General features: G+C 52.9%; 89 protein-coding genes and 1 tRNA gene (2 of these 90 running past the window's edge). 44 read left to right on the forward strand and 46 right to left on the reverse strand.

Going from position 1 to position 115343, the window contains the following annotated elements; all coding sequences use genetic code 11:
- A protein-coding gene (gene tsaD, locus ABGI61_RS00405; protein ID WP_347595185.1) for a tRNA (adenosine(37)-N6)-threonylcarbamoyltransferase complex transferase subunit TsaD crosses the window boundary here: on the reverse strand, positions 1–978 show its 5' portion. Its footprint begins 36 nt before the window's first position; the window shows 978 of its 1014 coding nt (coding positions 1–978); the start codon lies at positions 976–978; the stop codon falls past the left edge of the window.
- Positions 979–1158: 180 nt separating this feature from the next.
- Between tsaD and rpsU the strand changes: the two genes are divergently transcribed.
- From rpsU to ABGI61_RS00435, 6 genes are all read left to right on the forward strand, one after another.
- Positions 1159–1374 (forward strand): 30S ribosomal protein S21, encoded by a 216-nt coding sequence (gene rpsU, locus ABGI61_RS00410; protein WP_027671378.1) that lies wholly within the window; start codon positions 1159–1161, stop codon positions 1372–1374.
- Between the two features lie 153 nt (positions 1375–1527).
- On the forward strand, positions 1528–3282 hold the full coding sequence (dnaG, locus tag ABGI61_RS00415; protein WP_347595189.1) for a DNA primase: 1755 nt from the start codon (positions 1528–1530) through the stop codon (positions 3280–3282).
- A gap of 85 nt (positions 3283–3367) precedes the next feature.
- Positions 3368–5212 carry an RNA polymerase sigma factor RpoD gene (gene rpoD, locus ABGI61_RS00420; RefSeq protein ID WP_347595192.1) on the forward strand — a complete coding sequence of 615 codons (1845 nt, stop codon included), beginning with the start codon at positions 3368–3370 and terminating at the stop codon, positions 5210–5212.
- Positions 5213–5371: 159 nt separating this feature from the next.
- Positions 5372–5448, forward strand: a tRNA-Ile gene (locus tag ABGI61_RS00425).
- 244 nt (positions 5449–5692) lie between these two features.
- Positions 5693–6691, forward strand: coding sequence for a PAS domain-containing protein (locus ABGI61_RS00430; RefSeq protein ID WP_347595195.1), 999 nt, complete (start codon positions 5693–5695; stop codon positions 6689–6691).
- A 28-nt stretch (positions 6692–6719) separates the two neighbouring features.
- On the forward strand, positions 6720–7331 hold the full coding sequence (locus tag ABGI61_RS00435; RefSeq protein ID WP_347595198.1) for a DUF502 domain-containing protein: 612 nt from the start codon (positions 6720–6722) through the stop codon (positions 7329–7331).
- An 84-nt stretch (positions 7332–7415) separates the two neighbouring features.
- Here the strand turns inward: ABGI61_RS00435 and ABGI61_RS00440 are convergent, their stop codons facing one another.
- Complete coding sequence (locus tag ABGI61_RS00440) at positions 7416–7652, reverse strand: heavy-metal-associated domain-containing protein (RefSeq protein WP_092797183.1); 237 nt, start codon at positions 7650–7652, stop codon at positions 7416–7418.
- A gap of 164 nt (positions 7653–7816) precedes the next feature.
- On the opposite strand from ABGI61_RS00440, the gene ABGI61_RS00445 reads away from it, so the two are divergent.
- On the forward strand, positions 7817–10186 hold the full coding sequence (locus ABGI61_RS00445; protein ID WP_347595202.1) for a heavy metal translocating P-type ATPase: 2370 nt from the start codon (positions 7817–7819) through the stop codon (positions 10184–10186).
- A gap of 10 nt (positions 10187–10196) precedes the next feature.
- On the forward strand, positions 10197–10601 hold the full coding sequence (gene cueR, locus ABGI61_RS00450; RefSeq protein ID WP_347595205.1) for a Cu(I)-responsive transcriptional regulator: 405 nt from the start codon (positions 10197–10199) through the stop codon (positions 10599–10601).
- A gap of 65 nt (positions 10602–10666) precedes the next feature.
- Here the strand turns inward: cueR and ABGI61_RS00455 are convergent, their stop codons facing one another.
- From ABGI61_RS00455 to ABGI61_RS00480, 6 genes are read right to left on the reverse strand one after another with little or no spacing between them, the layout of a single operon-like run.
- Positions 10667–11182, reverse strand: coding sequence for a DUF411 domain-containing protein (locus ABGI61_RS00455; RefSeq protein WP_347595208.1), 516 nt, complete (start codon positions 11180–11182; stop codon positions 10667–10669).
- Between the two features lie 20 nt (positions 11183–11202).
- Positions 11203–11688, reverse strand: coding sequence for a YybH family protein (locus tag ABGI61_RS00460; RefSeq protein ID WP_347595211.1), 486 nt, complete (start codon positions 11686–11688; stop codon positions 11203–11205).
- Positions 11689–11726: 38 nt separating this feature from the next.
- Positions 11727–12629, reverse strand: a complete 903-nt coding sequence (locus ABGI61_RS00465) for a CopD family protein (protein WP_347595214.1) — start codon at positions 12627–12629, stop codon at positions 11727–11729.
- A gap of 17 nt (positions 12630–12646) precedes the next feature.
- Positions 12647–13042 (reverse strand): copper resistance CopC family protein, encoded by a 396-nt coding sequence (locus tag ABGI61_RS00470; protein ID WP_347595217.1) that lies wholly within the window; start codon positions 13040–13042, stop codon positions 12647–12649.
- A 33-nt stretch (positions 13043–13075) separates the two neighbouring features.
- Positions 13076–14251, reverse strand: coding sequence for a copper resistance protein B (locus tag ABGI61_RS00475; protein WP_347595220.1), 1176 nt, complete (start codon positions 14249–14251; stop codon positions 13076–13078).
- Positions 14248–16047, reverse strand: coding sequence for a copper resistance system multicopper oxidase (locus ABGI61_RS00480; protein ID WP_347595223.1), 1800 nt, complete (start codon positions 16045–16047; stop codon positions 14248–14250). The genes ABGI61_RS00475 and ABGI61_RS00480 overlap by 4 nt, the downstream gene beginning before the upstream one ends.
- Positions 16048–16202: 155 nt before the next feature.
- On the opposite strand from ABGI61_RS00480, the gene ABGI61_RS00485 reads away from it, so the two are divergent.
- Positions 16203–16889, forward strand: coding sequence for a heavy metal response regulator transcription factor (locus tag ABGI61_RS00485; RefSeq protein WP_347595226.1), 687 nt, complete (start codon positions 16203–16205; stop codon positions 16887–16889).
- Entirely contained in the window at positions 16870–18273 is a 1404-nt protein-coding gene (locus tag ABGI61_RS00490; RefSeq protein ID WP_347595229.1) for a Cu(+)/Ag(+) sensor histidine kinase, read from the forward strand. Before ABGI61_RS00485 ends, ABGI61_RS00490 begins: the two co-directional genes overlap by 20 nt.
- 33 nt (positions 18274–18306) lie before the next feature.
- Here the strand turns inward: ABGI61_RS00490 and ABGI61_RS00495 are convergent, their stop codons facing one another.
- On the reverse strand, positions 18307–18930 hold the full coding sequence (locus ABGI61_RS00495) for a LysE family translocator (RefSeq protein WP_347595232.1): 624 nt from the start codon (positions 18928–18930) through the stop codon (positions 18307–18309).
- A 419-nt stretch (positions 18931–19349) separates the two neighbouring features.
- On the opposite strand from ABGI61_RS00495, the gene ggt reads away from it, so the two are divergent.
- Positions 19350–21089 carry a gamma-glutamyltransferase gene (gene ggt, locus ABGI61_RS00500; RefSeq protein ID WP_347595235.1) on the forward strand — a complete coding sequence of 580 codons (1740 nt, stop codon included), beginning with the start codon at positions 19350–19352 and terminating at the stop codon, positions 21087–21089.
- A 189-nt stretch (positions 21090–21278) separates the two neighbouring features.
- Positions 21279–21764, forward strand: coding sequence for a GFA family protein (locus tag ABGI61_RS00505; protein WP_347595238.1), 486 nt, complete (start codon positions 21279–21281; stop codon positions 21762–21764).
- Positions 21765–22025: 261 nt separating this feature from the next.
- Here ABGI61_RS00505 and ABGI61_RS00510 read toward each other — a convergent pair whose 3' ends face one another.
- The 4 genes from ABGI61_RS00510 to ABGI61_RS00525 form a co-directional block, all read right to left on the reverse strand.
- Positions 22026–22892, reverse strand: coding sequence for a DUF5677 domain-containing protein (locus ABGI61_RS00510; RefSeq protein WP_347595240.1), 867 nt, complete (start codon positions 22890–22892; stop codon positions 22026–22028).
- A gap of 176 nt (positions 22893–23068) precedes the next feature.
- Positions 23069–24451: an efflux transporter outer membrane subunit gene (locus tag ABGI61_RS00515; RefSeq protein WP_347595242.1), complete on the reverse strand. Its 1383-nt coding sequence runs from the start codon at positions 24449–24451 to the stop codon at positions 23069–23071.
- Complete coding sequence (locus ABGI61_RS00520; protein WP_440590650.1) at positions 24444–27656, reverse strand: efflux RND transporter permease subunit; 3213 nt, start codon at positions 27654–27656, stop codon at positions 24444–24446. The genes ABGI61_RS00515 and ABGI61_RS00520 overlap by 8 nt, the downstream gene beginning before the upstream one ends.
- A 7-nt stretch (positions 27657–27663) precedes the next feature.
- The gene (locus ABGI61_RS00525; protein ID WP_347595248.1) at positions 27664–28932 is read right to left on the reverse strand and encodes an efflux RND transporter periplasmic adaptor subunit; all 1269 of its coding nucleotides are present in this window, start codon (positions 28930–28932) and stop codon (positions 27664–27666) included.
- Positions 28933–29212: 280 nt separating this feature from the next.
- On the opposite strand from ABGI61_RS00525, the gene ABGI61_RS00530 reads away from it, so the two are divergent.
- From ABGI61_RS00530 to ABGI61_RS00540, 3 genes are all read left to right on the forward strand, one after another.
- Positions 29213–29824, forward strand: a complete 612-nt coding sequence (locus ABGI61_RS00530) for a TetR/AcrR family transcriptional regulator (protein ID WP_347595250.1) — start codon at positions 29213–29215, stop codon at positions 29822–29824.
- Positions 29825–29917: 93 nt separating this feature from the next.
- Positions 29918–30367, forward strand: coding sequence for a YybH family protein (locus ABGI61_RS00535; RefSeq protein WP_347595253.1), 450 nt, complete (start codon positions 29918–29920; stop codon positions 30365–30367).
- A gap of 108 nt (positions 30368–30475) precedes the next feature.
- On the forward strand, positions 30476–31396 hold the full coding sequence (locus ABGI61_RS00540) for a DMT family transporter (RefSeq protein WP_347595255.1): 921 nt from the start codon (positions 30476–30478) through the stop codon (positions 31394–31396).
- Here the strand turns inward: ABGI61_RS00540 and ABGI61_RS00545 are convergent.
- From ABGI61_RS00545 to recC, 4 genes are all read right to left on the reverse strand, one after another.
- Positions 31388–31810: a BLUF domain-containing protein gene (locus ABGI61_RS00545; RefSeq protein ID WP_347595258.1), complete on the reverse strand. Its 423-nt coding sequence runs from the start codon at positions 31808–31810 to the stop codon at positions 31388–31390. The genes ABGI61_RS00540 and ABGI61_RS00545 overlap by 9 nt on opposite strands.
- 90 nt (positions 31811–31900) lie before the next feature.
- Complete coding sequence (gene recD, locus ABGI61_RS00550; RefSeq protein WP_347595260.1) at positions 31901–33853, reverse strand: exodeoxyribonuclease V subunit alpha; 1953 nt, start codon at positions 33851–33853, stop codon at positions 31901–31903.
- Positions 33840–37505: an exodeoxyribonuclease V subunit beta gene (recB, locus tag ABGI61_RS00555; protein WP_347595262.1), complete on the reverse strand. Its 3666-nt coding sequence runs from the start codon at positions 37503–37505 to the stop codon at positions 33840–33842. Before recB ends, recD begins: the two co-directional genes overlap by 14 nt.
- Complete coding sequence (recC, locus tag ABGI61_RS00560) at positions 37502–40897, reverse strand: exodeoxyribonuclease V subunit gamma (RefSeq protein WP_347595264.1); 3396 nt, start codon at positions 40895–40897, stop codon at positions 37502–37504. The genes recB and recC overlap by 4 nt, the downstream gene beginning before the upstream one ends.
- A 148-nt stretch (positions 40898–41045) precedes the next feature.
- On the opposite strand from recC, the gene ABGI61_RS00565 reads away from it, so the two are divergent.
- Together ABGI61_RS00565 and ABGI61_RS00570 are read left to right on the forward strand one after the other, a co-directional pair.
- A complete protein-coding gene (locus tag ABGI61_RS00565) occupies positions 41046–43415 on the forward strand; it encodes a fatty acid cis/trans isomerase (RefSeq protein ID WP_347595267.1) in 2370 nt (789 codons plus the stop codon).
- A 119-nt stretch (positions 43416–43534) separates the two neighbouring features.
- Complete coding sequence (locus ABGI61_RS00570; RefSeq protein ID WP_347595270.1) at positions 43535–44458, forward strand: M14 family metallopeptidase; 924 nt, start codon at positions 43535–43537, stop codon at positions 44456–44458.
- Between the two features lie 74 nt (positions 44459–44532).
- Here ABGI61_RS00570 and ABGI61_RS00575 read toward each other — a convergent pair whose 3' ends face one another.
- Complete coding sequence (locus ABGI61_RS00575) at positions 44533–44796, reverse strand: Txe/YoeB family addiction module toxin (protein WP_347595273.1); 264 nt, start codon at positions 44794–44796, stop codon at positions 44533–44535.
- Positions 44789–45043, reverse strand: coding sequence for a type II toxin-antitoxin system Phd/YefM family antitoxin (locus ABGI61_RS00580; protein ID WP_347595276.1), 255 nt, complete (start codon positions 45041–45043; stop codon positions 44789–44791). Before ABGI61_RS00580 ends, ABGI61_RS00575 begins: the two co-directional genes overlap by 8 nt.
- A 511-nt stretch (positions 45044–45554) precedes the next feature.
- On the opposite strand from ABGI61_RS00580, the gene ABGI61_RS00585 reads away from it, so the two are divergent.
- Positions 45555–46010 carry an SLATT domain-containing protein gene (locus tag ABGI61_RS00585; protein WP_347595279.1) on the forward strand — a complete coding sequence of 152 codons (456 nt, stop codon included), beginning with the start codon at positions 45555–45557 and terminating at the stop codon, positions 46008–46010.
- A 106-nt stretch (positions 46011–46116) separates the two neighbouring features.
- Here ABGI61_RS00585 and ABGI61_RS00590 read toward each other — a convergent pair whose 3' ends face one another.
- The 3 genes from ABGI61_RS00590 to ABGI61_RS00600 all read right to left on the reverse strand — a co-directional run bounded on the left by ABGI61_RS00590 (position 46117) and on the right by ABGI61_RS00600 (position 52733).
- Positions 46117–47577, reverse strand: a complete 1461-nt coding sequence (locus ABGI61_RS00590; RefSeq protein WP_347595282.1) for an aminoacyl-histidine dipeptidase — start codon at positions 47575–47577, stop codon at positions 46117–46119.
- An 83-nt stretch (positions 47578–47660) separates the two neighbouring features.
- The gene (locus ABGI61_RS00595) at positions 47661–49706 is read right to left on the reverse strand and encodes a site-specific recombinase (protein WP_347595285.1); all 2046 of its coding nucleotides are present in this window, start codon (positions 49704–49706) and stop codon (positions 47661–47663) included.
- A gap of 96 nt (positions 49707–49802) precedes the next feature.
- Entirely contained in the window at positions 49803–52733 is a 2931-nt protein-coding gene (locus ABGI61_RS00600; protein ID WP_347595288.1) for a diguanylate cyclase, read from the reverse strand.
- Between the two features lie 173 nt (positions 52734–52906).
- On the opposite strand from ABGI61_RS00600, the gene ABGI61_RS00605 reads away from it, so the two are divergent.
- From ABGI61_RS00605 to recG, 7 genes are all read left to right on the forward strand, one after another.
- Positions 52907–53392 (forward strand): PaaI family thioesterase, encoded by a 486-nt coding sequence (locus ABGI61_RS00605; protein ID WP_347595291.1) that lies wholly within the window; start codon positions 52907–52909, stop codon positions 53390–53392.
- Positions 53393–53603: 211 nt separating this feature from the next.
- Entirely contained in the window at positions 53604–54236 is a 633-nt protein-coding gene (gene gmk / locus ABGI61_RS00610) for a guanylate kinase (RefSeq protein ID WP_347595294.1), read from the forward strand.
- Between the two features lie 46 nt (positions 54237–54282).
- Positions 54283–54558, forward strand: a complete 276-nt coding sequence (rpoZ, locus tag ABGI61_RS00615) for a DNA-directed RNA polymerase subunit omega (protein WP_347595296.1) — start codon at positions 54283–54285, stop codon at positions 54556–54558.
- Positions 54559–54684: 126 nt separating this feature from the next.
- Positions 54685–56808 (forward strand): bifunctional GTP diphosphokinase/guanosine-3',5'-bis pyrophosphate 3'-pyrophosphohydrolase, encoded by a 2124-nt coding sequence (gene spoT / locus ABGI61_RS00620; RefSeq protein ID WP_347595299.1) that lies wholly within the window; start codon positions 54685–54687, stop codon positions 56806–56808.
- A gap of 5 nt (positions 56809–56813) precedes the next feature.
- A complete protein-coding gene (gene ridA / locus ABGI61_RS00625; RefSeq protein WP_347595302.1) occupies positions 56814–57206 on the forward strand; it encodes a RidA family protein in 393 nt (130 codons plus the stop codon).
- A 5-nt stretch (positions 57207–57211) separates the two neighbouring features.
- A complete protein-coding gene (locus ABGI61_RS00630; RefSeq protein ID WP_347595305.1) occupies positions 57212–58039 on the forward strand; it encodes a substrate-binding periplasmic protein in 828 nt (275 codons plus the stop codon).
- Positions 58039–60114 (forward strand): ATP-dependent DNA helicase RecG, encoded by a 2076-nt coding sequence (gene recG / locus ABGI61_RS00635; protein ID WP_347595307.1) that lies wholly within the window; start codon positions 58039–58041, stop codon positions 60112–60114. Before ABGI61_RS00630 ends, recG begins: the two co-directional genes overlap by 1 nt.
- Here the strand turns inward: recG and ABGI61_RS00640 are convergent.
- The 5 genes from ABGI61_RS00640 to ABGI61_RS00660 all read right to left on the reverse strand — a co-directional run bounded on the left by ABGI61_RS00640 (position 60111) and on the right by ABGI61_RS00660 (position 65214).
- Positions 60111–61274 (reverse strand): trans-sulfuration enzyme family protein, encoded by a 1164-nt coding sequence (locus ABGI61_RS00640; RefSeq protein ID WP_347595310.1) that lies wholly within the window; start codon positions 61272–61274, stop codon positions 60111–60113. The genes recG and ABGI61_RS00640 overlap by 4 nt on opposite strands.
- Positions 61275–61450: 176 nt before the next feature.
- Positions 61451–62281: a sulfate/thiosulfate ABC transporter permease CysW gene (cysW, locus tag ABGI61_RS00645; protein ID WP_347595313.1), complete on the reverse strand. Its 831-nt coding sequence runs from the start codon at positions 62279–62281 to the stop codon at positions 61451–61453.
- Entirely contained in the window at positions 62278–63123 is an 846-nt protein-coding gene (gene cysT / locus ABGI61_RS00650; protein WP_347595316.1) for a sulfate/thiosulfate ABC transporter permease CysT, read from the reverse strand. The genes cysW and cysT overlap by 4 nt, the downstream gene beginning before the upstream one ends.
- Positions 63124–63125: 2 nt before the next feature.
- Positions 63126–64130, reverse strand: a complete 1005-nt coding sequence (cysP, locus tag ABGI61_RS00655) for a thiosulfate ABC transporter substrate-binding protein CysP (RefSeq protein WP_347595319.1) — start codon at positions 64128–64130, stop codon at positions 63126–63128.
- Positions 64131–64149: 19 nt separating this feature from the next.
- Positions 64150–65214 carry a sulfate/molybdate ABC transporter ATP-binding protein gene (locus ABGI61_RS00660; protein WP_347595322.1) on the reverse strand — a complete coding sequence of 355 codons (1065 nt, stop codon included), beginning with the start codon at positions 65212–65214 and terminating at the stop codon, positions 64150–64152.
- A gap of 256 nt (positions 65215–65470) precedes the next feature.
- On the opposite strand from ABGI61_RS00660, the gene ABGI61_RS00665 reads away from it, so the two are divergent.
- Entirely contained in the window at positions 65471–66256 is a 786-nt protein-coding gene (locus ABGI61_RS00665; protein WP_347595325.1) for a putative hydro-lyase, read from the forward strand.
- 8 nt (positions 66257–66264) lie between these two features.
- Here ABGI61_RS00665 and ABGI61_RS00670 read toward each other — a convergent pair whose 3' ends face one another.
- Positions 66265–67296 (reverse strand): methionine synthase, encoded by a 1032-nt coding sequence (locus tag ABGI61_RS00670; protein WP_347595328.1) that lies wholly within the window; start codon positions 67294–67296, stop codon positions 66265–66267.
- Entirely contained in the window at positions 67293–68264 is a 972-nt protein-coding gene (locus ABGI61_RS00675; protein WP_347595331.1) for a DUF1852 domain-containing protein, read from the reverse strand. The genes ABGI61_RS00670 and ABGI61_RS00675 overlap by 4 nt, the downstream gene beginning before the upstream one ends.
- Before the next feature lie 279 nt (positions 68265–68543).
- Here ABGI61_RS00675 and ABGI61_RS00680 point away from each other — a divergent pair, with 279 nt between their 5' ends.
- Positions 68544–69440, forward strand: a complete 897-nt coding sequence (locus tag ABGI61_RS00680) for a LysR family transcriptional regulator (RefSeq protein ID WP_347595334.1) — start codon at positions 68544–68546, stop codon at positions 69438–69440.
- Positions 69441–69459: 19 nt separating this feature from the next.
- Here the strand turns inward: ABGI61_RS00680 and ABGI61_RS00685 are convergent, their stop codons facing one another.
- Together ABGI61_RS00685 and ABGI61_RS00690 are read right to left on the reverse strand one after the other, a co-directional pair.
- On the reverse strand, positions 69460–71313 hold the full coding sequence (locus ABGI61_RS00685; RefSeq protein ID WP_347595337.1) for a beta-propeller domain-containing protein: 1854 nt from the start codon (positions 71311–71313) through the stop codon (positions 69460–69462).
- Positions 71314–71408: 95 nt separating this feature from the next.
- Positions 71409–72458 (reverse strand): AraC family transcriptional regulator, encoded by a 1050-nt coding sequence (locus tag ABGI61_RS00690; RefSeq protein WP_347595340.1) that lies wholly within the window; start codon positions 72456–72458, stop codon positions 71409–71411.
- A 155-nt stretch (positions 72459–72613) separates the two neighbouring features.
- Between ABGI61_RS00690 and ABGI61_RS00695 the strand changes: the two genes are divergently transcribed.
- On the forward strand, positions 72614–73726 hold the full coding sequence (locus ABGI61_RS00695) for an alkane 1-monooxygenase (protein WP_347595343.1): 1113 nt from the start codon (positions 72614–72616) through the stop codon (positions 73724–73726).
- A 55-nt stretch (positions 73727–73781) separates the two neighbouring features.
- Here ABGI61_RS00695 and ABGI61_RS00700 read toward each other — a convergent pair whose 3' ends face one another.
- Positions 73782–74999, reverse strand: a complete 1218-nt coding sequence (locus ABGI61_RS00700) for a serine hydrolase domain-containing protein (protein WP_347595346.1) — start codon at positions 74997–74999, stop codon at positions 73782–73784.
- 27 nt (positions 75000–75026) lie between these two features.
- The gene (mtgA, locus tag ABGI61_RS00705; RefSeq protein WP_347595349.1) at positions 75027–75716 is read right to left on the reverse strand and encodes a monofunctional biosynthetic peptidoglycan transglycosylase; all 690 of its coding nucleotides are present in this window, start codon (positions 75714–75716) and stop codon (positions 75027–75029) included.
- Positions 75717–76053: 337 nt separating this feature from the next.
- On the opposite strand from mtgA, the gene ABGI61_RS00710 reads away from it, so the two are divergent.
- The 3 genes from ABGI61_RS00710 to ABGI61_RS00720 all read left to right on the forward strand — a co-directional run bounded on the left by ABGI61_RS00710 (position 76054) and on the right by ABGI61_RS00720 (position 83496).
- On the forward strand, positions 76054–78678 hold the full coding sequence (locus ABGI61_RS00710) for a hypothetical protein (RefSeq protein ID WP_347595352.1): 2625 nt from the start codon (positions 76054–76056) through the stop codon (positions 78676–78678).
- A 298-nt stretch (positions 78679–78976) separates the two neighbouring features.
- Positions 78977–81943 (forward strand): hypothetical protein, encoded by a 2967-nt coding sequence (locus tag ABGI61_RS00715; RefSeq protein WP_347595355.1) that lies wholly within the window; start codon positions 78977–78979, stop codon positions 81941–81943.
- A 266-nt stretch (positions 81944–82209) separates the two neighbouring features.
- Complete coding sequence (locus ABGI61_RS00720) at positions 82210–83496, forward strand: glycerophosphodiester phosphodiesterase family protein (RefSeq protein ID WP_347595358.1); 1287 nt, start codon at positions 82210–82212, stop codon at positions 83494–83496.
- Between the two features lie 75 nt (positions 83497–83571).
- On the opposite strand, the gene ABGI61_RS00725 is transcribed toward ABGI61_RS00720, so the two are convergent.
- Both ABGI61_RS00725 and ABGI61_RS00730 read right to left on the reverse strand, forming a co-directional pair.
- Positions 83572–85782 carry an exonuclease domain-containing protein gene (locus ABGI61_RS00725; RefSeq protein ID WP_347595361.1) on the reverse strand — a complete coding sequence of 737 codons (2211 nt, stop codon included), beginning with the start codon at positions 85780–85782 and terminating at the stop codon, positions 83572–83574.
- Positions 85783–85785: 3 nt separating this feature from the next.
- Complete coding sequence (locus ABGI61_RS00730; RefSeq protein ID WP_347595364.1) at positions 85786–86757, reverse strand: calcium/sodium antiporter; 972 nt, start codon at positions 86755–86757, stop codon at positions 85786–85788.
- 139 nt (positions 86758–86896) lie between these two features.
- Here ABGI61_RS00730 and ABGI61_RS00735 point away from each other — a divergent pair, with 139 nt between their 5' ends.
- Complete coding sequence (locus ABGI61_RS00735; protein ID WP_008221046.1) at positions 86897–87079, forward strand: hypothetical protein; 183 nt, start codon at positions 86897–86899, stop codon at positions 87077–87079.
- On the opposite strand, the gene ABGI61_RS00740 is transcribed toward ABGI61_RS00735, so the two are convergent.
- From ABGI61_RS00740 to ABGI61_RS00750, 3 genes are all read right to left on the reverse strand, one after another.
- Positions 87076–90213, reverse strand: a complete 3138-nt coding sequence (locus ABGI61_RS00740; protein WP_347595368.1) for an efflux RND transporter permease subunit — start codon at positions 90211–90213, stop codon at positions 87076–87078. The genes ABGI61_RS00735 and ABGI61_RS00740 overlap by 4 nt on opposite strands.
- Positions 90214–90216: 3 nt before the next feature.
- The gene (locus tag ABGI61_RS00745; RefSeq protein ID WP_347595372.1) at positions 90217–91278 is read right to left on the reverse strand and encodes an efflux RND transporter periplasmic adaptor subunit; all 1062 of its coding nucleotides are present in this window, start codon (positions 91276–91278) and stop codon (positions 90217–90219) included.
- Between the two features lie 98 nt (positions 91279–91376).
- Entirely contained in the window at positions 91377–92198 is an 822-nt protein-coding gene (locus tag ABGI61_RS00750) for a M90 family metallopeptidase (RefSeq protein WP_347595375.1), read from the reverse strand.
- 149 nt (positions 92199–92347) lie between these two features.
- On the opposite strand from ABGI61_RS00750, the gene ABGI61_RS00755 reads away from it, so the two are divergent.
- Positions 92348–92809: a tellurite resistance TerB family protein gene (locus ABGI61_RS00755; RefSeq protein WP_347595378.1), complete on the forward strand. Its 462-nt coding sequence runs from the start codon at positions 92348–92350 to the stop codon at positions 92807–92809.
- A gap of 134 nt (positions 92810–92943) precedes the next feature.
- Here ABGI61_RS00755 and ABGI61_RS00760 read toward each other — a convergent pair whose 3' ends face one another.
- Positions 92944–93246, reverse strand: coding sequence for a hypothetical protein (locus ABGI61_RS00760; RefSeq protein ID WP_347595381.1), 303 nt, complete (start codon positions 93244–93246; stop codon positions 92944–92946).
- A 141-nt stretch (positions 93247–93387) separates the two neighbouring features.
- Between ABGI61_RS00760 and ABGI61_RS00765 the strand changes: the two genes are divergently transcribed.
- Positions 93388–94569: a transporter substrate-binding domain-containing protein gene (locus ABGI61_RS00765; protein ID WP_347595384.1), complete on the forward strand. Its 1182-nt coding sequence runs from the start codon at positions 93388–93390 to the stop codon at positions 94567–94569.
- A 19-nt stretch (positions 94570–94588) separates the two neighbouring features.
- On the opposite strand, the gene ABGI61_RS00770 is transcribed toward ABGI61_RS00765, so the two are convergent.
- From ABGI61_RS00770 to ABGI61_RS00780, 3 genes are all read right to left on the reverse strand, one after another.
- Positions 94589–95767, reverse strand: a complete 1179-nt coding sequence (locus tag ABGI61_RS00770) for an ABC transporter permease (RefSeq protein ID WP_347595387.1) — start codon at positions 95765–95767, stop codon at positions 94589–94591.
- Complete coding sequence (locus ABGI61_RS00775; protein WP_347595390.1) at positions 95764–96699, reverse strand: ABC transporter ATP-binding protein; 936 nt, start codon at positions 96697–96699, stop codon at positions 95764–95766. Before ABGI61_RS00775 ends, ABGI61_RS00770 begins: the two co-directional genes overlap by 4 nt.
- A gap of 85 nt (positions 96700–96784) precedes the next feature.
- A complete protein-coding gene (locus tag ABGI61_RS00780) occupies positions 96785–99064 on the reverse strand; it encodes a patatin-like phospholipase family protein (RefSeq protein WP_347595393.1) in 2280 nt (759 codons plus the stop codon).
- Positions 99065–99166: 102 nt separating this feature from the next.
- Between ABGI61_RS00780 and ABGI61_RS00785 the strand changes: the two genes are divergently transcribed.
- Genes ABGI61_RS00785 through ABGI61_RS00800 form a run of 4 tightly spaced genes read left to right on the forward strand, consistent with a single transcriptional unit; the run spans position 99167 to position 103406 of the window.
- The gene (locus ABGI61_RS00785; RefSeq protein WP_347595396.1) at positions 99167–99805 is read left to right on the forward strand and encodes a methylamine utilization protein; all 639 of its coding nucleotides are present in this window, start codon (positions 99167–99169) and stop codon (positions 99803–99805) included.
- A gap of 3 nt (positions 99806–99808) precedes the next feature.
- On the forward strand, positions 99809–102139 hold the full coding sequence (locus ABGI61_RS00790) for a putative bifunctional diguanylate cyclase/phosphodiesterase (protein ID WP_347595399.1): 2331 nt from the start codon (positions 99809–99811) through the stop codon (positions 102137–102139).
- A complete protein-coding gene (locus ABGI61_RS00795) occupies positions 102136–102978 on the forward strand; it encodes a DUF3034 family protein (protein WP_347595402.1) in 843 nt (280 codons plus the stop codon). Before ABGI61_RS00790 ends, ABGI61_RS00795 begins: the two co-directional genes overlap by 4 nt.
- Positions 102978–103406, forward strand: a complete 429-nt coding sequence (locus tag ABGI61_RS00800; RefSeq protein ID WP_347595405.1) for a group I truncated hemoglobin — start codon at positions 102978–102980, stop codon at positions 103404–103406. Before ABGI61_RS00795 ends, ABGI61_RS00800 begins: the two co-directional genes overlap by 1 nt.
- On the opposite strand, the gene ABGI61_RS00805 is transcribed toward ABGI61_RS00800, so the two are convergent.
- The gene (locus ABGI61_RS00805) at positions 103403–103630 is read right to left on the reverse strand and encodes a DUF2798 domain-containing protein (RefSeq protein WP_347595408.1); all 228 of its coding nucleotides are present in this window, start codon (positions 103628–103630) and stop codon (positions 103403–103405) included. The two genes, ABGI61_RS00800 and ABGI61_RS00805, sit on opposite strands and share 4 nt — an antisense overlap.
- Before the next feature lie 128 nt (positions 103631–103758).
- Between ABGI61_RS00805 and ABGI61_RS00810 the strand changes: the two genes are divergently transcribed.
- Complete coding sequence (locus ABGI61_RS00810) at positions 103759–104709, forward strand: D-2-hydroxyacid dehydrogenase (RefSeq protein ID WP_347595411.1); 951 nt, start codon at positions 103759–103761, stop codon at positions 104707–104709.
- A 71-nt stretch (positions 104710–104780) separates the two neighbouring features.
- Positions 104781–106829, forward strand: a complete 2049-nt coding sequence (locus ABGI61_RS00815; RefSeq protein ID WP_347595414.1) for a tetratricopeptide repeat protein — start codon at positions 104781–104783, stop codon at positions 106827–106829.
- Here ABGI61_RS00815 and ABGI61_RS00820 read toward each other — a convergent pair.
- A complete protein-coding gene (locus tag ABGI61_RS00820; protein WP_347595417.1) occupies positions 106826–107668 on the reverse strand; it encodes an RluA family pseudouridine synthase in 843 nt (280 codons plus the stop codon). The two genes, ABGI61_RS00815 and ABGI61_RS00820, sit on opposite strands and share 4 nt — an antisense overlap.
- Before the next feature lie 85 nt (positions 107669–107753).
- Here ABGI61_RS00820 and ABGI61_RS00825 point away from each other — a divergent pair, with 85 nt between their 5' ends.
- Positions 107754–108410 (forward strand): choice-of-anchor H family protein, encoded by a 657-nt coding sequence (locus tag ABGI61_RS00825; RefSeq protein ID WP_347595420.1) that lies wholly within the window; start codon positions 107754–107756, stop codon positions 108408–108410.
- Entirely contained in the window at positions 108407–109327 is a 921-nt protein-coding gene (locus ABGI61_RS00830) for a hypothetical protein (RefSeq protein WP_347595423.1), read from the forward strand. The genes ABGI61_RS00825 and ABGI61_RS00830 overlap by 4 nt, the downstream gene beginning before the upstream one ends.
- A 3-nt stretch (positions 109328–109330) precedes the next feature.
- On the opposite strand, the gene ABGI61_RS00835 is transcribed toward ABGI61_RS00830, so the two are convergent.
- Positions 109331–110395: a cache domain-containing protein gene (locus ABGI61_RS00835; protein ID WP_347595426.1), complete on the reverse strand. Its 1065-nt coding sequence runs from the start codon at positions 110393–110395 to the stop codon at positions 109331–109333.
- Positions 110396–110485: 90 nt separating this feature from the next.
- Complete coding sequence (locus ABGI61_RS00840; protein WP_347595429.1) at positions 110486–111877, reverse strand: PhoH family protein; 1392 nt, start codon at positions 111875–111877, stop codon at positions 110486–110488.
- 235 nt (positions 111878–112112) lie between these two features.
- On the opposite strand from ABGI61_RS00840, the gene rapA reads away from it, so the two are divergent.
- Positions 112113–115016, forward strand: coding sequence for an RNA polymerase-associated protein RapA (gene rapA / locus ABGI61_RS00845; protein WP_347595432.1), 2904 nt, complete (start codon positions 112113–112115; stop codon positions 115014–115016).
- Positions 115016–115343: the start of a pseudouridine synthase gene (locus ABGI61_RS00850; RefSeq protein ID WP_347595435.1), read on the forward strand. 329 nt of this gene lie beyond the right edge of the window; the window shows 328 of its 657 coding nt (coding positions 1–328); its start codon is at positions 115016–115018; its stop codon lies off the right edge, out of view. Before rapA ends, ABGI61_RS00850 begins: the two co-directional genes overlap by 1 nt.

Genomic DNA, 115343 nt, shown 5'->3' on the forward strand with positions numbered 1-115343 from the left:
CGTCACACCGATGGTTAAATCCTGCTGCTGGCCCGCCGCTAAGCGGTAGTAGCCCGCCAGCGCAATCATGGCGCCGTTATCGGTGCAAAATTCTTTGCGTGGGTAATACACCTCACCACCATGACACTTAAGCAGCTTGGCTAATTGCTCGCGCAGCGAGGTATTGGCACTAACGCCCCCGGCGATCACCAGCCGGTTATAACCGGTTTGTTCTAGCGCCCGCTCACATTTAATCACCAGGGTGTCCACCACCGCTTGCTGAAACGACGCAGCTATATCGGCCTGAACCTGACTGCTGTTGCCCTCTTTGGCAATGACATTCGCCGCCGCCGTTTTTAAGCCACTAAAGCTAAAATCCAGCCCTGGCCTGTCGGTCATTGGCCGCGGGAATTTGTACTTTTTGCTGTCGCCCTGTGTTGCCAGTTTGGCCAGCAGCGGGCCGCCTGGATAATCCAGCCCCATTAATTTCGCGGTTTTATCAAAGGCTTCGCCGGCCGCATCATCGATAGACTCGCCCAGCAAGGTGTAACGGCCAATACCCTCTACACCGACTAACTGCGTGTGGCCACCGGACACCAGCAGCGCTAAAAACGGAAACGGCGGCGGGTTAGCTTCCAGCATCGGCGCCAACAAATGGCCTTCCATATGATGCACCGCCAGCGCTGGCTTGCCCCAGGCCAGTGCCAGTGAGCGGCCAATGGCGGCACCAACCAGCAAGGCACCGGCTAAACCCGGGCCGGCAGTATAGGCCACGCCATCAATACTGGCCGCGTCGCAATTAGCCTCGCTAAGCGCCTGTTTAATCAGAGGGATCGTTTTACGGATATGGTCACGCGAGGCCAATTCCGGCACTACACCGCCATAGTCAGCATGTAACGGAATTTGGCTGTACAGCACATGGCTAAGTAAACCCTGCTGGTCATCATAGATGGCAATACCGGTTTCATCGCAGGAGGTTTCTATACCTAAAACTCGCATCTGGGCCTCAAGTCCGCTAAAATGGCGGCCATTGTACCGGCTCTGCACCAGCAGAGCCAGAGGATCGGATTTAGATCGCAGAATTGCTTTACATCGCCCCGTCTTTTTGCGTAAAATGCCGCACCATTTTTAATCGTATTGGTTTCGAGATAACCAATTTGGCCCTGAGGTGAGAATTTAATGCCTGTTGTTAAAGTAAAAGAAAACGAACCCTTTGACGTAGCGTTACGTCGTTTCAAGCGCTCATGCGAAAAAGCAGGCGTATTAGCTGACGTTCGCGCGAAAGAATTCTACGAGAAGCCAACCTGGATCCGTAAGCGTAAAAAAGCAGCAGCTGTTAAGCGTCACGCTAAGAAGCTGTCTCGCGAAAACGCTCGTCGTATTAAGCTGTACTAAGCCAAACTGCTTAGGGTACCCGCTTTACGACCACGGCACTGCTGGCTGGTCTGTCAGCCGCTAAAAGCCGTAGTGATATTGCAAAGTTGATATCTGCATACCGTGCCCGCAAGGCACGGTTTGTCTTTTTCTGAATTACGCCGAAGGAAAAAGGTGGCAGGACAAATCCCAAAACAGTTTATCGACGATTTGCTGGCCCGTACCGACATCGTCGAACTGATTGACCAACGCGTACCGCTGAAAAAAGCCGGTAGAAATTACGCCGCCTGCTGCCCGTTTCATAGTGAAAAATCACCTTCTTTTACCGTAAGCCCGGACAAGCAGTTTTACCATTGCTTCGGCTGTGGTGCTCACGGCAACGCCATCAGTTTCATGATGGAGTTTGAACAGCTGGAATTTGTCGAAGCCATTGAAGAGCTGGCCCAGCTGCATCACCTTGAAGTGCCGCGCGAAAAAGGCAGCGGCCGTGCCCGCCCGGCGGCGCAGGCGGACGATTATCAGTTAATGCAACAAGCAGCCAGCTACTATCAGCAGCAATTGCAACAGCACCCCGACAGCCCTAAAGTACGCGAGTACATCGCCCGACGAGGTTTAAGCGAAAAAACCGTGGCTGATTTTGCCTTAGGCTACGCGCCTGAGAGTTGGGATGGCCTGCTAAAGCAATTAAGTCCGGTAAATCAGCGTGCACTACGCGACCAACTGGTCGAGCTTCGGCTAGTTAACCGTAACGATAATGGCCGCGAGTATGATTTTTTCCGTGACCGTTTAATGTTCCCTATTCGCGACAAACGCGGTCGTGTCATCGCCTTTGGCGGCAGGGTGCTAGGCGATGGTACGCCCAAGTATTTAAATTCGCCGGAAAGCCGTCTGTTTCATAAAGGCCGTGAGCTGTACGGCTTGTATGAGGTGCGCCAGCAACCGGGCCATGTCGAACAAATACTGGTGGTCGAAGGCTATATGGACGTGGTGGCACTGGCCGAGCATGACATCCGTTTTGCCGTCGCCTGTCTGGGCACCGCTACCACTTCAGACCATATGCATACCCTGTTTCGCTATACGCCCAAAGTGGTGTGCTGTTACGACGGTGACCGTGCCGGGCGCGATGCTGCCTGGCGTGCGCTACAAAGCGCCCTGCCACAGTTAAAAGACGGTGTTGAACTGAATTTTGTGTTTTTGCCCGACGGCGAAGACCCCGACTCCTTAGTGCAAAAGGAAGGCAAAGACGCCTTTTTGCAGCGCATAGCCAATGCGATGCCGCTGAACCAATATTTTTTCGAGCACCTGCTGCAAGAACATGATCCCGCTACCGACGCCGGCAAATCGGCCTTATCGGTGAAAGCGGCCGAGCTGATTAAACAAATTCCCAGCGAATATTACCGCGACAGCTTAAGCGATAAACTGGCTAACCTGCTGGGCAAAAGCCGTGAACGAACTAAAACAGCAGCTACCCGGGCACCCAACCGGGTAAAGCCGGCAGCCATTAAAATAACACCGATGCGCCGGGCTATTGGTTTATTGCTGCAAAACCCCAATTTAGTCAATATCATGCCCGATGCACCTGAGCTGGCCGATGCTGACATTCCGGGCATCACCTTGCTATTGAGTTTACAACAGCGATTAAAGCAGAACCCGCAGCTGACCACAGCCCAGCTGATAGAACAGTGGCGCGATTTACCCGAGTACAGTTTCTTAATGACGCTGGCCAGCTGGGAGCATCAGATAGAGCCTGAACAGTTGTCGCAGGAGTTTATTGATACCTTCCATTTTATTGAAGATCAGTACCTGCAAAAGCAACTGGACGAGCTGGCAATAAGAGCAAAACTAAATCAGCTGACTAAAGCTGAATGGCACAAATACAACCTGCTGCTGCAGGCGCTGAAAAGCAAAAAACCAAAGCTTGCGACCTAATGCAGCTGGCTAGAAAAGCCGCGCTTTGTTATAATCGCTAGTTCGCAATTTTACATTAATCAACATTGGTGGAAGATAAGTCTCTATGGAGCAAAATCCTCAGTCGCAGTTAAAACTCCTGATCCTGAAAGGTAAAGAGCAAGGTTATCTGACCTTTGCCGAGGTGAATGACCACCTGCCGCAAGACATTATCGATTCAGATCAGATAGAAGACATTATCCGCATGATCAATGACATGGGTATCCAGGTGTTTGAAAGCGCCCCTGATGCCGATGACCTGATTATGTCCGATGCCACCACCGACGAAGACGCGGTAGAAGAAGCCGCTCAAGCGTTAGTTAGCGTAGATAAAGAGCTGGGTCGCACCACCGATCCGGTGCGGATGTACATGCGTGAGATGGGTACGGTTGAGCTGTTAACCCGCGAAGGCGAAATTGATATCGCCAAGCGCATTGAAGACGGTATTAACACCGTACAAAGCTCTGTCGCCGAATACCCTGAAGCCATTACCTACTTATTAGAACAGTGGGACAAATACGAAGCGGAAGAAATTCGTTTAAGTGACATTGTTACCGCCTTTATCGATCCAAATGACATCGACGAAGCGCCAATCTCTGGCAGCCACATCGGTTCAGACGTGCCAGAAGATCAGCTGGACGATGATGATGACAGCGACGATGATGACGATAGCGACGGCGACTCTGACGATGGCGACAGCGGCCCGGATCCAGAAATGGCACGGCAGAAGTTTGGTGAATTACGTACGCAATATGATGTGACGCGTAACTCTATCGTGCAAAATGGCCGTGAGCACGCTACCACTAAAGCTGAAATTGAAAAGTTAAGCGAAGTGTTCCGCTGTTTCCGTCTGGTACCCAAGCAATTCGACCGCTTGGTTAAAAACATGCGTGAAATGATGGATCGCGTGCGCGTACAAGAACGCATTGTGATGAAGCACTGCGTTGAATACGCCAAAATGCCGAAGAAAAACTTCGTTAAAGCGTTTACTGGCTTTGAAACCTCAACCGCCTGGTTAGACGCCGAAATTGCGGCGAAAAAACCCTATTCAGAAAAGCTGGACGAGCACAAAGACGAGCTGGTTCGTAGCATTGAAAAGCTGAAGAAAATTGAAGAAGAAACCGGATTAAGCATCTTTAAAATTAAAGATATTAACCGTCGCATGTCGATTGGTGAGGCCAAAGCCCGCCGGGCGAAAAAAGAGATGGTCGAGGCCAACTTACGTCTGGTTATCTCGATTGCGAAAAAGTACACCAACCGTGGCTTGCAGTTCCTTGATTTAATTCAGGAAGGTAACATCGGCCTGATGAAAGCGGTAGATAAATTCGAATACCGTCGTGGTTACAAGTTTTCAACTTACGCCACCTGGTGGATCCGTCAGGCGATTACCCGTTCAATCGCCGACCAGGCCCGCACCATTCGTATCCCGGTGCACATGATTGAAACCATTAACAAGCTAAACCGTATTTCACGGCAAATGCTGCAGGAAATGGGCCGCGAGCCATCACCGGAAGAGTTATCTGAACGCATGCAGATGCCAGAAGATAAAATCCGCAAAGTACTGAAGATCGCCAAAGAGCCTATTTCCATGGAGACACCGATTGGTGATGATGAAGATTCGCATCTGGGCGACTTTATCGAAGACAGCAGTGGTGAATCACCGCTGGATTCGGCCACCATGGAAAGCCTGAAAAACGCCACTAACGAAGTGCTGGCTGGCTTAACCGCCCGTGAAGCCAAAGTGCTGCGTATGCGTTTTGGTATTGATATGAATACCGACCATACGCTGGAAGAAGTCGGCAAGCAGTTTGATGTAACGCGTGAGCGTATACGTCAAATTGAAGCCAAAGCTCTGCGTAAGCTGCGCCATCCGTCGCGTTCAGAAGTATTAAAAAGCTTCTTAGACGAGTAAAAGGCAAACACAGTCCCGCATTAATAAAGGCGCTTCAAGCGCCTTTATTGTTTTTATCGCTTAAAGCCTAAAAAAGCAGCAGTTAAGTACCATTAGCCGAATAAGCCGGATGACAAAGCCGGTAAAAGTTTTTATACTGCCTGCCGTTTCACCTGTGATGGCCCCATAGCTCAGTTGGTTAGAGCGCTCGACTCATAATCGATCGGTCGCTGGTTCGAGTCCAGCTGGGGCCACCATTTCAAGCTTCGCTTTCATGCTACCCCTCAGCGGACTATTCCCTCTTGCAGCTCAAGCTGCTGCGCGTTCAACTCGCGCAAAACGATGTTTTGCCACAGCGCTCGTTTCACCCAGCTGGGGCCACCATTTCAGGCTTCGCTGCCATCCTACCCTTTGAGAAATTTTCTAAAACTTCGTTAGCATGGCTTAACGCTTTGGCTTACACTGGATTACGCCCTGTCTGAGTTGTGATCACCATCTATTATGCTGCCACCTAAACTGCCACTGAACGAAGCTGAACGCTTGCAAGCGTTGTATACCACAGGGCTGTTGGATAGCCCGGAAAGTGCTGATTTTGATCGTTTTACCCGTCTGGCGCAGGCGCTGTTTGGTTGTAAAATTTCGCTGTTTACCCTGATTGATGAAAACCGCCAGTGGTTTATGTCGCGCCAGGGCACAGCACTCAAAGAAACGCCACGTGATGTGTCGTTCTGTGCCCACGCCGTGTTTGATGACAAGGTGCTGTATGTGCCCGATGCCAGAGCGGATGCCCGTTTTGCCGACAACCCGCTGGTAACCGGCCAGCCGGCAATCCGCTTGTATGCCGGTGTACCACTGCACTCCGTTGAGGGGCTACCGCTGGGCACGCTGTGTATTATCGACGACATGCCGCGCGAGTTAAATCAGTTACAGCTTACTTTACTGCAAGATCTGGCCGCATTAGCCGAGGCAGAAATAGCCCGCGGCAGCCTACAAAAACAAGCAAGACAACTGGCGCAGGAAAAAGAGCTGCTGGAGCACCAGCGTCAGCGATTATCCGCCTTTATTGAAGGCTCACGGCTGGCAACCTGGGAGTGGAACGTGCAAACCGGCGATGCCATGTTTAACGGGCGCTGGGCCGAAATTATTGGCTATGAACTGCACGAGCTGATGCCGCTGAGCGTTGAAACCTGGTTAAAGCTGATCCATCCGGCAGACAAAGCCCGCTCTGAACGGCTACTGCAACGGCATTTTGATGGCGAGCTGCCGTTCTACGAACTGGAGTGCCGTATGCAGCACAAAGCCGGACATTGGGTATGGATTTTAACCCAGGGTAAAGTCATCAGCCGCACCGAGCATGGCGCGCCACGTATTATGGCTGGCACCCACCAGGATATTACCGAGCGTAAAGCCAATGAGGACGCCATTACCGAAGCATTCAGCTTGTTGCAGCGCGTGTGCCGCAACGCTGGTTTGGATATTAGTCATTTGAATAGCCGTTAACAGGCGCCGATTTGTTGTAGGAACCTGCATGAAAATTGTTATACGAAGTTTACTCACCGGCCTGGCCATAGTGCTGCCACTGATTATCACGATTGAACTAGCACGCTGGCTGCTGAACCTGGTAGAAAGCAGCCTCGCTCCCGCACTTAAGTGGGTGCTGCCGGCACACTGGTACCTGCCGGGCATGGCGATCCTCAGCTTTATGCTGCTGTGTGTTGCTATTGGTTACAGCTCGCGCTGGCGGGGTTTTAATTGGCTGTGGCAACTGCCCGGTCAGGTGCTATTAAAACTGCCGGGCACCAAACAAATTTACGGCATGCTGCAGGATATTATCGATTTAATGGCCGGCAAAAACTTTGCCGATGGCTCGGTAGTGATGCTGAAGCTGCCACCGTCGGACATAGAGTTAATTGGCATTATTACCAAGCAAGGCGGCCAAAGCGATGATCGTATGTCTGCACTTATGCAGAATGATCAAATCGCGGTGTTTATTCCAATGGCCTACAACGTGGGTGGCTATACCGTTATCGTGCCACGCAGCTGCACCCGCAATATTGATATGAAGCCTGCTGAAGCCTTGCAGCTGGTGTTAAGTGGTGGTTTGGGCAGCAACAAAGCACCCGGTCATCGTCAGCAGTGAACCAAACGCTATAGCCCCCGTTACTTCGTCAAACACCCAGCAAAATCCGTTGCATGTAAAAGCCACCTTTCGGTGGCTTTTTCGTTAGGCGCTGTGGCAGGTGTTCGCCGGATTACAGCAGCTGGCTTTGACTTCTGTCGCCGGATATCCCGCCTCTGTTAAGACCTCCATTACCTCTGCAGAGCTCAGTTCCGTGCTGAGCTGCAGCGTTTTGTCGGTCAGGTTAGTCTGTATTTTTGCATCACCATCTGCTGTGAGGATGGCTTTGGTAACCATGCTAACGCAGTGGCCACATGTCATGTCAGCGATATGGAATTTCATAGTGTTTCTCTCCTGTAGTGTGTTCATGACACAAGCTAATGCTTGCCACTGTGGTACAGTCAAGCCGCTATTTTAAATTTTTTTGAAAGTTGTTTGACCTTGCCATAATGGTAAGGTTTAGTCTTGTTATGCCTGATAACATTTCTCAACCTGGAGTTACGGATATGGCAGCAACAATACAACTTGCAATAAAGGGCATGACCTGTGCGTCCTGCGCGAATCGGATTGAAAATGCACTGCGCGCTGTGGCCGGCGTGACCTCAGCCAGCGTCAACCTGGCAACAGACATCGCAACGGTAGCAGGCGATGCCCGCTTTGACGAGCTTAGTGCAGCGGTAACCAGTGCGGGCTATGAACTGGACACGGCTAACCGGCAATATGCGGTAAAGGGTATGACCTGTGCGTCTTGCGCCGGCCGGGTGGAAAAAAGCCTGTTAAAGGTGCCTGGTGTGCTAAGCGCGTCAGTAAACCTGGCCACAGAGCAGGTAAGCCTGACCCTGTTACCAGATACAGAAGATAGCGCCCTGAAACTGGCCGTTGCCGATGCCGGGTATGAGCTGATCCTCAGCCAGACTTCGTCTGTGGCGAAAAATACCCCAAGCAAAGCTGTGCGTTTTTATCAGCGCGACAGCTGGCCGGTGATCGGTGCTGCCCTGCTCACTTTACCTTTAGTACTGCCGATGGCTGGCATGTTGTTTGGCGCCGACTGGATGCTCCCAGCGTTGTGGCAATGGCTGTTAGCAACACCAGTACAATTTTACTTTGGCGCCCGCTTTTACAAAGCCGGCTGGCATGCACTTAAAGCGGGCACCGGCAATATGGATTTGCTGGTGTCAATTGGTACCAGTGCAGCTTATGGTTTATCGCTTTATCTGTGGTACAGCTTTGATGGGCATCATGGCGCACCACACCTGTACTTTGAAAGTGGCGCGGCAGTATTAACCCTGGTACTGCTGGGTAAGTTACTGGAGAAACGCGCCAAGCGTCGTACTACCGATGCGCTGCAAGCGCTGGAAAACTTAAAACCGACATCAGCGAGGGTCTGGCGCAATAATAGTTGGCACAGTATTGCAGCGGCTGAGCTGGTTAAAGGTGATCGCATTCAGGTGCTGCCAGGAGAGCGGATACCGGCCGACGGCATAGTGACAGAGGGCAGCAGCCATGTGGATGAGGCGCTTATCAGCGGTGAGAGTGTGCCGCTGCATAAAACCTCTGGCGATAAAGTAACGGGCGGCTCGGTTAATCTCGATGGCCGGCTCGAGTTTGAGGCCAGCGCCTTAGGTGCAGAATCCACCTTGTCAAAAATTATCCGCCTGGTAGAGCAGGCTCAGGGCGCGAAAGCACCAGTACAAGCCCTGGTGGATAAGATAAGCAGTATCTTTGTACCGGTAGTACTGCTGGTCGCCTTAGTCACCGTGCTGATTTGGGGCCTGGAGTTTGCCGATTGGCAACAAGGTATTCTTAATGCGGTTGCGGTATTGGTTATAGCCTGTCCCTGTGCTTTGGGTCTGGCCACTCCGGCGGCCATTATGGCCGGTACCGGCACAGCGGCGCGCCAGGGCATTTTGGTAAAAGATGCTGTCGCGCTGGAGCAGGCGACAAAAATTGATTATGTCGTGTTTGATAAAACCGGCACCCTCACCGAGGGTAAACCCGTATTAACGCAGCTGAATGCGCTTAACAACGAAACCGAGTTGGCCGCATTGGCCTATGCGTTATCACAGTACAGCGAGCACCCACTGGCCAAAGCCATTGTTAGCTATGCTATCAACCACAATGTCGATTTATTGGCAGTGTCGGATTTTGCTGTAGTGGCCGGAAAAGGCGTGAAAGCTAATGTCAAAGGCCGCGCGGTAATGCTGGGCTCGGGTAGCTGGATGCGGGAGATGGGGCTGACATTACCGCAAGATCTTATCGCTGTACCGGGCGCCTCGGTATCTTGGCTGGCAGAGAAAACGGATCAAGGCATAACATTACTCGGTTTGCTGTGTTTTGCTGATAAAGCCAAAGCCCAGGCAAAAAATGCGGTACATAAATTACAAGCTGCCGGTATTCAGGTTGCCATGTTAACGGGTGATTCAGCGGCTAGCGCCGAGTATGTCGCCAAAGAGCTGGGGCTAGACAACTTTAATGCCGAAGTGCTGCCGCAAGGTAAAGCAGAGGCCGTAGCGACCTATCAGGCACAAGGCTATAAAGTAGCGATGGTGGGCGATGGCATTAATGATGCCCCTGCTTTGGCTCAGGCTGATTTAGGTATCGCGATGGCAACAGGTACCGATGTTGCGGTCAGTGCGTCGGCATTTACGCTGATGCGTGGCGATCCGGAACTGGTGGCGACAGCATTGTTGCTTGCCAGTGCAACTTACCGCAATATTCAGCAAAATCTGTTCTGGGCCTTTGCCTTCAACACCATTGGAATACCGCTGGCGGCGATGGGCTTTTTAAACCCTGTGTTAGCTGGTGCAGCGATGGCGTGTAGCAGTGTGCTGGTGGTAACCAATGCCCTGCGTTTGCAACGCATGTCTTTTAAATAAGGAGCGATATATGGCGACCTTACTCACCATTGGTGATGCGGCAAAAGAAAGTGGCTTAAGCGCCAAAATGATCCGGCACTATGAGCAATCCGGTTTGCTGAGAAAATCACCACGCACTGATGCCGGTTACCGGCTTTACAATACTGAGCAAATTAACCAGCTACGTTTTATTCGTCAGGCGCGCAGCCTGGGGTTTTCGTTACACGATATCCAGTCGCTGCTGGCATTATGGCAAGACCCACAGCGTGAAAGCCGGGTGGTAAAACAGCTGGCTCAGCAACACCTGGATGAAATTGCCGGCAAAATTGCCGAGCTGCAGCATATGCAGCAGGTGCTGACTGCGTTGGCCGACAGCTGCCGGGGCGATGGCAGCCCACATTGCCATATCTTGCAGCAACTGGCGAAACCCGGCTGACAGTGTCGGGCTTCAATAAAAAACACCACTTTAAAAGTGGTGTTTTTTTAAGCGCCTATTATTGGCTACTGCATCGAAGCATCGCTGATGTGCGCGTAGACGCTGGCGCTGCCATCTTTGTTTAGCAGCAGAATGTCGTACGGCATAAAGCGGTCTTCGACTTCCATGCCCGGTGAGCCGAGCGGCATCGCCGGTACACTCAGGCCAATCGCATCCGGGTGCGACTCTGCGAGGAATTGCCGGATGTATTTAGCAGGGATATGGCCTTCAAAGGCATAGCCCTGCTCCGATACGGCGGTGTGGCAAGAGTAATACTGTGGTGAAATGCCATAGCGCGCTTTTATGCCACTTAAATCATCATAATCTTTCGTCTGTGCAACCACGCCTTGCTGCTCTAGGTGCGATACCCACTTTTTACAGCAACCGCAGCTTGGCGTTTTGTACACCGTGAGAGTTAGTGCTGTCGGATTGCCGGCACTGTCAAGCATAGCTGCAGTTTCAGGCTTAGCCAGGCCAGCGTCTTTACAACCGGCCAATAGCGCAGTTGCGGCCAGCACTAGTGCTGTCAGAGTTAACTTCATAATGAGCTCCCGCTGTTGTCTTAGTGCGACCAGTGCACATGCACGATCTTCCAACCGTCGCCGTTATCTACCAGCACCAGCGTTTCTTTACTGACTACGTCAACCGGCTTGCCTTTATAGTCGCCCGTCAGCTGGGTGCGGCTTACCGAGTAGGCCACATTGCCCAGCACCTTGGTCTGATGTTCCAGCGCCTGCGCCTGTACCGCCGCCATAAATTTCATATCGGCCAGCATATGGTGACTGGCATACTCGTCTGCCGAGCGCTCGACGCCATTACCTTCGACAATCAGCACGTCATCTGCCAGCATGGCGCGCACCGCTTTGGCATCACCAGCGCGTAACGCCTGATGAAACGCTGTTACCGTCTGCGCAGCGGCGGTGCTTTCGCCGACAAACAAGGCCGGGGTGGCAGGTTTTTCATTGCCGTGTGCCAGCGCACTAACGGGAGAGAGCAACGCCAGGCCCAGGCTGATGGCAGACAACGTTTGAATTTTATTGCGAAACATATTAGGTATCCTGTTGTAATTATTAGAATAAAGTAGGCTTAATGGGCTAAGCCCACCACAGTGGTAAAGCTGCTACTGGTTGCCAGCACCAATAGCGCTAACAGCATTTCGATAAAAATAGACCGCGCCAGCAAGCGGCTGTTCTGATGTTGCGCCAGCGCGTTGACCAGACTAAATTTGTGCCAGGCAGCTAGCAGTAACATGGCCGCGACCAACATCAACTTAAACAACATTAAGCGGCCATAGTCGGTGACAAACAGCTCTCTGGGCGAGTCAAGCAGTTGCAGTAAGATCAGCACGCCACAGCTGATCAGCAATACCAGCAGATAGAGCGCAACCTGACCAAACTGCTGCATCAGCACCAGCAGCCTGTCCGGAGCCAAGCGGTAACAACTTTGCCACAGCGGTAGCAAGGAGCCTACCCAAGTCGCTATTGCCAGCACATGCAGCGTCAGTAACAGCTGCCACAGGCCAGTCAAACTGGCCACGTGGCCGGTTTGACTAAAACTGGCCGCGAGCAATAGCGCGCCGATACTCACTAGCGCAATACTCACCGCTTTGCCGCTATGCTTAACGCGCCAGGCCCAAAGCCACAGCGTCGCAAAACCACATAACAGTAAAAGCAGCTGGGTACGCATTGCCGATTGCCAAACCATCTGCAGCATCACGCTGTCAGCCATGCCTGCTATACCCGCCTCGGCTAGTGCGCCTGCCTTTAGCGGCAGATACAGTAACGCCAGTACCATCCCTGCGGCCGACCATCCCAGTACAAGACGTTTTAACCACAGCCGAAAGGCGCAGCTGTCAGACTGTGACTGTGATTGCCCCTGAGTTAAAGCCGGTAACAGCAGCAAAAACGCCGCACCAATACTGCCGCTCACCGCCAGATAATTCAGTAGTTTGTGAGCAAATAAGGCTAACACCCAGGCATCGCTAAACATCGATAATCTCAGCCCATCTAGTGCTGATGCGCGTGCGCGCTATCAGCTTTCACCCCGGCGTCAGTGCTGGCGTGCAGCATAAAACTGAAATCACCTTTCATTTTATGCCCGTCTTCGCCCAAACCTACCCAGTTAACCTGATAACTACCGATCTCCAGCAATGGCAACGGCCAGCTAAACTGCGCGGCAGCAGCAGTGGGCGTAAAGCCAAAATCGATAGCACTGCCGTTATCGTGCAACAGCGTGACTTTCGTCAGCCGGATCGGGCCACTAAAGCTGATACTGAGTACATCCGGTGCCTGCATTAGCATGGCGTTATCCGCCGGCACCGAGCCGCTTTGTTTAACATGCGCCAGCACCAGCCCGGCAAACGCCAAACAGAGCAGGGTAAGCAGCGAGATTAATTTTTTCATGTTGATCACCTTATTTATTAAAACCCTGATCTATTAAAACCAGAAACGCACACCGGCAACCCAGGATGTTTCTGCTGTCGATGTATCCTGCAGGCGGGCAAAATCTGCCGTGTTACCATATTTGTTATGCCACTCTACCCCAACATAGGGTGCGAACTGGCGGGTAAATTCATAGCGCAGCCGAAGCCCGGCGCCCAGTGAAGACAGGCCTTTACCCAGCTGATTGACCTCATCGTCTTTGCCATAGGCTGTCAGCTCCGCCCGGGCCTGCAGGATCAGGCGCTGCGTTAACAGCAGCTCATATTCCGCTTCGGCACTTAACGCGGTGCGACCACCACTGCCCAGATAAGCCGTGACATCCACTTCAAACCAGTACGGCGCCAAGCCCTGCACACCCAATGCTAGCCACTGCCGGTTTGTACCATCGGCAACCTGATCAGCGCGCAGCCCAAGCTGACTATCCCAATAAGCCGCTATCGCATGGCTCCATAACAGCTCGGTGCTGCTCTCTTCCAGCTTACCGTCACTGATTTCCGCTTCGGTTTTCAGCACCAACCGATCATAGGTCGTGCCGTACCAGGCTTGCAGCTCCAGTTCGGTGGCATCACTGTCGGCATTGTATTCCAGCCGATCGCCCAGCACCGACCACTGTGGATGTTCAACACCGTGCTTTAAATGGCGTGAATCGGCCATGCCATAGGGCCCATCAGTCAGGGTGTAGCCGTTGGAGTAAGCATGCGGATCGCGGGCATTAGCCGGCGCCTTACCGCCTTGCATCTGCATATCGGCATGGTTCATCGTGCTGTGATCCATACTGCTATGATCCACGGCCTGCTCAGTGTGGCCCATTTTGCTGTGGTCCATACCGCTATGATCCATCTGACTGTGGTCCATCTTGCTATGGTCAACCGTCGGCTCTGTGTGGCCCATTTTACTGTGGTCCATGCCGCTATGATCCATCTGACTATGATCCATATCACTAGGGTTCATCTTGCTATGGTCCATCTGGCTATGGTCAACCGCCTGCTCAGCGTGGTCCTTTTTACTGTGACCCATCTGGCTATGGTCCATTTTGCTGTGCTCCGTGCCACTGTGCGTTGGTACCGGCGGTTTCTCAGTGGCGCTCTGCGCTGCCACGCCAGGGCTGAGCGCCAAAGTACAGGCCAGCGTCAGCAGCGACAAGGTTAGCGTAACATTGGCTGTTTTCATGACACCACCACTTCTCTGAACATACCCGCATCCATATGGAACAATAAATGACAATGCCAGGCCCAGCGCCCGACATCATGCGGCGTGGTTAAAAAGCTGATGCGCTGCGCCGGTTGCACCGGTATGGTATGGCGGCGCACCTGTACGGCACCTTTTTCACTTTCCAGATCACTCCACATACCGTGCAAATGCATGGGGTGGGTCATCATGGTGTCGTTTTGCAAGATCACCCGGATACGCTGGTTCAGTTTCATATGCACCGGTGTGCTTTTACTAAACTCCAAACCGTCAAACGACCAGGTGTAGCGCTCCATATTGCCGGTCAGATGCAGCTCAATTTCTGCCTCCGGGCCGCCCGGCTCAATAATACCGTCCAGCGAATGTAAATCGGCCAGGGTCAGCGCGCGCCGCCCGGTATTGCGCAAACCAATACCCGGATCGTCCAGGTTGGTTCTTGGCATATCCACCCGCATATCCACCGACGGGCCATACTCGGTGCTGGCATGACGCACCGTTGAACTGGCTTTGGCATAAGGCACCGCTGGGCCATGCTGACTGTGTTCGATAGCCATAGCACCATGCTGGCTATGATCTTCCGCGCCATTGCCGTGCGCCATATCGCTGTGGCTGTCGCTAGCGCCATGGTTCATATTGCCCATCATGTCAGCCATCGTCAGCCACTCCACCGGATCCAGCGCCGGCACCGGGGCGTGCAAGCCCTCGGCCACGGCCAGGGTACCGCGGGCATAACCACTGCGGTCCATACTCTGGGCAAAAATGGTGTACGCATCCTCTTGTGGCGACACGACAACATCATAGGTTTCGCCCGGGCCAAAGCGGAACTCGTCCACCGTTACCGGGTGCACATTCTGGCCATCGGCCTGCACCACGGTCATTTTCAGCTCGGGAATACGCACATCAAAAAAGCTGTTGCTGGAGCCATTGATAAACCGCAGCCGCACGCGCTCGCCGCGCTTAAATAAGGCTCGCCAGTTGTTCAGTGGTGTGCTGCCATTCATTAAATAGGTAAAAGTGGCCGCAGAGATATCCGCCAGATCGGTTGGATTCATGCGCATTTGCTGCCACATCTGCCGTTTTGCCAGCGCCGCGTCCAGCCCTCTGGCCGTGATATCGCGCAGCATGTCCTGCACCGTTGGCTGATTAAAATTATACAAATCGCTTTGCACTTTTAATTTGCGAAACACCGTATGCGGATCTTCATCGGTCCAATCCGACAGCTGCACCACATATTCGCGGTCGGCGGCAATCAGGTCCTGCGCTTTGGGTTCAATGATCAGCGCGCCATACATGCCGGTCATTTCCTGAAAGCCACTGTGCGAGTGATACCAGTAAGTGCCGCTTTGTTTTAGCGTAAAGCGATAGACAAAGGTTTCGCCGGGCATAATTCCTCTGAAGCTCATGCCGGGTACGCCGTCCATCTGGTAGGGTAAAATAATACCGTGCCAGTGAATTGAGCTGGGCACCGACAAGGTATTGGTTACCCGAATGGTTACCTCATCGCCTTCGCGCAAGCGTAAAGTCGGTGCCGGTATCGAACCATTGATGGTGGTGGCTTTACGGACCACGCCGGTAAAATTTACCAGCGCTTCGCCGATGGTTAAATCAATTACCTTACCGCTCAGCTCAGTGGCATAGCCGGTAAAGGCATTATCTTTAAAGGCGCTACCCGCCCTGACGATATGCGGAAAAGTGGCCAGCACGCCCCCCACCGCCAGCCCCTGCACAAACCGGCGCCGTGAAACAGATACCGGCATCTTTGCGTTGGCCTTTATCATCTGCAACCTCCAATACACTCTGTATGCGTAGCAGTGTAGAGGACGAAACTGTCAGCAGCATGACCTGAACATGACAAAGTTGTAATCTTACTGTCATGTTGCTGTTTGGTGGTTTATGGCCTAATACTGCCAGAGCGGTTTTTGGAGAGAACAACGTGCGTTTGCTGATTGTGGAAGATGAACAAAAAACCGGCGACTATCTGAAGCAAGGCCTGAGCGAAGCCGGTTTTCAGGTGTCACTGGTCAGAAATGGCCTGGATGGCCATCATCTGGCGATGACAGAAGATTTCGATTTAATCATGCTGGATGTGATGCTGCCGGACGTCAGCGGCTTGCGTATTGTGCAGGCGCTAAGAGAAAACCGTAACCACACGCCGGTACTGTTTCTGTCAGCCCGCGACAGTGTCGACGACCGGGTAAAAGGCCTGGAGCTTGGCGCCGACGACTACCTGATCAAACCCTTTGCTTTTTCAGAAGTGCTGGCCCGGGTCAGAACCCTGCTACGGCGAGGTCAGGCCGCACCGCAGTCAGAATTATTGCAGGTCGCCGATTTACAACTGGATATCGCCAAGCGTAAAGCCAGCCGTAGTGGCGCTAAAATAACACTGAGTAATCAGGAATTTAGCTTGCTTGAACTGCTAATGCGCCGCCGTGGCGAAGTACTGCCGCGATCCTTAATCGCCTCGCAGGTGTGGGATATGAATTTTGACAGCGACACCAATGTTATCGACGTGGCAATCCGCCGCTTGCGCGCCAAAATTGATGATGGCTTTGCGGCAAAACTGATCCATACCGTGCGCGGTATGGGCTATAAACTGGACGATGAGCAAACTGATGCATAACGCTGGCAAACGCCCACTCTCAATCACCGTTCGCGTGGTACTCTTTGTCGCGCTGACCATTTCGGTTTGTCTGTTCTTCGTGCAGCAATTGCTGCTCAGCTCCGTCGAACATCACTTTATCGAGCAGGATGCCGACGAATTAGCCGTGATCCTGCACGCGGTTGAGCACACGCTGACTACCGCTCAGGACGGCCAGCAACAGCCGGCACAGACGCTCTCCAAAGCGGTATCGGGCCATCACGGTGTCTACTATCAGGTGATGGATAGTCAGGACCGCTTACTGTACCGTAATGCCGACATTGACTTAAGCCAGCTGGCAGCCAACACCCCGGCCAGTGCCGACTACAATGCCAAAGCCATCCACAACTGGCAGCTGGACGGCAAAGCCTATCGCGGCGTGTTCAGCCGCCTTAATACGGCAGATCAGCAGTATCTGGTGATTGCCGCTATCGACATCAGTTTTCATGCGCATTTCTTAGCGCAGTTACAGCGCAGCCTGGGGCTGATTTTACTCGGCTCTGCGCTGCTGACCCTGCTGGCCGCCTGGTTGGCGGTGCATCAGGGATTAAAACCGCTTAGAGGGTTAAGCGCGCAAATGCGTGATATTCAAACCAGCAAACTGGATATTCGTTTATCACCAGGCGAGGTTCCGGCCGAGCTGCGGCATATGGTGCAGTCTTTTAATCTGATGCTAGACCGGCTGGAGCAAGGGTTTACCAAGTTGTCGCACTTTAGTGCCGATATCGCCCATGAACTGCGCACGCCGCTGACCAATATGATCACGCAAACCCAGGTCAGCTTATCGCGCGCGCGCAGCGCCGACGAGTACCAAAATCTGCTGTTCTCTAATCTGGAGGAACTTGAGCGGCTGAATAAAATGATTAGCGATATGCTGTGGCTGGCCAAAAGTGACAATGGCCTGTTAACGCTGCAAAAGCAGCCGCTGGACCTGAAGCAGGAAGTAACCGCGATTTTCAACTTTTTCGAAGCCTGGGCGGCAGAAAGTCAGGTTGGCCTAAGCTATCAGGGCGCCAATATTATAGTGCAGGCCGATCGCACCTTACTGCGCCACGCCCTGACCAATTTATTATCCAATGCGCTTCGGTATACCCCGCCCGGCGAAACCATTAGCGTCAGCACCACGGCAGCAGCCGACAGCACCACCATCACAGTAACAAACCCCGGCACACCTATCCCGCCACAGCATCTGCCGTTTTTGTTCGATCGCTTCTATCGTGCTGACGCCTCGCGCCAACGGCAGATAGAAGGCTCGGGTTTAGGCCTGGCCATCACCAAAGCCATAGTCGATGCACATCAGGGCCAGTTAAGCGTTGAATCGGATGCGCGCTCTACCCGCTTTAGCATCAGGCTTAAACTGGCGTAACGCCGGTTAAATTCAACGCGTTGCTGTGCGGTATTAGCCGAGTAACATCCATAGCGCCACGCCAAACATCAGGCTGGCGCCGATGCGGTTTAAATACTGCACCCGGTTGGTTTTGCTGAAAAACAGAGCCAAAGCTTTGCCGCCACTGGCGTACAGCAACATAGAGCCAAATTCCAGCAGCAGAATAATGACCACTAACACCAACAATTGCGGCCAAAACGCCAACTGGCTATCGATAAAGGGCGGCAACAACGCCATATGAAACGCCCAGCCTTTGGGGTTAGACACGGCAGTAATAAAGCCCTGGCTAAACAAAGTACGCCGGGCCAGTTTAGCCGGTAACTCACCGGGCTGCGGCAGTGCCAGCTTGCCCTTAGCGCGCCACATCTGCAGGCCAATCCAGGCCAGATAGGCCGCGCCTACCAGCTTAAACCACTGAAACAACGTCGGAAACTGAAGCATGATTGCTGCCACACCGCACACCGCCAGTATCGCCACCAGCGCCACGCCGAGCATTTCGCCCCACATCATCCACAAGGTGCGGCGCACGCCCTGGCTCATGCCCAACGTCATCGCCAGCGTCATGCACATGCCCGGCGTGACAGAAACAAACAAAAACGTCGGAATAAACGCGCCCATCAACGCCAGATTAACCATAACCACCTCAGCAGCAAACTGGCGCTATTCTGGCCGGTTGTAGCAGTGCCAGCAAGGGCTTTTGGCAGGGTTTTTCGTAAGATAATCGCAGTGCGACCAAACCGATACTGACATAATTATCGGCGTGCGATCCAATCCTGTCCCACTGTTTCGACTAAGCTGTGGTACAGCCATTTCATCAACTCTACAGTATCCGGATGCCGCCAACGCGTGTTAAACGGACTAATCCGTATTAGTCGTCATCGTTATTGTCAGTTGTACCTATAAGTTATTGTAATTTTTAAAGAAGCGCTGTAGTGTTATAAACATTAAATTTACAAACACCCCAAAGCGTTAGCGGGCTTTCATCTTATGACAATACGTTGTCGATAAAATCCAAAGTACTGCCAACAATCACACTACAGGAGTTGCAGACCTCGATGAAGGGAATTATTCGCTTTTTGAAATGGGCCTTTGCCATCATTTCAGTGATTGGCCTTGCCTCACTTGTGGCAGGATTGTCGTTTCGCTCGGGGTTAGGCACGCCAACCACAGAATTCAAAGAAAAAGCTGTGTATGCACCGCATGGCGTAGTGGCGACCAGCCAACCCTTAGCCAGTCAGGCTGGTTTGGCCGTGCTGCAAAATGGTGGCAACGCCGTGGATGCGGCAGTGACCGCCGCGGCCGTGTTAAGTGTCGTGGAACCCTACATGACCGGTATTGGCGGCGATATGTTTGCGATGGTTTGGTTGGAGCGTGAGCAACGCCTGATCGGTATCGATGGCAGTGGCCATGCCGGTGCGCTGATGACGCTCGACAAATTGGCGGGCCGCAATCGCGTACCCGACGAGGGCGCGCAATCCATTACCTTGCCCGGAGCGCTAAGTGGCTGGGCCACCTTGCTGCAAACCCATGGCACTATCAGTCTGGCACAAGCCTTGGCACCAGCGATTGAATTGTCCGAAAAAGGCTTCCCCATCTCGAAAACCACAGCACAGGAATGGGGCCTTTTTGAAAGTAAAATCAATTATGACCTAGGGGCAAGAAGCACCTTCTTAATGGATGGCGGCCGCACACCTGTTGCCGGTGATTGGTTTGTCAATCCAGACTATGCCAACACACTGAAACGGATCGCAGCAGAAGGACCGCAGGTGCTGTATGGTGGTGAACTGGGTGAGAAAATTGCGGCACGCGTGCAAGAGTTAGGTGGCTATTTGACCGCTGACGACTTTGCTAATTATCAGGCGAAGTGGGTAGAGCCGATGTCAGTGTCCTATAACGAATATCGTTTATGGGAGCTACCGCCAAATGGACAGGGCATTGCGGCGCTTGAAATGCTGAAAATCTTAGAGCCCTATGATTTAAAGGCGATGCAGCATAATTCAGCCAGCTATTTACACCATCTAATTGAAGCCAAAAAGTTAGCTTATGCCGACCTCGAACATTTTGTCGGTGATCCCGATTTCATGCAGATAAAAGCGGAACAGTTGTTAGAGGATACTGTTATTGCGAAACGGCGTGCGTTGATTAAGCCGGAACAGGCCATGCAGCAAGCAGAGCCGGAAGCGTCCCTCACCACCAGCGACACCACCTATTTGAGCGTGGCAGACAAAGACGGCAATATGGTGTCTTTTATTAACAGCATTGCCGGGCCTTTTGGTTCAGGCGTTGTGGTCCCGGGCACCGGTTTTGCTTTACAAAATCGCGGTGTCGGTTTGTCGCTACAACCCGGCCGCGCCAACACCGTTGCCCCCGGCAGAAAGCCATTTCATACTATTATTCCTGGTTTTGTCACTAAAACGGTTGCTGGCGGTAAGCAACAACCCTGGTTAAGTTTTGGTATTGTCGGTGGTCCGCAGCAGCCTCAGGCGCATGTGCAAATGCTGCTGAATATGGTGGTGTTTGATATGGATGTACAAGAAGCCATTGACGCGCCGCGGTTTCGCCATTGGGAGGGCAATAGCGTCAGCTTTGAACAGGGCATCCCTCAGAGTACTGTGGATAAGCTCTATTCGCTTGGACATGCGCCGCAAAACCCGGTGATGGCAACCGTACAGGGCTTTTTTCACGGCAATAACCCCGGACTGGTATTTGGCGGCGGACAAGGTGTGATGAAAATGTCCAAAGGCTATGTCGCAGGTTCGGATTCCCGCCGCGATGGCGTGGCAGCGGCACATTAGCTTGCATAACTAATAATGAGGGTCATTTCAACATTAAAGCTGCTATATAAATAGGGTCAGATAAACCTTAACGCTGCTATAGCCAGGTTAATGTTGCTCTGACCCCGTTTAATTGAACGCGCTTCGCACAATTTGCCTGCATCGCGGGCGGCGAGGCGCGCACACTCTGCAACAACAGGTAACGCCGATATGAACGACAACGAAGGGCTAACAGGCAAATGCACCTGCGGTGACGTTGAGTATGAATTGAAACAACGCCCTATGTTCGTGCATTGCTGTCATTGTAGCTGGTGTCAACGCGAGACCGGCTCTGCATTTGCTATCAATGCGCTTATCGAAGCCGAAAATGTGCAGCTGCTGAAAGGTCATCCCGACAAAATAACGGTGCCGAGTAATAGCGGTATCGGGCAAACAATTTGCCGCTGCCCGACATGCAAAACCGCGGTTTGGAGCTACTATGGGGCGGCAAAAGAGAAGATCTGTTTTGTGCGTGTAGGCACGCTTAACAACCCAAATGCATGTCCGCCAGACATACACATCTTCACTTCAACCAAACAACCATGGCTGGAACTTAGCAGCGCGGTACCTGTAATGGCAGAGTACTACCAAAGAAGCAAGTACTGGCCACAGCAGAGCATCGACAGGTATAAACGCGTCGTTAATAAAGCCGAATAAGTCACCTAAAAAGGGGGCCGAGCCATTTAACTCGAAAAGTGCTCCGCCCCCATTTTCGTTTTGAAGTTGCGCATCCACCGGTTATGTTCTAGATTGGCTAATCGGTACAACCTGATAAATATTAATAACTTCAATTACTTTTGAAAGTAGTTCTTTGTTGGCCAAGATACGAGAAAGGGATGTCTTATGAAGTTGAGCCACGTATTGTCTGAAAAGTGCTACGACCCCATTTTCATTCAGAAAAGTGATCCGCCCCCATTTTCACTTAAGATCATCCGCAAAAAGAGATTTAAACTCTTCATATACTTCATAGATATCTGTCTGATATGACGTTAATTTATCGTTTTTTGCAATAATCTTACTGATTGCCAGCAAACTGTAAAAAGCTCCATATATTGCATTTTGGGCGTGATTAACTTCAATTCGACCAAATTTCCCCTTTGAGAGAATCCGATTATCAAATTCGCCAAAACTAATGGCCCCACTTTTTATCTGGGCTCCAGCAAGGCTACCGTGAATCATCTCTGAGGCATCTGAATACACTGAAATATAGGATGCAGATAGAAGTGATGTTAATCTTTGTCCAAAAACCTCATGGATTTTCTCTATCCTTCCCGGTACTTTGGTATCTGTCCAATCTTTGATGTAGCCTTTCTTATTGCGAAATTCGTTCAACAGTATTTCGAGGTCTTCGGGAAGTACATCAAATAGTTTACGCTTAAGGGAAAATCCTCCCACATTTTTGTCGTTTCTCTTGTATCCTTTTACCACTGCGTGTTCGATTGCTCTGCGCGCTATCGTATCTCCGCTAGCCAAAATGAAAGCTGCATTAATTGATGTTTCAATGATTGCTCTTGCAATAAATAGACATTCACCCTTGGATATCTCTGGGGGGCTATTGGCTAAGTACCTCAGAGTCCCGCATGATGACCGAATTGATGCTAGTAACTGTGCTACGACTATCGTAGTTGTAGAAGTTTTACCTATTTTTAAGGTTTCAGTATCGGTGACTATTTCTCCCCCGACATAATAAATGATAGGGAGCGCCAGATTGCGTGAGAGTTTATCAAGCAATCCGTCAATATCAGGCATAGGTCTATAGCTATTCGGTTTGTTGCTTTTATGCATTGTTATAAGGCACTCCAGAGTGAGAGGTTGAGTCGGCACTCATAAAATAAACTCTCTCATGTCATTCTCTGCAATATTTTTATCCTCCAATCAAAAGCTAGCCACTATATCCGCTTTTCGCTCAAAGCAGACAATAAAAAGCCGGGCACACCCGGCTTTGTTCATTCAAACCAACGCTATATCAACTGTATCCCGCCACCAAAACTTCGGTAGATGCCTACTAAACGAATAAAGCTTTGCTGTTGCACCAGCGCTAGCTGATCGCGGGCGCGCAGTAACTCGCGCTCGGCGTCGAGCAAGGACAAGAAATCACCGCTGCCGGCGTTATAGCGATCGCGGGCGATTTGCAGGGCTTTATTCGCCGCCTGCCACTGTGCTTCGGTGCTAAGCTGTTGCTCGCGACTGAGGTTGTAGCTAAACAGCGCTAACTTCATTTCATTCAGGGCGTTAAACACCTGCTGCTCAAACTGCGCCAGCGCAATTTGGCTACCGGCCTCGGCCTGACGGATACGGGCTTTTACCGAGCCTAAATCGGCGGCTTGCCAGCTTAACGTGGGTGCTACCGCCCAGCTTTGCGTATCGCCGTTCAGCGTTAAACCCGGGCCGGAGATAAAGCCTAAAAAGCCGCGGACCGACAGGTTCGGGTACAGATCAGCGGTTGCCACACCAATTTGTGCGGTGCTGGCCGCTAAGGCGCGCTCGGCCACGGCGACATCGGCGCGATAGCGCAGGTAGTTTTCACCCTCGACCAGCGCCACCGGCTGTTTTAGCTCTGGCAAATGCGGCACCGCGCCAAGCTTTAACTCGCCCGGTTGCTGCGCCAATAATGCAGATAAGGTAGCGCCTGCAGTTAACAGCGCCGTGCGATACACCGGCACCGCGGCTTTTACCTGATGCAGCTGCACGTCGATTTGCGCCAATTCCAGCTCGGAGGCCATACCGGCATCATAGCGGGCTTTAACAATATCGCGGCTTTGCTGCAGGTTATGCAGGTTTTGCTCGGCGACCACTAAACGCATTTGCGCGCCGCGATAGTCACCATAAGTGCTGGCGACCTGGCTGATGAGCTGCAAGCGCGCATCCTGCCACAGTAGTTCAGCTTGCTGGGCATTAGCTTCGGCCGCTTCGGTGGCGCGGCGAATTTTACCGAACAGATCTACATCCCAGCTCAGGTTAGCACCGCTGTTATAGCCGCGGCTGATTACACCGTCGTCCAACGCCGACACACTGGGGTTTTCACTGGCCTGGTAGCCTGCGTCCAGTGTGCCTTTGGGTAGCCAGTCGTTATTGGCATCGCTAAACACCGCATAGGCACGCTCGGCATTGTAGCGCGCCTGCGCCAGAGTGCGGTTTTGCGCCAGCGCCTCAGTAATCAGTTGGTTCAGCGTGGCGTCGTCAAACGCCTGCCACCAGTTTTGCACCTGTTCTGCCTGCTGATATGGCGCGCTGACGTTGATATTAGCGACGCTTTGCGGCGCCTGATAATCCGGGCCGACGGCACAGCCGGTAACCGCGGCCACCAACAGTGCGATAGCCGATAGTTTTACGATATTACGCATGGCTTGCCTCCGCGCTGGTTGAACTGTTTAAGGCTGCGCTGTCGCTTTCTGTGGCGGCAATGTGCTGCTGCGCCGCAATCGTTTTGCCACGTTTAGCCAGCATGTAATAGAACAGCGGCGTTAAAATAAGGCCAAATACCGTGACGCCTATCATACCGGCGAATACCGCTACCCCCATGGCCTGGCGCATTTCGGCGCCGGCACCGGTTGAGAACACCATTGGCACCACGCCCATAATAAAGGCGATAGAGGTCATCAAAATTGGCCGTAAGCGTAAGCGGCCAGCTTCTAATATCGCCTGCAGTGCGCTCATACCCTGATCTTGCAGCTCTTTGGCAAACTCGACTATTAAGATGGCGTTCTTGGTGGCCAGGCCAACCAGTACGATCAAGCCGATTTGGGTGAAGATGTTGTTGTCGCCACCGTAGATCAGCACGCCGCTTAGCGCCGATAACAGCGTCATCGGAATAATTAAGATAATCGCCAGCGGTAAGCGTAAGCTTTCGTACTGCGCCGCCAGCACCATAAATACCAGCAGGATCACCAGCGGGTAGATCAACATGCCCGCATTACCGGCCAGAATTTGCTGATAGGTCAGCTCGGTCCACTCGTACGTCATGCCGTTTGGCAGCGTTTCAGCGAGGATTTTCTCAATCGCCGCTTGCGCTTCGCCGCTGCTGTAGCCTGGCGCCGGGCCACCGTTAATTTCGGCGGTAGTAAAGCCGTTGTAGTGCATTACGCGGTCTGGCCCTGCGCTGTTAGTGACGTTAATAAAGGACGCCAGCGGGATCATTTCGCCCTGGTTATTGCGCACCTTTAACTGGCCAATTTGCTCTGGCGTTTGGCGAAACTTCTCGTCAGCCTGCATATTCACCTGGTAAGTGCGGCCAAACTGGTTAAAGTCATTGACATACACCGAGCCCATATAAGCCTGCAGCGTCTGGAAGATTTCATCCATCGCCACGCCCTGCTGCTTAGCTTTAGTGCGGTCGATATCTAAATCCAACTGCGGCACATTCACCTGATAGCTGGAGAACACGCCGGCCAGCTCAGGCGTTTGCCAGGCTTTCATCATCACCTGCATCGTCACGCTGTACAGCTCTTCGTAGCCCAGGTTGCCACGGTCCTGAATTTGCAGCCGGAAACCACCAATGGTGCCCAGCCCCTGTACCGGTGGCGGTGGGAAGATAGCAATAAAGGCATCTTCAATACTGGCGAACTTCTGGTTCAGCGCACCAGCAATGGCATTGGCCGATAAGGCGGCGCTGTCGCGTGCCTCAAAGCTGTCTAAGCCGACAAATAACACGGCACTGTTCGGGCTATTGGTAAAGCCGTTAATGCTCAGGCCCGGGAAGGCAATAGCATTGGCCACGCCAGGGTGCTCCAGTGCAATAGCTGACATGCGTTTTACTACTGCATCGGTGCGATCCAGTGACGAGGCATCCGGCAACTGGGCAAAGGCCACCAGGTACTGTTTGTCCTGCCCCGGCACATAACCGGTTGGCGTAGTGGCAAACTGCAGGCCGGTTAAGCCAACCAAGGCGATATACAGCACACCAACGATGGCGCCAAAGCGGATCACTTTACGCACCAGATAGCCGTATCCCTGGGATAATTTGCCGAAGAAACGGTTAAACGGCGCAAATAACCAGCCACCTAACAGTTTATCCATGGCGCGGGTTAAACCATCTTTCTTCTCGCCATGGCCTTTTAACAGCAGCGCGGATAGCGCCGGGCTTAGCGTTAACGAGTTAATGGCCGAGATAAAGGTCGAAATGGTAATGGTTAAGGCGAACTGCTTATAAAACTGCCCGGTTAAGCCCGACATAAAGGCGGTAGGAATAAATACCGCTGCCAGTACCAGCGTGGTGGCAACGATAGGCCCGGTCACTTCTTTCATCGCCTTTTGCGTTGCCGCTACCGGCGATAAACCCTCACTGATATTACGCTCGACGTTTTCGACCACTACGATGGCGTCATCGACTACGATACCAATGGCCAATACCAGACCAAACAGGGATAACGCATTAAGCGAAAAACCCATCAGCTGCATAAAGGCAAAGGTACCCACTAATGACACCGGCACCGCCACCAGCGGAATAATAGAGGCGCGCCAGGTTTGCAGGAACAGCACGACCACTAACACCACCAGCAATACCGCTTCCAGCAGGGTTTTTACTACCGCTTCGATAGAGCCGCGTACAAACACTGTTGGATCGTATACGATGTCGTAGGTTAAACCGTCCGGGAAGCTTTTTGACAGCTCGGCCATTTTGGCACGTACATCGTCTGAGATTTGAATGGCGTTAGAGCCAGACGCCTGGAAAATCGGAATGGCCACCGCTTCTTTGTTATTTAACAAAGAGCGCAGCGCATAGGTTGAGGCCCCCAGTTCAACCCGGGCTACATCTTTTAAGCGGCTAATTTCACCATTAGCTCCGACTTTAATAATGATGTTTTCAAACTCTTCTACCGCCGCTAAGCGGCCTTTAACGTTAATCAGCAACTGAAACTCAGCCTCGCCACTTGGCTGCGCCCCCAAACTACCGGCAGCGGCCTGCTGGTTTTGCTCACGAATCGCTGCGGTGATCTGCGACGGCGATAAGCCCAGCGCAGAGACCTTGTTCGGGTCCAGCCAGATACGCATGCTGTAATCACCGGCGCCGAACAGCTGCACTGAGCCAACGCCTTCAATGCGCGCCAGCTCATCTTTGACATTCAGCGCGGCATAGTTTGACAGGTACAGCATGTCGTAACGCTCGTCGGGCGAGGTTAAATGCACCACCATGGTTAAATCAGGCGAGGATTTCTCGGTCACCACACCTAAGCGCTGCACTTCCAGCGGCAGGCGCGGCTTGGCACGCTCTACCCGGCTTTGCACCTGGGTTTGCGCTAAATCGACATCGGTACCAATGGCAAAGGTAACGGTTAATGTCATGCGACCATCAGAGGTGGCCTGCGATGACATATACAGCATGTTTTCCACACCGTTGATTTCCTGCTCCAGCGGTGAGGCCACCGTTTCGGCAATCACTTTCGGGTTAGCGCCCGGATAGTTGGCGGTCACCACTACCGTTGGCGGCACCACTTCCGGGTACTCGGTAATAGGCAGCTGCCACACCGCGATAGCGCCGGTGATAAAAAACAGCAGCGAGATTACCGCGGCGAAGATCGGCCGCTTAATAAAAAATTGCGATAGCATAATGTGTTCCTTAACCGCGTCCCGGCGTTTTGCCGGCATCAGCGGTTGCTGCCATATCAGAAGTTGCTGCGAAAGCAGCTGCGGCCTGATCCAGCAGCTGCTGCGCATCTTTTAATGCTGCCAGCTGTTCGCTGGAGGCCATATCCACCAGTTTCGGTTCAACCTGCATGCTGGGGCGTACACGCTGCAGGCCATTTACCACGATGCGATCGCTAGCGCTTAAGCCTTTATTGACAATACGCAGGCCATCGAGCTTCTCGCCCAGTTCAATAGCACGGTATTCCAGCTGGTTAGCGTCATTTACCACCAACACAAACTTGTTGTTTAAGTCGGTACCAATGGCTTTTTCGTCAATTAACACGCCATCATACGAGGCGCTGCCAGCCAGCCGCAGTTTGGCATACAGCCCCGGCATTAACTGGTTGTCAGTGTTGGCGAAACTGGCGCGCAGGCGGATCGTACCGGTTTGCGCATCAATGCGGTTATCAACAAAGTCGATATGGCCGATATGGCTAAATTCGGGCTCGTCAGCCAGCGCCAGATACACCGGGTTGGCGTGCGCTTCACGCGTATCGACCCGTTTACCGTCTTGCGCTAAGCGGGCATACTTAAGATAGGTTTGCTCATCAACATCAAAGTAAGCGTACATTTTTTCAATTGACACCAGGCTGGTGAGCTTGGTTTGGCCGGCAGTAACATAATTACCTGCGGTAACCAGTGCGTTAGACACCCGGCCACTGATCGGTGCAGTTACGCGGGTATAGCTTAAATCCAGCTCGGCGCGCTCAAGTGCCGCTTTAACGGAAGCCACTGTCGCAGCGGTTTGCTTTTTGCGTGCCTGGCGGTTTTCCAGTACCTCCACTGAAATGGCGCGCTGTGCCAGCAGTCGCTGCGCCCGCTCGTATTCGGCATGCGCCAGCTCTGCGGCGCTTTGTGCGCTTAACAGCTCAGCCTTCAACCGCGTCACCTCGGCAGCAAAGGGTTTAGCATCAATGGTCAGCAGCACATCACCGGCTTTAACCAGTGCGCCCTCCTCGAACAGCACCTGCTCAACATAACCCGAGACGCGCGGCACTAAGTCTACCGTTTGCGGCGCCTGCAAGCGGCCGCTAAATTCGTCCCACTCGGTAATACGCTCAGCTACTACTTGCGCCACACTGACCTGCGGCGCAGCAGGCGCCTGCTGCTGGCTGGCCGCCTCGGGGTTGCCACAAGCGGCTAACACCACGGCAGCGACGCTGGCTAACATAAAGTTTCTTACAGTGTTTGTTCTGCTCATGACAGTTGTCTCCACGCCTTTAACATAAACTTAAATTGAACTTGCTAGTTTTGTACTGGTCGGTAAATATATAGATCCTGCAGCGACAGTCAATTGATTTTTGTACCGACTGGTATATTAATTTTTTTCTAGCCCAGATGATTTTGTTCTAATGGGCTGTTAACGGTAGAGAATGTGCCGCTGTCGTGCCCAATATGTACTAAGTGGTAAGTAACCCTTACTGGACAAGGGTTATTTTGCTGTTTACTATATGAGCATCTTTGAATACAGGAGCTGGACAATGTCAGCAGTAGGTAGCTCTTCGCATGTCGGCCGGCCACGCGCTTTTGATATGGACACGGCGCTGGAAAAAGCGTTAGAGGTATTTTGGCGCAAAGGTTATGACGGTACCTCGTTGTCGGATTTAACTGAAGCGATGGGGATTAACAAACCCAGCCTGTATGCTGCTTTTGGCAATAAAGAGCAGTTATTTTTAAAAGCCATAGAAAAGTACGAAAGCCGGCCCTGCGCCTTTTTTATGCCGGCGCTGGAAAAGCCCACCGCCTATGAAGTAGCCGAACATATGCTGTACGGCGCGGCGGCCAATATGGCGACTAAAGATCAGCCGCAGGGCTGTGTGGTGATCCAGGGCGCGCTGTCGTGCTCGGAAGCCGCCGCTGTGGTAAAAGAAGCACTGATTAACCGCCGGCTGGAAGGCCAGCAAAAACTACTTGAGCGTTTTGAACGCGCCAAAACTGAGGGCGATTTGCCCGCTTCAGTGGATGCCGAGACCCTGGCACAGTATCTGGGCACGGTGCTGCAAGGCATGGCCATTCAGGCCAATAATGGCGCCACATCGGAGCAACTGCGTCGCGTTGCCGAGATGACCTTACTGGCCTTTCCGCGCGTCTGAAACCTTGCTTAAAAATTCTGCATTTTCTGCTTGACCTTACCTCAAGGTAAGGTTTTACCCTGCCTGACATCTTGTTCAGATGGAGAACATCTTATGTCAGCACTCAGTTCTATGTCGGCATCACGCAGTCATTGTACGCATGACACTAAACCGCCTAGTCTGTTGCAACCCGCGTCGTTGCAGCACGGCGCCACGCAGCTGATACACCAACTGCAGCAGGCGTTTTTTCAGCGCGATCTCAGCGCAATGGCACACTGTTTTGCCGAAGAAGCCATACTGGTAAATATCCTGGGTCAGCGTTTGCATGGCCGCGACGCTATTTGCCACTATATCCACAGCACCTTTGCCGATTGGCAAGACGAGTGGTTAAGCTACCGTTTAGAGCACATTACCCCACTGGCTGACAATATGGCAGTGGTTAATGTACAGCAGTACAGCTACCGCCGCAGCGACAATCGCATCAGCGGCATCAGTGCCGCACCGCTGTGGGTCATTGGCTTTGTTGCCGGCAGGTGGCAGATCCTGGCGTGTAACGCGCTGTGAACAGCTTTGCTAACGCGGCAGCGATAAATATTTGTTGTGCACAGACTGTTTATCGCTTGCCCTCTCCAGTAAGATCACGCCGCTGTGCTTAAGCGCCTTGGACACACCATGCAAAATATCCTGCTGTACCTGACCACCGTGTTTATTTGGGGCTCTACCTGGTTTGCTATCGAGTACCAACTGGGTGAAGTGGCTATCGAAGTGTCACTGTTTTACCGTTTTGTTATCGCGGCCGTGCTAATGTGGCTGTTTTGCCTGTGGCGCCGGCTGGATATGCGTTTTAGTCTGAAGCAGCATGGTTTTATTTTGCTGTTGGCCAGTTTGAATTTTGCCCTGAATTTCCTGCTGATTTATCAGGCACAGCAGTATTTATCGTCAGCCATGACCGCCATTGCCTTTACCACGATGTTACTGATGAACATTATTAACACCCGGCTGTTTTTTGGCTCGCCGGTGGCCAAGCGCATTTATTTTGGCGCCCTGTTTGGGATCGCCGGCATCGTCGTGCTGTTCTGGCCCGATTTGGACGGCGTCGATTTGAGTAACGCCAGTTTAATCGGCCTGATATTGATTTTGGCCGGTGCCTTGTCGGCATCGTTTGGCAATATGGTCAGCGTGCGTAACTCGCGTGAAAATATGCCAATTATGCAGGTGAATGCCTGGGGTATGCTGTATGGCAGCATCGTGCTGGGGCTGGCCGCCTGGCTTAAAGGTGACAGCTTTACCTTTAGTACCCAGCCCTCTTATATTTTGTCATTGCTGTATCTGGCAGTGTTTGGTTCGGTTATTGCCTTTGCCAGCTACTTCGCCCTGCTGAAAAAAATTGGTCCGCAGCAAGCCAGTTACACCATAGTGCTGTTTCCGTTGGTGGCGGTGGTGCTGAGCACCTTATTTGAAGGCTTTGTCTGGAGCCTGTATACCGTAAGTGGTTTTGCATTGGTGTTGCTGGGCAATGTGCTGGTGCTGACACCGTTTGAGCGCATTAAACCGCTGCTACAGCGTCGCCGCACGCTGCCGTCGTCACTTTAACGCCAGCTTAAACCAGTCCAGCTGGCTTTCACTGACAGAACTTGCCTGGCCCAGCATATTCAGCAGGGCCAGCAAATCCTGGTTTTCTTCGTTATCCAGCAGTTTTCTTACGCCCAGGCTCCAGCGCGAAAAATCGCGCTGTGCGATCGGCTTTCGTTGCAGTAGCCGCACCTGAGTATGACGCGGGTCGCGGCAAATACTGGCATAAAGCGCATCAACCACCGCCGCTTCACCTTCCAGATACTGTAAGAAATAGCGCTCGGTATACAGCAGTGCTCCGGTGATATCCCGCTTGTGGTTATTATGCTCGGCGCGCAGTTTAATTTTATGAATCGCAGCCTCATCAGTATCAGGGCTGCGTTCACTGACATACACCAGTTGGATCTGTTCTTTTGCAGGGGTAGCTATGGCCACAATGCTGTTCCTAAAGCGCAAGTGTTTCAGTTATAGCTTTAGCACTTCAACAAAGCAATGCCATGCACAATATAATATAAAATCAACACATTACAGCCCACTACTACGCGCTACGCGCCGCGCTATCGCCTGCTGCAATAAGGCGGGGTTGGCACACAACAAGCTAAATTGCTGCTTCGCCCGGGTAATGCCGGTGTACAGCAGCTCACGGCTTAACAGCGGGCTGTTGTCCGGCGGCAGCACTAAACAGCAGTGGTTAAACTCCGAGCCCTGCGATTTATGTACCGTAATGGCAAAAGCCGTTTCTACCTCGGTTAAACGGCTGGGCAGCACCCATTTAATGCTGCCATCGGCCAGTTGAAACACCACCCTCAGCTGCCCGCTGCCTGGCTGAGGCAGCGCGATGCCAATGTCGCCGTTCATTAAGCCTAAGCTGTAATTATTACGCTGCATCATCACTGGCCGGCCGGCATACCACAGCCGGCGGCCATCAATAAAACCGGCCTCGGTTAACCACTGGCTCACCTGGGTATTAATGCCCTCAACCCCCCAGTCGCCGCTACGCAGGGCGCACAGCAACTGAAACTGGCTGTAGTGTTTAAGCACGCTACGTGCCCAGCTATCGGCATCGGCGTCGTATTGCTGCAGCAGCGCCAGATACTGGCTAAAACCAGCCAGTACCAGCGGTTTTAATGCACTGATATTTTGCCCCGGCAATAAGTGGATATCGGCAAATTGGTCAAACAGCGCCGGCGCACCGCTATCGCCGCGGTTAACCGCAGCGGCTAGCATACCTATACCGGATTTGGCATCAAAGCGATGGCTGTGGCGCAGCATGACGGTAGCCTGATTAAGCGCACTGCCGTCACCGGCAAACGCAATAAGTGGCGCTTCGCTGTAAGGTGCCAACAACTTCAGCGTATTGGCATGGTAAGCGCCCATTTCGGCACCGCGGCAGAGATCGCCCAGCACAGAGCCGGCCTCTACTGACGAGAGCTGATCTTTGTCGCCCAGCAGCACCAGTTGTGCCTGTGCCGGTAAGGCGTCTAATAGCGCCGCCATCATTTCCAGATCGATCATCGAGGCTTCATCAACCACCAGCACATCCAGCTGCAGCGGGTTTTGCCCGTTGTGTTTAAAGCTGCGTCGGTTCGGCAGTGCGCCCAATAAGCGGTGCAAGGTGGTCACTTCTGTCGGAATGCAAGCGCTTAGCTCCGCCGGTAAACGGCTTAAAGCGCCGCTAATCGACTCGGTTAAGCGCACCGCGGCTTTGCCGGTCGGCGCGGCCAATTTGATCGTTAACGCCTGCTGTTTAAGGCGGGCGCCATATTGCAACAAGGCTAACAGCTTGACGACGGTGGTGGTTTTACCGGTGCCGGGGCCGCCGGTAATAATGCTAAAACGCCGCTGCAGCGCCATGGCACAGGCCAGTTTTTGCCAGTCGATGCCGCTAGCTGGCGTTAGCGTTGGCGCAAACAGTTCAGCCAGCTTTGTCGCAACAGCGTCGGCCAACGGCAACTGCTGTGACAGCCGTGTGCTTAGCTGCTGCTTGACTAATTGCTCAGCCTGATACAAGCGGTGCAAATACAAGCGGTGGTCACTAAGCACTAAAGGCGCGGCATGGCCGGCAGCTTGTGTCAGCCAGCGGCTGTTTGCCAGCGCCTGCTGATAATCTTGCAGCGTCAGGCCACGTAATATGCTTGAGGGCCTGTCGCTAAAGCGTTGTAAAAATTGGTTTTGTGGCGGTAGGCTGAGCAGGCCGTCCGGGTCATCAACTAAATCACTGAGCAAAATACAGCTGTGGCCTCGGCCATACTGATGGCACAGCAGCGCACATAAAAGCCAGATCAGCGGGTTTGGCTCGTTGCTTAACTGATGCAGGGTTTGCGGCAGCTGTGCATCTAAAGCGCGCAGCCAGCGCCGCTCAACCCAGCGCTGCAGCAAGGCTTGCATTTGGCTTAAATCGTCAAGTGCGCTGGCACTGACTGAGCTGTTAACGGCAGTCTGGCTGGCAAATAAATCCAGTTGTTCACGCTGTGACATCGGCAACCTCCTCGCCAGCAAACAGGGCATCCAACTGCCACAGCAGTGGCATATCGGCGTTAAGCGCCAGCTGGCCCGGCTCGGGCGCGCGGATAAACCAATATAGTGCGCCGCCCAGATACCGCTCGGGCGCGCTGGCATAGCCGGGTTGACGCAGCTTTAACAGCCGGTGCAATGCCAGTAAATACAGCGCAGCTTGCACGTCATAGCGTTTATCCAACAGCGCCTGCTGCATCTGCTCAGTACTGTAGTGGCTGTTATCCGGCCCCAGCCAGTTCGATTTATAATCCAGTACCCAGTAGCGGCCATCACTGCCTTGCAGGGTTAAGTCGATAAAGCCTTTAAGCATACCGTTTAGCGTATCGGGCAGTAGCGCCGGTCGCGCCATACCAGGCAAGATTGCCCGGCTAATCAGTTTATCCAGTTTAACGACATTTACCTGCTGGCTTTGCAGCCAAAACTCCAGCTCAGCACGCACCTGCTGTAGCCCGGCCAGGCTGCTGCCTACCGCAGTAAGCGGCGTGTGCAACATCTGCTGTAGCCACTGGCTTAATACCCCTTGCCAGCTTTGCCAGTTATGCCGCGCCAATTGCGCCGCAACTAAGCTTTCGATAACGCTGTTGTCACAGCGGGCAAAGCCGTGTTGCTGCGCATCTTCCAGCAGTTGGTGTAAAAAAGTGCCCGGCAGGGCGCCGCGTGGAAAATCGTGCATAGATGCCTGCTGCTCGCTGTAAGCACTCTGCTCTAAGGCTTCTTCCTGCAACAGCGCCAATAATGGCGTATCGGCTGCGCTCTGCTCAGGTTGTGCCGCTTGCTCACCAGGCGTGTGCTGCTCAGCGGTTTTTAACGCCGAATAACTGGCTATCCACCAGTGCTCACGTTTTAACGCCTGGTGTAATGTCAGTGCGGGGGCTAACTCTGCCTGCCGTTCAGCGGGCGTGAAACGGCAATAAGGCGGCAGCGGCTGCGCCTGCCAGGGCAAGGCAGCCAGCAAACTGTTTAATTCGGCCAGGGTGGGTTCATCTGACACCCCCAGCAAATAGCCCAGCGCACTCTGGCTCAGTTTGCTGCTTTTGCCGGCGCCTTCACTAAATAGCCCCAGACCAAGATAGCAGGCATACACCGGCCGGGTCAGTGCCACATACAGCAGACGGATATCTTCCAGCAGGCGCTCACGTTCGGCTAATTGCAGCGCTTTATCGTCGGGGGTTAAGTCCAGCACCATCTCAGTGCCGTTAAAATAGCGCTGCGGCTGACCTTTTTTCACACTTTTAACGCCACAAATAAAGGGTAAAAACACCAGGTTATATTGCAGGCCCTTACTTTTATGAATGGTGACCACCTGCACCAACTGCTGATCGCTCTCCAGCCGCAGCTGCTGCTCATCGCTGCTTTTCGGGCTGGCCAGCTGTTCGCTAAACCAGCGTAGTAAGCCGCTTTCGCCATCACGTTGCTGGCTTTCGCTTTGCAACAGCTCCGCCAAATGCAGCACATTGGTCAACCGCCGCTCGCCCTGCCCGTCTGCCAGCCATTTGCTGGGTAACTGAAAATAATGCAGCCAGCTACTGAGCATCGCCAGCACGCCCTTAGTGCGCCAAATATGGCGAAACTGCCGCACTTGCTCGGTAAGCTGCTCCCAGGCCTGTTCATCATTAAACCACTGGCTTAACTGACTGTCGTTGTTGCTGCTTAGCGGTAACGCCAGCGCCGCACGCAGCAGGCTCTCATCCTCTACCTGCTGACAGGCGCGCAGCCAGTACAATACCGCCTGCGCCTCGTCGCTTTGAAAAATCGACTCGTTGTCCGACATATACACCGAGCGCACATTACGTGCACTGAGTTCCCGGCGTACCAGCGCCGCTTCGTTTTTATCGCGCACCAAAATGGCAATATCGGCCGGTTGCAGCGCGGTTAAGCCGTTAGCAGAGCGAAAACCTGCTGCGCCTTGCTGAGCTTGCTGCAGCAGGCCGGCAATTTCATCGGCGCAAGCCTGCGCCATTACTGCCTGGTAAGCACCTTTTTTCAGCTCAGAGGCTTCATTAGGTGCCAGGTAATAATTTACTGCAGGGATTGCCTTACCGCTGCGCTCAAGCTGCTCATCTTTGCCGTTGGCCTTAACCGGCAAAAACGGCAAGGCGGTATCGGAGGCTTTGCCAAAGCCGAAAGCACCGCGTTGCTGCTCGGCCGCGTTAAACAGCTGGTTTACCCCTTCAACCAGATCGCGGGTGGAGCGAAAGTTAGTTGCCAGACTGTAATGCCGGCCGCGGGTAAGCTGGCGCGCCTGTAAATAGGTGTGCAGGTCAGCGCCACGAAAGCTGTAAATGGCTTGTTTGGGGTCACCGACCATAATCAGGCCGGTGTCACGGCTATCAACGTTGGGGTAAATGGCACGAAAAATAGCAAATTGTAGCGGGTCGGTATCCTGAAACTCATCGACCATCGCCAGTGGATATTGCGCCCTGATTCGCGCGGCCAGCATGCTGCCGGCTTCGCTATTAAGGGCTCTGTGTAGCTTCAGCAGTAAGTCGTTAAAGTCCAGTTCGGCGCGGGCGCGCTTTTGCCGCTCAAATTCACACTGTAAGTACAAGGCAGCATGGTGGCGCACGGCCAGCGCCAGCTCAGGCTTGCCATTAAGTAGCACGACACTTTGATTAAACAATTCAAACAACGGGTGGGTAACCAGTGGCTGGCCTTTTTTCTGCCCGGCGGTGAGCTTATCCGCGCTGAATTTTTCTACCATAGCGGAAAAATCGGGCTCGCTGCTGTGCAAAAGCGCAGGCTCGGCCAGCATACGCTGCCACCACTGCCGCTCACTGCTCCAACTGGCGGCGCGGTATTTATTGCCGTTTAACCAGCCGTTGGCATAGGCATCCTCCAGGAATTGCAGCACGTCCGGGCTTAGCGCCTGTTGCAGCTCGCGGCAATGCGCGTCCATTTGACCTTGCCACTGCAACAACGGCGCAGCGGCCTCTGCCGGGCTTAGCGGTGCAGGCAGCGCGATACCGCCGGCATTAAAACGCATCGTTACGGCATCGGCTTGTAGCCATGGCCGCACATCGCTTAGCAGCGCTTCAGGCGAGCTGGCCACATTACCCAGCGCCTTTAACAGCGCGGGTTCGTCCAGCGGATAAAGAAACCGGCGCCAATAATCACAGGCCAGCGTATGTAACAGTGTCTGGTTGTCATCAGAGAGTGTTTCGCCAAAGCGCATGCCTGAGTCAAAGGCATGCTCGGCCAGCATGCGCTGACACCAGCTGTGAATGGTAAAGATCGCGGCCTCATCCATCCACTCTGCGGCGATGCTAAGCCGACTGGCACAGGCCGCATGCTGCGCCGGCGGGTAAGATGTCAGCAAAGCGGCTAAATAATCATCGTCACTCTCGCCCTGGCGAAAGGCATTAGCCGCCTGTACCAGCCGGGCCCGAATGCGATCTCTAAGCTCGGCGGTGGCGGCCCGGGTAAACGTCACCACCAGTATTTGCGGTGGTAACAGCGGCTGGGTAAAACGGCTGCTGTCGTCGCCATGGCCCAGCACTAAACGTAAATATAACGCCGCCAGGGTGTAGGTTTTGCCGGTACCGGCGCTGGCTTCAATTAAGCGGCTGCCGTGCAGGGCAAAAGTAAGTGGGTTAAGTAAGCTGACATCGCTCATGCCTCAGCCTCCTGCCCGCTAAGCCCGGCCACCGGCATTTGCAGCATAGGGGCGTATAGTTTTTCTGCCCAGTCGGTAAAGCCAGCATCGAGCAGGCTGGCAAAATCCGGGTAATAGCGCGCCAGTTCAGGCGCACCGTCCAGCTCGCCCGTTAGGCTATAACCGCCTTCATACTGCTCGCGGCATTTACCCAGCTCGCCCGTTTGCAAATAGCACAGCGCGGTTTTTGGCATTACCGGCAGCGGCTTCATCAGCCCTTGCTGCCAATAGCTGACCAAGTTATCCAACTGCGAATTGGCCTGGGTTTGCGTTAAGGGTAACAGCCGCACCGCATCGTCGAGGCCAAACTGATAGGTACTGACGGCAACGCCCTGCGCATTGGCGGCCAACTGCTGCAGATAACTGCTGCGCAGCGTATGCCAGCGCAGTTCGCCTTTATTGCGAATGGCGCTGGGCCTAAGCTGCAACAAGGCCTGTTGGCCGCTGGGGGCTGCAAACACATTGCTCAGGCTGTCGTTAAGCGCTATGCCAGCCGGTTGCAGCGTCAGTGGCAACGGCGTGCTGCGTCGCTGCCAGGCGATGCCACAACTTTGGTAACGGGCAAACACCACCTTAGCCTCGCGGCTAATCTCGGCGGCGCTTAACAGGCCAAATAGCGCCAGCGGTAATTTGGCCTGAGCAGCCAGCCTGGCGACGGCCTGGTCGATGTCTAAATCTGGCTCGGCGAGCAGTTGTAACAGCAGTTGCTGCTTCAGCTGATACAGCTCAAGCGTGTTGAGCACAAAAGGCTCGCTGTCGGCACTGACAAGCTCAGCCTGGTAAAAACGGGTTTTAAAGCGCTGCTGTAAGTAATGCCGGCACGGGTTGGCCAAAAAATCATCCAGCAGACGCAGGCTCAATGGCGGCAGCTCAGCGCTAGGTTGGCTGGGTGCATCAGGCAGTGCGGCTAACTGATGCGCCGCCTGCCATTCATGGGCATAAGTGGGCAGCGCGCCGTTAAAATACTGTGGCGAAAACGGTTGTAGCGGATAACTGTGACACAAGGCTTTTGACGCCGGCTGGCCCGAGGGGTGCCTCCAGCCGCTGTCGAGCAAGTCCATTAACTGGCTTAGCAGCACACTGGGCGGCAGCTCGCTGTTATTGCGGATATCGCGCCCCACCCAGCTTAAATACAACGCGTCACGTGCGCTTAACAGCGCTTCTAAAAACAGGTAGCGGTCATCATCGCGCCGCGAGCGATCGCCGGGGCGGTAATCGTGCGCCATTAAGTCAAAATCATCGCGCATGCGTGCCCGCGGGTAGTCACCGTCATTAAGCCCCAACAGGTAAATGCGTTTAAACGGAATAGCGCGCATTGGCATTAAGGTAGAAAAGGTTAAGCTACCGGCTAAAAAGCGCTGGCTTAAGCCACTGCTATCGGCTTGCGCCAACCAGGCCTCACGCAGTACCGCCAGGCTAATGTCGCCGCTAAAATCACCGCTTTGGGCAGCCTGTACCAAGGTCGTCATGCCATCGCTGAGGCGGGCGTATATGTGCTGATCCTGCGCCTCGCTAAAATCAAACAGGCTGGGTAGCAAGCCGTTATCTCCCAGCAGCAACTGCTGCCAATCGGCCAGATTACGCTGGCTGTTATCGGCGCTAAAACTCTGCTGCCAGCGTTTTAACTGTTGTACAAACTGCAATACCGGCCCAAGCTCGGCGGCGGCTAAGCCGGCCACTTCAGTGTAAGGCGCACAGCCTTGCCAGCTGTCGACCTCGCCAATAGCAAACCCCAGCAGCATACGCTCGATGGCGAACATCCAGCTGTACTGACTGCCCGGCGCGGCTAAATCTAAACTGGCACGCTGCTGCGCATCCAGTCCCCAGCGGGCACCGGCTTCAGTCAACCATAAACGCAGCTGCGGCAGCGCCTCACTGTTGATACCAAAACGGCGCTGAATGGCTGGTACATCCAGTAGGTCGCACACTTCACTTAAGCTAAAGCGCTGCTGCGGTAAATCCAGCAGGTATTCCAGCGCCAGCATCAGCGGCTGGCTGCCGCGCAGGCTCTGATCTGCCAGGGTATAAGGCAAAAAGCGGGCATCGTCCTGCGCCAGCCGGCCAAACACCGCATGCACATGGCTTTGGTACAGGCTGATGTCCGGCGTCATAATGATCACATCACGCGGTTTTAGCTCAGGATCGGCGGCAAAGGCGGCGATCAGGTTATCCTGCAAAATTTCCACTTCGCGTTGACGGCTGTGTGCCAGATGAAAGCTGATGCTGTTGTCGTTTGCACTAAGCCTCCGCGGCGGACTGGGCGTGGGGTTAAGCTCCAGCATATCGTGCTGCAGCTGCGCCAATAACGGCAAGGTGCTAATGTCCGCCACCGGCTCTTCGAACAAATCAATGCGGCCATTAAACCAGTGCCGGTATTGCTCGCTGTGATCAAAACCGTCCAGCAGGCTGATATAGTCCCGCCCCTGCTTGCCTAAACTGGCCAACAGTACCGGCGCATGTAAATACAACGCTTCAATATCCAGCACCGGCGGCAGGCCCGGTTTGCGGCCGTGGCGTTTTTGTGCGCTGCGCACTTCATCTTTAGCGTTAGTGATATCGCCCCAAAAATGCCGGCACGGGTTTAACACCGTCAGCAGTACCTGACGCTGAGCGCCCAGCGCCGCCAGCAGTTCTACCGTTTGCTGCGCCAAGGACGATACACCAAACACCACGATGCGATCGGGCAGTAAATCGGGCCGCGCCAGCTGGCCTTGCTGCAATGCACTGAGCGCCTTGTTATGCACATCGGCCCGGCTGGAAAAAGCCAACTCGCCCAGTACGTCACGCATCTGATTTTGCAGTAAACGCCATAGCGCCGGTTGCCACAGCTGATCGTCCGGCACCTGCAGTTGCTTGCTGCCTGGCAGGGCGTTTTCGCCCTCGCGCCAGCTTTGCAACCAGTCAGCGCGGTAGACCTGATACTGGTCAAATAAGTCCGCTAAGCGCAGCGCCAGCTGATAGCTTTTACGGCCGTCACTGTCATCCTGCAAGTAGTGCTGCAATGGCTGATACACGCTGTCGGTAAGCGTCGGCAATAAGCCAAGCAGACGCCAGCTCAGATTCAGTTTGTCATACGGCAGGCTTTTCGGAATGCCATCGCCCAGCACCGCACGGTACAGCTGCCAGACAAATTGGTTTGGCAGCTCCACTTTTAAACCAGCGGCAATGCCGGGGTGGCCATTGGCGGTTTCGGCCAGCGCCATTTTCAGCCACTGGGCAATACCATTACTTTGCACCAGTATTTGCTCGGTGCCCAGCACCGGCACCGGCTGCTTACTCAGCCACTGCACTAACAGCTCGCGCAGGCTTTCCAGCTGATTGGCGTGAATAACAACAAAACCGGGCTCTGGCATGCGAATTCTCAGGCAAAACACTATGTTGGCAGGTTAGCACAGCCACTGGCGTTTGAGAACGCGCAGCCCCACCGTAGCGGGGTGGCAAATTGGTCAAGCCGCGCTAAACACGCTAGCATAAGGCATCACGCTCAAAGTGGGAGCCACTATGCTGGCACGAAAACGCAAAATCTGGTTAGTGTTGGCGGTGTTAGTTTGCGCCGGCTGTGCCGCGCTGGCGGGTATGGAACTGGATAAACAGTACGGCCGCGCGACGCCGGATAACCGCGCCGCCATCAGCGCCGCCACCGATGAACTGTTTAACCAGCAGGTTAAGCCGCTTATCGACGCACGCTGCGTTGTGTGTCATGCCTGTTATGACTCGCCCTGCCAGCTGAATATGACCACAGCTGACGGCATAGCACGTGGCGCGCACAAAGAAAAAGTGTATGACGGCACCCGCTTATTAGCGGCAACACCACAGCGATTATCGCTGGATGCACAAAGCATAACGCAGTGGCGCGAGCGCGGCTTTTTTCCGGTACTTAATGAGCGCAGCCAAAACCCCACGGCCAATACTCAGGGGTCGGTGCTGGCCAGAATGCTGGAGCTGAAACAGCAACAGCCGCTGCCCGAGATTACCATTTTACCCAAGGCATTTGATTTTAGCCTGAACCGCGAGCAAAGCTGCCCCACCATTGAAGAGTTTGATCACTTCGCCCGCCGTGAGCCGTTAGCGGGTATGCCTTATGGCCTACCCGCCCTTAGCCGTGATGAGCATCAGCGGTTAATGACGTGGCTGGCGCAAGGCGCGCCAATGCCGGCTAGCAAGCCACTTAGCGCTGAGCAACAGGCCGAAGTGACCAGGCTGGAGCAGTGGCTAAATGCCGATGATCTGAATAGGCAGCTCAGTGCACGCTATATTTACGAGCATCTGTTTACCTCACAGCTGTATTTTAGCGCCTTGCATTCTGCGCAGGAAACACCGCAGTTTTATCAGCTGGTACGTTCAAAAACACCGCCCGGCGAGTCCATTGAAGTGATTGCCACCCGCCGGCCCTTTGACGACCCTGGCGTGACGCGGCCTTACTACCGGCTGCTGGCGCTTGACGCCACCATTGTTAATAAAACTCACCAGCCGTATGACATTAATGCCGATTTACTGGCCAAGTGGCAGCGCTGGTTTGTTGAAGCCGATTATCAGGTAACACAGCTGCCCAGCTATGAACCCGAGGTGGCCGCTAACCCACTAACGGCTTTTGTGCAACTGCCAGTGAATGCGCGTTACCGCTTTATGCTGGAGCGGGCCGAAAACACCATTATGGGCTATATCAAAGGCCCGGTGTGTCGCGGCCAGGTGGCACTAAATGTGATTAACGATCACTTCTGGGTGTACTTTGTCGCCCCCGAGATGGCCAGCAGCAAAGAGGTGGAGGCGTTTTACTTGTCACAGCGCGATAACCTGCGGCTACCCGCTGAGAAAGACAGCAGCACCCTGGCACTCAGCTGGGTCGCCTTTGCTAAACGCCAGGGCCATTACGTGCGGGCGCGCAGTGCGTTCTTAAACCGGGTATTACAAGATGGCCGCCACTTAACCGAACGCGGCCTGTGGGATGGCGATGGCACTAACGACAACGCCAGCCTGACGGTGTTTCGCCATTTTGATAACGCTACCGTAGTAAAAGGCCTGGTAGGGCAACAGCCGAAAACCGCTTGGGTAATTGATTATGCGCTGCTGGAGCGTATCCACTATCTGCTGGTGGCCGGTTTTGACGTGTACGGCAATTATGGCCATCAATTGATGACGCGGCTGTATATGGATTTTCTGCGTATGGAGGGCGAGTCGAACTTTCTGGCGTTTTTACCGCCTGATGAGCGCCGGCGCGAATTTAACAACTGGTATCAAAAATCCGGGGTCGAGCTTACTGCTTTTATCCGCGATGATATTAACTCTTTTGCCCAGCCCAGTGGCTTAAGCTTTAGCTCCGAAACACCCAAAGCCGAGCTGTATCAGCGCTTTGCCAGCCATTTAGCCAAAGTGCAGCCCAAGCGTTATCAGCTGGCCAACGCCAGTTTAACGGCAAATAGCCGCGCCTTACTGGCGCAATTGGGCTCGCTGAGCGGCAATACTGCGGCAATTTTGCCAGAGCTGACGATGCTTATGGTAGAACCTGCGGCTGGCGGCCAAGCGCAGCTATTTACCCTTATTCGCAACAGTGCGCATTATAATGTCAACAGCCTGTTTAGCGAGGCGGATAACCGCAACCCGGCTGAAGATAACATGACGCTGGTTCATGGCCTGCTGGGCAGCTACCCCAATGCCTTTTGGCGGGTAAAAGAAGCCGATTTGGCCAAACTGGTAGCACAGGCAAAACAAATTAACAGCGAACAGGATTACACCAAACTGCTGGATAACTTTGGCATAAGACGCAGCCACCCAGACTTTTGGGCTTTTAGCGACAAGCTAAACCAGCAGTTTAGGCAAAACCACCCGGTAGACAGCGGCTGGCTGGATTACAACCGGCTGGAAAACCGCTGACTTGCCCTTGTGCCACGCCCAGCGCCAATAGCCAGCCATGACCAATAAATGCTAAAGTCGCGCCACTGAGAAGGCTGTCGCTGGCAGCCGGTAGTTTGCGATTTTGCAGTGGAGTAAGCATGGATAAAATTTATCATATTGGCACTGTCGGCCAGGCCTGGGGCGCAGCAGAAACCGCACAGTGGTTAAGTGAGCAAACCGTAAAACGTAGTTTCTTTACCGAGGTATTACCGGCAATAGAGGCGTTAAGAACTGATTTTAACGTTGAACAATACGGTGAGCTGGATTACCGCTCTGTCAGTGGCAAAACCTACCCGTTGTTTGCCGTGAAAAGCCGCAACTGGCAAAGTGATAAACCCACTGTTTTAGTGACCGGCGGTGTGCATGGCTATGAAACCAGTGGCGTGCATGGCGCGCTGCGCTTTTTACAAACTCAGGCCAAAGCGTACAGTGATACACTGAATGTGCTGGTGCTGCCCTGCATTAGCCCCTGGGGTTATGAAACCATTAACCGCTGGACACCACAAGCAATTGACCCAAACCGCAGTTTTGCCGCCGACGGCAAGGCCGCCGAGGCGCAGTTAGTGCGCCAGTATCTGGCCAGCCTGAACACGTCTTTTGCGCTACATATTGATCTGCACGAGACCACTGACTCGGACAACAGCGAGTTTCGCCCGGCCAAAGCCGCGCGTGATGGTACAGTGAATAAAAACTGGAATATCCCGGATGGCTTTTACACCGTAGATGACAGCGAACACCCCTGCCCGGCGCTGCAAAAAGCCATTATCGACAGTGTCGCAAGGGTGACGCACATCGCTGAAGCGGATGAAAACGGTGAACTGATTGGCGAGAAAATTGCGCAGTTTGGTGTAATTAATTACGCCAAGGCGAGCTTGGGTTTATGCGGCAGTGTGACCGACGCGCCGCTGGTGAGCACCACCGAGGTATACCCGGACAGCCCCAGTGCCACACCCGAGCAGTGTATTCAGGCGCAAGTCGCGGCAGTGGTAGGGGCGTTGGATTATTTGCTGGCTAATAAATGATTTAAGCCGGAGATAACGACACCGCCAGAGGCTTTGCTGCGCTGAGCACATCAGGGTTACGAACTTTGATGGGCTTAATAGTGATAACGGCAGGAAATAATGGTTAGCGCAGCATCATCAACCGCATATACCAGCCGGTTGGTGTCATCAATACGGCGCGACCAGAAGCCGGATAGATTCTCCTTTAACGGCTCAGGTTTGCCAATGCCGTCAAACGGGCTGCGCTTAGTTTCTGTAATCAGTTTATTGATGCGTTTTAGCGTTTTTTTATCCTGGCTTTGCCAGTACAGATAATCGTGCCAGGCTTCATCTGTCCAACACAGTAAGCGACTAGTCACTCACCAACTCTCGCGCTGTAACTTTGCCAGAGTGGTATTGGGCGATAGAGCGTTGCAAATGCTCGGCGTTAGCGGGTGAGCGCAGTAAATGCACGGTTTCCATCAGACTGTTGTAGTAGTCGAGTGACATTACCACCGCATCTTCAGCGTCCCGCCGTGTAATGACAGTGGTATCAGCGTCGTTCACCACAGCGTCAAGCACCGCTTTCAAGCTATTTCTGGCTTCGGTAAAAGAGACAACTTTCATAGCACCTCAACATGTACGTTAAACAGCACAAGTATAGGCATAATAGCTAGACTTGTACAGAAGTCAGAACACTTACAAAACAGCGAGCAATTGAGTTACACAAAAAGTGAAAAATGTCCGCATTATCGGTAGTTAATGCACAGCATGTAACAGGACATATTCTGGACATCACATTTAGTGACGGCCACAGCACAGTTGTCGACTTTGCGCCTTTTATATTCTCTGTCGGGCATCCGGATTATGGAACATATAAACAGTTGAGGGCATTTTCTACCATACAGGCTGGAAGATGGTGGCTTGAACTGGGGTGATCATACAAGAGTTTACCGGTTGAATATCTATACTACAATCAGATAACCAAGCAAAAATCACGTTAGAATTTTTATTTAACTAATAATATCTGCTTGACCAAAATTAAAAACGAAATAATATTTAATCTTACAAGAGCCGCATGACTGAAGTAAGGAGTAGCCAGAGAGAATAAGCTCTACCACCTCAAGGAGCCAGCCTCATGAAAATGTCATATATTGAAGACAAATTTTATCTCCAAATCCAAAGCGAAATAGACAAAGTAGAGAAAAAGTCCGATGAATACAGATTCTATTACTATGCTATCAGGATATTTACTTTACTACTTTCAGGCGTTATAACAATTTTATCCGGTCTAAATTTAGGCTATTACAAACCCTTTGAGCCCTCATTAATCCAAAACCTCATTCTCGTATTTGGCGCTTCGGCAACTGTTCTAAATGGAGTTGATACCCTTTTTCAGTTTGAGAAAAAAGGCTCAACATACAAGCTAATGTTAAATGAGTTAAGGTCACTGAGGAGTGAAATCGTATTTCATTTCATAAAGAATAAAGACAGCAATAAAAAGCTTGACGAGAAAACATTAGAAGATCTTTTTTCCAAGTATAAAACAATAAAACAATATTCGAACAATCTATTGGAAAAAGAGTCTAAATGAAATAAAGACAGGGAAGATCATCACCCTAGTATATGGTAAGAAATATCACTAAATTACGCACAACAAGCAAAGCCCTACAATCGGGCTTTACTTGTTTTCTGCTTCTTCAACCACGCTCAGGAATACGCTCCAGCACGGCTAACAGTAACTCCCAGTACTGGCCAACGGTGGTGATATTGACCATTTCATCCGGCCCGTGCGGGAAACGGATGGTGGGGCCAATGGAGACCATATCCATGTCCGGGTACGGCTTTTTAAACAGACCGCACTCTAAACCGGCGTGGATCACCATAATCACCGGCTCTTTGTTATAAATGGCCTGGTAGGTGTCTTTCACTATCGCCATGACCGGCGAGGCTGGGTCTGGCTTCCAGCCAGGATAAGCACCGCTGAACTTTACCGGCACACCGGCCAGCTGCGCTAATGAGCTTAACATGCCCTCAACCTGCTCACGGCCGCTGTCAATTAACGAGCGGATTAAACACAGCACCTGCACGCTGCTGTCTGTGGTGGTAATGACGCCCATATTCAGCGAGGTTTCTACCACACCGGCAATATCATCGCTCATGCGCATTACGCCGTTGGGGCAGACATTTAACAGATTAACCAACCGCGCCTGCACCTCTGGCGTTAATACCTGCGCTGGCAGCGTGGTTTCTGCCAGACTTAACTTTAACGCTGGCTCTACGGCGGCTAACTCTTGCTGTAACAGTGCCTGATAATCTGCTACCTGCTGCTGTAGCTGGCCAAGCTTGGCTGCTGGCACGGTAAGCGTCACGCTGGCTTCACGCGGAATGGCGTTACGTAGCGAGCCGCCGTTAAAAGCGGCTACATTAAGCTCTAACTCAGCCGCATTATCGGCTAAAAAGCGCGCCAGTAATTTATTGGCATTGCCACGGCCTAAATGAATATTCACGCCAGAGTGGCCGCCTTTTAACCCCGTCAGGCTTAACGTTAGCGCTGTAACACCCGCTGCCGGCGCCTGCCACTGTGCCGGCACAGTAAATTCGGCATCTACACCGCCGGCGCAGCCCATATAAATTTCGCCTTCCTGCTCGGAGTCGGTGTTAATTAAGATTTCGGCATCCAGCATGCCCGGCTCAACGCCAAAGGCGCCGGTCATGCCAGCTTCTTCGTCTATGGTTAAAAGCACTTCCAATGGGCCGTGTTTAATGTCGATGCTGCCTAAAATGGCCAGTGCCGACGCCATACCAATGCCGTTGTCGGCCCCCAGGGTGGTGCCATTGGCTTTTACCCAGTCGCCATCGACATAGGCTTCAATAGCATCTTTGGTAAAATCATGCACTTTATCGGCATTTTTTTGTGGCACCATGTCTAAGTGCGCCTGAATAACCACCGTTTTGCGGTTTTCAAAACCCGCCGTGGCTGGCTTTTTAATGATCAGGTTGCCAACCTTGTCTTCCAGTACCGATAAGCCTTTATCACGCGCCCAGGCCTGAATATGCTGGCTTAATGCCTGCTCGTATTTTGACGGGTGAGGAATGGCACAAATTTGGGCGAACCATTGCCATAACGGCTGGGGGTAAAGGCTAGCTAATGCTGACACTACAGGCTCCTGCGGTTTGATAAAGGCAAAAACAAAGGCCGGCATTTTAGCACAGCCGGCACTTTGCAGCCTATGGCCTGCCGTTACTTGTCCTGTGTCAGCGGCTTGTCAGCTTTTGTTTCCGCTTTTACGTCACCCTCTGCCAGTGTTTGCTTAACGGCAGTAACCGGAAAGAACACACTCAGTGGTTGCTGCCGGGCCTGCTCCCAAAGGCTTTTTAACAGCAGCGGCAAGCGGCTGATACGGGTGCCACGGGCACGCAGTGCTACGGTTAGCGCCAGGGTAAAACTGACCCATAAGTTTACAAAGCCAATCAGCAGCACAAACAGCAGGTGCAGCAAAAAGCTGAGCATGCCAATTTCCCCACTGACCGCACTGTAGCCCAAATTGGCCGATGAAAACGCGACATGGCGAATATCCAACGGCAAGCCGCTGAGATAACCCAGATAGCCGGTCATGCCCAGCAGCACACCAAAGAAAAAGTTACCGGCCAAAGCGCCGTAATTATCATGCAGATAATCAGCCAGCTTTTGCCGTGGGCCGTTGCGCAGTAGCTTTTTTAACAGCGGGTGGTGAAACAAGCGTAAGCGCAGCTCCAGGCAATTGGCGCGGTTGTCGAAAAACCCCGCGATAATACCAGCGCAAAACAACCAGAGCCCGGCAATAGCAGCATACAGCAGCGCCGAGCTGGTGAAAGGTGAAATAGCAGCCAGCTGATAACTGACCTGAGCCGCATCCAGCAATGGCGTACCACGCAGCAAAACGGTAGCCAGTGCTATGCTGCTGGCCAGCACAATAGCCACACTAACATTGCCCCACACCGCGGCCCATTGTGAGCGGTTTACGTCAATCAGCAGGCTGGCCAGCTTACGGTTTACCGCGCGGCCGTTTTCGCCGCGCTCTACCTCTTGGGCAAAGCTGGCCGCGGTCATCGCCGGCTGTTTAGTAGCAATAGTAAAGTGCAGCATATGTATAAGCACAAAGCCCAAACCATAATTCAGGCTAACCAGCAAAGCACTTTTAAACGGGCTAAAGCCTTGGCTTTCGATGAAAATTTTACTCAGCGCCATCAGTGCGATAATCACACCGGCACCGGCTGCCGATCGCATCAGGGCATAAAAACCGCTGCGGTCACGGGTAATATAATGCTCACCATGGCCGCTTTTGTTCACCGTGATGCTTTTAGACAACATCTGGGTACTGGAGCGCCACAGCGCACTGATACTGTTTTGCTCGGTGCTGGCTTCAATTAAGGTGCTAAACAGGCTAAACAGTTTTTGCCGTTGTACCGCAGGCTCACTGGTGAGCAAATCGACCAGTAAGGCTATCCGATCCAGTGTTTGCTCTAGCCGCTCCAGTAAATGCGCCACGGCAACAGAGCTGCCCACACCCGCGCCACGGCGGCGCAGACGCTCTACCTGCTCGCGTGACTGCGCCATCATCACGTCTAAATGTGCGGTATCCAATAAGGGTCGTTCAGGGTTTAGCAGTTGCTGCTTGCCGCTTTCGACAAACAGGTTCATCTCACGGCTAAGGGCAATAAACGGTGAGTCGACACTGGCTAGGCGCCGGTCTATACGCATTAAATCAGGTTCAATCTCTTCGGCCGCGACCCAAATAGCCAGCATTTCCAATGCGTACAAGCTTTCTTCACGAAAATGGCCCTGCATTTTCGCTAAGGTGGCTTCGCTGCACTGCGCCGCTAAGGCATCAAAGCAGCCTAGCATGGCGTCGCTACCACCCTGCTGCAGCCACAGAGCTTCGGGCTTACCGTTAAACAGTTGCACCAGCACATCTTTAAAGTCGTTTTGGTCGCGCGGTGCCGGGTTTAACCGTTCGTACAGGCGGGAGGCGGTTTCACGAAAAAAGCCGCGGCGAGAAAACAGGCCTAAATTGACCAGTGCCGGGTAAATATTTACCTCGCCCAGCCAGTTAAACAACACTTCGCTGATAGCGGCGGCATGCTTGGGATTCGTTTGCAGCGCATCGCACAGCTTTTGTGGCCGCTGAGCGTGGTCTACCCCCAAACCGTTATAGCTTAGCCAGTTTACCAGGCTGGTGAGCAAGCTCACGGCGCAGCGCTGCTCTGACACACTTCTAACCAGGGTTACGGCACCCAGTGTATCCATCTTTTGTCTCCGGCGCTGTTAAGATATCGCAGGACTATACCCAAAACCGCCGGTAGCCGCAAAACGCTTTCGGTTAAGCCGCGTGTTCTTGTCGCCTCAGTACGGTGATAGTTCAGCGGTTTTATTGCTGTGCACCGGCAGCTGTTGTAACAGGCTGCTGAAGTCGGCATCAGCCGTTGCCTGTTCACCGTGCTCAAGTAACAAATAGCCATCCCGGCCATGCTGTTTTACCCAGTACAGTGCCTGATCAGCCAGTTGCAGTTGCTGCTGCCAGTCGGCCGCCGGCGCAAAGCTGACCGCCCCAACCGAGCCGGTTAACCGGTTAAACACCTGGCTATAAGGCCAGGGCTGGCTGCGCATGGCGCCGAGCAGCCGCTGCAGCAACTGCGGTACATCGGCGCTGTGCTCCAGGATCAGTAAAAACTCCTCGCCACCCCAGCGCACCAGATGATCGGTACTGCGACAATTTTGCCGTACGATGTCGGCTACCTGGCGCAGTATGGCATCACCTACCTGGTGGCCCAGCTTATCGTTAATGCGTTTAAAATGGTCTAGATCCAACAGTGCCAGCGTCAGCGGCTCATTGGCACGCTCAGCCCGTGCCAGGATCTGGCGCATATTGCTGTCAACATAGTGCCGGTTATACAAGCCGGTCAACGCATCCTGCATACTCAGTTGCTGCAACTTCTGGTTTGCCTCATGCAGTGCCTGCGTGCGCTCGGCCACTTGCCGCTCTAGGCGCAGCCGTGCTTTGGCCAGGGCCGATAAGCGCCAGCGATACAGCCCCCACAGCGCCAGTACAACCAGCAGCATAAACAGACTTCGTGCCAGCCAGGTTTGATACCAGTAGGGTGTTAACTGTACCGACAGCTCAACGGTATCGCTCCAGCGGTAATCACCGGCCACCCGCACCTGCAGCATAAAGCGATAGATGCCAGCCGGCAGGTTGGTATAAAACGCTTCGCGCCGGTTAAAGGCGTAAATCCAGTCTTTGTCATAACCTTGCAACTGGTAGCGAAATTCCAGCGATGAGGCCTGCAGAAAAAACGGCGCAGTAAACCGGATACGCCAGTCGCGTGCTTCAGGCGGCAAGCTAATATCTTGCTGAAGATATTGTTGATCAGCGGCGATTACCGCTGTTATGACTGGCTCTGGCACGGCACTATGGTGAATAAGCTGCTGCAACGGAAGCGATACCACGCCATCCAAAGTGGGGTACCACACCCGGCCCTGATGCACTAAACCCTTGCTGCTGCCAGCGCCATTGCAGCAGCGGTGCGAGTCGGTTTCAGCTTCAGGCCGGCGGTCATCGACCAGCATATACAGCTGGTCTATTTTTCCCTGCGCCAGCGCCGGATAACTTAGTCGGTAAAAGCCCTGAAAGTTACTGATCAGTAGCTGGTTATCAATTTTTTCAACGTGCATTACGCCATTACCAGGCATGCCACTACGCTGATTAAACCAGTGCCATGCTCCGGGCTGGCCATAAATAAAGCCCTGGTCAAAGCTGCCTATCAGTAAGTTGCCATCAGCAAACTGTTTAATCACACTGATAAAACTGCCGGACAAGGGCGTATCCAACACCGGCGTAAAACCGCTATCGTCGCCCAGATAGAGGCCATTTTCTGTGCCTATCCACAAGCGGTTCTGCTGATCTGGCAGCACTATTCTGACTTTGGCCGTTTGCAGTTGCGCGGACAAAGCATCTTGGCGTAGCTCGTCATGCTTCAGGTAATACAAGCCACCATTGGTACCCACCCACAAGCGCTCCCCTTGCCGTGCCATAGTGGTCACCAGCAAATGGCTGATATTGTCATAATTGCGCTGCCAGGCCAGCGTTTGCCGGTCTAGCCGGCTTAAACCCGCACGGGTCCCAACCCAGAGGGCGTCGCCATCTGATAGCAGGCTGTAAACAAACGGATTGGGCAGATATTGATTGGCACTAAGCGACTGAAACTTACCATACTGCAACAGTGACAACCCTGCACTGGTGCCTACCAGCACATGCTGCTGCCAGGCCTCCAACGCCCAGACATAAGGATCGGGTATGCCCTGCGCTTTACTAAAACGCTGGGTTGGCGGTTTACGTAAACGCTTTAAGCCATGTGAGCGGCTGCCAAACCACAGGTTATGGTGTTTATCCTGCAGCATGCTCTCTACCCAAACAAAGTCCTGATGTTTGCCTTTAACGTAATCTGCCCGCTGCACCTGGCCATGCTCAATCAGATAGGTGTGGCTGTAATGACTAACCCACAGCCGCTGCTGTGCGTCGGTATACAACAGTTCTATACGCGTTTCGCTGCCCTGCTCAAGCAGTTCGACGGGTTGCCAGCTTTGATTAGCCCAGCGGTATAAACCTGCCGTAGTGCCCAAATACAAATGACCATCGTGCCAGGCCAGCTCACTGATTTGCATTGTTGGTAGTGCATCAGGCTTGCCATACCATTGATAATGGCCCTGTTCTAGCGAAGCAAAACCGTCCTGCCCACCGATATAGAGTATGTCGTGGTGCTGATACAGCTGAAAAACCGGGCCCTGATGTGCCGGCACCTGTTGCAGCTGCTGTTGTTGCCAGCGGTATAAGCGGTTACCACCAATATATATAGAGCCGTCGGCCAGCTCGGCAAAGCCGGTAATAGCGCCCTGCAGTGGCGCCTCTTTATCCAGCCGGCTAAGCTGGCCGTCCTGATAGCGCATTAAGCCATTAACACTGCCAATCCACAGCCGGCCTTGCTGATCAAAGTGCAAGGCGGTGATTAAATTAGACGACATTTCCGCCGTGTTGGCCGTGTTAAATACGTCAAACTGCAAGCCATCAAAGCGGGCCAGGCCATTTTGGCTGCCCAGCCAGAGAAAGCCCTGCTTATCCTGCACAATGGCGGTCACCGAAATTTGTGGCAAACCGGCTTCCACCGACCATACCCGGTACAAATAATCCTGTTGGCTTAATACCAATGCCTGAGCACTTCGCAGTGGCACCAGGCAAAGCCAGCACAACGTGATGATATAAGCACCAAGCCTGAACAAAATACCGCATCCTTTACTGAAAACGTAAATATGATGTGACTTTACTATAGCCTGTTTTACCAACAACAGCGGCAGCCGGACGAGTGGTATTTTTAACCGCCTGAGCGGTCAACTTGCGACAATGGTCATACCAGTGTAAGCTCAACGCTATATCGCATTTCGGGACTTTCTTGATGGCCAATTCACTTCGCAAAGCTAACTGGGGCCTAAAACTTTTCGCCTGGCGTTATATTCCGCTAATCGGTTTTTGCTCACCAAAAATTGTCCGTATGGACAGCAAAACGCTGGAAGTGACCATGCCGCACAGCTGGCGAACCAAAAACCATTTGGGCAGTATTTACTTTGGTGCCCTGGCCATCGGTGCCGATCTTGCCGGCGCGTTTTTAGTATTTAGTAAAGCCAAAGCACGCGGCGTAAATGCAAATTTTGCCTTCAAAGATGTTGAAGGCCATTTTTTAAAACGGCCAGAAGCCACGGTGCACTTTACAAGCCATGATGGCGATATTATCGATGCGATGATTGATGAGTCATTGGCCAGCGGCGAGCGCATTAACAAGCCGGTATCGGTGGTGGTTACCTGCCCCAGCCTGCATGGCGATGAGCCGATGGCAACCTTTACGCTAACCTTGTCGGTTAAAGCCAAAAAGAAAAAAAGCTAGCTCATTTCGTCGCATTTCCGCCGGAGCCGGCATACCCACATCAACACGCCGTGAACCCATCCATGGGGGCTCGATTCGGCCATCCTGGCCTGCAACGGTTGACTTAGGGTATACCGACTTCTTACTAAGTTCGTATCATATTTGCAGCTATAGCCAACAACGACTAAAATCCGCAGTCTTTACGCCTTATGCCCAAGCGAGCCAGACTTTTATGCAACACTTAGCCGGCAATTTGTTTATCGTCTCTGCGCCCAGCGGTGCGGGAAAATCCAGCCTGATTCAGGCACTGCTGAAGCGCCACAGCGATATGCAGGTCAGTGTATCGCACACCACCCGCGCACCGCGCCCGGGCGAGCAGGACGGCGTGCATTATCACTTTATCAGTGTTGCTGAATTTAAAGCCTTAATTGCCAAGGACGAGTTTTTTGAATGGGCAGAAGTGTTTGGCAATTACTACGGCACGTCAAAAAGTACCATACGCGATAGCTTAAGCCGTGGCATTGACGTGTTTTTAGATATCGACTGGCAGGGCGCCCGGCAAATAAAAGCGCAGGAAAGCTCGGCCAAAGGCATTTTTATCCTGCCGCCCAGTTTAGCTGAGCTGGAGCAGCGGCTGAACAAGCGTGGCCAGGATTCAAGCGAGGTTATTGCCAAACGCATGGCACAGGCACACAGCGAGATGAGCCATGCCGATGAGTACGAGTATCTGATTATTAACGATAACTTTGACAGCGCGCTAAACGAATTTGAATGCATTGTGCTGGCGCAGCGCAACAGCTTTGGCAGCCAGGCCAGCAAACATCAGGCGCTACTGACGCAACTGTTGGCGAAAACAGCAAATTAGCGTAAACTATGCGGTCTTGTGAATACCCGCACATTCGGAGCAATAGATGGCACGCGTAACTGTTCAAGATGCAGTAGATAAAATTGGTAACCGTTTTGATTTAATTCTGGTGGCTGCACGCCGTGCCCGTCAGTTAGCCGTAGAAGGCAAAGAGCCGCTGGTCGATATCGAAAACGATAAGCCTACCGTAGTAGCCCTGCGTGAAATTGAAAAAGGCCTGATCACCAACACCGTACTGGACGAGCAAGAGCGTCGTGACCAGATGCAACAAGAAGCGTCAGAAATGGCTGCTGTTGCTGCTATTATCGGTTCAGACCACTAAAAAGCCCCGCCATCTGCAGGCCAGCGGCGTATTAGCCGTTGGCAACTGCAATAAATAGACGTATATTCATAATAAATCCCGCGCTTAACGGCGTGTCTTGTTTGCTGTCGCAGTTTGGGAGCACCGGTGTATTTATTTGAAGGTCTGAAAAATCAGATTAGTGCTTACTTGCCACCCGAGCAGGTTGCTTTAGTGCAACAGGCTTACATAGTGGCGAGAGACGCGCACGCGCCGCAAACCCGCTCCAGTGGCGAGCCGTACATTACCCACCCGGTGGCAGTAAGCAGCATACTGGCCGACATGCACCTGGACCATGAAACCCTGATGGCCGCCCTGCTGCATGATGTGATAGAAGACACCCCGGTCAGCAAAGAAGAGCTCGCCAGTCAGTTTGGTGACACCGTTGCCGAGCTGGTACAGGGTGTCAGTAAGCTCGATAAGGTAAAATTCAAAGACTATCAGGAATTTGAAGTTACCAACCTGCAAAAAATGTTTATGGCGATGACGCAGGATATTCGCGTTATTTTAATTAAGCTTGCCGACCGTACCCACAATATGCGCACCCTTGGTGCACTCAGGCCAGAAAAGCGCCGCCGCATTGCCAAAGAAACCCTGGAACTGTACGCCCCGATCGCCAACCGCCTCGGTATTCATAATATTAAAAACGAATTGGAAGACTGGGGCTTTCAGGCATTGTACCCGATGCGCTACCGTGCGCTGTCTACAGCGGTAAAACAGGCACGCGGTAACCGCCATGAATTGCTGGAAAAAATCCGTAGTGAAATTCTCAGCCGCCTGGAGCAAGCCGGTATAGCCGCCGAAGTCAGCGGCCGCGAAAAGCACCTGTACAGCATCTACCGCAAAATGAAAAACAAAGAGCTGATGTTCAATGATGTAATGGACATCTATGCCTTTCGGGTGGTGGTAGACAGCATAGATAATTGCTACCGCACTCTGGGTGTGGTGCACAACCTGTATAAACCGATAGAAATCCGCTTTAAAGACTATATTGCTATTCCTAAGCAAAATGGCTATCAGTCGCTGCATACCTCTCTGGTGGGGCCGCACGGCATACCGGTTGAAATTCAAATGCGTACCCGAGAAATGGACGAAATGGCCGACAAGGGTATCGCCGCGCACTGGTTATATAAAGCCAACGGCCAGCATCAGGACACCACCGCGCAAATTCGCGCCCGGCGTTGGATGCAGAGCCTGCTGGAACTTCAGCAAAATGCCGGTAACAGCACCGAGTTTGTCGAGAATGTGAAATCTGAGCTGTACCCGGACGAGCTTTACGTGTTCTCGCCCAAAGGCAAAATTGTCGAGCTGCCGATTGGCGCCACCGCTGTCGACTTTGCTTACGCCGTACATACCGACATTGGTAACCGCTGTGTCGGCGCCAAGGTAGACCGGCGGCCCTATCCGTTAAATAAACCGCTGGAAACCGGCCAGACAGTAGAAATTGTGACCAGCCCGGGCGGTAAACCTAATGCTAACTGGCTGAACTATGTGGTGACCAGCCGGGCGATTTTAGGTATTCGCAACTACCTGAAAAAGCAGCAACAAAATGAGTCTGTCAGTTTGGGTCGACGCCTGCTTGGCTCAGCCTTAGGTGAAGTGAAGCTGGAAGATATCGCGCCTGAGCGCATTGAGCAGGTGCTGCAAAACACCAAACAAAAATCGCTTGATGAGCTGTGCAGTGAAATTGGTCTGGGCAACCAACTGGCGATAGCCGTTGCCCGGCGCTTACTGGGCGAGTTTGACTCGGATGAGTCCAGCAGCAAAGACGATGCCGGCCCGATGCCGAAAAGCAAAGCCTTTATCATTGGCTCTGAAGGTATGCTGCTGACCTTTGCCAAGTGCTGCCGGCCAATACCGGGTGATGATATTGTCGCCAGCGCCACACCGGGTAAAGGCTTAAACGTGCACCGCGCCGATTGCCGCAATATTAAGGGCTGGGATAAAGAGCCAGGTAAGTTTTTCCCAGTACGCTGGGATAAAACCGGCGACAAACAATTCTTGTGCGATATACGCGTGTTTATTGTTAATCGTCAGGGTGTGCTGGCCAAGCTCACTACGCTGATTGCCGGCCAGGATTCTAATATTCAGGATCTGGCGACCGACGATAGAGACACCGGTGAGTATGTGATTAAAATAACGCTGTCGGTGCGCGACAGGGTGCATTTGGCGAATGTGATGCGCAAGATCCGCGTGATGCCAGATGTACAGAAAGTTTACAGAAGGAAATAACAGTAATGTCTAAAGTGATTATCCGTACCAACGATGCGCCTGCCGCCATCGGCACCTACAGCCAGGCGGTAAAAATTGGTACCACGGTATATTTGTCCGGCCAGATCCCGCTGGTGCCTGCCAGCATGCAAATGGTGTCAGACAACTTTGCCGAGCAAACCCATCAGGTGTTCAAAAACCTGGCAGCAGTATGCGATGCCGCCGGTGGTAGCTTGAACGATATGGTCAAGGTGAATATTTTCCTCACCGATTTAAGCCAGTTTGCCACAGTAAATCAGATTATGAGCCAGTACTTTGCAGAGCCGTACCCGGCTCGTGCAGCAGTGCAGGTGTCGGCGTTGCCCCGTGGCGCCCAGATTGAAATTGACGGCGTGATGGAAGTGCCGTCAACCCATTAAATGCTATGGCAAACCTGTGGCAGCGCTACCTCACCCCAGCTTTGTTGTGCAGCCTGTTGGCGGCGCAACCCGTTGCGGCGGAAGAGCCCCTGCCACAGCGCACAGCAATACAGCCACAACTGCTTTGGTGTTTGGACCATTTTCCGCGCTTTCACCACTATGAAGACGTAAACACCCCCTTTGGCCCTTCGGTAGATTTAATGCAGGAGCTAGCCAAACGTGCCGGTTTTAGCCTGGTGTTTACCCCAAGAACAGCGGTTTCACGCTGTTTTCGACTGATGGCTGAAGGTAAGGTAGATTTAATGAGCAACCTGAAATTCAGCGCCGAGCGCGATGCCATTATGCATATGCTGCCCTATAACCAGACGGTGCCGGAAAGCCTGTTTCTGCGTGCTGACGATAAAAGACGTATCGACAGCGAAGCCCAGCTGCAGCAGCTGACGCTGGTAACCATTCGTGGTTATCTGTATTCACCGGCAATGATGACGCTGCTAGAGCAGAAACAGCGTCACGTGGTGGAAGTGGACAGTATAGAATCCGGGCTGGAAATGGTATTTCGCCAGCGGGTTGATGGCCTGGTGGCGCCTACCGTCAGTACCACTAATGCCATCGAAAATACCGCAGGCTATGCCCACCGTTTTCGCCGCGCGGCTATCGATTTAAGCCGTGGTCAGCCAAGTTATATTCATATCGGCTTGTCCCGCCTGAGCCCACATGCAGCGCTGGCGGACAAATTACGGGATGAGCTGGCCTCCATGATTGCCGACGGCACCGTGGCGCGTTTATATGCCGAACCTACGCAAGCGCCCCTTGTAGGCACCCGCAAGCCCTGATGAGTACTTCCTTAGCCAAACTGCCCGTATCGGTCATTAAAGGCGTTGGCGCCAAAGTAGCGGAAAAGCTCGATAAACTGGGTATCTACAGCCTACAGGATATCCTGTTTCATTTACCGCTGCGCTATGAAGACCGCACCCGCGTCTATGCCATTGCCGATCTGATGCCGCTGATGCACGGCACTGTGCTGGGCGAGGTAGTCAGCAGTGAAATCCAGCTGGGAAAAAGGCGCAGCTGGCTGGTAAAAATTAAAGATGGTAGCGGTTATCTGACACTACGGTTTTTTCATTTTAGTGCCGTGCAAAAAAATGCCGTGACACCGGGCGTGCTGCTGCGCTGCTTTGGCGAAGCCAAGCGCGGCCCGCGCGGGCTGGAAATGCTGCACCCGGAATACCGCGTACATAATGATGAACTACTTACTGAAGTCAGTGAAACCTTAACACCTATTTACCCCACTACCGAGGGCTTGCGTCAGGCAACTTGGCGTAACCTAACCGATGCCGCCTTATTGCAGCTACGCAGCAGTGCGCCGGACGAATATCTGGCTGACTATATGGCACAAAACTGGTCACTGGCCGACGCACTGCACTATATTCACCGCCCGCCGCCAGATGCCAGCCTGCAATTGCTGGAGCTGGGTAAACACCCGGCGCAGCAGCGGCTGATTATAGAAGAGCTGGTGGCGCAGCAACTGAGCATGTATAAGCTGCGCAGCCAAAGTCAGCAGCAAAACGCTATCGCCTTACACATTGATACCGCACTGGAGCAGCGTTTTTTAAGCGCCTTACCGTTTGCCCCCACAGGCGCACAGCAGCGGGTGAGTGCAGAAATACGTCACGACTTAGCGCAAAATCTGCCGATGCTACGCTTGGTGCAGGGTGATGTTGGCTCAGGTAAAACTCTGGTTGCCGCCCTGGCCGCGCTGACAGCCATTGGGAATGGTTATCAGGTCGCGCTGATGGCGCCCACCGAACTGCTGGCCGAGCAACACGCGGCGAATTTTGCCCGCTGGTTTATGCCGCTTGGCATTAATGTGGCCTGGCTTGGCGGTAAAACCAAAGGCAAAGCCCGGCAAACGACGCTTAGCGCTATTAGCGATGGCAGCGCCCAGATGATTGTTGGCACCCATGCCTTGTTTCAGCAACAGGTGGCCTTTAAACAATTGGCACTGATTATTATCGACGAGCAGCACCGCTTTGGCGTACATCAGCGCCTGGCCTTGCGGGAAAAAGGTGGTATTGCAGGCAAATATCCGCATCAACTGGTGATGACCGCCACCCCGATACCGCGCACCCTGGCGATGACCGCCTATGCCGATTTAGATACCTCCATTATTGACGAGCTGCCCCCGGGGCGCACGCCGGTTACTACGGTGGCGATACCCGATACGCGGCGTGATGACATCATTGCGCGGGTGCGCAGTGCGGTAAAAACCGAGCAGCGCCAGGCCTATTGGGTCTGTACTTTAATTGAAGAGTCAGAAACCCTGCAAAACCAGGCGGCCGAAGACACCTTGGTGCTACTGCAGCAAGCCCTGCCCGATTTACGTATTGGCCTGGTGCATGGCCGGTTAAAAGCCGCTGATAAACAAGCAGTGATGCAGCAATTCAGTGCCGGCGAGCTGGACTTACTGGTTGCCACTACCGTGATTGAAGTCGGTGTTGATGTACCCAATGCCAGTTTAATGATTATTGAAAACCCAGAAAGATTAGGCCTGGCCCAACTGCACCAGTTACGCGGCCGGGTTGGCCGGGGCAGCACCGCATCGCATTGTGTGCTGTTGTACCATGCACCGCTGTCAAAAACCGCACAGGCCCGGCTGGGTGTGTTGCGTGATTCCAACGATGGCTTTGTGATTGCCCAGCGCGATTTAGAGATCCGTGGCCCCGGCGAGCTGCTGGGCACACGCCAGACCGGTGTGCTGCAATTTAAAATAGCCGACTTAAGCCGCGATGCCGAGTTACTGCCGCAGGCACAACAACTGGCCACCACGCTGTGGCAGCAAAACCCGCCAGCGTGCGAGCAACTGATAAAACGCTGGCTGGCGAATAAAGAAATTTACGGCAATGCCTAAGCAGATACCTGCAGGGCTTGCTGCAGATCTGCTATCAAATCGTCGGGATCTTCAACACCAATACTTAAACGGATTAAATCATCGGTCACCCCGGCAGCTGCGCGGCTTAGCGCATCCATTGCGGCATGGGTGGTGCTGGCCGGGTGACAGGCAAGGCTTTCTAAATCGCCCAGGCTTACTGCTTGGGTAAACAGCTGCAGACTATCAAGAAAACGCGCCGCCCGGTCAAAACCACCTTCCAGCTCAATACTGACCATGCCACCAAAGGCCCCGACGGTGTCGGCCAGCACCGGGTAACCGGCATCAGTGGCTAAGCCCGGATAAATGACCTTAGCCACCGCTGGGTGTTGGGCTAAAAATGCCGCTACCTTGGCCGCACCAGCCAGGTGAGCATCCATTCGAAGCGCCAGTGTGCGCAGGCCGCGCTGCAGCAAATACGCTTCCTGCGGGCCTATCGGTGCACCAATATGTTTTAGCGCTATAGTACGCACCGGCTGCATTAGCGCGGTGCGCCCGGCGACCACACCGGCAATAATATCGCCGTGGCCACTTAAATATTTAGTACCGCTGTGCATCACTAAATCGATACCGTGCTCAAGCGGCTTAAACAAATAAGGCGTTAAAAAGGTGTTGTCACACACCGTAATGGCGCCGGTTTTCGCTGCCGCCGCTTTAACCTTACGATAGTCGGTTACTTTCAGATTAGGGTTGGTAATAGGTTCAAACAGCACCAGCTTGGTGCCGGGGTTAATATTAGCCAGTAAATCGTCGTCACTGGCATAGCGGCTTACTTTAATACCGGCGCGGCTTAGCGTATTGATTAAAAATGCTGCCGTGCCGCCGTACACCGGGTCAATAAAAGCCACTTCGTCGCCGCTACTGACCAGTGCATAAAAGATACTGCTTACCGCCGCCATACCACTGGCCACCACCAGGGCTTCATCGGCCCCCTCCAGGCTTGCCAGCTGCTGCTCCAGCGCCTGCACTGTCGGGTTACCCATGCGGCTATAAATAAAACCCGGCTGCTCACCAGCAAAGCGGGCCTTGCCCTCTGCCGCCGTGCCATAGGTAAAAGTACTGCTTTGATAAATAGGCGTGGTTAATGCGCCGGTTTGCTGATCGCCATGGCTACTGTGCAGCAATTGCGTTTTAAATTTCATAGATAACATCCGCTAAATAGCCGCTTTGGCCACTTTGATAATGCGGCTATTGTATGCCTGCAGCAACATACTGAGAAGCATTTCATAACTATTAGCTATATCAAATAGAGATACACGGCCATCTAGATATATATGCTGCCAGAAAGGGTGGGTATGCTGAGACCGATAGCGCCCGCTCAGTGCTCGTCGCGGGCTAATTTCCACTGCAAAACCGCTTTTACTACTAAGGTGGCAATAGCAATTAAGGTTAGCAGTGCCGCTGCAATAAAGGCTCCAGCGGTATTGTAGTCTTGCTGCAGTAATTCGATATGCAGCGGCAAAGTATTGGTTTGCCCGCGAATGGTACCAGACACCACCGACACAGCGCCAAATTCACCCACCGCCCGGGCATTGGTTAAGATCACACCGTACAAAAGCGCCCAGCGGATATTCGGCAGCGTAATATGCCAGAACACCTGCCAGCCACTGGCGCCTAACAACACGGCGGCTTCTTCCTGCTCAGTGCCTAAAGTGGACATTAGTGGCACTAACTCGCGCACCACAAAAGGACAAGAGACAAACACCGTCACCATCACCAAACCGGGCCAGGCAAACATCAGTTGCATGTCATACTGGTTCAGAAGCTCGGCAAAAGGGCCGTTGCTGCCATACAACAACAGGTACAGCAAACCAGCCACCACTGGCGATACCGCAAAGGGAATGTCAATCAGGGTCAGTAAAAACCGCCGGCCAGGAAAGCTAAAACGTGTCACACACCAGGCAATTAAGGTACCAAACACCAGGTTTATCGGCACGGTTAAACCTGCCACCAGTAAGGTCAGGCCGATGGCATGCAGCATATCTGGCTCGGTCAGATTCTGCCAAACGCCACCTATACCGGCAGAAAAGGCGGCGATAAAAATAAACACCAAGGGCACCACCAGTAACAACAGGGTAAGCACTACACCGGTGCTGATCAGTAAGGGTTTTAGCCAGCGCTGCGCACTGTTAAGCCTGATATTATTCATTTGGGGCCACCGGTAATATGCTGATAACGCTGCTGTATACCATTGATAATAAACAGCAATGTAAGCGACACAATGAGCACCACACTGGCGATGGCCGCCGCGGCGGCGTAATCAAACTCTTGTAGACGGACAAAGATCATCAGTGAGGTGACTTCGGTTTGCCAGGGCAAGTTACCAGCGATAAAAATCACCGCACCAAATTCGCCCAGACTGCGGGTAAAAGACAACGCCGTACCGGTGAGCAGTGCCGGTTTAATTTCCGGTAAGATGACGCGGAAAAACGTCTGTATCGGGCTGGCACCCAGGGTTGCTGACGCCTCTTCATATTCAGGGCCAAATTCTTCCAGCACTGGCTGCACGGTACGTACCACAAAGGGCACACTGGTAAACACCATCGCCACCACGATGCCCAGCCAGGTGTAAGACACTTTAATATCCCACAGCGCGAGATATTGGCCAAACCAACCTTGTGTTGAAAACACCGCCGCTAAGGTTAACCCCGCCACCGCCGTGGGCAAGGCAAAGGGCAAGTCCATCAAACCATCCAGCAGCACCCGCCCCGGGAAACGGTAGCGGGTTAAAATCCAGGCCATAAGCAAGCCAAAAAACAGATTGAACACACTGGCTACGGCCGCCGCCGACGCGGTCACTTTATAGGTTGCCACCACGCGTGGGTCGCTGATAATGGCCCAGTACTCCTGCCAGCTAAGACCCGCTACCTGCAACACCAGGCCACTAATGGGCAGCAAAATCACTAAACTGATAAAAAACAGGCTACTGCCCAGGCTAATGGTAAAGCCCGGCAGCACCCGCTTACTGTTGTTGCTGCGATAAAATGCCACGGTTAGCGCTTAGCCTCGGCTAGCAATTTGTCTAACAGGCCGCCACTGGCAAAATGTTGCTGCTGCACCTGCGCCCAACCGCCAAATTTCTGCTCAACAGTAAAGAGTTCTGTTGCCGGGAATTGATCTGCCGTGGCCGCCACCACTTCAGGGTGATGTACGCGGTAAAAATAGCGCGCCAACACCTGCTGCGCTTCTTTGCTGTACAAGTAAGTTAAATAAGCTTTCGCTTGCTGTTCGGTGCCATTACGCTGAATATTTTTGTCAATCCAGGCCACCGGAAACTCGGCCAGCACATTGGTGGGTGGCACGACCCGCTCAAACTGTTGATCAGGATATTGCGCGATAATGTTGTTCACCTCTGACTCGAAGGTAATTAAAACATCGCCCAAACCGCGCTCAACAAAAGACGTGGTGGCGCCGCGACCGCCAGTGTCAAATACCACCACCCGGGCTAAAAACTGCTTTAACCACTGCTGGGCTTGCTGCTCGTCGTTATTAAAGCGCAGTAAGGCATCTCCATAGGCGCCCAAATAGGTGTAGCGGGCATTGCCCGAGGTTTTCGGGTTAGGAAACACTAGCCCGACATCGGCTTTGGTTAAATCTGCCCAGCTACTAATTTGCTTAGGGTTACCCTTGCGCACCATAAAGGCCATGGTGGAGTAGTACGGTGAGCTGTTATTGTCCAGCCGCTCACGCCAGTTGGCCGGCAGTAAGTTACCGCGCTGGTGCAAAATATCGATGTCGGTACTTTGGTTAAAGGTCACCACATCGGCTCTTAAGCCCTGAATAATCGCCTGTGCCTGACGCGATGAGCCGCCATGCGACTGCTTTATCTCCAGGGTTTCGCCGGTTTGCTGCTGATAATGCGCAATAAACAGCGGGTTTATCTCCGCAAACAACTCACGGGCAATATCGTAGCTGCTGTTTAGCAGCTCTTTTGCCGTAAGCGGTGCCGACAATAACGCCACCACTGCAGCAAAAGACAAGGTTTTGATCATCTGCATGTTAAGCCTTCCTATTAAGTTAAATATTTTCACCGAGAAACACTTTGCTGTAACGCGGCTGGATCCAGGCGACATCACCCTGCGCCAGCTGTAATTGCTTAAACTGCTCTTTGGGCAGTTCAATATGGATAAGCTGCTGGTCGCTATCGCTTAGCACTTCCAGCCTGGCAACCGGCCCGACGATGGTGACCAAATCCAGCGTCACTTTTAAGCTGTCACTGACCGGCGCTTTGTACACATCAATTTCATGCGGCCGCACATAGGCTAAACCGTCCTGCTCTTCGCCATTATTGTGCTCAGGTGAGGCTAACTTAACGTTGCCTATGGTGGTATGGCCTTGTTTTACCCGGGCATGAAATAGATTCACATTACCCAAAAATTCATACACAAACGGATTGGCCGGGTTGTCATACACCTGCTCGGGTGTGCCATCCTGCTCTATCGCGCCCTTGTTCATCACCACGATGCGGTCAGCTACTTCCAGCGCTTCTTCCTGATCGTGGGTCACAAACACACTGGTAACATGAATTTCATCATGTAAGCGACGCAACCAACGGCGCAGCTCGGCCCGCACCTTGGCATCCAGCGCACCGAAGGGCTCATCCAGTAGCAGCACTTTGGGCTCGACAGCTAACGCACGGGCCAGGGCGATACGCTGACGCTGGCCACCGGAAAGCTGTGCCGGGTAGCGATCTGCTGTCCAGTCCAGCTGTACCAGTTGCAGCAGGTTATTGACTTTTTTCGCTATCTCGGCCTTGTTCGGCCGCAGTTTTTTTGGCTTTACCGTAAGGCCGTAAGCCACGTTTTCAAACACTGTCATATGTTTAAACAACGCATAGTGCTGAAAGACAAAGCCCACACCCCGCTCAGACACATGCTGGCCGGTAATATCCTCGTTGTTAAAGCGGATACGGCCGCTATCGGCCTGCTCCAGCCCGGCGATTATGCGCAGCAAGGTGGTTTTACCTGAGCCCGACGGCCCCAACAGCGCAGTCAGCTCGCCGGTTTTTATCGCCAGGCTAACGTTATCGACGGCGATAAAGTTACCAAAGCGTTTAGTGACCTGTTCAATACTGATACTCATGAGTGCTGGGTTCCACCTGTTAAAACGACAAAGGCCATGCAAGCCAATCCTGACAATACACCTGGCATAATAAAGCGAATTTTAATTACCAATAAATAGTGATTTACAATGTTATATATCTAAAAGAAATATCAAACGATGTGATGTTGATGCTTCCAAGCGTGCTGCTGGAGCTATCGGCAAAAGCGATGGATAGCGTCTGTTTATACCGCGCCTTGTCGGGTAAACTGGCAGCCTCGGCCAGGTGGAGAATCTTATGTCTGAATTAACGCCGTATCAGTTACGTCAACAGTGTCGCAGCGGTGTCTTTAGTGGCAATACCTCGGGTTTCGCACCAGGTTTTGTGCAGGCCAATATGGCGATACTGCCCAAGCAATACGCTGCCGATTTTCTGCAGTTCTGTCATTTTAACCCTAAGCCCTGCCCGCTGCTGGGCATGGCGGCCACACCCGGTGCCATCGATATGCCAGCGTTGGCAAAAGATCTGGATATCCGCACTGACCTGCCGCGTTACCGTATTTTCCGCCACGGCCAGCTGATTGAAGAAGTGACCGATGTACGTGACTACTGGCGTGATGATTTAGTGACCTTTTTAATTGGCTGCTCGTTTTCGTTTGAAGAATCCTTGCTGGCCGATGGCCTGGAAATCCGCAATATCACCGAGAAGGTTAACGTGCCGATGTACCGCACTAACATTGCCTGCGCGCCAGCCGGCGTTTTTCACGGCGGCATGGTAGTCAGTATGCGGCCCATGACACCCGCCGATGCGATACGCGCCATTCAGATTTGCTCGCGCTTCCCGCAGGTACATGGCGCGCCGGTACATTTTGGCGACCCAGCGGCCATTGGCATTAGTGATATCAATAAGCCGGATTTTGGTGATGCGGTAACAATCAAACCCGGTGAAGTACCGGTATTCTGGGCCTGTGGTGTGACACCACAAGTGGCGATAGCCAATGCCGGGGTGGAGTTTTGCATTACCCACAGCCCCGGCCATATGTTGGTTACCGATGTGCCAAACAGTAAACTGTCGGTATTTTGATTAAGCTGCTACCGCCGCTGCAGCTCCTGGCGCACTATAGCTGCGCCAGCGGTTAACGCCTGCAGTTTGCCCTTGGCGATATGGCGCGCTAATGGCGCCATGCCGCAATTGGTGCAAGGGTAAAGTTTATCGGCATCGACATACTGCAGCGCTTTTCGCAAGGTATCGGCGACTTGTTCTGGCGTTTCAATATTGTCACTAGCCACATCAATAGCTCCGACCATCACTTTCTTACCGCGGATAAGCGCCAGCAGCTCCAGTGGCACACGCGAGTTATGGCACTCCAGGGAGATAATATCGATATTCGACTGCTGCAGTTTGGGGAAAATCTGCTCGTACTGGCGCCACTCACTGCCGAGCGTTTTTTTCCAGTCGGTATTGGCCTGAATGCCGTAGCCATAACAAATATGCACCGCGGTTTCGCACTTCAAGCCTTCGATGGCCCGCTCTAAACAGGCAATGCCCCAGTCGTTAACCTCATCAAAAAACACATTAAAGGCTGGCTCATCAAACTGAATAATATCCACCCCGGCAGCTTCCAGCTCTTTGGCTTCTTCATTGAGTATTTTGGCAAACTCCCATGCCAGCTTTTCGCGGCTTTTATAATAGTCATCATGCAAAGTGTCGATCATGGTCATTGGCCCAGGCAAGGCCCATTTTATTGGCTGCGTGGTTTGCTGACGTAAAAACTTTGCGTCGGCAACAAACACCGGTTGTTGCCTTGATACCGGCCCGACCACAGTTGGCACACTGGCATCGTAACGGTTACGAATGCGCACCATTTTGCGGTTAACAAAGTCAATACCGTTTAACTGCTCAATAAAGCTGGTGACAAAGTGCTGCCGCGTCTGCTCGCCATCACTAACTATATCAATGCCTGCCTGTTGTTGCTGCTGCAGTGCCAGGCTAAGTGCATCCTGTTTACCTTTCATCAGCTCATCGCCCTGCAATTTCCAGGGTGACCACAGCGTTTGCGGCTGTGCCAGCCAGGATGGCTTTGGCAAACTGCCAGCCGTTGAGGTGGGCAGTAATATTGTCATGCTAAGCTCCACTGCTGTAATTTGGCCAGATAGGGTTTAATAAAATGCTGCTCGGCAAATTTGCCTTGCTCAATCGCCAGGCGGCTGCGCTCCTCACGGTCATACACGATTTGTGTGATCGAATGGTCAGCGTTTTTCAAGCTTGGCTGATAGCGCTTGCCCGCCACTGCATTGGCGTTATAAATTTCTGGGCGATAGATTTTCTGGAAGGTTTCCATGGTGCTGATGGTGCTAATCAGCTCCAGATTAGTGTAGTCATTCAGCAAGTCACCGCTAAAGTAAAACGCTAACGGTGCCACGCTATTGGGTGGCATAAAATATCGCACCTGCAGAGCCATTTTCTGAAAATACTGTTCGGTTAACGATGGCTCATTTGGCTGGTATTCCACGCCTAATACCGGGTGCTGGTTCTCAGTGCGGTAATAAATTTTGTTATCTGACACACTGAGGCAAATCACCGGCGGCTTGGAAAAATGCTGCTTGTATGTTTCTGAGTTAATAAAACACTGAAACAGTTTGCCATGCAGGTCGCCAAAATTGGCCGGAATACTAAATTGGGCTTGCTGCTTATTGTGTTCAAGCAGCAGCACGCTAAAGTCGTAGTCGCGCAGGTAGGACGAAAAGTTATTGCCCACTATACCCGCAAGACGGGTGTTGGTTTGGTGGTCAAGAATATGGGTTTGCAATACTTCAATTGACGGAAAACGCTGGCTGCTGCCGTTAATTTCGATATCAACCGATATAATGTCCAGCGCTACCGCGTAACGGTCTGCCTTAGCGTTGTCCCATTGCGCTAAGGCATTAAACCTGTTGTTTATCATGCTAAGGGCATTGCGCAAATTTTGCTGCCGGCTTTCACCTCGGGCCAAATTAGCAAAATTAGTGGTAAGCCGTGTACTGTCTGCCGGCCGATAATGCTCATCAAAGGCTTGTCGTGTAATGCTAAAGCTAAAATCGTTATTCATCATTGCCATCCTGTTTTGCTTCACTGCCAACACAGGGCCTGAATAGCCCATCGCTGATTGACGCCACACAAAAGACTTCCAGACGTCCAAACATACGGCAGAGCATAGGCGCAATATTTGATGATTAAAAATGATACTTTCTCATTATTTCATGAGATTAATTCATCATATTAACCATCAGCGACCACTCAACACCCAACACTGTTTCCACCCTAAGCGCTATACCCACTAAGAAAAACGCTGTATTTTATACATTCAATGATTTTTACTCATAAGTTAGCCGTGATTGAGAAAGTCCACCTAAGCATTTTGCGCGAAATCAGCCGCAGCGGCTCGGTCACCGCCGCCGCCGCTAAATTGCACCTGACACAATCGGCGCTAAGCCATAGCATTAAAAAGTTAGAACAGCATGCCGGCGTTAATCTGTGGCTAAAAGATGGCCGGCAGATCCGTCTGACAGAAGCGGGTGAGTATCTGTTGGAGCAGGCTAACCGGCTGTTGCCGCAGTTCGAGCGCATCGACGATACACTGCGCCAGTTTGCTGCCAACGAAAAAGGCAGTTTACGTATCGGTATGGAATGCCACCCCTGTTACCAGTGGCTGCTGAAGGTAGTGCAGCCGTTTCTGGCACAATCGCCGGGGGTCGATATCGATGTAAAGCAACGCTTTCAGTTTGGCGGTATGGCGGCGCTTTTTAATTATGACATTGATTTACTGATCACGCCCGACCCCATCAACAAAGCCCGCATCGAATTTGAGCCGGTCTTCCCCTATGAGCTGGTGTTGGTGGTCAGCCAACAAAACCCGCTTGCAACAAAAATTCACATCAGCCCGGAGCAGCTAAGCGACCAGACTTTACTGACGTATCCGGTAGACATTGCACGGCTGGATATTTTTCAGCAGTTTTTACTGCCAGCGCAGTGTATGCCCAAAGCGCATAAAACCCTGGAAGCGACCGACATTATTCTGCAAATGGTGGCCGCCAACCGCGGTGTAGCGGCTATGCCAAAATGGCTGGCACAGGAGTACAGTCATAACCTGCCAATTGCGGCGGTGAGGCTGGGTGACAAGGGTATACACAAGCATATTTACGTTGGCTACCGTAAACAGGAAAAGCACAACAGCCACATCCAGCGCTTTATTGCGTTGGCGAAAAGCAGCGGCGCATACAACAGGTAGCGCCGCTTAGGTCACATAGCTAGTATTCTGCTATCAGCTGTTCAGGTTGCTGCCAGTGGCTATGGTACACCTGAGCGCCCAACACAAAGTAAATGTCATCATCTATTAGCACAGTACGGGCGTCCCAGCTGCTAGCATAACCCTGCTGCGGGATCAGCTCGCCGGTTTTTTGCATAGTACCGTTATGTGCTACTTCCAGCGTGAGCAGGCTAACTTGCTCCCCTGTGGCTTGGTCATAGCGGCTCAGTGGCAGCGCCATACGCGTCACCCCGTCCTGCAAGTTTAACGCTAAGCTATGGTGCTGGTACTCGAGCGGAGAAAACTGTGCTTCCAATATCAGTTCATCCTGCACCACGGCATCGTTGGCGGCCACATTAAACAGCGCAATCTTTGCCCCCGCACTGATCCAGATAGGATTACCCTGCGCATCGGTCTCAATCTGTTGGCCCAAGCCCCACAATAACTCGGTATTGATACTGTGCAAATACGCTGAGTAACCCGGTATTTCCAGCTCGCCGATAATGGCAGGTTGTAATGGGTTGCTGATATCCAGCGTATACAGCGGATCAGTGCGCTCAAACGTCACAACGTAGGCACGGTCACCGACAAAGCGCACACCATAAATGTCTTCACCGGGTTTACCAATCACTTGCTCTGTTTGCTCTGCATCCGGCAACTGAGCAGCTACGCTCAGGCTATCTCCCTGTTGTTGCAACACAAACAAGCGATGCAGCTCTGCGTCTGGCCAGTCAGAGGTAAGTAACATTAAATACGATTGTTTTTCAAACAACGAAAATGCCCGCTGACTACCACTGATCACGCCGGGCACCACGCCTGATGCCTGATAACCTACGGCAGAATCACCCAGGCTAAACTTGTGCAACACCGTTTCAGCATGCATTGCATAATTTATGGTGCCGTGCAGATACAGACTTTCGGTCGACATGTAAAAATCATTCACGGATGCCAGGATGCAACTGCTTTCGGTCTGATAAGGTGCGCTGGTGGCAATGCGGGTGAGCACCACCATGCGGTCACTGCCCTCATCACTTGCAGCATTTTCAGGCAGGTAACATTGTTGCGAGGCCACTAATGGCTCGGGCACGCCGTTATTTAAACGGCGCGTTGGCAACAAGTCGGTCAGGCTGGCGTTTTGCAGCACCAGCATATTGCTCTCATTGTCTGCTACTGTTGCAGCATAAGGCCTATAACCAGCTACTTCTGGCTGGTAACGTGACACCAGCCATAAGGCATCAGCAGTGCGTCGGCTGTCAATCAAATCGCCATCAAAACGTAACTGATAAACACTGTTACCCTGTTCAAACAATTGCACACTGATTTCACCATTTTCTTGCCCCCACATTGGTGGCGATAATGCGGCAACCACATTGCCGTAACGATCATCACCCAGCACGGTAAGTTGCGTATCCGTGGCGTATAACCCGCGCACCTGGCGCATTGGCGCCGCTAAAGTCAAAGGCTCCAGTGCCTCTAAACTGCCATCCTCGTTGCGTTGCCAACGCTTTACATAGGGCATGTCGGTATCGCTATCGATGCCGCTCACGAACAGCTGTTGATTGGCAAATTTCACCCGATCCGCTTCATCCACGCCCTGAGTGATCAGGTTAGTCGCCCCGGGGGCTGGATCTGCCGGTGCGGGTAACCCTGCCCCCTGGCCGCGCTGGTCAGCTTTGGCGTATAAACCGTAACGCAGGTAACGCGCTAAAGGCTCACCACTCACCTGCGTCAGCGGTGCCGTAGAGGTTGCGGCAGCAGACACCTGCCAAAGTTGTGTATTGGTTTCTGGCTCTGAATCAGAGCCGCCGCACGCCGTTAATAAGGCGGTAATAGTCAGTGTTCCGGCAATTCGCATTTTATCTCCCTGCTTAAATGCAACAAGTTGTTAAACTTTAATTACCTTACACGGCTCCTCACGATTTAACTGTTTAAAGATGTAAAAGTTACTGTTTACTGCGTTAATACATAGCGCTGTCGAAATTGTCGTGGCGAGATATTGCACTGTTGGCGAAATGCCCGCCCAAAGTTGGCAGGGTCGGCATAACCAAGTAAATAGGCGATTTGCTGCACCTGCAGTGTTGTATGCGTTAGGTAATGCTGGGCCATGTGCTGGCGCCAGTGAACTACCAGTTGCTGATAGCTGCTGTGCTCAGCGTTAAGGCGCCGGCGCAAGGTACGTTCTGACAGGTTAAATTCAGTCGCGACCTGGCTGATATCCGGGATGCGGCCTTTAGTGCGACCCAGCAACATGAGAATGGCTGCGCTGATACTCGTCTGCCGTTGCTGCCTTTGCAATTCATGTTCGCACTGTGAACTTAATTGCTGTTGCAATGCACTGTCAGCAAAGGGCGGGCTGATAGCAAGACAGGTGTTAGCAAAACAAATACTGTGCTCAGGCTGGTCAAAACAGACCTGGCAGGGAAAAAACGCCTGATACAACGTTTGATAAGCCGGTGCACTATAGGCAAAATGCAAGCTCAACGGTTGGTAATGTTGCTCGCTTAGTACCTGCAATACCTGATGCAGCGCCACCATCACCGTTTCTGCCATAAAAGCGCTAATGTCTGCCAGCGGATAACGCTCGGTTAACACCAGCGTGGTGTGCTGTGCCGTTTGTTTAAGCTGCAGGCTGATCAGTGGGCTGCGGGTAGAAATATAGCGACAAATCAGCTGCAACGCCTGTTGTAAATTTTCACTACTTAGCGCAACCAACCCCAACAAACCATGAGTGGTAATCGTCAGCTGACTGCCCAGATACAGACCCAATGCCGGCTCCACAGACTGGGTCACACTGAGCTTTACCAGGCGGTGAAACTGCTGCCAACTCACGGTGGCATCAGCTTGCCCGATAAGGTGCTCAGCCATGCCCGCCTGCACCAGCAAAGGCTGAGTGTCAACGCCACGGCTTTTCAATAACCCAAGCAGTTGACGCAGATAATGATTGGGTAGCGTTAACTGTAACGGTACAACGTTTTTAGCGGCGGCGGTGTTTACTGGCATAACCTGGCTGGATGCAACATCAGTTTGGCCCAGTGTAGCTAACTGTTAAGCAAAAATCGGTACTTTGGCCGTAAATGACTATAAATTGGCAGGTGCTACCCTGTTGCTCTGCAGGCTTTTTGACTAGGCTGGCTCAGGTAACGTCGGGAGGTTTTATGTTCAACTATTTGAAATTCAGCTTATTTCACTGGTTAACCCTGCCATTTTTACTGGGCATAGTATTGGGCGGTCACTGGATGCTACTGGGCTTGCTGACGCTGACAGCGGTGATTGTGTTGGGCGACCTGTTGGCCGGCGATGATAGCAGCGAGCCCGATTATCGGCATACAGCCTGGTTAAATGCGTTACTGTACAGCGCCTTACCTGCTATTTTCCTGGTGTTTTTAGCCATGATGTGGAGCCTGTCAGACGGCGATCTGCTCGGTATAGCGCATTGGACGCAGCAGTTAACCGGTTACGATGCGATGGCAGCACGCCAGCAAAACACCTTTTGGCATTACGCGGCTATGTGTGTGGCGGCCGCGTTATTGTTTGCCCTGCTTGGCACCATACCCGCGCACGAGCTGACTCACCGTATATCTGACCCCATAGCTATGCTGTTCGGCCGTTGGCTGCTTGCTTTTAGCTGGGACATCGGCTTTGCCATTGAGCATGTTTACGGGCATCACCGTTATGTTGCCACCGTCAGAGACCCTGCCAGCGCCCCGCGCGGCCGCAATGTGTATCAGCACATCTGGCTTTCAACACTGGGCGGCAACCGCAATGCCTGGCGCATTGAAGCCCAGCGGCTGGAAAAGCAACAACAGCGCCTTATTAGCCTGCATAACCGTATTATTCGTGGCCTATTGATGTCAGTATTTTTATCGGTGTTAGCGCTATACCTGGCGGGTTGGCCGGGGTTACTGGCCTTTAGCCTGAGCGCGCTGCTGGCTAAAGCCTTACTCGAGATAGTTAATTATGTAGAGCATTATGGCCTGAGACGACAGCTACACGAGCCGGTACAGTTTTACCATAGCTGGAATAGCAATAAACGCATCAGCAGCTGGGCCAGTTTCAACCTCACCCGTCACTCGCATCACCATGCCCGGGCGCAGCTGCCTTTTTATCAGTTGCATGCTATGCCAAAGGCGCCAACCCTACCCAGCGGCTATCTTGGCTGTATCTTACTGGCGTTAATTCCACCGCTGTGGTTTCGCATTATGACACCCAGGCTGGCCCGCTGGGATCAGCAGTTTGGCCTGTCGTCGCAGCCTAATGCGCAATCATAACGCCGCCGGGCCGTGTAAGTGTTATGCGAATGATCTCGCTATAGTGTATTGCCAGCTACTGGCGATAATGCGCCGACAGCGCCTGTAAAAAAGCATGCTCGTCAATACCGGCACGGCCAAGCGGCTTGGCCTGAGCACTTAACATCACCACCACCAGTTCTGTGTCGGGGTCGACAAACAGATACTGACCAAAGATACCTTCAGCGGCATAGCTGTTGCCATGTAAAGGCCACAGCATATAGCCGTAATCTACCGTTTTACCGCCAAGCTGTTGCCGGCTAGTTGCCGTGCGCATCCAGCCTGCCGGCAGCACCCGCTGTTTTTTACCGTCAACAGAAATGACGCCGTCATTTAGCCAGAACAAGCCCAAACGGCCATAATCCCGTAACGTAGCAGATAAACCACTGCCGCCAATTTCCTGCCCCTGCGCGGCATCCAGCCACCAGGTGGCGTTGGCCTGCATACCCAGTGTTGACCAGATTTTGTCAGACAAATACTGCGATACGGTTTTGCCACTTGCCGCCTGCACTAATGCCGAGGCCAGCTGGGTTTCACCGGTACTGTAATTCCATACGCTACCAGGCTCAGCCGCACGTGGCAGCGCCGCCATAACATCTAAAATACTGCCTGGCTGCTGGCTGATTTGCGCCTCTAACATCCGGCGCCGGTCAGAGGCCGGGTCGGTGTAGGTCTCGTTCCAGGCCACGCCCGAGCTCATCTGCAGTAGCTGCTTAACACTGACACCATCGTAAGCTGTACCTTTAAAACGCGGCAGATAGCTGACGATGGCATCGTCAAGACTCGTGATAAAGCCATCCTGTATCGCCGCCCCCACCAGGGTTGCGGTAATCGACTTTACCACTGACATCGACATCCAGCGCGTGTGCTGATCATTACCCAGCTGGTAGCTTTCAAACTGCACCTCGCCGTTTTGGATAATCAGCATGCCGCCTACCCGGTTCATCGACAGCACATCATATAAATCATATTGCTGGCCGTTAAGGCTAAAGCTGAACTGCGCCAACGGCTGAGAACTGAGTGGCAGCGGGCTAATGCTACCGCCCCGCTTTACCGTGCGGCTTGGGAACAAGCGGTCAATATTACGAAAGGTATTAACCTGAATATCCGGGTACAGTTTGCCGTCATACACCTGACGCACTGTGCCTATAGGCTCGTTAGCATGGCGATAAACCGGTTCTGCCGCTGTAACCACAGTGCTGCAGATAAGAAACAAAATAACGACAGGTGCAGTTACGCGCTGGAAAGGATGCATCGGCCAGGGCTCCTTTTTCATTTCGGTTTAGTTAAGCATAGGCGCTAAATAGCCATTACCCAATTGACGCATTTGCCGCTCAACCCATTGCACGCGTTGCCGCAAATAAGGTGTTAACTGTGTTGGGTCGCGCTTGCGCGGGCTTGGCAACACAACCGCCAACCGGGCCGCCTGGTTCACCGTTAAATGCCGGGCCGTTTTGCCAAAATAGTGCTGACTGGCCGCTTCGACACCATAAATGCCTTTACCAAACTCGGCGATATTTAAGTACACCTCTAAAATGCGCTTTTTACCCCAAACCAGCTCCAGGCTAAGTGCCAGGCCGGCTTCAAGCCCTTTACGCACCAGGCTGCGCCCGGGCCACAATAGCAGGTTTTTCGCTGTTTGCTGGCTGATAGTACTGGCACCGCGCAGGCCGCCACCATCGTCATATTGCTCAAGCGCCTTGCTGATGGCGGCAAAGTCGACGCCATAATGCTGCACAAAACGTTGATCCTCAGACGCCACCAGCGCCAACGGCAGGTGTGCCGGCAAGGTGTCGATATTTACCCACTGATAGCGCACCGGATAAGGGCTTTGTAGCATAAAAGCCGACGTTGGTGGCGGCACAAAGCGCAGGGTAATCAATAGCAGCAATAACAGCAGCAGCACCGCCAACACTGCGCGCCAGCCAACAAACCATAACCAGCCAAAAATGCCGCGTTTATGCTGTGTCATTTCGCCTCACTTATCGCCCTTAACTTAGCGCTAACGACGCTTAGTATAAGCTATTCACCGAGCATCATGTCACCCTGCAACATGGTTAAAACAAGCCAATTACAAGCTGCACATCAAAGTCCCTATTGCGTCGCCAAACCTACAATTCAGCCACCGTTCACCTTGCTTTACCCCTGAACCCTCAACGATAATTAGCAACTTATGCCTAAGATAAAGGTGCTGTTGCATAACTTTATGCTCAGTAGCACTTGAGTCTTGTGGAAAACAACCAGGCCACTGATGTTCTTAAACCCCAGAGGTTTGGGGGCGCGCAGTGAGCGCGAAACAGGATGAAAATATGAAACAACTCGGCCGCACCATGATGGTGGCGCTGTTATCCCTGACGATGACAGGCTGTATAATAGAAAAAGGTAAAAAAACGCCGCTTAACTTTTCCAGCACCCCACCTACCACGGTAATGGTCGGAGAGGAGTACCGTTACAATATTACCGTAACCCCCGAAACCGCCCGCGATTATGCAATTACGGTTAGCGGTGCACCAGACTGGTTGCAGCTACAAACCGCAACAGCACAGCCTGTTAAGGTAGGTAACTTTCAAGCCTTCGTGAAGTTTTTGGCGGCAGATGGTGAAGATATTTACTTTCAGCCGGTTAATTTTTCAAGCTTGGGATTTGGAGTATATAAAACCCAGATTGATAGCAGCGTAGAACCTGAACTTGTCTATACACCCAGTGCAGCTATCCACAGTTTAGGCGGCCTGTTTATTGATAATAGAATACTTTATATTGCGGAGAATAAAGGCAACGATGCTGACGCAACAACAGCCATTTACCGGCTTAACCTGGCAGAGACTAATGCCGAGCCGGAGCTGTTCATAGAAGTACCGGGCCACACCCAAAGTATCGGCGTGAAAGATCCATATCTGTATCAGTCTAACGGCAGCACTAGTACAAGATTGTTTTTGTTGAGTGATCCGAATTCTGCGCCAACTATTTATAGTTATAGAAACCAAAGTTATAACGCGTTTGGCTTGGACGCATACGGCTATCTTCACGCAGCCGCCGCCTCAGGCACAACCTACGGTGCTTTTGGGGGAGGAAATGACCTCGTTCCGATATATAACAGTGAAGATGTTCCCTGCACTCTCGGTATAGCGGGCTATACCGGTCAAGGGACCTATTTTGCTAACGGCCCTTGTTCTGTCAACGGCGAAACGCTGCCTGGTAATCTGCGCTTTGTGGCGATTGACGCGCCAAGCGACACCAATGGTGAAGGCCGGGTAGTTTATCGTGAAGGTGAAATTATATTTCACCTCCCTGTCATGGCGGTTACAGTTACCGGCTCAGGCCGGGTAGTATGGTCTTCGCCGTTAGAGGTCACCCTGAGAACCTTTACTGTGCAGCAAAACACTTTGGTAGGTACACCGTCTGAACCAGGCACCTACAACATTACATTAACGCTGCCAGGCGGCGCTACGCAACAATTCACATTAACAGTAACAGCGCCACCGGTAAGTTATGACGTAAAAGGCACTGTCTATGGTCTGCAAGGCGCGCTGCAGTTAAGCAACAACGGCACTGACATTCTGCGTATATCAACATCTGACGAAGGCAGCAGCCCGTTTAGCTTTACCAAGCCGCTGCAACAAGGCGAAGCTTTTGATGTGGAGGTATTTGCTAACCCGGCCGGCCAAACCTGCAGCCTACGTGACCAGTTAGCTGCAACAGGTAACATGGGCACTGCCGATGTTGAACTGATTGTTGACTGTGAATATATCGCCTACAACATTAACGGCTCGGTAGAGGGCTTAAATGGTGAGCTGGAGTTACTGCTAACCAGCGAGCAAGGCGAAGAAGAGTTGCTGGTCAGTGAAGATGGCGACTTTAGCTTTACCGGTGAGTTTATCCTGGGCGACGAGTACAGCCTGACGGTTAAAACCCAGCCAATTGGCCAGATGTGTGAGTTAGCTGTCAGCTTTGTTGATGAAAATGGCGAAGCCACTAACCCGGTCGTTAGCGGCCCGGTCGATTTGCCAATTGTATGTACCACCAATGAAACACCGCGCACAATGTCGGTGACTGTCACAGGCTTGCCAGATAACACCACTGTTAAAATGCAGGCCTTAGGCCCACAAGATGGCCGCTGGGAGTTTGAAGATAAAGATTTTGCTAACGGCACTGCAGCCTTCAGCAATACCTTGTTAGACAGCGAACCTTTTGCTATCGGCATTCTGACACAACCAGAAGGTTACTTCTGTATCATCACTGACGAAGTGCCGCTGTTCGACGTTGCTGATGGTTTAGGTATCGTCGATGGCGATGTCACCATTACCGTAGGCTGTGAAGCAGAAGTGGTGGCTACACCGCGCACACTGTCAGTAACCGTAACCGGCTTACCAGGTGGCAGCAGTGTTGCTATGCAAGCTACCGGCCCGGTGGATGGCCGCTGGCTTAACGAAAGCAACGCTTTTGCTACCGGCACTGCCGCCTTTGATAACACCATGTTTGACGGTGAAACCTTTGATATCCGTAAGATTCTAGATCCGGAAGGTTACAGCTGCAGCATTACTGGTGAAACACCATTAGATGGCGCTGTGGATGGCGTAGGCATTGTCGATGGCAACGTAACTATCACGGTAGACTGTACTGCAAACGTCGTCGCGACTCCGCGTAGCCTGTTTGTTACCGTAATTGGCTTACCAATGGACGGCACCACTGTAGCAATGCGCGCGTTCGGCCCTGACGATGGCCGCTGGTTACAGGAAAACAAAGCCTTCGCTACGGGCACAGCCGCGTTTAATAATACTATGTTAGATGGTGAAACCTTCGATATCCGAATAATTTCCGATCCGGCTGGCTATAGCTGCAGCATTACCGATGAGGTTCCGCTGGATGGTGGTGCTGATGGTTTCGGTGAGGTTAATGGCGACGTGACAGTGACCGTTACCTGTGTAAACAACTAACAGTAGCGAAGCATGATAGCTGGATAACCCACCTGCCACAGTATGTGGCAGGCAGCTGCAGTAAACGGCGCCCCCTGGTCGCCGTTTTTATTGTCAATATTAAATTCGACAGTAGCTTAACTTGCTTTGCCCTTGCGCCCTCAATGATAATGAACAACTGATACCTGAGATAAAGGTGCTGTTGCTACAGCTTAATGCTGGGCGGCGCTGCCGTCTTGGGAGGAAACAACCAGGCCGCTGTTGTTCTTAAACCCTAAGGGTTTGAGGGTGCGCAGTGAGCGCGAAACAGGATGAAAATATGAAACAACTTGGCCGTACTATGATGGTAGCGTTGCTATCTGTCACCTTAGCGGGGTGCTGGTTTACTAAAGCCAGTAGAACACCGCTTGAATTTTCAAGCACCCCACCAACCACAGTAATGGTCGGGGAAGAGTATCGCTACGACATCACAGTTATCCCGGAAGCAGAACGCGACTACGTTATTACCGTGAGTGGGCAACCTGACTGGCTGGAGCTGCAAACAGAAGCCTCACTTCCGGTGAATGTTGGCAATATTAGCGGCGACATCACTTACATGGCGGCTCATGGTGATGATATTTACTTTTATGGTACTAACCTGAGTGCGGCTGGCACTGCACTTGAGACCGGGGTGTATAAAACTCAGCTTGATAGCACAGAGCCACCGCTATTCATTAGCGGGCTCGGTCGAGATTTCATGGGCTACGGTGGCTTGACTGTCAGTGACAATGTTTTGTATTTCGCTAAGTTAAGCAACAGCTCTTTTATTATTCAATCAACAGAGTTTCATAAGCTCAATTTGTTGGATGAAAATGCCGAACCGGAATTAATTAGCAGGGACGTCGCTCATTCAAAATCGATAGCAGTGCATAATGGATTCTTATACTCGTCTTATGACGGTAATGGCTATATCCGTAAGAATATTGCAACTGGATATCAAGAGCATTTATTTGACGGATTTCAAATTTTCACTTTTGGGATCGATTCTTACAATAGGTTGCATATGACAATTCTTAACCGGGTGAGCAATGAAAGCCAGGTAGACGTTGTAGGATACGGCCTTCTTCCCGAAAATTTTTCTGGATCCGGTGCGGCATATGAAATTGACGGATCTGGTTGTATTACCGGCATAGCGGGTACTGCTAACCTTGGTACTTATATTGCCAGTTCTGATTGCTACATTGACGGTGAACGAAGAACAGGTGACCTGCGTTTTGTACCTGTAGACTGGCCAAGTGAGAGACGTACAGGTTCTATTAACCAAGTAGAGATATATGAACCAGGTGAGGTTATTGCTGGCTCAGCCACAGCGGTAACCACTACTGGAACAGGTAGAGTTACGTGGGCCAGCAAGGCAGACCGTGCACTGAAAACTTTTACCGTACAGCAGAACACCTTGGTAGGTACGCCTACCGAGGCAGGCACTTACGACATTACACTGACACTGCCAAATGGTGCGACGCAGAGCTTCACCCTAACCGTGACGGAACCACCGGTAAGTTATGACGTAGCCGGCACTGTTTATGGCCTGCAAGGCGCGCTGCAGTTAAGCAATAACGGCACCGATATTGTGCGCATAACAACATCTGAAGAAGACAGCAGCCCATTTGGCTTTACCAAGCAGCTGCAACAAGGCGAAGCTTTTGATGTGGAGGTATTTGCTAACCCGGCCGGCCAAACCTGTAGCCTACGTGACCAGTTAGCAGCAACAGGTAACATGGGCACTGCCGATGTTGAACTGATTGTTGACTGTGAATATATCGCCTACAACATTAACGGCTCGGTAGAGGGCTTAAATGGTGAGCTGGAGTTACTGCTAACCAGCGAGCAAGGCGAAGAAGAGTTGCTGGTCAGTGAAGATGGCGACTTTAGCTTTACCGGTGAGTTTATCCTGGGCGACGAGTACAGCCTGACGGTTAAAACCCAGCCAATTGGCCAGGTGTGTGAGTTTGCTGTCAGCTTTGCTGATGAAAATGGCGAAGCCACTAACCCGGTCGTTAGCGGCCCGGTCGATTTGCCAATTGTATGTACCACCAATGAAACACCGCGCACAATGTCGGTGACTGTCACAGGCTTGCCAGATAACACCGCTGTTGAAATGCAGGCCTTAGGCCCACAAGATGGCCGCTGGGAGTTTGAAGATAAAGCTTTTACTACCGGCACTGCCGCCTTCGACAACACCCTGTTAGACAGCGAGCCTTTTGCTATCGGCATTCTGACACAACCAGAAGGTTACTTCTGTATCATCACTGACGAAGCACCGCTATTCGACGTTGCTGATGGTTTAGGCATCGTTGATGGCAACGTCACCGTTGGCGTAACCTGCGAAGCAGATGTCGTTGTACCGCCGCGCACGCTGTCAGTAACGGTGACCGGGCTGGCCGATGGTACCAGCGTAACGATGCGTGCGTTAGGTGCTCCTGGCCGCTGGGATTTCGAAGATAAAGCCTTTACCACCGGCACTGCTGCCTTTAGCAACACCCTGTTCGACAGTGAACCTTTCGCCATTGGCATACAAGCGCAACCCGATGGCTATAGCTGTGTTATTAGCGATGAAGTGCCGCTACTCGATATGGTTGACGGCTTGGGCATTGTCGATGGCAACGTTACCGTTACGGTAAGCTGTACTGCTGATGTAGTTGCTGAGCCTCGTACCTTATCGGTTACTGTAGTGGGCCTGCCAGGCGGCACTACTGTGCCCATGCGTGCGGAAGGTCCGATAGATGGCCGTTGGTTGCTGGAAGATAAAGCCTTTGCTAACGGCACGGCAGCATTTAATAACACTATGCTGGATGGCGAGATCTTTGATATCCGCTTTATCGCTCAGCCAGACGGCTTCAGCTGCAGCATCACAGGTGAATCACCATTAGATGGCGCAGTTGATGGCTTAGGCATTGTCGATGGCAATGTAACTATCACCGTAGACTGTACTGCAAACGTCGTCGCGACTCCGCGTAGCCTGTTTGTTACCGTAATTGGCTTACCAATGGACGGCACCACTGTAGCAATGCGCGCGTTCGGCCCTGACGATGGCCGCTGGTTACAGGAAAACAAAGCCTTCGCTACGGGCACAGCCGCGTTTAATAATACTATGTTAGATGGTGAAACCTTCGATATCCGAATAATTTCCGATCCGGCTGGCTATAGCTGCAGCATTACCGATGAGGTTCCGCTGGATGGTGGTGCTGATGGTTTCGGTGAGGTTAATGGCGACGTAACAATTACCGTTAATTGTGTAAACAACTAGCAGTAGCGAAGCATTACAGCTGAATAGCCTAACTGCCACGGCAGTTAGCAGGAAACAGCAGCTAAACGGCGACCATGAGTCGCCGTTTTTATTGGTTTAGTGTCTATTAGCACATCACCATTACCGCCAAAATGATCACAAATACGTCATTTAAAAAACACCTTTCATTCACACAACTTTACTAGCCTGATGCAGTTTCACCTAGGATAAGTCTGAGCTGTCTGTCCGCCTGATAATATTTTACTATTTTGTTGAAGGAGAACCTTATGCGCTCTATCACTTTGTTACGTGGGCCAGTTCTGGCGGCAATAGCGCTGGCCTGGCTATGCGCCCCTGTTACGGTGCTCGCTGGCAGCTCAAATGATTTGGCAGCTAAGCGCAGTGCACAGCTAAAGCCGCCACAACCTTATACCGTACAGCTGGGGCCAAGGCCGTTTTATCTTATTGATGACATGGACCAGGGACCGGTTAAAACCCTGCTGCAAAACTGCCCGAATGGCCGCAAACTTAAAAGCACCCTATTCTCGATTGGCCATCGTGGCGCGCCTCTGCAGTTTCCGGAGCATACCAAAGAGTCTTATGAAGCAGCCGCCCGAATGGGTGCTGGCATTATGGAATGCGACGTCACCTTTACCCAGGATAAACAGCTGGTATGCCGCCATTCGCAGTGCGACTTACACACCACCACTAACATTTTGGCCATACCGGAGTTGGCCGCCAAATGCAGCCAGCCGTTCACGCCCGCCGACCCACTTAGCGGCACGCCAGCCAGCGCCCGCTGTTGCACCAGTGATATTACGCTGGACGAATTTAAACAGTTAACCGGCAAAATGGACGCCTTTAACCCACAAGCGACTACCGTGGCCGAGTATATGCAGGCCACACCCACCTGGCGCACCGATTTATACGCCGGTAAAGGCACCTTGCTGACGCACGCTGAAAGTATCGAGCTGTTTAAGCAGCTGGGCGTGAAGTTTACCCCGGAGCTAAAAGCCCCCGAAGTACCGATGCCGTATCAAGGCGATTACAGCCAGGCCGATTATGCCCAGCAGCTGATCGATGAGTACCGCGCCGCTGGCGTTAACGCAAAGGATGTCTGGCCACAGTCGTTTAATATTGCTGATGTGCGTTACTGGCTGGCCAACGAGCCTGACTTTGGCCGCCAGGCAGTCTATTTGGATGACGCTAACGACCCGTCACAACTGCCCAGCGCTGCCGAGCTACAAGACTACAAAGCAGAGGGCATCAACATTGTTGCGCCGCCAATGTGGGCCCTGCTGCAGCTAGACAGCAATAACCAGATCGTGCCGTCTGACTATGCCCGCCAGGCAAAAAACGCCGGCCTTAATATTATTGCCTGGTCATTCGAGCGCTCTGGCCCGCTACAAAACGGTGGCGGTTGGTACTACCAAACCGTGAATCCGGTAATTAATAACGACGGCGATATGATGCAAGTACTGCACGTACTGGCACAAGATGTGGGTGTTATCGGCGTCTTCTCCGACTGGCCCGCCAGCGTTAGCCATTACGCCAACTGTATGGGTTTGCGCTAACAGCAAGTAGCCGGAAAACACGGGCAGCAAAGCGGTTAACGCCACACTGCCCGCACTTACTTTGCTGGCGTAGCGCTAATCCACCACGCACCGTTTAGCATTAATCAGCTTTAACAGCTCGGCGGTGGCGGTGGCATCATCGAGAGCGCGATGGTGATTGGTGAGTTTAATATCAAACGCTTCGCACAGCTTACCCAAGCTGTATGATTGCAGCCCCGGGTAATAGCGGCGCATATTGACTACCGTGCATAACTGCGGCATATCAAACGGTATTTCACAGCGGGCGAATTCGGCGCGTATAAAGCCGTAATCGAACTTAGCGTTATGGGCGACAAAGACTGCGCCTTGTAGGAAGTCGGCAAGCTTATTAGCAATCTGAGCAAAGCTGGGTGCGTCGCTGACCATGCTGTTACTGATACCGGTGAGGCGGCTGATAAAGGACGGGATAGGCCGCTGTGGGTTTAGCAGTGTGCTATAGCTGTCTATCACTTCGCCGCCCTGCAGTTTTACTGCGCCGATTTCAATCACTCTGTCGGTGCCCGCTTTACCACCGGTGGTTTCGACATCCAGCACCACGTATAGCCGGTTGGGATCGACTATCCACTGCAGTTTTTCAATGCGGGCGTTGAAGCCGGCGTTGTTAAGGGCCTGCAGGCGCGCTAACTGGTGGCGCTGAATTTTATCGCCCGGGGCTTTTACCTCAACAAATTCCAGCTGGTTTTCTTTAACAAGCAGTAAATCGGGGTAGCCGCTACTGTGGCGGTTAAAATCTTGCGCCATAGCGCGCAATATGGGCGCTAAGCTGCTTACGCCGTCGTTTTTGGCAGCATATTGCAGCAGTGGCAGTAACTGCTCGGCCAAATCGCTGTGCCAGTAAAACAGGCTATTGGCTTTGCCATAATGCGTGGTTAAGGCACTTAACAACTGCTTGTCGGCACCGGGCTGTGCCAATAGCGCCAGCTTGTGCTCTATAGCGCTGGCAAACTGCTGATAAAAGCCGCCACCGGCTAAATTGCGTGGCCGGCGCTCAAAGGGGTTATGCAGTGCGCTGTCGCTGTGCTCAAACAGCTCGTGCCAAAACCAGAGTCCAAACAGCGCCAGCCAGAGGTTGTTTTCACTGTGAAACGTGCGATAGCCACGTTCGGCGTAATACGCCATTAAGCCCTGCTCGGCTTTACCGCTATACAGCTCGTCAAGGCAGGTGTGCGGCGCACTCCGCAGCAGCTCTGTCAGTACAGAGCGTTTGGCGCTACCGGCAAACTTGCGCTGATAAAAATCATCAGCAAACAGCCATTCTTCATCACAGCTAGGGTCGTCCAGTAGCTGCTGCAGATACTGCTGGCACTTGTCAGTTTGGCCACTGCTGTAATACAGCCGCACCAGGCGTTCACTGGCCGGGAAACCGGCACTTTGCTGATAAAAACAGATGGCAAGTTCAACAAGCTGATACTGCTCGGCCAACTTGCCTAGCTGATAACAGCGCTCACTGCGCTTTAGCGCCAATGTATTATCATCGGTCTGTGGCCATTGGCTTAGCGTCGCCAGCCAGGGGGGAAGTAATGTCGCAGCGTTTTCTGGCTGCTGTCTTAGCTGTTTAGCTAAGTCAAACACCTGCTGCTTGGCACTGGCCAAAGCAAACGCCAGCTGTGCCTGCGCTAAGTCGGTAAAGCGCGGCCTAAACTGCTGCTTAAACTGGCCGGTTTGGCGGATGCCCAGATCACGCAGAGTAAACAGCGATAAGTTAGGCTCAATACGGCCAAAATACAGAAAATACAGGTAGTTAAGCGATTGCTGACGTTGCAGCACCAGATAGCGCTGCGGTAGCTGGCTGATAAGCGCAAGCCAGTTTACCTCGAGCTTCAGCGCGCTGCGCACTAACTCGGGCTTGGTCTGGCTTTTTTTCACAGCAATTGGCGCTGGCAGCTGTTGCTGAGCCAGCTGCAACAGCTGCCAGAGCGTATCTTTGGTTAAGCGCAGCCAGAAATCGGCTAAATTATCGGCGCTAAGGCTGCCGATAAAGCCAGCAGCTGCCAGCTCATCCAGCACCGGCCCTGGCGGGCCTATTTCAGTGTAATTAAGCTCGCTGTCGGCAAATACATTGCCTTTGCGGTTTAGCATGCGTACCAGCAGCTGCTGCGCCGGCACGCTTAGTGCGGCAAAGTCACTGATATAGCTACGGTTATCGGCCGTTAAGCAGGGCGCGTAGTGTTCACCAACAAACTGCAGCAGCTCGTTAAAGTGCTGCAGGTAGTAACCGCTGTCGAGCTCCTGTTTAACGGGCGCCATGCGTTAAGCAATAACGGTGCTAACCAGATAGCCGGTGTAGCCAACAAATACAGCCAGTAGCAAGCCACCTTCGAGCCGATTAATGCGGCCTTGTTTTTTATAGCCATAACCCATGACAAACAGTGCTGCGGTTAACACCGCCATCAGCGTCCAGTCACGCGTTAACACCACCGCATCGACCGCCATAGGTTCAATCGCGGCGGCGATACCCACCACCGCCAGCGTATTAAACAGGTTTGAACCAATCACGTTGCCCAGCGCGATATCATGCTCGCCTTTTTTAATGGCAATTAATGATGACGCCAGCTCTGGCAGCGAAGTACCCACCGCCACCACCGTTAAGCCGATTACCAACTCGCTGACACCAAGGCTTTGCGCAATAAACACTGCACCGTATACCAGCATGCGTGAAGCGATGATCAGCAGCACCAGGCCCACCAACAGCCAGATAATGGACTGCTTTAGCGTCATTTTTGGCTGACCGGCTAAGTCTTCATCCATTTCTGTCGCTAAGGCGTCCTGCGGATTACGCATACCCTGCCACACCGACCAGGCCATTAGCACAAAGAATACGCCGAGCAAACACCAGGCATCGAAACTGCTCAGCTGATGATCAAATAACTGCCAGCCGGCAAACAGGGTTACCAGCATTAAAATTGGCAGCTCTTTTTTCAGCACTTGCGAGTGCACGGCAATGGGGCTTAACAGCGCTACCAGGCCTAAAATCAGCGCGATATTGGTAATGTTAGAGCCATAGGCATTACCCAATGCCAGCGCCGGATTGCCGTCACTGGCGGCCATAGCCGATACCACCATCTCTGGCGCCGAAGTACCAAAGCCGACAATAATCATACCGATTAGCAGCGGCGGCATACCGGCATAGCGAGCGGTGGCTGAGGCGCCATCGACAAACTTATCGGCGCTCCAGACCAAAAGCGCTAAACCGGCAATCAGTGAAACTATAGCCAATAACATATCAATATCCTTTTAACGGCGTTAAAAATTGCGCGCAGCATAGCACGGCGGCTTAATAGCAAAGAAGCGGCACCAGCCTGGTTTTGAAACTATTTTTAAAAGCAGTTAAGCTCAGCAGCTAACCCTACTGGAGCATACTATGACCACGCTTATAACCATTTTAGCCCTGCTGTTTGCTGCCCTGTTTATTCTGGTCACCTTAGCGGAAAAATACGGCAGTCGCGATAGTGAACAAACCGCCAAATTAAGCCGCTATATTATGCCGCTGGTAGCACTACTGATTTTGGCACAGGTGATTAAGTTTGCCTTTTTCTCTGACTAGGGCTGCACTTGCCGCCGTATTCTGCCCAGCACACTCACCAACAGTGCCGGTAAAAACGTCAGGCTAATCAGGGTTGAGAACAGCAAACCACACAGCACGATAATGCCTACACCACGGTAAAGCTCGGTACCCTCGCCGGGGATCAGCACCAGTGGTGCCAGGCCAAATACGGTGGTGGCGGTTGACATTAAAATCGGCCTAAGCCGGGTGGCTACCGCCTGAGACACAGCCTCGATTACCGTTATACCGGCGTTTTTCAGGTTATGCCGGCTCTGATCGACAATCAGGATCGGGTTATTCACCACAGTACCGAGCAAAATTAAAAAGCCGAGCATAGTGATCATATCAAAGGGTTGATGAAAACCGCCCAGCCCAACCGTTGCCAGCGCACTGCTGATACCGTTAATGCTGACCAGCCCAACCAGGGCGCCGGCCAGCCCCAGCGGCACAGTAGCCAGAATAAACAGCGGATAGCCCCAGTGGCTGAAAATGGCTACCAGCAGCAGGTAAATCAGCAATACCGCCACCGCAAAGTTACCACTGAGCGCAGCCTTGGTTTCATCCAGCTGATCGGAGGCGCCGGAGATGTCCAGCGTCACATCATTGCCAATGGCGCCATCACGGCGCAGCTGCGGCACCAATTGTTGCTGCACTGTGGCCACTGCAGTTTCCAGCGCCACCGAGCGCGGCGGAATAATATACAGCGTTACCGTGCGGCGGCCATCAACGCGGCGCAGGGTGTCGCTGTCGGCCACTTCGACTAAATCAGCCAAGCTGCTTAGCGGCAGCACAGCACCCGAGGGCGTTAACACTGGCGTTTGTGCCAGCTGCGCCAGACTTTGCTGGTTACCGGCACTGCTGAATAAAAACATATCGACTTTATCGTCGCGGATAAAAAACTCATCAACATAAGCCCCGTCACTGACTGCCGATACCGCATAACCAAAATCGGCGGCACTAAAGTTAAGCTCGGCCAGGCGCTGCCAGCGTGGGCGGATCTGCACCAGCGGTTGATCCAAGGACAAGGACGAGGGCTCAGAGTTAAGCTGTGGCTGGTCAAACAACTGGCCGGCTGCGACATAGGCCGCATCAGCAGTGGCATATAAACTGGCGAGATCGGGGCCGGAGATGTCCAGCGCTACGGCGCGGGTACCACCGTCGTTACTGCTGATAATGGAGCCGCGCGCCGAAAACGCCCGCATACCGGGGTACTGGCGAAACAGCGTGGTCATCGCCTGCATCATGGCATCGATATCAGCTGCCCGCACCGGCTCACTCAGTACCCGAATACGGCCTACTGACACACTGAGCGAATAGTATTTTAGCGGCGGCATCGCGGTTTCGCCGTTGTCAAAGGCAGTGGGGGCGCGGTTAACTTCTACATCCAGCCTGGCCCGAATTTCATCAGCGATCAGCGCCATCTCCGATAAGTTATAGCCCGGCGGCGCTATCATCGATGAAAAGGCCTTAGGCTCTTCGCCTTCGGGTAAATATTCTGCCGGTGGCAGTAAATACCAGGCGCCCCCCAGCGTCAGCAGTAGCGTAGTGGCAAGGGTAGCACGACGGCGCTGCGGGCTGGCAATAATGGCCTGCACCAGCTGCAGCAGCTTACCCGGTGCTGCCACGGCTGAATTGGTATTAGCCACACCGCCAAAGCCCAGCCTGGCCACCGCGGCGGGTACCACAAACACCGCGACCAGCATAGAGGCAATAATGGCGGCGGCGATGGCAATGGCGATATCGGAATACAGCTGGCCGGCCTCCTGCTCGACAAACAGCACCGGCACAAACACCAGCACTGTGGTCAGGGTTGAGGCCAGTACCGCCGGCCAGACCTCGCGTACACCGGCAATGGCCCCTTCAATACGGTCCAGCCCGCGCCGGCGCGCCTGCTCAATGCTCTCCAGCACCACTATTGTGTTGTCCATTGTCATGCCGATGGCAAAGGCAATACCGGCCAGCGAAATAACATTAATGGTGCGGCCAAACGCCAACAGGCCCAAAAACGCCGCTATGGTACATACCGGCACCCCCAGCACACCCACCAGGGTGGCGCGGCCCGAGCGCAAAAACAAATACAGCACTAAGGTGGCCAATAAAGCACCCAGCGCCAGATTGGTCCAGACATTGCGGATAGAGTCTTCGACATAGCGCACATCATCGCTTATCAGCATCAGCTGCAAGCCATTGCCGGCCAAAGTATCCTGATTCAGCTGGGCGACCACCTGCATCATCTGCTGTTTAATATCAATGACATTAGAGCCAGGCTCGCGGCGCACCGATAAGCCCAGGGTACGCTCTCCGTCAGCAAAAGATAATTCGCGTACTTCAAAATGGTCCAGTACCAGAGTGGCGACATCTTTTAAGCGCACCTGTAAATCACCCTGCTGCAACAAGATCAGGTTTTCCAGCTGCTCCAGGCTGTCGAAGCGGCCGACCATTCTGAGCAAATAACGGCGTTTACCGCTGTCGATATCACCGGCCGAGCTGTCGCGGTTGCGCGCCCGTATGGCGTCGCGCACACCGGTCAGGCTAAGGCCGCGCTGCGCCAGCTTAGCCGGGTCGACTAAAATCTGAATTTGCCGCTCGGCACCGCCACTGACGCCCACTTCCGACACGCCCGGAACCCGCTCCATTTGCGGCCGCACATAATCTTCGGCGTAGTCACGCAGCATATCCATATCCAGCGCCAGCGGGTTACCGCTAAGTGGCATCAGCCGGAAGTACATAAAGGCATTGTTGGAAAACGAGCTGCTTAATAATCTGGGCTGGTCGACATTTTCCGGATACGATGGCACCTGGCTTAATGCATTACTGACGCGGATCAACGCTTCATTGACATCGACACCAAAGGGGAACTCTAGCTCTATTTGTGCCGAGCCAGTGCTGGCACGCGAGATCATACGCTTTAAATTCGGCAAAGTACGCAGGTAGCGCTCCTGCTCTATCAGGATTTCTTTTTCCACATCCTGCGGTGTGGCACCGGGCCAGCCGGTAATGACGCTGATGGTGCGAACATCCAGATCAGGGATCATCTGCACCGGGATACGCAGCGCCGCGACTATGCCCAGCACACAACAAATCAGTACAGCAACGGTTAGAATTGTGCCACGGCGAATACCCGCATCCAGCATCGCTTACTCCTTGCTCGTGCTATTGACGATACTAACCGACTGGCCATCGCGAAGGGTCTCATTACCGCGCACCACTACCGGCTGGCCAGCAGGCAGACCGGATAAAATTTCTACCCCCTGCTCGCTGGTTTTACCCAGCTGCACCAGATGACGCTGCGCCTTGTTGTCCTTAATGCTAAACAAGCTGTAGTTACCGTCGGGATGACGCAACAAGGCATCCGGCGGCACCACCAGTACCGTGCTGTCATCACGCTCAAAATACAAGGTGGCGCTGGCCGAACTGCCCGGCAGCAGCACCTGCTGAGGGCTGTTTACGCTAAAGCGGGCCAGAAAACTGCGGGCACTGGCATCGCCCACCGGCACTGCTGCGCTAAGTGTTGCGACCAGGCGCTGGCTGCTTTGCAAATCCGGCACCACCTCTACCCGGCGCAGGCTATTTAGCTGGCTAAAATATTCTTGTGGTACTTGCAGATCCAACAGCAGCGGGTTAAGGCTAACCAGTTGTAGCACAGGTGTGCCTAAATCAACCCACTCGCCAACATCGGTAAAACGCCGGGCGATAACGCCGGCGAAAGGCGCCGTTAGCGTATGACGGGCCACCACCTCCTGTTGCTGCGCCAGCGCGGCTTTTGCCCGTACTGTGTCGGCCTGGGCTTGCGCCAGCGCAGCGCGGCGCAACGTCAGCTCGGTTTGCGGCAATAACTGCCGGGTACTTAACTGCTCGGCCTCAGTGACCAACCGCTCTGCTTCAACTTCGCGCACCAAAGCGGCATTAAAGGCTGCCTGCTGCTGTGCCAGCTCGTGCTGCGCCAGCGTGCTGTCAAGTTTCAGCAGTGGTTGGCCTGCACTGACCTCGGCGCCGGCATCGACCGCCAAGTTAGCGACCAGACCGGCCGTGCGGCTGGATAAGGCTGCGTCTTGCTGCGCGGTTAAGCTGCCACTTAATACCAGCTGCTGTGCCAGTGCCTGCTGTTTTGGCTGCACCACCTGCACCGGTGCGGCGTCCTGCGCTAACAACCCAACAGAAAAAACGCTGCTTATAATTAGCAGCACTAGCTTGCGCATAAGGTTCCCCACCCAATAAGAACGGTTCTTGTTAAGCGTTATAGTATGGCGCAAAGCCGGGCTTAGATCACTTTTGCTGGCCCGCTACCAGGCCGGCTCTACTGCCAGCTAAGGGGGTGCAGCCGGTAAAAGCGGCTTAGCTGGTCATACAGTTTGGGATACTGCTCGGCCAGTGCCTTGGGCTGTTCAAAAAACACTTCGCTTATCACGGCAAAAAATTCGGCCGGGTTGGTCGCGCCGTAATGGTCAAACAAACCGGTCTCACCCAGTGCGGCCTGGCGCTGTAAAGCGGCAAACTCAGTGGCCATCACGCCAGACCAATGCTGATAATCGCTGCTACGCTCCAGTAAAGGCGCGCCGTTAGCAATGCCTTTTTCCTGATCCAACTGATGGGCAAATTCATGGATCACCACATTGCGGCCATCCGTGGGGTTGGCCGCACCGGCCAGCGTATCAGCCCAGCTTAAAATGACCCGCCCCTGACCCCAGGACTCGCCCGACAGCACCCGGCGCTGCTCATGCATCACTCCGGCAGCATCGGCCTGCTGGCCCGGTACAACAAAGGCAGCTGGATACAGCAAAATGCTGTTTAGCTTGGGGTAATAATAGTTCGGCCGGTTTAACAGTAATAAGCACGCCTGAGCGGCGATGGTTACGCGCATTTCATCGGTTACTTCAAGGCCATCACAGCCAATAAACTGCTTTTCAGCAATAAAGACCTGCATATGTTTTTTCAGCTGCAGTTGTAAATCGGCAGGCAGCGCCCGAAAATACGGCAAACGTTGTTTTAAGATGGCACGCCAGCTGGCTGGAAACGGTTGTGCCATCAGTTTGCGCCGCTGATAGTTACGCCAGTAAGCTGGCATTAGCACAGCAGCGATGATCGCTGCCCCCAATAACAGAGTAATCAGTATAGCCAAGCCAAACCTCAAGCAATCAGCGCCAGCCAAGCGTGCTGGCAGATGCAGCTGTAATGCGGCTGACGTGCTGATTTTTCAAGCGGCAATGGCCTTGCGAACTTTGCCGGTAGCCTGGCCTCTAACGGCGGTAAGCCCGAAAAAGGAGTACTATGTTTCAGTTATTTAAAACCTTGCTGGATAAAGTCAACGATGACCTGAGCATGCCGGCCGCTGCTCCCAATACTCATGGCTTAAACGACGCTGAGCTGGCGTCAGTGGCGTTAATGCTGATGGTGGCGCATGCTGACTTTAGCAGCAACGAAGATGAGCAGCAGCTGGCGCTGGCCTATGTAAAACGCGAATTTTCATTAAGCGACAGTGCAGCACTGGCCGTGGTGCAGCTGGCAGATAAGCAAGCTGCCGATGCCACTTCGCTGCATCAGTTTACCCGTGGTTTAAAGCAGCTTAGCTACAACGAGCGGTTAAGCCTGCTGGACAACCTGTGGCAACAAGCTTATGCCGATGGGGTGTTAGATCCGAATGAAGAGGCCATGCTGCGCAAGATTGCCGATTTACTCTTTATCCGCCACAGCGATTATATTCAGGCTAAATTGGCCGTTTGCGGCAGCTAACTACGAGACATCATACGGAGAATCGGTTTGCCCTAAGCCAACCGTTGAAGGCATGGATGCCTGAATCGAGCCTATAGGGACATATTAACGGCGTGTTGGTGTGGGCAAACCGGTTCGCTGTCTCTATATAACCCTTAATCCTCTCGCCGCTGCAATACTTCACCTTCTATCGTCTGCGGGCCTGCGGCCGGGTCAGATGATTCCTGCTGCGCGCCCCGCTGACGTTGCTGCCAGGCTTTCATTCTGGCGCGGTGGCGCCACAGCATAATCGGGATCAGGATCCAGCTCAACAGCAGCATAAATACCAATAGTGCAACGCCGACAAATAACATTAGCCCCAAAAACAACCAGGCCAGCAAACGCTGCAAAGGCCCGCCACTGCGGCCGCGGGCAAAAAACTGCTGCCACTGCTGGCTGTGCTGTTTAAAGGTATACATCTTGATATCCTCAGGTCAGGGTTACCGTTTAGCATAACGGCATAATAGCCTGTTAGTGTGGGCGCACGCGTCGAAGTTCAACCGCAAACAGGTAAATAGACTGCTATACTTGCTGCAATTTCGTTGCAAGGACTGCAGCTTATGCTACTGCATCTCTGGTTATCCTCTCTGTTACTGGCCGCTGATATCAGCCCAGGTGATACCTTGTTGTTGGCAACGCATGCTCCAGCTAATCAAAGTGCGGCCAGCCGGGCGCAAATTGATTGCATAATGAAGCACACGCAACAGCCCTATCAGTTGCTGGTTATGCCTTGGCGGCGCGCCAAACAGGAAGTAAAAATGGGTCGCATTGACGGCTATTTTACTGCAATGCCGAATAACGATATCGACAGCTTTGCTAAGTTATCTGCCCCGCTATTCCTGGAAAACTGGTACTGGTTTTGGCGGGCCGACGGTAAAGGGTCTGGCAGCGAAACACCATTACGCTATGGCGCTATTTTAGGCAGCCACCAAGCCGATTGGTTTACACGCCAGGGCATTAAAGCCGAGGTTGAAGTCGGGGATATCAGTCAGTTGCTGCAACTGTTGGCTATTGGTCGTATTGATATACTACTGGCCGATTTGGACGACGTTAACGATGCTATGGCACGGCTAAAGTTAAACCCGAACCAATTTAGTCAGCGCTTTTCCCGCTATGTGGCGCTGGGTAGTTATTTTTCCCGCGAACGGCTGCAACAGCGGCCTGGTTTTATGCACCACTTTAATGCAGCAGTATATTTGTGTGCCACAGCCCCTTTTGCACTCGCCGCCTCAGAGCGTGAAACCGTAGTAGCACTATTACTGAACAGCGTACAAATTTTAGCGAAACAACGCTTTGTGCTGGAGGCAGTGAACCAGCAAAACCAGCAGCTTCTCAGCCTGGATGCGGTGATACAACGAGATCGTTTATGGCAACAGGCGATACAACAACCGGATACCGCACCAGACTTAGCGCAGCAGCAGCTCTCGTCTGCTGTTTCTGCCCAGTTACGCCAGTGGCAGCAGGACTTTGCTGGCTTGATCACTGAAGTCATTTTAATGGACAACCTAGGCGCCAATGTTGCGATAAGCCAGCTGACTACCGATTACTGGCAAGGCGATGAAACACCGTTTCTCAGTGTGTTTAACCAAACCTTAGATTATTTTGTCGGTGTGGTGGAGTACGATCAAAGCGCTCAGCGTTTTCAGGTTAAGCTGAGCGTGCCGCTGAAGAACGCCGAAGGCTATCATATTGGCGCACTCAGCATCGGCATTGATGTAGAGCGCGCCTTAGCGGCTGAATAATTCGGCGGGCGTGACATAATTAATCTGCTTTATTACTCAGGGCCCAGCGTACTATTTCGCCCCAACTGGGCTCTTTACCGTACAGCTGCATGCCACGCAAAAATACCCGGCCGGCGACCCGGCGCATCCACCAGACGGTGGCCAGCAACAATAACAATGACAACAGCGGCTGCCACCAGGCCAGCTCAACCATCGCCAGCTTCACTGGCATAGCGACAAAAGAGGTTAGCGGCAAGTAGCTCAGCAGCGTCATACCCCAACCATTGGGGCTGTCGATGACCAGATAAGTAAACAAAATTGGCAGCCAGGTAATCATCATTACCGCGCCTTTACTGCTGTTATTTGGATCGTCAATCGACGCCGCAATGGCACCCATAAAGCTGGCACACAGCACCACGCCCAATAAGGCAAACGGAACAAGCCACTGCACCACGCTGATATCCAGCCAGGTTAAATCGACGCTTTTGTCGGCAAACACGCTTACCACGGCAAAGGTCAGCAGCATCACCAGCGCCGAGGTAAACATGGCTTTTAGTGCACTAAAGCTGTGCCCCAACACCTTGCCGTCCATCCACTGTTGCGGTGTGAGAATAGCATACAGCTGCTCGGTAACGCGCTGCTGCTTTTCGCCGGTAATACTCATTAACACCTGGCCAAAAGCTGTCGTTAAACCAATAAACAACAGCAGTAAGGCGCCCAGCGCAATCATTTTTTCCGGCGTGTCCTTACCATTGTAAGACTGATCGAGATACTGCATATCAATGGCCACTGGCTGCTCCAGCTGCGCCAGCTGATCATCGGATAAGCCCATGCCGACTGCGGCTTCTTTACGGTAATGCTGCTGCAGCACCTGCTCTAGCTGGCTCAGCCATTTTTTGCCGCTCTGGGTATGAATAACAAGGCCATTCTCGCTGCTGGTTAACACTGCATGCCAGGACTCATCGCTTTGCAGCTGAGCCAATTGCGCCTCCAGGCTGATACTGGGCCGCTGAAACTGGAATTGTTCCGTGTTATCGATGCTAAAGCCGGCTGGCACCGCAATGCGGTATTGCTGGCGGCTTTCATCGGTAAAGAAGCTCCATAAAGCCACTGCAGCCATTACGCCCAGCATTAATAAGTATGAAACAAGCTGCTGCTTCCACTTAAAAAAGCGCAAAAACTCCCAGCGTGCGACAATTAAACTTTGACGTGAAATCATGCCGCGGCCTCCGGTTTGGGTTGATGTTTAGCCATCGCCGTTAAATACAGCTGGTGCAGGTCGGCAGTTTGCATTTCCACCTGCGTCAGCTCGCCAAGTGCCAATAATTGCTGCAGGCACTGGCTGACACTGTGCGGCTCGCTTAGGCTTAACAACCAGTGCTGCTGCGATACTTGCTCGGCGCTGCTGATACTGCTTAACGCCGCTAACTGCGACTCAGCTATCGGCTGACTAAAAGCAACTTTTAACTGGCGCTGGTTTTGACTTTGCGCACGAATTTGCTCCAGCGTGCCGGCCAGTACAACGCGCCCCTGCGCCATTAGCAGCATATGGTCAGCCAGCTTTTCAACCATCGCCATTTGGTGCGCACTCAGAATAACGGTCATGCCACGGGCTTTAAGTTCACGCAAAAACTGCACGACTTTTTCCTGATTAATAGGATCCAGCCCGGAGAACGGCTCGTCCAGAATGACCAAAGCGGGCTTATGCAGCACAGCGGCAATCAGCTGCACTTTTTGTTGGTTGCCTTTAGAGAGTTGTTTTAGCTCGTCGTGGCGCCGTTCAGTCAGCTCAAACACGTCTAGCCAAACCGCCATTTCACTCAGCGCCTGGCTTTTACTTAAGCCATGCAATTGCGCCAGATACAGCAGGTTTTTCTCAATACTTTTGTCGGGGTATAGGCCACGATCTTCCGGCAGATAACCCAATAACCGGCGCGGTACATGGTCAAAGTGCTGGTCTTGATAACTGACCAGAATGCTGCCACTGTCGGGCTTGGTCATGCCAACCAACATGCGGATAATCGATGATTTACCAGCGCCGTTTGGCCCAAGTAAGGCAAAAATATCGCCGCTGTTAATGTGAAAACTGACTTTATCTACTGCCTGCACATTGGCGTAGGCCTTACCAATAGCGGTTACAATTAACTGCATAGCTGCTTCCTGCTGATTAACCTTTCGTTAGCTTATCATCCCTGTCTCGTCATCAACCAACGGCAAAGTGTGAGCAAATATGTAATCAATAATTTTTACCAAAGGATAAATACACTGCATCGCTGTAGCCACTGTCATCCAGCTCAGCTATACCGAGGCCAAAATACAGCGGCCCCAGCGGCGTATCCCAGCCGAGAAACACACTGCCGGCCCACAGCCAGTTGGTGGCGTCGTTGCCACCCGAGGCGCCAAACACATCTTTACGTACCCGGCCCCGCTCCAGTGAGGTGCCCAAGTATAAAGGTGCATTAATAAAAGAGATTTTCTGCTCGTTCAGCCGGTACAAATAGGCCAGGCTGCCAAACTGAATTTGGCTGCCAAACAGCGAGTCGGCAGGATAACCAGACAGGTTTAATAAACCGCCCAGGCTAAATTGCTCCAGCGCAAAAGCACTGTCGCTGTCACTGCTGTAATGATCAAAACGCCAGCGGGTGCGTAGCGTATGATCCTGCCAGCTTTTGGCGGCCAGAAGCTCAGTGCGGCTGCTACGGCTGTCTACCCGCTGGCCCAGCGCCGAATCTGTCAGCCAGGCATAACTGCTGGCCAGCCGGATACCGCGGGTAGGGAAACTGCGGCTGTTCAGCGTATCCCAGATAAATTCAGCAACAGGGCCTCGGCGCAGGTAATCTATCTCGCTTTGCTGTAACTGCGCAGCGTACACACTGGGCAACAGATAACGGCCATCGCGCCAGGCCCAGCCCAGCTGCAGCCGGGCATGATCAGAAATATTCCAACCGTGACTTAACTGCAGTTCATGTTCCTGGTTTTTCAGCTCGCCGGCAGCCAATTGGGTATTATCCTGCAGTGGCTGGCTGTCACGGCGGTGGCGGTAATCCCCCTGCAGATACAAACCAGAACCTGCCAGCGGCCAGTACAGCTCACTGGCCAAATATTTATCGCTGCCCAGCGCCAGCTCAGAGTGCCATTCTGCCCCCCAGGGCGACAGGTTAGTGCGGCTATACGCCGCGGCCAGCTGATACTGGCTGGTGTTACGAAAGTCATCTTCAAACATCAGGCGAAAATTCAGGTAGCCCGGCCCCCAGCTTTTCTCTTCCGCTTTAACCTGCAGCACAGCCTGCCCCTGCTGATCAATATTCAGCTGCTGGGTAATACGTTCAAAGGTGTCCAGACCATACATTTGGCGTAAACCACGGCGAATACTGCGCTCTGTGTAAGCATCACCGGCGGTTAGCTGCAGCCGTTTCAGCAACAGGGCGTCGTCCAGCGCTGAGCGGTTGTCCAGCTCGACTTTGTCCAGCCGTATCGAGCCTGTACTGCTGTTGCTAAAGCGGCTGAACCAGTCGGCGTAAATTTTTTGGCTTTGGCTAAAACCGGCCAGCGCCTGCACAAAGCGGATGGCACTTTGCCGGCCCGATACAATGGCTTTGTCGATATTGGCAAAGTCCAGCGTGCTGATATCAACCAGATCAGGTTGCAGCAACAAATCTTGCTCGGTCAACAACTGCAGTTGCTGCTGCACACCGGCACGCACTAAAAAGCTGGTTAATTGCTCGGTAATGCTAAAGGCTGATTCAATTTGCTCACGGCGCAGCAGCGGTGAGTCGATGCTGACAGCGATGATGCGATCTACCCCCAGCTGACGGGCAACACTGATCGGCAGGTTATTCACCACACCACCGTCCACCAACAGCTTGCCGTTAAGCTCCAGAGGCCGAACCACACCGGGAATGCTCATCGAGGCCTGCACCGCTTGCACCAGGCTACCATCGGCGAGCACCACTTCCTGTTGGGTTAACAAGTCGGTCGCTACCGCCCGAAATGGCACCGGCAGTTGGTCAAAATGGCTCAGGTTAGCGTATGCGCCGAAGGTAGCGTGCAGAATTTCGGCCAGCGACTGGCCACTTAAAATACCTTTGGGTAAACGCACACCGTCGGCTGACACGCCAACATCCAGGTTGATCGGAAAATCGTCAGATTTTTCTTTTTGCCTAAGCGGCATTTCATCGCGGTACACCCGGTCACGAAAGCCGGCAGCCCAGGGCGTTTGCTGTAAACGCTGGGAAATTTCAGCTGCACTGTGGCCACTGGCATACAAGCCACCAATAAAGGCGCCAATGCTGGTACCTACTACCAGATCAATCGGGATCTGCTGACGCTCCAGCTGCTCTATCACGCCCAAATGAGCGCCACCGCGGGCGCCACCGCCCCCCAGCACCAGCGCAACACAAGGCCGCTGCTGCGCTCTGGCCTGCTGACAAATATCCTCTGCCAGAGCATTCAGCGGTAAACCGGCACATAGCAGTAATCCTAACTGTAGGGTAAAGCGCACTGCCTGTTTCATCATCTTGCTACACCTTCAGGTTTGCTATGCACTTTGGCAGATAACATTTGAGCCGCCGCAGCCTTATTGCTATTGTTAATTAAATTGACTTGCGTGATACCGAATATGACACAGTTGTACGCCGTAGTGTTTTCACTGCTGATCATACTATGCGGCTTTAGCCCGCGGCTAGCCGCCGATACGCTGAATATCACGCTAGTTGACCAGCACAACCAACCGCTGGCAGAAGCCGTGGTTGAGCTGATAGCACCCGCTGGCGCGGCGTTACCCAACGCTAAGCCAGCCAGCGTGGCCCAGCAGGGGCTGATGTTCCAGCCTTTTGTCAGCGCTGTGGTGCGCGGCAGTGCAGTAGATTTTCCTAACTTGGATAAAACCCGCCACCATGTGTACTCATTTTCGCCGGCTAAAACCTTTGAAATTGAGCTGTACTCCGGCAAACCAGAGCAACCGGTGATCTTTGATAAAGCCGGCATAGTCGCGCTGGGCTGTAATATCCACGACTATATGCAGGCCTATATTTACGTTGGTGACAGCCCCTTGCTGGCGGTCAGCGATAGCCAGGGCGAATTGCGCTTTACCGACTTAGCACCGGGCGATTATCAACTTAGGTTATGGCACCCCTGGCAACAGGCGCCTGCTGCTGAGCAACAGCTGACGCTGTCCGGCCACCAGCAATTGCAACTCACACTGGCGGTACAGAATAAAACCAAACCGGCTGCGCCCAAACGCGGCTTTGGCCAATAGCCTATGCTGTTTCGCTCGCTGCGCAGCAGGCTTATTGCCATCCTGGTGTTGCTGTTAAGCTTGTTCGCGCTGGCCACAGCGCTGGCAACCTTAAACAGCATGAAGCGTGACAGCCTGAGCCAGGCGCACGATATGTTGAATGTCGCCAGTAAAGTACTGCGACAGGCACTACAGATCCGTGCCAGCCAGCTTAGCGACAGTGTTGGCTTACTGGCGACCGACTTTGCCTTTCGCCGCGCTGTGGCCACTGCTGAGCAGGACACCATTGCCTCGGTACTGCAAAACCACGGTAGTCGCATTAATGCTGACCTGATGCTGTTGTTATCACCCAGCGGCGACTTGCTGGTAAGCTCAGACACTCAGCTGCAACCTGCTGATATTAAACCGCTGTTTGCGCAAACCGGCGGTGCTAACGCCAGTGTAGCTGACATTCTTAGCCTGCATGGTCAGCCTTATCAACTGGTGCTGGCGCCGGTACGGGCACCAAACCTGATCGCCTGGGCCGGTATGGGATTTTTACTGGATAAACCACTGGCCGCTAACATTAAAGCCATTACCGATCTGGATATCAGCTTTGTCATTCGTCAGCAGGATGCTTTTGTTTTGCAAAACTCCACCCTGACCGCTGCGCAGCAACTGGCACTAACACCGTTATTAGCGCAGCTATTACAGCAAGATGGCAACCTGCAACAGGAGCGCGATCAGGACTATTTGTCGGTGGCAAGTGCGCTGGATCAGCAGCAGCAACTGTGGGCGGTGCAGCATTTATCTAATCAGCGCTGGCTAAGTGATTACCAGGCATTTCGCCAACAGTTACTACTGATATTTGGTGCCGCGCTGGCATTGGCGCTGTTGGTCGCCTTTGTGTTTGCCCGTAGCATTACCCAGCCATTGGATGCACTAAGCCAGTTTGCCCGCCGTATTGGCCAGGGCAGTGTCGAGCCTGCGCCAACGGCAGGCAATGACGAAATTGGCCTTTTGGGCCGCACCCTGCATACCATGCAACAGGATATTTTGCAGCGCGAACAGCAACTGCTGTTTAACGCCGAGCACGATGCGCTAACCGGCCTATACAACAGAGCCGCAGTGGATCGTCTGCTGCCCGCTATTCTGGCAGAGCAGGACGGTAGCCTGCTGCAGCTGAATATCCGCCACTTTAAGCACCTGAACGATATTCTCGGCTTTGCCAATGCCGATAAGTTACTGGTACAGCTGGCACGGCGCTTAACGACAGTATTGCCAAAACCGTTATTACTGGCACGGCTGGGCGGTGATGAGTTTTTACTGGTGTATGCCGGCCTGTTAACACCAGCGCAGGTGCAAGCCAAGTTGTTACTGCTGACCGAGCATTATCCGCTGGAGCAGTCATTAATTAACCTGAAACTGTGTGCCGGTTTATATCATTTTTTTGCCGGTGGCGAGTGCTTAAGCGATGCACTGCGCCGCACCGATATCGCCCTAGAGCATGCCCGCCACGCGCCCCAGCGCATCGCCACCTATGTGCAGGGGCAGGATGAAAGTCATCAGCGCGAGCTGCAACTGATCCGCGATTTACCCGACGCGCTGCAAAATGGCCAGTTTTATGTGGTGTACCAACCCAAGGTGGATCTGGAGCAGCAGCAATGCAACAGCTGCGAAGCGCTGATCCGCTGGCAACACCCCAGCTTGGGCTTTGTGCCACCCGAGCAGTTTATCGGCCTGGCAGAGCACGCCGGTAGCATTAGCCTGGTTACCCAATGGATGCTGCAACAAGTGTGTAAGCAGCTGGCGCTATGGCAACATAAGGGCCTGCAGATGCAGGTGGCGGTGAATTTGTCGGTACAGGATTTACTGGAGCCTTCACTGTGTCAGCAAATTGCGGCTTTACTGACGCAATATCAGCTCAGCGCCGCTAACTTGGCCCTGGAAGTAACCGAAAGCGCCATTATGCAAGATACCGACACCGTCGTGCAGCAACTGACCGCCCTGCGCCAACAGGGGATCAACCTGGCGATTGACGATTTTGGCACCGGGCAATCATCGCTGGCGTACTTAAAACAGCTGCCAGTGCACGAGGTTAAAATTGATCGCGCCTTTGTTAAGGATATCGCCACTAACAGTAATGACGCGCTGATTGTCAGTGCCACTACCCAGCTGGCACACAGCCTGGGGTTTAAAGTGACCGCCGAAGGGCTGGAGCAGCACAGTGGCCTGAATACGCTGAGTCAATGCGGCTGCGATACGGTGCAAGGCTATTATTTTGCCAAGCCACTCAGCAGCGAGGCTTTTTTTGCATGGCAACACGAATTTAATCAGAGCTCCGCACGTTGGTTTAACGGAGAGACATCCTCATGACGTACAGGTTAACACGCCAATTGGCGTTGCTGCTGGCACTGTGCAGCCCGGTTACAGCGCTGGCTGGCAGTAAAATTATCGCCACCGGCGGTGCCACATCGATTGAAGGCAGTGCCGGCGGCGGCATCGTACCCTGGGCAGTAACCAACGGCTATGCCAGCAGTGGCGAATGGGCCGCCACTGCCTTTGCTACTGTAGTTGGCGTGGACGACTTTACCCTGAATGTGCAGGGTGCCAGTGTCAGTTACAACAACCAATGGGAGTGGTCTTTCGCCCGGCAAGGCTTCAAACTGGATACGCTGGGCGGCGAGCTGCGCCAGGACGTGTTTGGTGTGAAGTATCACTTTGCCGGTGAGTTGTTATACACCGCCCTGCCGCAACTAAGCCTGGGCCTGCAGTACAAGAAAAACCGCGACTTTGCCCTGCCGCAGGCCGTGGGTGCCCGCGATGACAGTGGGGTGGACCTGTATGTGGCGGCCACCAAAGTGCTGTTTGACCAGGTTGGCGGCCGTAACCTTTTGTTAAACGCTACCCTGCGCGCCACCAAAGCCCACCAAACCGGTTTACTTGGCTTTGGTACCGCCGCCGATAACAACTACCAACTGGTTGCAGAGGGCTCGGCTGTACTGCTGCTAAATTACAACCTGGCATTAGGTGTCGAGTTTAAACAAAAGCCCAACCAACTGGCATTTGCCAACGAGCAACACTGGCGCGATGTTTTTGCTGCCTGGTTTGTTAACAAACACCTGTCAGTCGTGGCCGGTTACGCTGATCTTGGCAGTATTGCCGGTTTTGATCGCCAGCAAGGCTATTATGTTTCGCTTGAAGGAGCCTGGTGATGACCCAGTTTATTGGCACCATGACAATACTGTTAAGCCTGTTGCTACTGGGCGGCTGCAGCCAGCCAAACCGGCCGAGCTTGTATCAGCAGCTGGGCGGTGAAGCAGGCATCGCTGCTATTACCGACGGCTTATTGCATGAAATTGAACATGACCAACGCATAGTGCACCATTTTGCTGACACCGACATTGCACGTTTTCGCCAGCTGTTAGCCGAGCAGTTGTGTGAGTTAAGTGGCGGCCCTTGTGTGTATAGCGGTGGCACTATGCAGCAAAGCCACACAGGTTTTAACATCAGCCTGGCCGATTACGATGCCTTAGTCGAAGGACTTATCAAGGTAATGCAGCAACAGAACATCAGTATCAGCGCACAAAATCAGCTGCTGGCCCTGTTAGCGCCGATGTATAAAGACATCAGCTATCGCTAACCCTGACCAGTTAATTTAGCCGCCAGCTTGCGGCTTAGCGGCGCGAAGATAAACACCAAAGGAAAAGCACAGGCATGAGCATACAGATACGCCTTGAGCCAGGCGCTGAAAAACTCAGCAAACCAGCCAAGGTTAATAAAGGTTAAAATGCCTGACATTAAAAACGCCATAAAGCCAGACATAATAAAAGCAAATAAAACAGGCTGAAAACGCGGCGCGAACATCTGATGTTCTCCGTACAATGCTGTAGATAGGTTCAGGCTTGCGACTTTAGCATAATAGCAGCGGTTATGGCTTTACGCCGCGCCAAAGCGCTGCTATAACGCGGCACAACGTAATTGCAGGGCCAACCATGTACCAGACTGTCTTTCTTGATGCGGCTTCTATGGGAGATGCCGATCTTAGCCCGCTGCAGGCAGACAATATCGCGCTAACCTGCTATGACAGCACGGCACCGGCGCAGGTGTTAAACCGCTTACAGCATGCCGATATTGCTATTGTGAATAAGGTGGTACTGGATGCCTCCACGCTTGCCAGCCTGCCAAGGTTGAAGCTGATATGCCTGGCTGCTACCGGCGCAAATAATATAGACCTGGCGGCCGCACAACAACACGGCATCGCCGTGTGTAATGTAAGGGGCTATGCCGACACGGCGGTGCCGCAACAGGTGTTTGCCCTGCTGCTGCAGCTAACCAATAAGGTGCGACAATACCAGGATGCCGTGTGGGATGGGCGCTGGAGCCTAAGCCCGTATTTTTGTTTGCTGGACTACCCGGTAACGGAACTGGCCGGAAAAACCATGCTGATTGTCGGTTATGGCGCATTGGGACAGGCCACTGCGCGTCTGGCCGAAGCCTTTGGTATGCAAGTGTTGTTATCTGAGCAACCAAACGCCCATGTTTGCCGTGCTGGCCGGCTGCCGTTCTTCACCGCTTTGGCACAGGCCGATGTGGTATCCTTACACTGCCCGTTAACCCAAGACACCGAGCGACTGTTTAACCATGCTGTCTTCGCGGCAATGAAGCCTGGCGCACTGCTGATTAACACTGCCCGTGGCGGCCTTATCGACGAAGCTGCTCTGCTGCAGGCGTTACAGCGAGGCACGCTGGCAGGGGCTGCACTGGATGTGCTGACCGAAGAGCCCCCGCCGCCAACGCATCCGCTTGTCACGGCAGACTTGCCCCAGCTGATTATTACACCGCACATGGCATGGGCCAGTGCCGAGGCGCGTCAGCGGATGGTACAGCAGCTGGTGGCTAACATGCAGGCCTTTGCTAACGGTAAGCTGCGTAATGCACTATGACTGCAGCATTAATATGGCTGCAGCACTAATTTAGCGCTACACTGGCGAAAAAAATGATAATAAACAAGACAATGCGCCTACTCCTTTTTATCGGTTTGTTTATCGGTTTGCTATTTGGCAGCGGCTCCAGTAACGCCAGCGACACCTTGCAGCAACGGCTGCTACAGGCCAGCAGCCAGCCAGAGCAGGTGATCACCCAATTACAGGCTTTGCCTGACAACACCCTTAATAGCAGTGACTATTTGGTGCTGGCTGAAGCGCAGCTGCGGCTACGTAACAAAGCCGGCGCCATGGACGCCGTAAACAAAGCGCTGGACAGTGCCGCCGCGCCCTACCTTAAAGCCTATGCCTTTTTGCTGAAGGCGCAGATTTACGGCATTTTGTACCGCGATACCATGATGGCCATTACCATGCTGGAACAAGCCGAGGTGTTACTGCACCAGCGTGAAGATGCCGCTAGTCTTTCACTTTACAGCGATATACTGCAAAGCTTCGCCCAGGCGTATAATCAGCTGGGCAATATTCCCAGGGCCATTCCTTACGCCCGGCGTAGTCTGGAATTGGCCATACAACTGCAAAATGCCGAGGCTGAGCTGAAAGCCCGTATTACGCTGGGCCGCTTAACCCTGCAAAACAACGCCTTTGGTGAAGCCTATCAACACTTTAATCAGGCACTTACCTTGGCCAGCAGTTTACAGGACGACGATGCGCTGGCCTCTATTCACCTGCGTTTAGGTATGGCATATCGCAAAATAGAAGATCACCATCAGGCATTACACCATCTGCAACAGGCAAAACAGCGCTATAAACAGTTAAAACGCGACGCCAGTTATGCTTACACGCTGATTTATATAGGTGAAACTTATTTAGAACACGCCGATACCGCCGGTGAAGCAGCACAGTATCTTACCGAAGCACTGGCGCTGGCAAAACAGCTGGACGACCCGCTGCGGGTGGGTATAGCCACCTTAGGGCTGGGAAGGCTTGCTGTGCTGCAACAACAGCCGGAACTGGCACGGCAACACTTTGACACTGCCCGGCAACTGTTTAGCCAGCAAAATGTGCAAACTTACCTGCAGGAAACCCTGCTGGCACAGGCCGAGCTGCACCTGCAGGCAGCCGAGTATCCGCAAGCCGCTAACCTGCTGCAGCAACTGGCCGCCGATATGCCCCAAGCGGCGGTCTACCTGCAGCTGCGCTTTTTTGAGCTGACTGCCCGTCTGGCTGCATTACAGAACGACTGGCAAGGCGCTTATACCAGCTTGCAGCAGGCCGGCAGTTTGCACCTGGCGCAACTGGACGAACAGAATATCGTGCAGCTGGACTTAATTAATCAGGGGCTGGAGCAAGCAGCAATCGCCAGTCAGTGGCAGGCAGAACTGCGCCAGCAACAGCTTAAGCTATCAAAGCAGCAGCGCAATATCAGCTTGTTGCTGTCGACAGTATCAGGGTTAGCGCTGGCGTTATTCCTACTGTTGTTCTGGTCACGTCGGCGCAGCGCAAAAGCCATGCCGCCGGCTCAGAGCCCACTGCCGGATTGGCGCAACTTTTGTCAGCAATTGCAGCACAAAGAGCATAATATCAGCCATATTCTGGCGTTCAGCCCACAGCAGAGCCAACAGCTAAAACTGCGCTTTGGTCAGCAGCGCATCACACAGGTACTGCACAGGCTGATACCGGAGCAAGGGGATACAGCAATGCTGGCTTGGTGTCTGGACCAGGACGTACTGTGGCTGGCACTGGATCAGCGGCAGACAGATGTCACAGCACTACAGCTGAAACTTGCCAGGCAATTACAGCAACAGCTACCAGCGGGAAAAGAAGCCACCACACTGCTTAGCCTGCAACTGTCGCTGCCGCAGCTTTTCAGCAGACCCTGGCAACTGACACAGCTGCAAAGCCTACCTGAAGCCTTCTGGCTAAGCTTAGCATTATGTCAACAGCAGCCGGCTAATCAGGGGCTTTGGCTGACCCGCATAAGCAGCAGCCAAACCCCGGCCTGCGAATGGGCCAGCAGCCTGGTACGGCAAGACTTACTTAATGCCTTTAGGCTTGGCCAATTGCAGCTGTATTGCAATGAAACCAGCCTGGAGCCAACCTTAGATGACAGCTTGCATTAGCACTCAGCACCTGCCAGCAAGCGTTCTGCGGGTAGGCTAAACTGCATAGCCTTGCCGGTTTTGGGGCAGCGAAAACTCAGGCTAACCGCCTGTAGCGCCAGCCCACTGCTATCTTTGTTGTTGCTACCATACTGCGGATCGCCCATTACCGGGTGGCCAGCCAGGGCAAAGTGGCGGCGGATCTGATGCTTACGACCACTGATCAGTTTAATGTTTAACCAGCTTTGCATAGTGTCAGCATCAAAGCGGCGCAGGTTAAATTCGGTACGGCAAGGCTTGTCATCCAGCGGCTGGCTCAGCTCGCCCTGTTGCAGTAACGCAGACGACAACTGGCCTTTTACCCGAATAAGATAGTGTTTATCAATTTGCCGGTTGGCAATCAATTTGCTAAACGCTGCGGCCATCGCTTTGCTATGCGCCAGCAGCATCAAACCACTGGCTTCGCGGTCCAGCCGGTGCAGTAAAAATACCGGTCGTTTGGCGGCAAAATGTTGCTCGGCGACGCGCAGCAACGACAAATGATCGCCCCATTCGTTGCCCTGTGACAACATCCCTGCCGGCTTAAACCAGACGCTGTAATGCTGCTGATCGCTGATAAGCTGTGCCGGGGCACAGCTGCGGCTTAACAGCTCATCATCATAGTGCAGGCTTAGCTGCTGTCCGCTTTGCAACAAGGTTTGTGCCCGGCGCAGCCGCTTTTGTACTTTACCGGCCAGCAACACGGCACCCTTGGCCATAGCGTCTTTTAGCCGGCCTTTAGACAGCTCTGGCACGCCCTGACTCAACAAATCGATTGCCGTAATGCTTTGCTCTGCCACCAGGGTTCGCACCAGTTTCATTGCTTTACACTTCCTTTACGTTAAAGTTCAGCCAAAATTCATCGCGCCAGTCTGTAATGGTATCAAAGCAACCGGAGATACCGTTATGAAAAATTTCAGCCTGTTACTGTTAACTGCACTTTGGCTGTGCTGGCCTGGCCAGGCCGTAAGCAGCGACCTCTCCAGCCTGACCACAGAGCGGCGCACTGATAAGCCGGTCAGTTTAAAGCATAATAAAGACGCCACAGTAACCACACAGAGTTACCAGAGCCATGTCTGGTTTTATAGTGTCGACTTGTATTTAAGTGGCGATCGCAATGCCAATGGCTACTATCACCGGCTGGAACTGGAGCTGGACGCCGATACCAGCGAGCCTTATCAGGCGGTATTTGCTGAATTTAGCCTGCTGCCAAGCTATGGCGATGAGCGCATTTTTTATACCAGCAGTGTGTTTGAGCTTTACCGGCAAAGCCCGGATGACTGGCTGGCCATAGATACCGTACTGCAAAGCCAGTTCGCTGCCGACGAATACTTATTGACCGTAAGGCTGTTTGACGCCAACACCGGTTACCTGCTGGCGGAGGTATCAGGCTTTGATGATGCCAATCTGGATCTGCTGGCGATGGAAGATATTAACCGTGACAGCCGGGTGCAAACCAGTACCACTGTAGCGGTGTCTGGTGGCAGTGCTGGCATCTTAAGCTTGCTGGCATTATGCTTAGTGGCAGGTTGGCGCCATTACCGGGTGTTAAGGGCTGAATGAGAAAGCTGTTACTGACGTTATGCTGTATCGCGCTGCCGCTGGCAGCCTCCCCACTAAAACTGCAACTGAAGCGTGACGCCGAGCAGTTGCAGTTTAATTATCAGTTTCAGGTAAATGCTGAGCCGCAGCAGCTGAGCTTCAGCCTGGACAACCAAAGCCTGAATAACCATTTTCGTCAGTTTCGTGCATTAAAACCGGCGCTGTTACAGCAGTACTTATGGCGCGATGCCAGAGCTCATGTGGCGCAATACCCTGGCGCCCGCTTGCAACGCTTGCCCGGCAGCGACAGCCTGCGCTACCGCCTGCAGGCCCCGGCAGAGCTGAGTGCTAAGCTGGAAACTGAGTTGTCGCAGCTACTGCAAACACAACAGCAACACTATCTGCAGCAGCATTACTACTACGCGATAACGTTGCCACTGGGTGAACAGGTGATAATTCCTGATCATCAGCGCCTGATGCAGGACAGCCTCAGTGCCCTGTTGCCGGTCGCCAATGCGTTGCACCAAAAGCTGATGAACCTGCCCAGTCGGCAATCAGTGGGCTATATCGGCCAGTGGCTGCAGCAAATTCCCTATCAGGATTTATCCGACCGCGCCGAGTCTGCTGGCAGCAGTTTTAGTCCGCCGCTAAAGCTGCTACAAGAAAACCGTGGCGATTGTGACAGCAAAGCGGTATTGCTAGCCGCCTTGGTGCGCATGCTGCTGCCGGATGTAAAACTGGCGATGATTTATCTGCCGCAGCATGCGATGTTGGCCCTGCATCTGCCGGTACAAAACAGTGATGACGCCGTCACCATAGAGGGGCGTGATTATTTGTTGCTGGACCCAACCGGACCGGCCTTACTGCCCCCAGGCGAAATCAGACCGCAGTACCGTATTTATACTCAGAATGGCCAGTTTGCCTACCGTTTGCTGTAGCGGTTAGTCTGCGGGTTTATCTGGTGCTGGCAGGCTGGCTACTTTATCAAATACTTCTGCCCAGCCGTCAGGTATATGCCGCACCCCTTGAGTCTGGCCTTTACTTATACGGTCTATGTGCACTAACAAGCGGTTCACTGCCGACAGGGTGCGCCGCCGGTAACGGTACTGTAACGCCAGCAACAGACAGCCCAGTAGCAAGGTATAACTTAGCCAGTGCCAGACAAAATCAGCCAGCCCGGCGGCAAACAGGCTGGTTTTATGCTGCAACACCCCTAACGACCAGGGCATAGTGCGTAGCCGCTGAATTTGCAGCATATGCTGGTTGACACTTTGCAACCGGCTGGCCACGGAGCTGCTGATAAGCTCACCGGACTGATCCAGTAACATAAACTCGGTATCAGCATATTGCTGATACAGCGGCTCTAGCAGCGGCTGTAATTTCAGGGCAAACACCAGTCGCCCGAGCTTTTTATCTGACTGATACAGCGGCAGACTCAGCGCGGCCTGGCCGCTGATAAACTCGGCGTAAAAAATCTGCTCCCGCTCATAGGAAGGCTCTGCCGCACTATTACGCTGCCAGCTGACGAGCTGGTCACTGATGTAATCAGACCACTTTGCCTGCCCGTGGTAAACAAAACCTTGCTCGGAAAAATAATAAATCGCCAGCAGGTGCGGCTGAGTTTGTTCTGCCAGCTCAAAATAGGGCTTAAGCTGGCCGAGCATCTGCAGCTCGGCTTGTATTTGGCCATCAGTAAAAGTGCTGCTGTCGTGCACAGTACCGTCTGCCAGCTGTAGCACCACTAACGGCTCAGGGCCAGTGGCTAAAGGCGGTAATGTTAGCTTGCTCAGGGCAGCGCGGCGCATGGCCTGGCTAAAGGCCAGCACAGGGGCAAATTCAGCATCCAGTTGCTGGCTAAGTGCCTGCAAATGCGCGGTAGTCTGGCTAACGCGCTGCTCGACACTGCGAAAATAGTGCAAAGTGGCCCCCAGGGTGGCCAGCAGCACTAAGGCTAGCAGACCAAGTTGGCCGCTACGGCGGTATTCATAATAGACAGGGTTTTTCATGCAACTCCTTTTGCTTTAGCACAACCTGCTGTTTTGCAGGCAAAGCCTAGCTGATTGGTTAAATTAATCAACCAGGCTTTGCACTGTGCTTTACAAGTTAGCCTCAGCAAAAGAGGCCAGCCGGCTGCGTACCACACCATTGAGGTTAATGGTGGTGCTGCCCTCAAAGTTTTTAAACCGCTCGACGATGTACGTCAGCCCCGAGGTTACCGCCGTCAGATAGTTGCTGTCGATTTGCGATAAATTGCCCGAGCAAATGAGCTTAGTGCCTTCACCGCAGCGGGTAATAATGGTTTTTAGCTGAGCAGCACTCAGGTTCTGACATTCATCCAAAATAACTATGGCATTTTGAATGCTGCGCCCACGCATAAAGTTCACCGATTTAAACTGAATATTGGCTTTTTCCATAATGTAATTCACGCTGGCATGCGGGTGCTCGTCGGTTTTATGCAGCACTTCCAACGAGTCGGTAATCGCCGCCAGCCAGGGCGCCATTTTCTCCTCTTCCGTACCGGGTAAAAAGCCAATCGACTCCGCAATTTCTGGCGTATTACGAGTAACGATAACCTTATCGTACATGCCTTTCTCAATCACCAACTCTAAGGCGGCCGCCAGCGCGATCAGCGTTTTACCGCAACCCGCCGGCCCGGTCAGGATCACCAAATCCATGTGCGGGTCCAGTAGTGCCTGCATCGCCATCGCCTGATAAATATTTTTCGGATGAATTCCCCAGGCATGACGGTGCATTAGGCGCTCATAGCCAAAATCCAGAATACGGATCTCTTTGTCGGTAATGGCCGTCACTTTGCCGGCAAAGCCCTCCACTTCGTCTATCAGATATTCGTTAATGTAAGCATTGGGTAGCACACTGCGGTTAACATAATGGAAGGTTTCGCGGCCTTCGTTTTCACTGCGGCATTCGCCGACCTGGCTCCAGAAGTCACCGGGAAATTTGTAATAGCCTTTATATAAAAAGCGTACATCGTCAATAAGCTGGTCGGTGCGGTAATCTTCGACCAGTTTTAAGCCGGCGCCCTTGGCTTTGAGCCGCATGTTGATATCTTTAGTGACCAAAATCACTTTCAGCGGGCTTTTTTCCCGCTGTAAGTACAGCGCCGTGTTAATGATCAAGTGGTCGTTTTCGCCGCCCGGCAAGCCAGGAATTTCATCGGTAATGTGATGATCATTAATTATAAATAAATGACCGCCCGGCTTTTGCTCGCCCGAACGTGGCAAGGCCACGCCTTGCAGCATCTGATCGGGCGAGGCGTCTTTTAATACATCCTCCAGCGCCCGAATGGCCACTCTGGCATCGCGGCTAACATCTTTATTACGGTCTTTAATGTGGTCAAGCTCCTCTAATACCGTCATCGGTATTACCACATCGTGTTCCTGGAAGTTTAGAAAGGCAAAAGGTTCGTGTAGCAGAATGTTGGTATCGAGAACGTAAATTTTTTTTTCTTTGGATTTCCTTCGCGCCATACGGCTCTCCTCTTCGCCTGGCCAGGCCGGTTACCTGTGCCACAAACTAAGCATAGTGCAATAGCGCTGTTTTGCCTGAGCTTTTAGCGGCAAAAACTACACGCCACGCCCACCATGCCGCCGGCAGATGGCAATCAGATGACAGTGCCAGACGCTGAATTTACGCTAATTGATGATGCAGCCCGGCAGGATTCCTAGTACCATAGCGCCCCCAATTTAGCTGATAGGGTATAAGATGAGTTTTGCACTGGGACAACGCTGGATAAGTGATACCGAGTCCGATTTAGGTTTAGGGACTGTGGTGGCCATTGAGGGGCGCCATTTAACGTTATTGTTTCCGGCCAGTGGCGAAACCCGCCTGTATGCCCAGGCCGATGCGCCGCTAACACGCGTTAAATTTAATGTCGGCGACGAAGTTGCCAGTGCTGACGGCTTTAAACTGCTGGTTGAGGCGATTAAACAGCAGCATGATAACCTGGTGTACTGCGGTAAACGGCTGGACGATGGCAGCTATGTCGAGCTGCGCGAAACCTTTTTAGATCACTTTATCAGCTTTAATCAGCCACAAGACCGATTATTCGCCGGCCAGATTGACCGCTTTGACTGGTTTACGCTGCGTTATCAGGCCTGGCAACAGTTGCATCAACAACAGCAAAACCCATTGCAGGGCCTAAGTGGCGCCCGCGTCAGTTTAATTCCACACCAGTTGCATATTGCCAACGAGGTGGCCAAGCGCCATGCCCCACGGGTATTGCTGGCTGATGAAGTCGGCTTGGGGAAAACCATAGAAGCTGGCCTGATTATTCATCAGCAGCTGATAAGCGGCCTGGCCAGCCGGGTGCTTATCGTGGTGCCAGAAGCGCTACAACATCAGTGGCTGGTGGAGATGCTGCGCCGCTTTAACTTGCGTTTTTCCGTGTTTGATCAGGAGCGCTGCGAGCAATCGGCACTGGATGTTGCCAACCCCTTTGATACCGAGCAGTTGGTGCTGTGCAGCCTGAGCTTTTTGCAAAACCAGCCACGCTGGCACCAACTGGCCTGCGACAGCCAATGGGACTTGCTGGTGGTAGATGAAGCGCACCATCTGCAGTGGAGTGAACAAGCGCCCAGTGAAGCCTATCAGCGAATTGATGCGCTGGCACAGCGTACTGCCGGGTTAATTTTACTAACCGCTACGCCCGATCAGCTGGGCCATGAAAGCCACTTTGCCAGGCTAAAATTGCTGGACCCGGCACGCTTTCACAGCTATGAGGCTTTTTTACAGGAAGAGCAGCAATACCAGCAGGTGGCCGTCGTTGCCACGCCGCTGCTGGCACAAAACCCGTTAACGCCAGCCGAACAGACTGCGCTTAAGCAAATGCTGCGCGAGAGCGACATCAGTGCCGAGCTTATGCAATTACAGCAGGGCGATGCACAGCAGCAACAGCAAGCCCGTGCGCAGCTGCTGGCGCAGTTGCTGGATCGCCATGGCACGGGCCGCATTTTATTCCGTAACAGCCGCGCCGGTATCAAAGGTTTTCCCAAGCGGCAAGCACACCCTTACCCCCTAGCGCTGCCCGAGCAATACCAAACCGCGCTGAAAGTGCACTTTAGCCTGAACACCGACCTGTCTGAAGCTGAGCGGGTGCACGCTAATCTGTTTCCCGAGCAAGTACTGCAACTATTGGACGACAGTAGCAGCTGGTGGCAATTTGACCCCAGAGTCGAGCAGCTTATCAGCCTGCTGAAACAGCACAAGCAGGAAAAGTTCCTGCTCATTTGCGCCCACGCCCGCACCGCCATTGCGTTGGAAGAAGCCGTGCGCCAGCGCGAGGGGATCCGCGCCGCCGTGTTTCATGAGGGCATGAGCATTGTCGAGCGTGATAAAGCCGCCGCCTACTTCGCGCAGGAAGAATACAGTGCGCAGCTGCTGTTATGCTCTGAAATTGGCAGTGAAGGCCGCAATTTTCAGTTCGCGCATCACTTAGTGTTGTTTGACTTGCCGCTAAACCCGGATCTGCTGGAGCAGCGCATTGGCCGGCTCGACCGTATTGGCCAGCGTGCTGATATTCAGCTGCATCTGCCGCATTTTGCCAACCAGGCACAACAGCTGCTGCTTGATTGGTATCAACAAGGGCTGGATGCCTTTGAACATACCTGCCAGACCGGCCGCAGTGTGTTTGAGCAGGTTGCAGACCGCTTGATGCCATTGCTGGCGCAACCTTTCGCCGACCCAACGGCAATGGCGGCGTTAATCACTGACAGCCAACAATTAAACCAACAGTTAAAAACCCGGTTGGAACAGGGCCGCGACAAGCTGCTGGAAATTCACTCGGCTGGTGGTGAACAAGCGAAGCAACTGGCACAAGCCATAGCCGAACAGGATAATGACACTGCTCTACCAATGCTGATGTTTAAAGCCTGGGATCTGCTGGGCATTAATCAGGATGACCGCAATGACACCAGCATTATTCTGACGCCGTCAGAGCAGATGCAGGGCAGTTATCCCTGGCTTGGCGATGAGGGCGTCACCGTGACCTTTGACCGGGCAACCGCGCTGGCAGAGGAAGATATTCAGCTGCTGAGCTGGGATCACCCAATGGTGCGCGGGACATTGGATATTCTTACCAACGAACCTCATGGCAGCAGTTCAGTGGCGCTGCTGGCCAATAAAGCCTTGCCGGTAGGCAGCTATTTGCTGGAGCTGAATTTTATTATTGAAGCCAGCGCCCCGCCGACGCTGCAGTTGCCCCGTTATTTGCCTGCGACACCCGTGCGTTTGTTGCTGGATAAAAACGGCAACAACTTATCGACTAAGGTCAGCTTTGAGCAGCTTAATAAACAACTGAAACCGGTTGGCCGTCAAACCGGCAGCAAATTGGCCGGTGCCTTGCAACAACTGGTACATCCGCTGATTGCCAAGGCCAACGACATTGCCGCGACGCAAATGGCCGACGTGATAAACACGGCACAGCAGAAAGTTAACGCTACCTTGGGAGGGCAGCAACAGCGTTTAACGGCACTGCGCCAGCTTAATCCAAGCGTTAGGCAGGATGAGATCAGTGCGCTTGTGGCACAACAACAGCAACTGACTGACTATATCAGTAAGGCCAGGCTAAAACTGGATGCTATTCGCCTCATCGTGGTTAGCCACGACTGATGAGCATGCTGCATTATGCACCACCCACCTCGCCTTATCTGGATATTCTGTATCAGGATAACGCCTTGGTGGTGTTTAATAAGCCCAGTGGTTTGTTAACGGTGCCGGGTAAAGCTGCCGAGCACAAAGACAGCCTCGAATATCGCGCCCGTCTGGTGTGGCCAGGTATTCGGGTAGTGCACCGGCTGGATATGGCCACATCTGGCATCGTCGTGATGGCATTAACAGCAGATGCCCAGCGCAGCTTGAACCGTCAGTTTCAACTACGCCACACTGAAAAGCATTATATTGCCCGGGTAAGGGGTCGTGTACTGGCAGATTATGGCA

The organism is Rheinheimera fenheensis, assembly GCF_039871805.1.
In the GTDB taxonomy this organism is placed as follows: Bacteria; Pseudomonadota; Gammaproteobacteria; order Enterobacterales; family Alteromonadaceae; genus Alishewanella; species Alishewanella fenheensis.

Coding starts and splice junctions, on each gene's coding strand:
- ABGI61_RS00760 (WP_347595381.1), bottom strand. CDS start 93,246: ATGTATACCTTTAAACAGCACAGCCAGCAGTGGCAGCAGTTTTTTGCC.
- ABGI61_RS00455 (WP_347595208.1), bottom strand. CDS start 11,182: ATGAAGTTAACTCTGACAGCACTAGTGCTGGCCGCAACTGCGCTATTG.
- ABGI61_RS00630 (WP_347595305.1), top strand. CDS start 57,212: ATGGCAAACCTGTGGCAGCGCTACCTCACCCCAGCTTTGTTGTGCAGC.
- ABGI61_RS00465 (WP_347595214.1), bottom strand. CDS start 12,629: ATGTTTAGCGATGCCTGGGTGTTAGCCTTATTTGCTCACAAACTACTG.
- cysW (WP_347595313.1), bottom strand. CDS start 62,281: ATGAATAATATCAGGCTTAACAGTGCGCAGCGCTGGCTAAAACCCTTA.
- ABGI61_RS00820 (WP_347595417.1), bottom strand. CDS start 107,668: ATGAAACTGGTGCGAACCCTGGTGGCAGAGCAAAGCATTACGGCAATC.
- ABGI61_RS00770 (WP_347595387.1), bottom strand. CDS start 95,767: ATGATTTCACGTCAAAGTTTAATTGTCGCACGCTGGGAGTTTTTGCGC.
- ABGI61_RS00670 (WP_347595328.1), bottom strand. CDS start 67,296: ATGACAATATTACTGCCCACCTCAACGGCTGGCAGTTTGCCAAAGCCA.
- ABGI61_RS00440 (WP_092797183.1), bottom strand. CDS start 7,652: ATGAAATTCCATATCGCTGACATGACATGTGGCCACTGCGTTAGCATG.
- ABGI61_RS00660 (WP_347595322.1), bottom strand. CDS start 65,214: ATGAGTATCAGTATTGAACAGGTCACTAAACGCTTTGGTAACTTTATC.
- ridA (WP_347595302.1), top strand. CDS start 56,814: ATGTCTAAAGTGATTATCCGTACCAACGATGCGCCTGCCGCCATCGGC.
- ABGI61_RS00535 (WP_347595253.1), top strand. CDS start 29,918: ATGTCAGCACTCAGTTCTATGTCGGCATCACGCAGTCATTGTACGCAT.
- ABGI61_RS00595 (WP_347595285.1), bottom strand. CDS start 49,706: ATGGATACACTGGGTGCCGTAACCCTGGTTAGAAGTGTGTCAGAGCAG.
- ABGI61_RS00585 (WP_347595279.1), top strand. CDS start 45,555: ATGAAAATGTCATATATTGAAGACAAATTTTATCTCCAAATCCAAAGC.
- ABGI61_RS00785 (WP_347595396.1), top strand. CDS start 99,167: ATGACACAGTTGTACGCCGTAGTGTTTTCACTGCTGATCATACTATGC.
- ABGI61_RS00515 (WP_347595242.1), bottom strand. CDS start 24,451: ATGCGTAATATCGTAAAACTATCGGCTATCGCACTGTTGGTGGCCGCG.
- ABGI61_RS00435 (WP_347595198.1), top strand. CDS start 6,720: ATGAAAATTGTTATACGAAGTTTACTCACCGGCCTGGCCATAGTGCTG.
- ABGI61_RS00675 (WP_347595331.1), bottom strand. CDS start 68,264: ATGATGAATAACGATTTTAGCTTTAGCATTACACGACAAGCCTTTGAT.
- ABGI61_RS00495 (WP_347595232.1), bottom strand. CDS start 18,930: ATGGTTAATCTGGCGTTGATGGGCGCGTTTATTCCGACGTTTTTGTTT.
- recD (WP_347595260.1), bottom strand. CDS start 33,853: ATGTCACAGCGTGAACAACTGGATTTATTTGCCAGCCAGACTGCCGTT.
- ABGI61_RS00530 (WP_347595250.1), top strand. CDS start 29,213: ATGTCAGCAGTAGGTAGCTCTTCGCATGTCGGCCGGCCACGCGCTTTT.
- ABGI61_RS00790 (WP_347595399.1), top strand. CDS start 99,809: ATGCTGTTTCGCTCGCTGCGCAGCAGGCTTATTGCCATCCTGGTGTTG.
- ABGI61_RS00745 (WP_347595372.1), bottom strand. CDS start 91,278: ATGCGCAAGCTAGTGCTGCTAATTATAAGCAGCGTTTTTTCTGTTGGG.
- ABGI61_RS00725 (WP_347595361.1), bottom strand. CDS start 85,782: ATGGCGCCCGTTAAACAGGAGCTCGACAGCGGTTACTACCTGCAGCAC.
- ABGI61_RS00445 (WP_347595202.1), top strand. CDS start 7,817: ATGGCAGCAACAATACAACTTGCAATAAAGGGCATGACCTGTGCGTCC.
- rpsU (WP_027671378.1), top strand. CDS start 1,159: ATGCCTGTTGTTAAAGTAAAAGAAAACGAACCCTTTGACGTAGCGTTA.
- ABGI61_RS00690 (WP_347595340.1), bottom strand. CDS start 72,458: ATGCCAGTAAACACCGCCGCCGCTAAAAACGTTGTACCGTTACAGTTA.
- ABGI61_RS00480 (WP_347595223.1), bottom strand. CDS start 16,047: ATGATAAAGGCCAACGCAAAGATGCCGGTATCTGTTTCACGGCGCCGG.
- rapA (WP_347595432.1), top strand. CDS start 112,113: ATGAGTTTTGCACTGGGACAACGCTGGATAAGTGATACCGAGTCCGAT.
- ABGI61_RS00540 (WP_347595255.1), top strand. CDS start 30,476: ATGCAAAATATCCTGCTGTACCTGACCACCGTGTTTATTTGGGGCTCT.
- ABGI61_RS00430 (WP_347595195.1), top strand. CDS start 5,693: ATGCTGCCACCTAAACTGCCACTGAACGAAGCTGAACGCTTGCAAGCG.
- recB (WP_347595262.1), bottom strand. CDS start 37,505: ATGAGCGATGTCAGCTTACTTAACCCACTTACTTTTGCCCTGCACGGC.
- cysP (WP_347595319.1), bottom strand. CDS start 64,130: ATGCAGATGATCAAAACCTTGTCTTTTGCTGCAGTGGTGGCGTTATTG.
- ABGI61_RS00815 (WP_347595414.1), top strand. CDS start 104,781: ATGCGCCTACTCCTTTTTATCGGTTTGTTTATCGGTTTGCTATTTGGC.
- ABGI61_RS00475 (WP_347595220.1), bottom strand. CDS start 14,251: ATGAAAACAGCCAATGTTACGCTAACCTTGTCGCTGCTGACGCTGGCC.
- recG (WP_347595307.1), top strand. CDS start 58,039: ATGAGTACTTCCTTAGCCAAACTGCCCGTATCGGTCATTAAAGGCGTT.
- mtgA (WP_347595349.1), bottom strand. CDS start 75,716: ATGACACAGCATAAACGCGGCATTTTTGGCTGGTTATGGTTTGTTGGC.
- ABGI61_RS00565 (WP_347595267.1), top strand. CDS start 41,046: ATGCTGGCACGAAAACGCAAAATCTGGTTAGTGTTGGCGGTGTTAGTT.
- ABGI61_RS00570 (WP_347595270.1), top strand. CDS start 43,535: ATGGATAAAATTTATCATATTGGCACTGTCGGCCAGGCCTGGGGCGCA.
- ABGI61_RS00840 (WP_347595429.1), bottom strand. CDS start 111,877: ATGGCGCGAAGGAAATCCAAAGAAAAAAAAATTTACGTTCTCGATACC.
- ABGI61_RS00710 (WP_347595352.1), top strand. CDS start 76,054: ATGAAACAACTCGGCCGCACCATGATGGTGGCGCTGTTATCCCTGACG.
- ABGI61_RS00765 (WP_347595384.1), top strand. CDS start 93,388: ATGCTACTGCATCTCTGGTTATCCTCTCTGTTACTGGCCGCTGATATC.
- ABGI61_RS00795 (WP_347595402.1), top strand. CDS start 102,136: ATGACGTACAGGTTAACACGCCAATTGGCGTTGCTGCTGGCACTGTGC.
- rpoZ (WP_347595296.1), top strand. CDS start 54,283: ATGGCACGCGTAACTGTTCAAGATGCAGTAGATAAAATTGGTAACCGT.
- cueR (WP_347595205.1), top strand. CDS start 10,197: ATGGCGACCTTACTCACCATTGGTGATGCGGCAAAAGAAAGTGGCTTA.
- ABGI61_RS00830 (WP_347595423.1), top strand. CDS start 108,407: ATGAGAAAGCTGTTACTGACGTTATGCTGTATCGCGCTGCCGCTGGCA.
- recC (WP_347595264.1), bottom strand. CDS start 40,897: ATGCCAGAGCCCGGTTTTGTTGTTATTCACGCCAATCAGCTGGAAAGC.
- ABGI61_RS00505 (WP_347595238.1), top strand. CDS start 21,279: ATGAACGACAACGAAGGGCTAACAGGCAAATGCACCTGCGGTGACGTT.
- ggt (WP_347595235.1), top strand. CDS start 19,350: ATGAAGGGAATTATTCGCTTTTTGAAATGGGCCTTTGCCATCATTTCA.
- ABGI61_RS00490 (WP_347595229.1), top strand. CDS start 16,870: ATGAGCAAACTGATGCATAACGCTGGCAAACGCCCACTCTCAATCACC.
- ABGI61_RS00685 (WP_347595337.1), bottom strand. CDS start 71,313: ATGCGAATTGCCGGAACACTGACTATTACCGCCTTATTAACGGCGTGC.
- ABGI61_RS00835 (WP_347595426.1), bottom strand. CDS start 110,395: ATGAAAAACCCTGTCTATTATGAATACCGCCGTAGCGGCCAACTTGGT.
- ABGI61_RS00605 (WP_347595291.1), top strand. CDS start 52,907: ATGGCCAATTCACTTCGCAAAGCTAACTGGGGCCTAAAACTTTTCGCC.
- ABGI61_RS00695 (WP_347595343.1), top strand. CDS start 72,614: ATGTTCAACTATTTGAAATTCAGCTTATTTCACTGGTTAACCCTGCCA.
- ABGI61_RS00640 (WP_347595310.1), bottom strand. CDS start 61,274: ATGAAATTTAAAACGCAATTGCTGCACAGTAGCCATGGCGATCAGCAA.
- ABGI61_RS00780 (WP_347595393.1), bottom strand. CDS start 99,064: ATGATGAAACAGGCAGTGCGCTTTACCCTACAGTTAGGATTACTGCTA.
- gmk (WP_347595294.1), top strand. CDS start 53,604: ATGCAACACTTAGCCGGCAATTTGTTTATCGTCTCTGCGCCCAGCGGT.
- ABGI61_RS00825 (WP_347595420.1), top strand. CDS start 107,754: ATGAAAAATTTCAGCCTGTTACTGTTAACTGCACTTTGGCTGTGCTGG.
- rpoD (WP_347595192.1), top strand. CDS start 3,368: ATGGAGCAAAATCCTCAGTCGCAGTTAAAACTCCTGATCCTGAAAGGT.
- ABGI61_RS00470 (WP_347595217.1), bottom strand. CDS start 13,042: ATGAAAAAATTAATCTCGCTGCTTACCCTGCTCTGTTTGGCGTTTGCC.
- ABGI61_RS00580 (WP_347595276.1), bottom strand. CDS start 45,043: ATGAAAGTTGTCTCTTTTACCGAAGCCAGAAATAGCTTGAAAGCGGTG.
- ABGI61_RS00755 (WP_347595378.1), top strand. CDS start 92,348: ATGTTTCAGTTATTTAAAACCTTGCTGGATAAAGTCAACGATGACCTG.
- ABGI61_RS00715 (WP_347595355.1), top strand. CDS start 78,977: ATGAAACAACTTGGCCGTACTATGATGGTAGCGTTGCTATCTGTCACC.
- ABGI61_RS00730 (WP_347595364.1), bottom strand. CDS start 86,757: ATGTTATTGGCTATAGTTTCACTGATTGCCGGTTTAGCGCTTTTGGTC.
- ABGI61_RS00510 (WP_347595240.1), bottom strand. CDS start 22,892: ATGCATAAAAGCAACAAACCGAATAGCTATAGACCTATGCCTGATATT.
- ABGI61_RS00810 (WP_347595411.1), top strand. CDS start 103,759: ATGTACCAGACTGTCTTTCTTGATGCGGCTTCTATGGGAGATGCCGAT.
- ABGI61_RS00805 (WP_347595408.1), bottom strand. CDS start 103,630: ATGTTCGCGCCGCGTTTTCAGCCTGTTTTATTTGCTTTTATTATGTCT.
- ABGI61_RS00665 (WP_347595325.1), top strand. CDS start 65,471: ATGTCTGAATTAACGCCGTATCAGTTACGTCAACAGTGTCGCAGCGGT.
- ABGI61_RS00735 (WP_008221046.1), top strand. CDS start 86,897: ATGACCACGCTTATAACCATTTTAGCCCTGCTGTTTGCTGCCCTGTTT.
- ABGI61_RS00525 (WP_347595248.1), bottom strand. CDS start 28,932: ATGAGCAGAACAAACACTGTAAGAAACTTTATGTTAGCCAGCGTCGCT.
- ABGI61_RS00800 (WP_347595405.1), top strand. CDS start 102,978: ATGACCCAGTTTATTGGCACCATGACAATACTGTTAAGCCTGTTGCTA.
- ABGI61_RS00460 (WP_347595211.1), bottom strand. CDS start 11,688: ATGTTTCGCAATAAAATTCAAACGTTGTCTGCCATCAGCCTGGGCCTG.
- ABGI61_RS00740 (WP_347595368.1), bottom strand. CDS start 90,213: ATGCTGGATGCGGGTATTCGCCGTGGCACAATTCTAACCGTTGCTGTA.
- ABGI61_RS00700 (WP_347595346.1), bottom strand. CDS start 74,999: ATGCATCCTTTCCAGCGCGTAACTGCACCTGTCGTTATTTTGTTTCTT.
- ABGI61_RS00720 (WP_347595358.1), top strand. CDS start 82,210: ATGCGCTCTATCACTTTGTTACGTGGGCCAGTTCTGGCGGCAATAGCG.
- ABGI61_RS00775 (WP_347595390.1), bottom strand. CDS start 96,699: ATGCAGTTAATTGTAACCGCTATTGGTAAGGCCTACGCCAATGTGCAG.